General features: G+C 42.0%; 114 protein-coding genes and 1 pseudogene (2 of these 115 cut by a window edge). 22 read left to right on the top strand and 93 right to left on the bottom strand.

Annotated features, from left to right (window positions below):
- On the bottom strand, positions 1 to 646 hold the 5' portion of the coding sequence (locus NSQ49_RS22035; protein WP_251284445.1) for a TraB/GumN family protein. It extends 521 nt beyond the left edge of the window; 646 of the gene's 1,167 nt are visible here — the first part of the coding sequence; the start codon lies at positions 644 to 646; its stop codon lies off the left edge, out of view.
- 171 nt (positions 647 to 817) lie between these two features.
- Between NSQ49_RS22035 and NSQ49_RS22030 the strand changes: the two genes are divergently transcribed.
- Entirely contained in the window at positions 818 to 1,444 is a 627-nt protein-coding gene (locus NSQ49_RS22030; RefSeq protein WP_251284446.1) for a metal-dependent hydrolase, read from the top strand.
- A gap of 29 nt (positions 1,445 to 1,473) precedes the next feature.
- On the opposite strand, the gene NSQ49_RS22025 is transcribed toward NSQ49_RS22030, so the two are convergent.
- From NSQ49_RS22025 to NSQ49_RS22015, 3 genes are all read right to left on the bottom strand, one after another.
- Positions 1,474 to 1,917: a GyrI-like domain-containing protein gene (locus NSQ49_RS22025; RefSeq protein WP_159862897.1), complete on the bottom strand. Its 444-nt coding sequence runs from the start codon at positions 1,915 to 1,917 to the stop codon at positions 1,474 to 1,476.
- A gap of 586 nt (positions 1,918 to 2,503) precedes the next feature.
- The gene (locus NSQ49_RS22020; protein ID WP_251284447.1) at positions 2,504 to 5,716 is read right to left on the bottom strand and encodes a DEAD/DEAH box helicase; all 3,213 of its coding nucleotides are present in this window, start codon (positions 5,714 to 5,716) and stop codon (positions 2,504 to 2,506) included.
- 111 nt (positions 5,717 to 5,827) lie between these two features.
- Positions 5,828 to 6,292, bottom strand: coding sequence for a hypothetical protein (locus NSQ49_RS22015; protein ID WP_159862895.1), 465 nt, complete (start codon positions 6,290 to 6,292; stop codon positions 5,828 to 5,830).
- 101 nt (positions 6,293 to 6,393) lie between these two features.
- On the opposite strand from NSQ49_RS22015, the gene NSQ49_RS22010 reads away from it, so the two are divergent.
- The gene (locus tag NSQ49_RS22010) at positions 6,394 to 7,140 is read left to right on the top strand and encodes a uracil-DNA glycosylase family protein (RefSeq protein ID WP_159862894.1); all 747 of its coding nucleotides are present in this window, start codon (positions 6,394 to 6,396) and stop codon (positions 7,138 to 7,140) included.
- Positions 7,141 to 7,184: 44 nt separating this feature from the next.
- Here the strand turns inward: NSQ49_RS22010 and NSQ49_RS22005 are convergent, their stop codons facing one another.
- The 4 genes from NSQ49_RS22005 to NSQ49_RS21990 all read right to left on the bottom strand — a co-directional run bounded on the left by NSQ49_RS22005 (position 7,185) and on the right by NSQ49_RS21990 (position 10,570).
- Positions 7,185 to 7,805, bottom strand: a complete 621-nt coding sequence (locus NSQ49_RS22005; RefSeq protein ID WP_159862893.1) for a LysE family translocator — start codon at positions 7,803 to 7,805, stop codon at positions 7,185 to 7,187.
- A 90-nt stretch (positions 7,806 to 7,895) separates the two neighbouring features.
- On the bottom strand, positions 7,896 to 8,846 hold the full coding sequence (gene trhO / locus NSQ49_RS22000; RefSeq protein ID WP_159862892.1) for an oxygen-dependent tRNA uridine(34) hydroxylase TrhO: 951 nt from the start codon (positions 8,844 to 8,846) through the stop codon (positions 7,896 to 7,898).
- Between the two features lie 93 nt (positions 8,847 to 8,939).
- Positions 8,940 to 9,992 (bottom strand): DUF2332 domain-containing protein, encoded by a 1,053-nt coding sequence (locus tag NSQ49_RS21995; protein WP_341071306.1) that lies wholly within the window; start codon positions 9,990 to 9,992, stop codon positions 8,940 to 8,942.
- A 251-nt stretch (positions 9,993 to 10,243) separates the two neighbouring features.
- Positions 10,244 to 10,570: a hypothetical protein gene (locus NSQ49_RS21990; protein WP_251284448.1), complete on the bottom strand. Its 327-nt coding sequence runs from the start codon at positions 10,568 to 10,570 to the stop codon at positions 10,244 to 10,246.
- Between the two features lie 68 nt (positions 10,571 to 10,638).
- Here NSQ49_RS21990 and NSQ49_RS21985 point away from each other — a divergent pair, with 68 nt between their 5' ends.
- The gene (locus NSQ49_RS21985) at positions 10,639 to 10,779 is read left to right on the top strand and encodes a hypothetical protein (protein ID WP_175609156.1); all 141 of its coding nucleotides are present in this window, start codon (positions 10,639 to 10,641) and stop codon (positions 10,777 to 10,779) included.
- Between the two features lie 51 nt (positions 10,780 to 10,830).
- On the opposite strand, the gene NSQ49_RS21980 is transcribed toward NSQ49_RS21985, so the two are convergent.
- The 14 genes and pseudogenes from NSQ49_RS21980 to NSQ49_RS21915 all read right to left on the bottom strand — a co-directional run bounded on the left by NSQ49_RS21980 (position 10,831) and on the right by NSQ49_RS21915 (position 21,472).
- On the bottom strand, positions 10,831 to 11,388 hold the full coding sequence (locus NSQ49_RS21980) for a GNAT family N-acetyltransferase (RefSeq protein ID WP_251284449.1): 558 nt from the start codon (positions 11,386 to 11,388) through the stop codon (positions 10,831 to 10,833).
- Entirely contained in the window at positions 11,385 to 11,873 is a 489-nt protein-coding gene (locus NSQ49_RS21975) for an NUDIX domain-containing protein (protein ID WP_159862888.1), read from the bottom strand. The genes NSQ49_RS21980 and NSQ49_RS21975 overlap by 4 nt, the downstream gene beginning before the upstream one ends.
- A 21-nt stretch (positions 11,874 to 11,894) precedes the next feature.
- The gene (locus NSQ49_RS21970; protein WP_236566147.1) at positions 11,895 to 12,080 is read right to left on the bottom strand and encodes a hypothetical protein; all 186 of its coding nucleotides are present in this window, start codon (positions 12,078 to 12,080) and stop codon (positions 11,895 to 11,897) included.
- A gap of 43 nt (positions 12,081 to 12,123) precedes the next feature.
- Positions 12,124 to 12,639, bottom strand: coding sequence for a class I SAM-dependent methyltransferase (locus NSQ49_RS21965; protein ID WP_236566146.1), 516 nt, complete (start codon positions 12,637 to 12,639; stop codon positions 12,124 to 12,126).
- Between the two features lie 11 nt (positions 12,640 to 12,650).
- Positions 12,651 to 13,043, bottom strand: a pseudogene (locus NSQ49_RS21960) (GNAT family N-acetyltransferase); the annotation flags it as partial.
- Positions 13,044 to 13,069: 26 nt separating this feature from the next.
- Complete coding sequence (locus NSQ49_RS21955; protein ID WP_159862887.1) at positions 13,070 to 13,729, bottom strand: hypothetical protein; 660 nt, start codon at positions 13,727 to 13,729, stop codon at positions 13,070 to 13,072.
- Positions 13,730 to 13,742: 13 nt separating this feature from the next.
- Entirely contained in the window at positions 13,743 to 13,895 is a 153-nt protein-coding gene (locus NSQ49_RS21950; protein ID WP_201306482.1) for a hypothetical protein, read from the bottom strand.
- Between the two features lie 242 nt (positions 13,896 to 14,137).
- Positions 14,138 to 14,278, bottom strand: a complete 141-nt coding sequence (locus tag NSQ49_RS21945) for a hypothetical protein (protein WP_201306481.1) — start codon at positions 14,276 to 14,278, stop codon at positions 14,138 to 14,140.
- A 60-nt stretch (positions 14,279 to 14,338) separates the two neighbouring features.
- Positions 14,339 to 14,791 (bottom strand): GyrI-like domain-containing protein, encoded by a 453-nt coding sequence (locus tag NSQ49_RS21940; RefSeq protein WP_445662634.1) that lies wholly within the window; start codon positions 14,789 to 14,791, stop codon positions 14,339 to 14,341.
- 13 nt (positions 14,792 to 14,804) lie between these two features.
- On the bottom strand, positions 14,805 to 15,965 hold the full coding sequence (locus tag NSQ49_RS21935) for a pyridoxal-phosphate-dependent aminotransferase family protein (protein ID WP_159862886.1): 1,161 nt from the start codon (positions 15,963 to 15,965) through the stop codon (positions 14,805 to 14,807).
- A 53-nt stretch (positions 15,966 to 16,018) separates the two neighbouring features.
- The gene (locus NSQ49_RS21930) at positions 16,019 to 16,597 is read right to left on the bottom strand and encodes a hypothetical protein (protein ID WP_251284450.1); all 579 of its coding nucleotides are present in this window, start codon (positions 16,595 to 16,597) and stop codon (positions 16,019 to 16,021) included.
- A 14-nt stretch (positions 16,598 to 16,611) separates the two neighbouring features.
- Positions 16,612 to 16,920 carry a nuclease-related domain-containing protein gene (locus tag NSQ49_RS21925; protein ID WP_341071298.1) on the bottom strand — a complete coding sequence of 103 codons (309 nt, stop codon included), beginning with the start codon at positions 16,918 to 16,920 and terminating at the stop codon, positions 16,612 to 16,614.
- 997 nt (positions 16,921 to 17,917) lie between these two features.
- Positions 17,918 to 19,639: an assimilatory sulfite reductase (NADPH) hemoprotein subunit gene (gene cysI, locus NSQ49_RS21920; protein WP_159862884.1), complete on the bottom strand. Its 1,722-nt coding sequence runs from the start codon at positions 19,637 to 19,639 to the stop codon at positions 17,918 to 17,920.
- A 24-nt stretch (positions 19,640 to 19,663) separates the two neighbouring features.
- Complete coding sequence (locus NSQ49_RS21915) at positions 19,664 to 21,472, bottom strand: assimilatory sulfite reductase (NADPH) flavoprotein subunit (RefSeq protein ID WP_159863032.1); 1,809 nt, start codon at positions 21,470 to 21,472, stop codon at positions 19,664 to 19,666.
- Positions 21,473 to 21,669: 197 nt separating this feature from the next.
- On the opposite strand from NSQ49_RS21915, the gene NSQ49_RS21910 reads away from it, so the two are divergent.
- The gene (locus NSQ49_RS21910; protein ID WP_159862883.1) at positions 21,670 to 22,560 is read left to right on the top strand and encodes a LysR family transcriptional regulator; all 891 of its coding nucleotides are present in this window, start codon (positions 21,670 to 21,672) and stop codon (positions 22,558 to 22,560) included.
- A 323-nt stretch (positions 22,561 to 22,883) separates the two neighbouring features.
- Positions 22,884 to 23,093 carry a methionine aminopeptidase gene (locus tag NSQ49_RS21905; RefSeq protein WP_159862882.1) on the top strand — a complete coding sequence of 70 codons (210 nt, stop codon included), beginning with the start codon at positions 22,884 to 22,886 and terminating at the stop codon, positions 23,091 to 23,093.
- Between the two features lie 46 nt (positions 23,094 to 23,139).
- On the opposite strand, the gene NSQ49_RS21900 is transcribed toward NSQ49_RS21905, so the two are convergent.
- Both NSQ49_RS21900 and NSQ49_RS21895 read right to left on the bottom strand, forming a co-directional pair.
- Positions 23,140 to 24,318 (bottom strand): M20 family metallopeptidase, encoded by a 1,179-nt coding sequence (locus tag NSQ49_RS21900; RefSeq protein WP_159862881.1) that lies wholly within the window; start codon positions 24,316 to 24,318, stop codon positions 23,140 to 23,142.
- Between the two features lie 75 nt (positions 24,319 to 24,393).
- Positions 24,394 to 24,909, bottom strand: coding sequence for a YbaK/EbsC family protein (locus tag NSQ49_RS21895; RefSeq protein ID WP_159862880.1), 516 nt, complete (start codon positions 24,907 to 24,909; stop codon positions 24,394 to 24,396).
- A gap of 196 nt (positions 24,910 to 25,105) precedes the next feature.
- On the opposite strand from NSQ49_RS21895, the gene NSQ49_RS21890 reads away from it, so the two are divergent.
- Positions 25,106 to 26,194 (top strand): aromatic acid exporter family protein, encoded by a 1,089-nt coding sequence (locus NSQ49_RS21890; protein ID WP_159862879.1) that lies wholly within the window; start codon positions 25,106 to 25,108, stop codon positions 26,192 to 26,194.
- A gap of 38 nt (positions 26,195 to 26,232) precedes the next feature.
- On the opposite strand, the gene NSQ49_RS21885 is transcribed toward NSQ49_RS21890, so the two are convergent.
- The 6 genes from NSQ49_RS21885 to NSQ49_RS21860 form a co-directional block, all read right to left on the bottom strand.
- The gene (locus tag NSQ49_RS21885) at positions 26,233 to 27,294 is read right to left on the bottom strand and encodes an SDR family NAD(P)-dependent oxidoreductase (protein ID WP_159862878.1); all 1,062 of its coding nucleotides are present in this window, start codon (positions 27,292 to 27,294) and stop codon (positions 26,233 to 26,235) included.
- Positions 27,295 to 27,426: 132 nt separating this feature from the next.
- Positions 27,427 to 28,200 carry a hypothetical protein gene (locus NSQ49_RS21880; RefSeq protein WP_236566143.1) on the bottom strand — a complete coding sequence of 258 codons (774 nt, stop codon included), beginning with the start codon at positions 28,198 to 28,200 and terminating at the stop codon, positions 27,427 to 27,429.
- A 228-nt stretch (positions 28,201 to 28,428) separates the two neighbouring features.
- Positions 28,429 to 29,777, bottom strand: a protein-coding gene (locus NSQ49_RS21875; protein ID WP_159871978.1) for an IS1182 family transposase whose coding sequence is annotated in 2 segments (ribosomal slippage) — positions 28,429 to 29,213 and positions 29,213 to 29,777 — 1,350 coding nt in all. Because the reading frame shifts where the segments join, the coding sequence is not laid out codon by codon here.
- Positions 29,778 to 29,920: 143 nt separating this feature from the next.
- Positions 29,921 to 31,045 carry a hypothetical protein gene (locus NSQ49_RS21870; RefSeq protein WP_341071291.1) on the bottom strand — a complete coding sequence of 375 codons (1,125 nt, stop codon included), beginning with the start codon at positions 31,043 to 31,045 and terminating at the stop codon, positions 29,921 to 29,923.
- Positions 31,039 to 31,398, bottom strand: coding sequence for an HTH domain-containing protein (locus tag NSQ49_RS21865; protein WP_251283974.1), 360 nt, complete (start codon positions 31,396 to 31,398; stop codon positions 31,039 to 31,041). The genes NSQ49_RS21870 and NSQ49_RS21865 overlap by 7 nt, the downstream gene beginning before the upstream one ends.
- 127 nt (positions 31,399 to 31,525) lie before the next feature.
- On the bottom strand, positions 31,526 to 32,206 hold the full coding sequence (locus tag NSQ49_RS21860; RefSeq protein WP_159862875.1) for a response regulator: 681 nt from the start codon (positions 32,204 to 32,206) through the stop codon (positions 31,526 to 31,528).
- Between the two features lie 194 nt (positions 32,207 to 32,400).
- Between NSQ49_RS21860 and NSQ49_RS21855 the strand changes: the two genes are divergently transcribed.
- Positions 32,401 to 34,443, top strand: a complete 2,043-nt coding sequence (locus NSQ49_RS21855) for a molybdopterin-containing oxidoreductase family protein (protein ID WP_251283975.1) — start codon at positions 32,401 to 32,403, stop codon at positions 34,441 to 34,443.
- 29 nt (positions 34,444 to 34,472) lie between these two features.
- On the opposite strand, the gene NSQ49_RS21850 is transcribed toward NSQ49_RS21855, so the two are convergent.
- Complete coding sequence (locus tag NSQ49_RS21850; RefSeq protein ID WP_251283976.1) at positions 34,473 to 35,006, bottom strand: topology modulation protein; 534 nt, start codon at positions 35,004 to 35,006, stop codon at positions 34,473 to 34,475.
- A gap of 149 nt (positions 35,007 to 35,155) precedes the next feature.
- Here NSQ49_RS21850 and NSQ49_RS21845 point away from each other — a divergent pair, with 149 nt between their 5' ends.
- Positions 35,156 to 36,022: a YitT family protein gene (locus NSQ49_RS21845; RefSeq protein ID WP_159862872.1), complete on the top strand. Its 867-nt coding sequence runs from the start codon at positions 35,156 to 35,158 to the stop codon at positions 36,020 to 36,022.
- 45 nt (positions 36,023 to 36,067) lie between these two features.
- Here NSQ49_RS21845 and zupT read toward each other — a convergent pair whose 3' ends face one another.
- The 6 genes from zupT to NSQ49_RS21815 form a co-directional block, all read right to left on the bottom strand.
- Entirely contained in the window at positions 36,068 to 36,877 is an 810-nt protein-coding gene (gene zupT / locus NSQ49_RS21840) for a zinc transporter ZupT (RefSeq protein ID WP_159862871.1), read from the bottom strand.
- A gap of 248 nt (positions 36,878 to 37,125) precedes the next feature.
- Complete coding sequence (locus NSQ49_RS21835; RefSeq protein WP_251283977.1) at positions 37,126 to 38,478, bottom strand: glycosyltransferase family 2 protein; 1,353 nt, start codon at positions 38,476 to 38,478, stop codon at positions 37,126 to 37,128.
- A gap of 148 nt (positions 38,479 to 38,626) precedes the next feature.
- Entirely contained in the window at positions 38,627 to 39,472 is an 846-nt protein-coding gene (locus NSQ49_RS21830; protein WP_251283978.1) for a pirin family protein, read from the bottom strand.
- A gap of 60 nt (positions 39,473 to 39,532) precedes the next feature.
- On the bottom strand, positions 39,533 to 40,144 hold the full coding sequence (gene wrbA, locus NSQ49_RS21825; protein ID WP_159862868.1) for an NAD(P)H:quinone oxidoreductase: 612 nt from the start codon (positions 40,142 to 40,144) through the stop codon (positions 39,533 to 39,535).
- 111 nt (positions 40,145 to 40,255) lie between these two features.
- Complete coding sequence (locus NSQ49_RS21820; protein WP_251283979.1) at positions 40,256 to 40,858, bottom strand: alpha/beta hydrolase; 603 nt, start codon at positions 40,856 to 40,858, stop codon at positions 40,256 to 40,258.
- A gap of 20 nt (positions 40,859 to 40,878) precedes the next feature.
- Complete coding sequence (locus tag NSQ49_RS21815; RefSeq protein ID WP_251284013.1) at positions 40,879 to 41,817, bottom strand: ring-cleaving dioxygenase; 939 nt, start codon at positions 41,815 to 41,817, stop codon at positions 40,879 to 40,881.
- Between the two features lie 282 nt (positions 41,818 to 42,099).
- On the opposite strand from NSQ49_RS21815, the gene NSQ49_RS21810 reads away from it, so the two are divergent.
- Positions 42,100 to 43,299, top strand: coding sequence for an iron-containing alcohol dehydrogenase (locus NSQ49_RS21810; RefSeq protein WP_251283980.1), 1,200 nt, complete (start codon positions 42,100 to 42,102; stop codon positions 43,297 to 43,299).
- A 71-nt stretch (positions 43,300 to 43,370) separates the two neighbouring features.
- Here NSQ49_RS21810 and corA read toward each other — a convergent pair whose 3' ends face one another.
- The 7 genes from corA to NSQ49_RS21775 form a co-directional block, all read right to left on the bottom strand.
- Positions 43,371 to 44,327, bottom strand: coding sequence for a magnesium/cobalt transporter CorA (gene corA / locus NSQ49_RS21805; protein WP_251283981.1), 957 nt, complete (start codon positions 44,325 to 44,327; stop codon positions 43,371 to 43,373).
- Between the two features lie 197 nt (positions 44,328 to 44,524).
- The gene (locus NSQ49_RS21800; protein WP_236566142.1) at positions 44,525 to 44,875 is read right to left on the bottom strand and encodes a GNAT family N-acetyltransferase; all 351 of its coding nucleotides are present in this window, start codon (positions 44,873 to 44,875) and stop codon (positions 44,525 to 44,527) included.
- A gap of 101 nt (positions 44,876 to 44,976) precedes the next feature.
- Positions 44,977 to 45,786: a GNAT family N-acetyltransferase gene (locus NSQ49_RS21795; protein WP_159863031.1), complete on the bottom strand. Its 810-nt coding sequence runs from the start codon at positions 45,784 to 45,786 to the stop codon at positions 44,977 to 44,979.
- A 17-nt stretch (positions 45,787 to 45,803) separates the two neighbouring features.
- Positions 45,804 to 46,745 (bottom strand): hypothetical protein, encoded by a 942-nt coding sequence (locus NSQ49_RS21790; protein ID WP_159862864.1) that lies wholly within the window; start codon positions 46,743 to 46,745, stop codon positions 45,804 to 45,806.
- 112 nt (positions 46,746 to 46,857) lie between these two features.
- The gene (locus tag NSQ49_RS21785) at positions 46,858 to 47,535 is read right to left on the bottom strand and encodes an NAD(P)H-dependent oxidoreductase (protein WP_159862863.1); all 678 of its coding nucleotides are present in this window, start codon (positions 47,533 to 47,535) and stop codon (positions 46,858 to 46,860) included.
- Between the two features lie 120 nt (positions 47,536 to 47,655).
- On the bottom strand, positions 47,656 to 48,111 hold the full coding sequence (locus NSQ49_RS21780; protein ID WP_159862862.1) for a GNAT family N-acetyltransferase: 456 nt from the start codon (positions 48,109 to 48,111) through the stop codon (positions 47,656 to 47,658).
- 82 nt (positions 48,112 to 48,193) lie between these two features.
- Positions 48,194 to 48,595, bottom strand: a complete 402-nt coding sequence (locus tag NSQ49_RS21775) for a VOC family protein (RefSeq protein WP_251283982.1) — start codon at positions 48,593 to 48,595, stop codon at positions 48,194 to 48,196.
- A gap of 132 nt (positions 48,596 to 48,727) precedes the next feature.
- Here NSQ49_RS21775 and NSQ49_RS21770 point away from each other — a divergent pair, with 132 nt between their 5' ends.
- Positions 48,728 to 49,357, top strand: coding sequence for a flavodoxin family protein (locus tag NSQ49_RS21770; RefSeq protein ID WP_159862860.1), 630 nt, complete (start codon positions 48,728 to 48,730; stop codon positions 49,355 to 49,357).
- 129 nt (positions 49,358 to 49,486) lie between these two features.
- On the opposite strand, the gene NSQ49_RS21765 is transcribed toward NSQ49_RS21770, so the two are convergent.
- From NSQ49_RS21765 to NSQ49_RS21755, 3 genes are all read right to left on the bottom strand, one after another.
- Positions 49,487 to 50,857 carry an MATE family efflux transporter gene (locus tag NSQ49_RS21765; protein WP_159862859.1) on the bottom strand — a complete coding sequence of 457 codons (1,371 nt, stop codon included), beginning with the start codon at positions 50,855 to 50,857 and terminating at the stop codon, positions 49,487 to 49,489.
- A 117-nt stretch (positions 50,858 to 50,974) separates the two neighbouring features.
- Positions 50,975 to 51,298 (bottom strand): ArsR/SmtB family transcription factor, encoded by a 324-nt coding sequence (locus tag NSQ49_RS21760; RefSeq protein WP_159862858.1) that lies wholly within the window; start codon positions 51,296 to 51,298, stop codon positions 50,975 to 50,977.
- On the bottom strand, positions 51,298 to 51,714 hold the full coding sequence (locus NSQ49_RS21755; protein ID WP_159862857.1) for an SRPBCC family protein: 417 nt from the start codon (positions 51,712 to 51,714) through the stop codon (positions 51,298 to 51,300). The genes NSQ49_RS21760 and NSQ49_RS21755 overlap by 1 nt, the downstream gene beginning before the upstream one ends.
- Before the next feature lie 167 nt (positions 51,715 to 51,881).
- Between NSQ49_RS21755 and NSQ49_RS21750 the strand changes: the two genes are divergently transcribed.
- The 3 genes from NSQ49_RS21750 (at position 51,882) to NSQ49_RS21740 (ending at position 53,686) form a co-directional block, all read left to right on the top strand.
- Positions 51,882 to 52,679 carry a DUF169 domain-containing protein gene (locus NSQ49_RS21750; protein WP_159862856.1) on the top strand — a complete coding sequence of 266 codons (798 nt, stop codon included), beginning with the start codon at positions 51,882 to 51,884 and terminating at the stop codon, positions 52,677 to 52,679.
- A 94-nt stretch (positions 52,680 to 52,773) separates the two neighbouring features.
- Positions 52,774 to 53,388, top strand: coding sequence for a class I SAM-dependent methyltransferase (locus NSQ49_RS21745; RefSeq protein ID WP_159862855.1), 615 nt, complete (start codon positions 52,774 to 52,776; stop codon positions 53,386 to 53,388).
- Between the two features lie 88 nt (positions 53,389 to 53,476).
- Positions 53,477 to 53,686: a hypothetical protein gene (locus NSQ49_RS21740; RefSeq protein ID WP_159862854.1), complete on the top strand. Its 210-nt coding sequence runs from the start codon at positions 53,477 to 53,479 to the stop codon at positions 53,684 to 53,686.
- Positions 53,687 to 53,896: 210 nt separating this feature from the next.
- Here NSQ49_RS21740 and NSQ49_RS21735 read toward each other — a convergent pair whose 3' ends face one another.
- The 7 genes from NSQ49_RS21735 to NSQ49_RS21705 form a co-directional block, all read right to left on the bottom strand.
- A complete protein-coding gene (locus NSQ49_RS21735) occupies positions 53,897 to 55,069 on the bottom strand; it encodes a phenylacetate--CoA ligase family protein (protein WP_159862853.1) in 1,173 nt (390 codons plus the stop codon).
- The gene (locus tag NSQ49_RS21730; RefSeq protein ID WP_061792213.1) at positions 55,069 to 55,857 is read right to left on the bottom strand and encodes an ABC transporter ATP-binding protein; all 789 of its coding nucleotides are present in this window, start codon (positions 55,855 to 55,857) and stop codon (positions 55,069 to 55,071) included. The genes NSQ49_RS21735 and NSQ49_RS21730 overlap by 1 nt, the downstream gene beginning before the upstream one ends.
- 170 nt (positions 55,858 to 56,027) lie before the next feature.
- Positions 56,028 to 57,209: an ABC transporter substrate-binding protein gene (locus NSQ49_RS21725; RefSeq protein ID WP_251283983.1), complete on the bottom strand. Its 1,182-nt coding sequence runs from the start codon at positions 57,207 to 57,209 to the stop codon at positions 56,028 to 56,030.
- An 84-nt stretch (positions 57,210 to 57,293) separates the two neighbouring features.
- Positions 57,294 to 58,355 carry a branched-chain amino acid ABC transporter permease gene (locus NSQ49_RS21720; RefSeq protein WP_159862851.1) on the bottom strand — a complete coding sequence of 354 codons (1,062 nt, stop codon included), beginning with the start codon at positions 58,353 to 58,355 and terminating at the stop codon, positions 57,294 to 57,296.
- Positions 58,356 to 58,358: 3 nt separating this feature from the next.
- Positions 58,359 to 59,243 (bottom strand): branched-chain amino acid ABC transporter permease, encoded by an 885-nt coding sequence (locus tag NSQ49_RS21715; protein WP_159862850.1) that lies wholly within the window; start codon positions 59,241 to 59,243, stop codon positions 58,359 to 58,361.
- On the bottom strand, positions 59,243 to 61,150 hold the full coding sequence (locus NSQ49_RS21710; RefSeq protein WP_251283984.1) for an AMP-binding protein: 1,908 nt from the start codon (positions 61,148 to 61,150) through the stop codon (positions 59,243 to 59,245). Before NSQ49_RS21710 ends, NSQ49_RS21715 begins: the two co-directional genes overlap by 1 nt.
- Before the next feature lie 28 nt (positions 61,151 to 61,178).
- The gene (locus NSQ49_RS21705; RefSeq protein ID WP_396398897.1) at positions 61,179 to 61,967 is read right to left on the bottom strand and encodes an ABC transporter ATP-binding protein; all 789 of its coding nucleotides are present in this window, start codon (positions 61,965 to 61,967) and stop codon (positions 61,179 to 61,181) included.
- 304 nt (positions 61,968 to 62,271) lie between these two features.
- Between NSQ49_RS21705 and NSQ49_RS21700 the strand changes: the two genes are divergently transcribed.
- Both NSQ49_RS21700 and NSQ49_RS21695 read left to right on the top strand, forming a co-directional pair.
- On the top strand, positions 62,272 to 63,606 hold the full coding sequence (locus tag NSQ49_RS21700; RefSeq protein ID WP_251283986.1) for an FAD-dependent oxidoreductase: 1,335 nt from the start codon (positions 62,272 to 62,274) through the stop codon (positions 63,604 to 63,606).
- An 81-nt stretch (positions 63,607 to 63,687) separates the two neighbouring features.
- Positions 63,688 to 64,062 (top strand): nucleotide excision repair endonuclease, encoded by a 375-nt coding sequence (locus NSQ49_RS21695; protein WP_061792220.1) that lies wholly within the window; start codon positions 63,688 to 63,690, stop codon positions 64,060 to 64,062.
- Positions 64,063 to 64,090: 28 nt separating this feature from the next.
- Here NSQ49_RS21695 and pssA read toward each other — a convergent pair whose 3' ends face one another.
- Positions 64,091 to 64,786, bottom strand: coding sequence for a CDP-diacylglycerol--serine O-phosphatidyltransferase (gene pssA, locus NSQ49_RS21690; RefSeq protein ID WP_095245375.1), 696 nt, complete (start codon positions 64,784 to 64,786; stop codon positions 64,091 to 64,093).
- 176 nt (positions 64,787 to 64,962) lie between these two features.
- Here pssA and NSQ49_RS21685 point away from each other — a divergent pair, with 176 nt between their 5' ends.
- Complete coding sequence (locus NSQ49_RS21685) at positions 64,963 to 65,466, top strand: hypothetical protein (RefSeq protein ID WP_159862845.1); 504 nt, start codon at positions 64,963 to 64,965, stop codon at positions 65,464 to 65,466.
- A gap of 43 nt (positions 65,467 to 65,509) precedes the next feature.
- Here the strand turns inward: NSQ49_RS21685 and NSQ49_RS21680 are convergent, their stop codons facing one another.
- The 19 genes from NSQ49_RS21680 to NSQ49_RS21590 all read right to left on the bottom strand — a co-directional run bounded on the left by NSQ49_RS21680 (position 65,510) and on the right by NSQ49_RS21590 (position 89,458).
- Positions 65,510 to 66,607, bottom strand: a complete 1,098-nt coding sequence (locus NSQ49_RS21680; RefSeq protein ID WP_251283988.1) for a CaiB/BaiF CoA transferase family protein — start codon at positions 66,605 to 66,607, stop codon at positions 65,510 to 65,512.
- 20 nt (positions 66,608 to 66,627) lie between these two features.
- Entirely contained in the window at positions 66,628 to 68,196 is a 1,569-nt protein-coding gene (locus NSQ49_RS21675; RefSeq protein ID WP_251283989.1) for a fatty acid--CoA ligase, read from the bottom strand.
- Between the two features lie 19 nt (positions 68,197 to 68,215).
- Positions 68,216 to 69,367, bottom strand: coding sequence for a thiolase family protein (locus tag NSQ49_RS21670; RefSeq protein WP_251283990.1), 1,152 nt, complete (start codon positions 69,365 to 69,367; stop codon positions 68,216 to 68,218).
- Between the two features lie 12 nt (positions 69,368 to 69,379).
- Positions 69,380 to 70,525 carry an acyl-CoA dehydrogenase family protein gene (locus NSQ49_RS21665; protein ID WP_251283991.1) on the bottom strand — a complete coding sequence of 382 codons (1,146 nt, stop codon included), beginning with the start codon at positions 70,523 to 70,525 and terminating at the stop codon, positions 69,380 to 69,382.
- Positions 70,526 to 70,782: 257 nt separating this feature from the next.
- Positions 70,783 to 71,550, bottom strand: a complete 768-nt coding sequence (locus NSQ49_RS21660; RefSeq protein ID WP_159862840.1) for a 3-hydroxyacyl-CoA dehydrogenase — start codon at positions 71,548 to 71,550, stop codon at positions 70,783 to 70,785.
- Between the two features lie 136 nt (positions 71,551 to 71,686).
- Positions 71,687 to 72,208 carry an RNA polymerase sigma factor gene (locus tag NSQ49_RS21655; RefSeq protein ID WP_236566141.1) on the bottom strand — a complete coding sequence of 174 codons (522 nt, stop codon included), beginning with the start codon at positions 72,206 to 72,208 and terminating at the stop codon, positions 71,687 to 71,689.
- Positions 72,209 to 72,240: 32 nt separating this feature from the next.
- Positions 72,241 to 74,217, bottom strand: a complete 1,977-nt coding sequence (locus NSQ49_RS21650; RefSeq protein WP_159862839.1) for a DUF6449 domain-containing protein — start codon at positions 74,215 to 74,217, stop codon at positions 72,241 to 72,243.
- Positions 74,171 to 75,067, bottom strand: a complete 897-nt coding sequence (locus tag NSQ49_RS21645; RefSeq protein ID WP_159862838.1) for an ABC transporter ATP-binding protein — start codon at positions 75,065 to 75,067, stop codon at positions 74,171 to 74,173. Before NSQ49_RS21645 ends, NSQ49_RS21650 begins: the two co-directional genes overlap by 47 nt.
- Entirely contained in the window at positions 75,051 to 75,449 is a 399-nt protein-coding gene (locus NSQ49_RS21640) for a GntR family transcriptional regulator (protein ID WP_159862837.1), read from the bottom strand. Before NSQ49_RS21640 ends, NSQ49_RS21645 begins: the two co-directional genes overlap by 17 nt.
- Positions 75,450 to 75,605: 156 nt before the next feature.
- Entirely contained in the window at positions 75,606 to 77,396 is a 1,791-nt protein-coding gene (locus NSQ49_RS21635) for an L-lactate permease (RefSeq protein ID WP_251283992.1), read from the bottom strand.
- Between the two features lie 255 nt (positions 77,397 to 77,651).
- The gene (locus NSQ49_RS21630) at positions 77,652 to 78,428 is read right to left on the bottom strand and encodes an IclR family transcriptional regulator domain-containing protein (RefSeq protein ID WP_159863029.1); all 777 of its coding nucleotides are present in this window, start codon (positions 78,426 to 78,428) and stop codon (positions 77,652 to 77,654) included.
- Between the two features lie 45 nt (positions 78,429 to 78,473).
- Positions 78,474 to 79,253, bottom strand: coding sequence for a fumarylacetoacetate hydrolase family protein (locus tag NSQ49_RS21625; RefSeq protein WP_159862835.1), 780 nt, complete (start codon positions 79,251 to 79,253; stop codon positions 78,474 to 78,476).
- Positions 79,254 to 79,397: 144 nt separating this feature from the next.
- On the bottom strand, positions 79,398 to 81,575 hold the full coding sequence (locus NSQ49_RS21620) for a malate synthase G (protein ID WP_159862834.1): 2,178 nt from the start codon (positions 81,573 to 81,575) through the stop codon (positions 79,398 to 79,400).
- Positions 81,576 to 81,758: 183 nt separating this feature from the next.
- Entirely contained in the window at positions 81,759 to 83,219 is a 1,461-nt protein-coding gene (locus NSQ49_RS21615) for an FAD-linked oxidase C-terminal domain-containing protein (protein ID WP_159862833.1), read from the bottom strand.
- A complete protein-coding gene (locus NSQ49_RS21610) occupies positions 83,216 to 84,574 on the bottom strand; it encodes a (Fe-S)-binding protein (protein ID WP_159862832.1) in 1,359 nt (452 codons plus the stop codon). The genes NSQ49_RS21615 and NSQ49_RS21610 overlap by 4 nt, the downstream gene beginning before the upstream one ends.
- Complete coding sequence (locus NSQ49_RS21605; protein WP_251283993.1) at positions 84,575 to 85,897, bottom strand: FAD-binding oxidoreductase; 1,323 nt, start codon at positions 85,895 to 85,897, stop codon at positions 84,575 to 84,577.
- A 62-nt stretch (positions 85,898 to 85,959) separates the two neighbouring features.
- Positions 85,960 to 86,652: a FadR/GntR family transcriptional regulator gene (locus tag NSQ49_RS21600; RefSeq protein WP_251283994.1), complete on the bottom strand. Its 693-nt coding sequence runs from the start codon at positions 86,650 to 86,652 to the stop codon at positions 85,960 to 85,962.
- A gap of 772 nt (positions 86,653 to 87,424) precedes the next feature.
- A complete protein-coding gene (locus NSQ49_RS21595; RefSeq protein WP_251283995.1) occupies positions 87,425 to 88,777 on the bottom strand; it encodes a C40 family peptidase in 1,353 nt (450 codons plus the stop codon).
- 321 nt (positions 88,778 to 89,098) lie between these two features.
- Complete coding sequence (locus NSQ49_RS21590; RefSeq protein WP_035329572.1) at positions 89,099 to 89,458, bottom strand: DUF2294 domain-containing protein; 360 nt, start codon at positions 89,456 to 89,458, stop codon at positions 89,099 to 89,101.
- Between the two features lie 176 nt (positions 89,459 to 89,634).
- On the opposite strand from NSQ49_RS21590, the gene fdhD reads away from it, so the two are divergent.
- Positions 89,635 to 90,432 carry a formate dehydrogenase accessory sulfurtransferase FdhD gene (fdhD, locus tag NSQ49_RS21585; RefSeq protein WP_251283996.1) on the top strand — a complete coding sequence of 266 codons (798 nt, stop codon included), beginning with the start codon at positions 89,635 to 89,637 and terminating at the stop codon, positions 90,430 to 90,432.
- 77 nt (positions 90,433 to 90,509) lie between these two features.
- Here the strand turns inward: fdhD and NSQ49_RS21580 are convergent, their stop codons facing one another.
- The 5 genes from NSQ49_RS21580 to NSQ49_RS21560 form a co-directional block, all read right to left on the bottom strand.
- Positions 90,510 to 90,830 carry an 8-amino-7-oxononanoate synthase gene (locus NSQ49_RS21580; RefSeq protein ID WP_159862827.1) on the bottom strand — a complete coding sequence of 107 codons (321 nt, stop codon included), beginning with the start codon at positions 90,828 to 90,830 and terminating at the stop codon, positions 90,510 to 90,512.
- A gap of 12 nt (positions 90,831 to 90,842) precedes the next feature.
- On the bottom strand, positions 90,843 to 91,748 hold the full coding sequence (locus NSQ49_RS21575) for an HD domain-containing phosphohydrolase (protein ID WP_251283997.1): 906 nt from the start codon (positions 91,746 to 91,748) through the stop codon (positions 90,843 to 90,845).
- Positions 91,749 to 91,959: 211 nt separating this feature from the next.
- Positions 91,960 to 92,526 carry a DUF1641 domain-containing protein gene (locus NSQ49_RS21570; protein WP_251283998.1) on the bottom strand — a complete coding sequence of 189 codons (567 nt, stop codon included), beginning with the start codon at positions 92,524 to 92,526 and terminating at the stop codon, positions 91,960 to 91,962.
- Complete coding sequence (fdhF, locus tag NSQ49_RS21565) at positions 92,519 to 95,485, bottom strand: formate dehydrogenase subunit alpha (protein ID WP_159862824.1); 2,967 nt, start codon at positions 95,483 to 95,485, stop codon at positions 92,519 to 92,521. The genes NSQ49_RS21570 and fdhF overlap by 8 nt, the downstream gene beginning before the upstream one ends.
- 127 nt (positions 95,486 to 95,612) lie before the next feature.
- A complete protein-coding gene (locus NSQ49_RS21560; protein WP_159862823.1) occupies positions 95,613 to 96,215 on the bottom strand; it encodes a TetR/AcrR family transcriptional regulator in 603 nt (200 codons plus the stop codon).
- 93 nt (positions 96,216 to 96,308) lie between these two features.
- Between NSQ49_RS21560 and NSQ49_RS21555 the strand changes: the two genes are divergently transcribed.
- Positions 96,309 to 96,869: a hypothetical protein gene (locus NSQ49_RS21555; protein ID WP_159862822.1), complete on the top strand. Its 561-nt coding sequence runs from the start codon at positions 96,309 to 96,311 to the stop codon at positions 96,867 to 96,869.
- Positions 96,870 to 97,244: 375 nt separating this feature from the next.
- Here the strand turns inward: NSQ49_RS21555 and NSQ49_RS21550 are convergent, their stop codons facing one another.
- The 11 genes from NSQ49_RS21550 to NSQ49_RS21500 form a co-directional block, all read right to left on the bottom strand.
- The gene (locus tag NSQ49_RS21550) at positions 97,245 to 97,922 is read right to left on the bottom strand and encodes a GNAT family N-acetyltransferase (protein ID WP_159862821.1); all 678 of its coding nucleotides are present in this window, start codon (positions 97,920 to 97,922) and stop codon (positions 97,245 to 97,247) included.
- A gap of 3 nt (positions 97,923 to 97,925) precedes the next feature.
- Positions 97,926 to 98,801 (bottom strand): carbon-nitrogen hydrolase family protein, encoded by an 876-nt coding sequence (locus NSQ49_RS21545; protein ID WP_159862820.1) that lies wholly within the window; start codon positions 98,799 to 98,801, stop codon positions 97,926 to 97,928.
- A 448-nt stretch (positions 98,802 to 99,249) separates the two neighbouring features.
- Positions 99,250 to 99,657, bottom strand: coding sequence for a hypothetical protein (locus NSQ49_RS21540; protein ID WP_159862819.1), 408 nt, complete (start codon positions 99,655 to 99,657; stop codon positions 99,250 to 99,252).
- Between the two features lie 459 nt (positions 99,658 to 100,116).
- Positions 100,117 to 101,496, bottom strand: a complete 1,380-nt coding sequence (gene nagE, locus NSQ49_RS21535; RefSeq protein ID WP_159862818.1) for an N-acetylglucosamine-specific PTS transporter subunit IIBC — start codon at positions 101,494 to 101,496, stop codon at positions 100,117 to 100,119.
- A gap of 146 nt (positions 101,497 to 101,642) precedes the next feature.
- Positions 101,643 to 102,902 carry an exo-beta-N-acetylmuramidase NamZ family protein gene (locus NSQ49_RS21530; RefSeq protein ID WP_251283999.1) on the bottom strand — a complete coding sequence of 420 codons (1,260 nt, stop codon included), beginning with the start codon at positions 102,900 to 102,902 and terminating at the stop codon, positions 101,643 to 101,645.
- A 79-nt stretch (positions 102,903 to 102,981) separates the two neighbouring features.
- On the bottom strand, positions 102,982 to 105,096 hold the full coding sequence (locus NSQ49_RS21525; RefSeq protein WP_159862816.1) for a glycoside hydrolase family 3 protein: 2,115 nt from the start codon (positions 105,094 to 105,096) through the stop codon (positions 102,982 to 102,984).
- Between the two features lie 59 nt (positions 105,097 to 105,155).
- Complete coding sequence (locus tag NSQ49_RS21520) at positions 105,156 to 106,865, bottom strand: serine hydrolase (protein WP_159862815.1); 1,710 nt, start codon at positions 106,863 to 106,865, stop codon at positions 105,156 to 105,158.
- 245 nt (positions 106,866 to 107,110) lie between these two features.
- A complete protein-coding gene (locus tag NSQ49_RS21515; protein ID WP_159862814.1) occupies positions 107,111 to 108,826 on the bottom strand; it encodes an ABC transporter ATP-binding protein in 1,716 nt (571 codons plus the stop codon).
- Between the two features lie 137 nt (positions 108,827 to 108,963).
- A complete protein-coding gene (locus tag NSQ49_RS21510) occupies positions 108,964 to 109,425 on the bottom strand; it encodes a threonine/serine exporter family protein (RefSeq protein WP_341071638.1) in 462 nt (153 codons plus the stop codon).
- A 5-nt stretch (positions 109,426 to 109,430) separates the two neighbouring features.
- Positions 109,431 to 110,183: a threonine/serine exporter family protein gene (locus NSQ49_RS21505; RefSeq protein ID WP_159862812.1), complete on the bottom strand. Its 753-nt coding sequence runs from the start codon at positions 110,181 to 110,183 to the stop codon at positions 109,431 to 109,433.
- Positions 110,184 to 110,366: 183 nt separating this feature from the next.
- Positions 110,367 to 110,690: a MerR family transcriptional regulator gene (locus tag NSQ49_RS21500; RefSeq protein ID WP_159862811.1), complete on the bottom strand. Its 324-nt coding sequence runs from the start codon at positions 110,688 to 110,690 to the stop codon at positions 110,367 to 110,369.
- 180 nt (positions 110,691 to 110,870) lie between these two features.
- Here NSQ49_RS21500 and fbpA point away from each other — a divergent pair, with 180 nt between their 5' ends.
- From fbpA to NSQ49_RS21480, 4 genes are all read left to right on the top strand, one after another.
- Complete coding sequence (fbpA, locus tag NSQ49_RS21495; RefSeq protein WP_159862810.1) at positions 110,871 to 111,035, top strand: Fur-regulated basic protein FbpA; 165 nt, start codon at positions 110,871 to 110,873, stop codon at positions 111,033 to 111,035.
- A gap of 13 nt (positions 111,036 to 111,048) precedes the next feature.
- A complete protein-coding gene (locus NSQ49_RS21490; RefSeq protein ID WP_019381184.1) occupies positions 111,049 to 111,186 on the top strand; it encodes a hypothetical protein in 138 nt (45 codons plus the stop codon).
- Positions 111,187 to 111,337: 151 nt separating this feature from the next.
- Entirely contained in the window at positions 111,338 to 111,646 is a 309-nt protein-coding gene (locus tag NSQ49_RS21485; RefSeq protein WP_251284000.1) for a PadR family transcriptional regulator, read from the top strand.
- Between the two features lie 5 nt (positions 111,647 to 111,651).
- A complete protein-coding gene (locus NSQ49_RS21480) occupies positions 111,652 to 112,848 on the top strand; it encodes a chromate transporter (RefSeq protein ID WP_396398911.1) in 1,197 nt (398 codons plus the stop codon).
- A gap of 37 nt (positions 112,849 to 112,885) precedes the next feature.
- Here NSQ49_RS21480 and NSQ49_RS21475 read toward each other — a convergent pair whose 3' ends face one another.
- The 3 genes in view from NSQ49_RS21475 to NSQ49_RS21465 are tightly spaced (at most 24 nt apart) and all read right to left on the bottom strand, a layout consistent with a single transcriptional unit that may run on beyond the window.
- Complete coding sequence (locus tag NSQ49_RS21475) at positions 112,886 to 114,613, bottom strand: PAS domain-containing sensor histidine kinase (protein WP_251284002.1); 1,728 nt, start codon at positions 114,611 to 114,613, stop codon at positions 112,886 to 112,888.
- 24 nt (positions 114,614 to 114,637) lie between these two features.
- The gene (locus NSQ49_RS21470; RefSeq protein ID WP_159862806.1) at positions 114,638 to 115,090 is read right to left on the bottom strand and encodes a GAF domain-containing protein; all 453 of its coding nucleotides are present in this window, start codon (positions 115,088 to 115,090) and stop codon (positions 114,638 to 114,640) included.
- Positions 115,080 to 115,343, bottom strand: partial view of a response regulator gene (locus NSQ49_RS21465; RefSeq protein ID WP_159862805.1) — the 3' end only. Its footprint extends 390 nt past the window's final position; the window shows 264 of its 654 coding nt (coding positions 391-654); its start codon lies off the right edge, out of view; it ends in the stop codon at positions 115,080 to 115,082. The genes NSQ49_RS21470 and NSQ49_RS21465 overlap by 11 nt, the downstream gene beginning before the upstream one ends.

Below are 115,343 nucleotides of genomic sequence, written 5' to 3'. Positions count from 1 at the left end.
CTCCAAGCACCGCTACTATTTTTTCTCCCGGAGCATCTTTAATTTTTTGTGCCAGATATTGATCACGCTCATCAATAAGGGGTTTCTTTAATCGCGGAAAACTTTCAGTAAATTCATTCAGTATTGCATTTATCGTATCCTGATTCTTCATTTTTTCAAGTTCTTCTTCAGTTATGGTATCTTTGCTGAAAATACTTGCAATTACCTGACTGAGAAGCAGTGATTTTCCTTTTAATCCAAGGTTGCCCCAAATCCTGGCAAATGTAATCTGGATATTACGATCCGCCAAAACGAGCTTTGCCCCTGTTTCCTTCGCAGACTCAATTCCCTGGATCATTTCCTGGCCAGCCTTTATGCCAAATTGGTCGGCCATACGGTTTTGAAAGGATGAAATCGCCAGGTTCATTAAAAGCAGTGATGCCTTCTTCTCTTTAATAACCTGGATAATATCCATTTCCTTCCACTTACTGCCTTCTGTAATCGACTGATATCTCTGTTCATCCAATTCCACACAAACAGAGTCAGGCTGTTCAGCCTCAATGACTTCCTTCACCTGTTCTGCACTGTGCTTCGAAACATGCGCTGTTCCGATCAGTATGTATTCCTTGCCGTCTAAATGAATCCTCGTTATGTTTTCCTCTGACATAAATACCTTCCTTAGATACAAATTCTATTATGCAGGCTTTAGCTTTGTCCACATTATACCATGAACTGCCGGGAGATTTTAGTCTATTAGCCACCAAATAGAACAAATGTTTTGATATAATATAAGAATGCATGAAAAAAATGCAAATAACACATAAAGGTGGAAAAAATTTTGAATGGTACCGCCCATGCAGCAATTGGAGCAGCAGCAGGATACGTGGTAGCGAACACTGTTCATGCAAGCCCTTCTGCAACACTTTTACTAGTGGGCCTCGGGAGTGTTTCAGGATTAATCCCGGACCTCGATATTGATGGAAAACTCCGAGACCGGCTAACACTATCACATGAAGTCGTTCGAACGGTTGCCCAAATCATTGGAATCCTAATGATTATTTATAGTTTTTATGAGGGCTCCCCGAAAGAAAAATGGCTCGGCATGGCCATTGGAATTGGAATGACTGCCATCTCAGCGAAAATAAGGCAAAAACATATGCTGACCATAACGGGGATCGGTGTCCTGGCAGGAGGAATCTCCCTGCAGGAACTTTGGCTCATATTATTTGGGATTTATATATTGATAGCTTCCTTTGTTTCCCACCGCAGCTATACCCATTCCTTGCTGGGAGTTGTTTTTTTTGCTTTCATTTCTTCAAGATTTGAAATGTCCCTGGGCATAGAAGGAGTCTATTATACCTGCCTTGCCGGTTACATAAGCCATTTGGTTGCTGATTTAAAAATCCTGCCCTTCAATAAAAGAGGGGTAAAACTCTTTCTTCCCATTTCATCAAAGGAAATTTAAAACACCAGCCGCTCAAGCTTTTGAGCGGTTCAATCTTTGATTGGGATAAATACCTCTGCCTCTTCCTCCTCATTTGCAGCCGGATAATAAACTTCAATAATATAATGATCAATAAACTGCTGATGATTATTCTTCCTGAGCCAGCTGTTAAGCCGCATATGCAAATCGCCCATCTCAGCAGTCTTTCCTCTGATCGAGGCATAAGTTTGCCCGGCTTCTAAATACTCCATCCCATCTGGCAGTATTTCTGCTTTTTCATGAACTAAAAAACCGGTAAAAAAGGTTCCCTCTAAGTGATCTTCCCCTCTCTTTGGTTCAAAAAAGGCAACTTCTAAACCGCTGCTATTTTGAACTAGATGGCCACGCTTCAAAAAATCCTGTGCTGCTTCAGGTACCAGGCGGGCATAATCCTTAAAAAGACCATTGCTCCTTATCACAATTGCTTTAAACTCTTTTGACACCAATTTGCACACTAGGTTTCCCCCTAAAACTTTTATTCATATTAATTCTTTACCTAATGGAAAAATCCTCCTTTATTATTTTGCGTTAGAAAAGACGCGCCATGCCGGACGCGTCACTTCAATAACAACTATCTGTTTTACAGGCAGCTGGACCTATACTTTTTTGAATGGGATGACAAAGACAAACACCTGTTAAGGTTTTTGAGTTTGAAAGCCAGGGGCTGCTTCGGACTTTGCGTCCAAGGTTTTATTATTTTATGTCCCAACCCGAAGCAACTTTTAACTCTGCAGCCGTAGTTTTCTTGTTTTGTGTCCGAACCCGGGGCAACTTCTGACATAACTGCCAAGGTTTTATTATTTTATGTCCGAACTTGCGGCAACTTCGGACATAACAGCCAAGGTTTTATTACTTTGTGTCCGAACCCGAAGCAACTTCTGACTCTGCAGACATGATTTCCTATTTTTGTGTCTTTACCCGGGGCAACTTCTGACACAAACAGCCATGGTTTACTTACTTTGTGTCAAAACCCGAAGCAGAAGCAACTCCGCACTCTGCAGCCAGCCATCCATAACCGTTAAAATCCTACCGCAGCACATTCTAAATCATCAATATCTCCCGAATATCCTCTTCAGTCAGGCTGCCAGCAGCATTTTCATTTGAGTCGATAATTTCCTCGATCAGGTTTTTCTTTTTCTCCTGGAGTTCATTCATCTTCTCTTCGATGGTGCCTCTCGATAATAATTTTATCACCTGGACCGTATTTTTCTGTCCAATGCGGTGGGCCCGGTCGGCCGCCTGTTCCTCAACGGCAGGGTTCCACCACAAATCGTATAAGATGACAGTATCAGCACCAGTCAGGTTGAGGCCTGTACCGCCTGCTTTCAGAGAAATCAGGAAGAAATCGCGCTCTCCCTCATTAAATCGGCTGCAGGTTTCCACCCGTTCTTCCGAAGGTGTCTGTCCATCCAGGTAAAAGAACTGCAAACCCATAAGGGCCAGTTCTCTGCCAATAAGGTCCAGCATTTTTGTGAACTGGGAAAAAATCAGCACTCGTCTGCCGGACAATCTGGATTCTTCTATAATCCCTTTGAGCTGTTCAAATTTTGCTGAACTTCCTTTATATCCATCGACGAACAATGCAGGGTGGCAGCAAATCTGGCGTAGCCTTGTCAAACCGGCAAAGATTCTGATGCGGTTCTTTCTGATTGTGTCCTTATTTAAATGCTTTAAGGTATCTTCTCTAAGTTTTGCAAGGTATGCAGCATAAAGCTTCTTCTGATCAGGCAGCAGTTCAGAGGAATCAACCAGCTCCATTTTTTCCGGCAGCTCTGAAAGAACATCTTCCTTCATCCTTCTGAGCATGAATGGACGAACCCTTCTCGCAATCGTTTTCCTTGTTAAATGACTGTAATCCTTTAAGCCACCAAACAATTCAGGGAAGACGACATGAAAAATAGACCACATCTCTTCTGCAGAATTTTCAACAGGTGTGCCTGTTAAGGCGAATCGAAATTTTGCCTGGATTTTTTTTACTGCTCTAGCTGTTTGCGTGACCGGATTTTTAAATACCTGTGCTTCGTCGAAAAATACTGTGTGAAATGGCTGCATCTCATACCATTTAATATCTTTCAGCACCAGCGGATAGGAAGTAATCACCACATCTATTCCGGATATATCTTTCTGAAGCTCGGTCCGTTCTTTTTGATTTCCATCGATGACTATTGCCTGTATGTCCGGAGTGAACTTCGTCAGCTCGCTTAACCAGTTGTATGTTAAGGATGAAGGGCAGACAATCAGGACAGGACCGTTAGATTCACGTATATCCATTAGCTCAGACTGAATAAACGCAATGCTTTGGATTGTCTTTCCCAATCCCATATCATCAGCCAAAATGCCGCCAAATCCATAATGCGCCATTGTCTTTAGCCATTTAAACCCACTCTTCTGGTATTCTCTTAAAACCGATTCCAGATTATCCGGCACAGAAATCTGCAGGCTTGATGGATCCTCAAGCTCTGCCAAAAATGTCCTAAAGGATTCCTCTTGAAGGAACATTTCCTGATCACCAGCAGCAGCCAGCATTCTAAGACCTGATACAATCGGCATGTTTAACCCGCTCTCCAGATCCTCCGCCTGTTGGGGCACAGCTCTCAGAAAACGCTGGATTTCCTCAAACTCCCTTGTCTCCAATGAAAGAAGCGCGCCATCTCTCAGGCGATAGAACTTTCGTTTTTCCTCAAGTGCAGCTAACACATCCCGTATCTCCTGATCTGCTATTCCGGTCAATACAAACTTGAATTCCAGCCAATTTGTCCGCTCTTTTTTCATTTTTATCCGAATCTGCGGTTTGGCATTCTCTCTGAATATCCTGTTTCTTACAGACGCAGTCGCATATATTTGCACCAGCTTCTGCAGTTTAGGGACAACACGATAAAGGAATTCATACTCCAGCTCATCATTCTGCAGAAAATAACCGCCATCCGTCTTCGCAAAAGAACTTTCCTCCATAAGCTGAAGAATTTCATCCTCCAATTCCACATCTCTAATAATCCTTGTGCCGCCCTTCGGCTCCCTGCCCTCCAGCGGGTTGATCACGATATTATCATAATGAAATTCAATTCCTGCCAGCAGCCGGTTCCGCAGGCGGTCCAAGAACAGCTTGGCAGTTAAAGGAGTTTTCATAAACCTGTGTGACATGTCCTCAGAAATATGGACATCTCCCAGCTTTCTCAATCCAGGTACCACTTTTTCCAGAAACATCTCCATTTGTTCAGCAGCTATCGGAATTTCATTTTTTCCGGCAGCCTCCAGCATTTGAGTTAAATCATAAAGACGCTTGCAATCATCCTTCTTGAGCGTAATGAACTTGCCGCCGGACACCACAGCACTATACGAATCCAGGATCAGCAGCCGCTCCAGTCCTTTAACACGTAAGTAATAAGTATTTTTTGCTTCGTCCAGATCAAATCGCAATGGCAGCCGCTCATCTGAAAATGCCATATAATCAAATGTTTTACCTGTTATTTCAAGCTTCACTTTTTCTGCGAGCGCCAAAACAGGCTTTAGCCGTTCCCATGATGATGGCGGGATTAAGAGCATATGCTTGCTCGCTGTATAATCAAAATCTTCCATTAAAGCATTGATATAAATGGATTCATCCTGTATTACCTGTATCAGCCGCTGAAAGACAGCATCCGCTTCCGGCGGGAAACAATGGAGGGCGGGATCATAGGAAAAAGTCAGGGATAATAGGCTTGGTTTCCCCTCTTTAACTGAGTGGAGAAATTGCCGGATATCCAGGACATCCATTGAGCCTATGGAGCATTTAATGGCAAACAGATAATGTCCTTTTCCTAAATGGACAGGCACACAGGTAAATTCAGGATGGAGCACTTGCCTGTTTTCAAAATGAAGCTGGTGCCCGCTTGACCTTAACGCGTGCTCACTGAAAAGTGTCATGAGGCTATCAGATAAGGCGTGTTCTGGAGAAGCTTCAAGGGTGCCTGAAGAAAGGTTTGGCGCTTTAGTTTGCTGCCTATCATAAATTGCCAGCAATACAGCCGCAGCGTGCTGGCACTCTTTATCAAATGATGCAAGCCTGGGACAGCTGCATGTTATTTTTAAGCCATTACCTGAAGTCTTTTCTATTTCAACATAAAAATCTTCACCGGCAGATACCGATGCTTCACAAATATCATCATTGTATTTATGTATAGTTACTTTTTTATTCCTGAAAAATGCGTCTCCTCTTTTGAAGGAGACAGTACCGCACCGTTCTTTTATCATTTTGTGAGTCAATTTAATATCCACAAATGTTCTCCTCCCGGGAAAATCCATACCAAAATTGTATCATAGTCATCTGCCCAAATTCATTTTATGCAACACAAAAAGGGGGTGCAGATCCCCCTTTTGAGTTATCCATTATTTAAGTTCCTTTTCAAGCCTGCTAACCCATTTATAATATGTCACCACTATTACAAGCAGAATTGGGTCAAGTATGGCCGCATGCCACAATCTCCACCAGCCATAGTTAAAATATCCCCAGGGTTCCGGCAATAAAGCGATGACTTCATAAAGCAAAATAGCCACTACCCAAAATAAGATATAAGAAAATCGCTTAATCCGATCTCCTTTAAACGGATACCAATTCAGAAACATCATATTTACCGGGGGGACCAGCACAATATGTGCCATTAGTCCTCCCCAATTGGGATTCTTGTCAAAGTACCAATATCCCCAATATTTAAACTCAATCATAACATCAAATGTCATCTGAGCACATATTGTAAATGTCCATATATGTAAAATTTGATTTTTTGTCAAACGCTTGTTTGTTTTAAACGCAATGGTATTAAAAAGAATGGTGGCTATCAGCAGTCCAATCATAGCAAAATCCTTTTTATTTGTTAATGTCTCTTAGATGGCGTCTATTATTCATGATTTGGTAACATTATTCATATAACAACTGTGACTAAAAGGAGAATTTAATGGAGCGCTCATTGTTTTCAGCGTTTTTTCCGGCCATACAGCAGCTTCCTGAAGGCAGGCCGCTGACAAAGGATCAATTGATTACCCGGGATTTTCTTATATCTAAGTACGGGGATTTGGAAATATATTATGCCCCCCACAACGAATTTATCAATATTGATGCGAAAGTTGTCATCGTCGGGATTACTCCGGGATGGAGCCAAATGAGGGCTGCCTTTGAATCATTCACAAAAGGAATAGCTGCAGAAAAGAAGCTTGAGACAATACTGAAAGATACTAAGGAAGCAGCCAGTTTTGCAGGAGGAATGAGGAGAAATTTAATAAGCATGCTGGATCAATGCGGTTTACAGAATGCTCTTGGCATAGACAGCTCAGATACACTTTTTGAACAAAATAGAGCACTCCTGCACACCACTTCAGTCGTAAAGTATCCAGTTTTCTACCGGGGCAAAAATTATACCGGACACCAGCCTGATCTTTTAAAAACTGAAATTCTTGCCCAGTATGCTACAAAGGTATTTCCTGGAGAGCTGAGTCTAATTAAAAGCCATGCTCTCATAATTCCGCTGGGGATAACCATTGAAAGGGTCATCCGTCATCTAAACACAGCCAGCCAGCTTACAGGACATACCATTTTATACGGATTTCCTCATCCATCAGGTGCAAATGGCCACAGAGCTAAGCAATTTGATAACAACAAACAGGCTATGGCCCGAATCATTAAAAAGTGGGCTGAACAGCAATAATCAAGTTGCTTCTCCCTTCTTAGAGGCTATTCAGTCCATTTTTCTTAAGGCTGCTTCTCAAGTGCCAATTTAATGCCAAAGCCCATTAACACAACACCTGAAATGCCTTGGATTGCATTGTTTACAGCAGGCTTTTTCAGCCATGTCCTGAAGATGTCGATCAAGTACACATAGAAAAAGAACCAGATGATGGTAATAAGCGTATAGATTAAGCCCATTGCAGTGAACTGCAGAAAGTGGTTTCCATCAGGACTTAAAAATTGGGGGAAAAAGGTTAAAAAGAACACAGCTACTTTCGGGTTGGACACACACGTGAAAAACCCTTGCAGAAAATGCGATTTGTTTTTCTTAAGCTTTCTCCCGCTGTCAGTAAATACCTGGTTGTTCCTTAAAGATACTAACGAAACGATGCCTAAATAAATCAGATATAGTGCCCCGGCATACTTAATAAAAGTAAAAATGTATGCAGACTTTACAATTAAGGCCGATAAGCCCAGAACAACAGCGATTGTATGGACAAGCAGCCCGGCGACAGATCCAAACATCGTTTTAATGCCGCTTTTTTTCCCGTTTGAAATCGTGTTTTGAATCAGGATGCCAGTATCTGGTCCGGGCAAAATGACTAGCAGAAATGACATTAAAAGAAATAAAAGTACATTATCCATACCCCACCCGCCTCATAAAAATATTAAGAATATTATATCAGCTTTTAAAAAAAAAGAGCAGTTCCATGAAGGAAATCTGCTCTAATTCTCTTATGCTTTTACTTTTTCTAATCTTTCTTCCACTTCTGCCTCAGAAAGTCCATGCTCAGCAATATAACGGTTCCGAGGATGCGTGCGGCATTCATGAGAACAGCTGCGCATATATTTATGCTCGTTTTCTTCAGAGCAAAGGATTTTTTTGTTGCAGGCAGGGTTTGCACAGTTGACATAGCGCTCACAAGGCTCGCCTGTGAAGTAGTCCTTACCTACGATAACATGCTCTTTTTGGTTAACCGGAACGCCAATGCGGTCATCGAATACATAAAGCTGGCCATCCCATAGCTGCCCCTGTACTTCAGGATCTTTTCCGTATGTGACAATTCCTCCGTGAAGCTGGGCTACATCTTTAAAGCCTTCTTTTACAAGCCAGCCTGAGAACTTTTCACAGCGGATGCCGCCTGTACAATACGTAATGATCTTTTTATCGCCAAGCAGTTCTTTATTTTCACGGACCCAGTTTGGCAGGTCGCGGAAATTTTCGATATCCGGCCTGATTGCCCCTCTGAAGTGTCCAAGATCATACTCATAATCATTTCGTGCATCCAAGACAATTGTATCTTCATCCTGAAGTCTTTCGTAGAACTCTTTTGGCTCAAGGTATTTACCTGTAAGCTCGTTCGGGTTCACGTCGTCTTCAAGACGAAGAGTTACAAGCTCGGGACGTGCACGAACCTTCATCTTTGGAAACGCATGTCCATCTGCTTCATCTATTTTGAAAACCATCTCCGCAAAGCGCGGATCCTGCTTCATTACTTCCATATAGCGGTCTGTCTGTTCCACTGGTCCGGAAACAGTTCCATTTATGCCTTCATTTGCAACCAAAATACGTCCCTTAAGGCCCAGTTCATTGCAAAGAGCTTTATGCTCACTTGCGAACTCCTCAGGGTCCTCAATCGTAACATACATGTAGTAAAGTAAAACTCTGTACGGTTTTTGACTCATTTGTATTTCCACCTATCACTTAATATTTGCAAGATATATCTGTTAATAGGTTAAAACAATATATACTTACCTAGATAAGTATAACAGATGATGTCAAGTTTCAAAATTTTCGGAGTGCGAAAGATTCAATTCCCATGTAAACCACTTTCCATGTCCTTCAGTATGTCCGACAATTCTCTTGAATTCCTTAGTACCAAGAAAATAATCAAGATGAAGACCCCTGTCCTGGATATTATTATAAATATGGAAAATATCCCTGTTTTGCCCGCAAGCTGTTATTTCAGCAAGCAGTTGCTCTTTTCCTTCTGCCGGCATTTGATTGGCCACATGTGTGTGGAATACACAGATTGAATGGTCGTCAGGTATTTCTTTAACCAGACCCGGCAAAAGCTTGGCACCATCTGCCTCAATCAGTCTTACTGGATTTTCTTTCAGACACTTGGCAGCTTGTTCAAATAAATTTCTTCTCTCCAGGTGTTCAGGCCAGATAAGTGAATACAGCCACAGAAAATCTTCCTGATTATTCAGGTCATTAATATGAAGGTCAACTCCAGTTCTCGATGCAACCGGGGGCATTTCTTCAGGAAAAATCGGGACATTTCTTCCCCTGATTTCAGAGGTTAAATGAACGTCTGCGTTTGAATTCCCATATATTTTTCCTGTTCCATATGAGTAGCTGTACTTGTCCCAGAGAAGCTGCAGACCGGCGCTTGTCCCTATCTCAATCAGGGCCAGCGGCTTTTGTGCCTGCTGGAAAATATATGAGAATACGGGAAATAAGTAAGCACAGCGCCTTACTTCATTTGTCTGAACGATTTTCGTTTTTAATATCTCTTTAATTTCTTGTGAATTCAGCCTGCAGAAATCTTTAAAGCATTGGAAGGCATCCTGCGGGTTTCTTGGATCCTCCTCCAGGCTTGGATAGTATTCCTTAAGCTCATGATCTTTCCCTTTTAACAGCAGATAATGTATGGCCCCAAAAAACAAGTTCGGTACAGGCTGGCCGTCTCTCGCCTCTGATGCCAAAACCAGCAATTCATTATCCTCAGCAATTTTATTTGATAGGAATTCATAAAGATTACTCGAACCGCGGCATTCAAATTGTCCAAAAGTCTTGAATTTCGATGATATATTTGCTTTTATCATATTCTTACGCCCCCGTTATTTCACATAAGTGACTGCATTCCAATGCTTTGAACCAGTTCTTCTCTTTCCGTTCCATCCGGATTTCTGAAGTTCTTTTGCAATATAGAGGTTAAAAAACCCGTGTCCAATGAGAACGGCATGTTGATGTTCTTTCGAAAAAGAAGTTAACTTTAATGAAGCTCGTTTTGCCCGGTGCTTTGCTTGAATGTATGATTCACACCCGTGTGAATAGCCGCAGATCCACAGGATTCTTAATAAGAAAGTCCATGTTTTGGTCTTAATCTTACTCCCGTCAGATGAATGTCAGGCAATGGCAATTCCATTTCCCTGAATAACGGATCTGATTGTACCTTTGCTGAAGGGTTCAAGGTTCTGGCCGATTCGATTGATCTTTTTAAATCACTTGTGAGTAAAATTAATGATGATGCCCCTTTTTTGATTGAATCCTCAGGACCTCTCTCACCCTCAGCTATCCCTAAATGGTTATACGTATCAACCCATTTTTTGTATTCCATGCTGGTCATGCGGTGATTTTCCATTTGCGCTGACCTGCCATGTCTGATTAGTGTTATTTCCATTTAAAAACCTCAAAATTTATATATTTTTTTCCTTTATGGATAATTTAATTAACATGGAGGTGAAGACCATGCGGGAACAAGAATATCCAAATGTAAAGCTCGGCGGCAAAAAGGTGCATGAAAAAGGAAATGGCGGAGACCAGGTGCGGGGCCATGAAAAGGAAAATAAAAACGGGACATTTAATACAAATCCTAAATCTGATTTATAACAAAATAACGGGACACCCCCATATTGATTGGCGGGTGTCTTTGACACTTGTCTATGCCCAATCTGTTTTTTTCATAATGTAATGAAAAAACTGTTCTCCATCAATTATTTTTTCTCCCGCAAGCTTGAAGCTGCATTTTTGCAGAACTCTATTGGAACTGGCATTGCTGGTTAAAGCAACAGCATTTAGTGTTTCAAGGGCTGTTTTCTCAAAAAGAAAACCTATCAGCCCTTTTGCAGCAAGGGTGGAATAGCCTTTATTCCGCCAGTGCTTTGAAATGGCATAGCCAATTTCCCTGTTCGGTTCCGGCAGTTCATCCTTTATACCTGTATTGCAAAAGCCGATAAACTCTCCAGTTTCCTTTAAAATGATTCCCAAATTCAAAAATCCGGCATTTTTCAGTTCCGGCAATGAGGACTTGAATTTGTTATTGGCTGGAATTTCATAATTCTCCATCCAGTTCACCCGCTGCTCCAGAGTAGCCTTTGCCCCTGGGATAAACTCATAAACTTCCGGCTGGGACGTAATTTCAAAAAGTGCCTGGACATCCTCCATCCGGTATTCCCTGAGGATTACTTCACCGCAATCAATCATGATTTCTTCATTCATTTTTTCATCTCCATAGGGTACACATCCAGTGTGTGCTCTTCAATTAAATCTATGTTTCGTTTATTGTTTATATATTCTAAGATGTGAGCTTTCATATTAGGATACAGCACTATATTGGCAAGCGTAGAAAGCGGCACCCACCTGACACCTGTCTGGTTAGGATCCGGGGCTGATGGCATTTTAGGCATGGAGCCTTCAATTAACTGGCATTCAAACATTAAGTCCAGTGAATGTATTTGCCCATAACTAAATTCATTTAAGTGTGGGGCATATTCATATACAAATGCCAATGGGCCAACCCTCACATCCACAGATGCCTCTTCTTTCACTTCCCTTATCACTGCATCAATTACAGATTCCTGGGGTTCAACCCCGCCTGCAGGCAAATTAAAATGAAGGCCTTTTTCATCCTGAAACTCAATCAGCAGGATCGAATTATTTTCTATAATAACTGCACCTGCTCTGACTCTAATATGATAGGTCATTTGGTCTCTCCGCCTTTTCTTCTATAGCTTTCTGCATTTAATAATAAAAGCAGCGGGTACAGCTCTCGCCTTTTCATAGGAATACCAGCTATTGGCATGCCGCTGAACATCTCCCTTAGTAAGGCTGACATCTTCAATTACCCTTTCAATCGCAAACCCGTTTTCTATTAATAGATTGATATATGTACTCAGTTTAAATTGCTGCATAATGGCAGGCTGATTCCATGCAATGTGCTGATAAGGGCCTTCCTCATGATAGGATTTCCATAATTAATGCTCTATTTTCAGCCTTAATCCGGTTATATAGGGGATGTTCCCAGCTGAAGATGAACATTCCGCCAGATTTAAGATAGGAATGAACATTTTTCAGCGTCTCTTCTATGTTCGTTGTCCAGCCAATCGCATATATAGAAAAAACGGCATCGAAATAATCAGCAGGAATTCCAGGATTTTGTTCCATCGGGGACTCAAACAGCTTTACTGGTGAAGAAGATTTGACTAAAAGGGCCTTTGCTGATTCGATTTGACTGGAGGATAGATCCAATCCCCATAATTCACCTGCTCCCCGCTGGTCCAAATACTTAAGGGAATGCCCGCTTCCGCACCCAATTTCCAGCATTTTTAAGCTGCGCACATCTCCGAACAATTGGAGATTATCTTCAGTTGGCGCTAATGGCCCATATTCAGGCAGCGAATTTCTCCCATAAAACCTTTTAGCAGCTGCATCCCAGCTTTTCTTATTTAACTCAAGTGTTTCATTAATCATTCGTAACTCCTTTATACCGAAAAATAGTAAACCTCTTCCTCTCCCCATATCTCTGCGGTGGGAGAAAATCCAAAGTTATTATAAAGCTTTTTTGCGTGAAGATTATCTTTGTGAACCGTTAAGCGGATTTCCTCGCATTCTGGAAACTTAGCTTTTATCCAGCTGATCATCTTCGCTAATGCTGCACGGGCATAGCCCCTGCCCTGATACATCTGATCAATAAAAAAACCGTTGATCCAATACATATTAACTGTATCCGGTTCATAGGCGTGCAAAATAAACCCGACCATTTTATCATTGTCATATATGGAGAATGGAATATACTCTACTGCCTCGCCATCGGGTTTTATATATACCTTCATCTGTATAGCTTCTTCCCAATTCTCTCTTGTGACAGGTCTTAACTAAATGTTCATTCTTTCAGCCCCTCTCACAATTTCCTGATTTTCTCACCAGACTTAATCATGATGCTTATATAAGCAGATTCCCCATTTGTAACGTGATTTGGGATTTGTGACACATCCATCTCTTTCTCAATCCGAACAAGCTTTGATTCGTTAGGGTGCAAATTAACGGAATGAGGTTCGCCGCTGCTCATCAGTGAAACCATCTTTACATCTTCTTCGAATAAGTATTTGTCATAAAAGCCGATAGTAAAAGACACTTCATCATTGCTGTAATTTTCAAATGGCAGCTGACAAATTCCCTTCAAAGTATCTTTACCTGTCATTTCAAACGTACAACGACTTTCATCTTTTATATAAGAAACAGCATTGATCCCATTTGCCAGCGTTTTTTGATACGTCTCTGCCAGATAAGGAGGAAGAAGGGAAAAGATGATAATAACGGCGAAAAATGATCGCAAATGATACTTTTCAAGAGAACGATGCAGGAACACAATTCCCAATATAAGTAAAATGAGATTGAATACACCTTTATAATAAATGCCCTCTGCTGAATTGATAGGAATAGTGAAAACCGCAGTTCCTTCATCACCTAAGGGATACTCATTCGGGAAAGGAAAATTCATAGCCATAGATATAACGAATAAGATCATTGATGCCATAAACAGCTTTTTATTTTTAATCATGGCAGAATCTCCTTTATTTCTTATCTGCTGATCCAAACGAAGCCCCAAAGGCAACTCCCATGGCAATGCCCAATGCCCAATTGTCAAAAAGCATTCCAAAAACTAATCCCATAGACAGTCCAAAAGCCATTCCGCTGCCCGAAAAACCCCAATTCATTTTTTTCATCAAATATAACCGCCTTTAATTGTTTTCCTTATATACGAACTAATGGAAGTTTAAGTTTCATATTTTTGGAAAAAGGCAGCAGGTTTATTTATTTCCTTTGAGCAGCCAGCTATCCTGTTTCGCTGTTAAATGTATTAACGTTTTCTCTCTAATTGCTGACAGTTCCTCCAAATCAAATTCAAGGGGATGATTATTGATTTCACGCCTTGCTTTTTCACCCAGTTCATACGCAGCGGCCCATTTTAAATGTTCTTGGTCGTTAGATCTCTGTTTTCAAACGTAATGATTTGGTGAACATATTCAACAAATGCAATATGCTTCAGAACCAAGTCTCCTATTTTTTCATCGTATCCCTTCATATGTTTAATTCGATACTCTATCACTCTTTTATTCTCCCTTCTTTTATTTCAGGGAAAAGACTGCCGGGAAGGCAGTCTTTAACATCATGCGATCGTATCCAGCAGCTCTATATCTAAATCCTCTAGCCGTTCCCAGCTATGATGGATTTCTATGTGCCACTTATTTTTCAGCCGTTTGTATCCCTTTTCTTCAATCCATCTGTGCAGTTTCCTGTAGGAATTTCCAATCTCATCATTAGGTCCTTTGTGCCGGATAGAAGCATATTTTTGCGGTGGAATTTTTAATGAGAACATCCCATCAGGAACACGAATAAATTCCTTCACCTCTATGCCAATCCAATATCCGTCTTCTTCAGGAGAATCTTCCTCCACTTTGAAGGCACCAACAAGCTGCTCAGGATTTATAGCTCCCTTGATTTCTGTTAGGCGTTCAGATAAAAGATGAATTGCCTTAGGAATTTCAGCGGGATACTGATCAGGCGGGCATATGATGCGGATCCCTATTAGTTTTAATTCCCCAAGTTCTGTCTGAGTCAAATCAGGCATCTTATTAAGCAACAGGCAATGCCAGTTCTCTAAATCTATCAGCTGCTTTTTGGATATCTGCCTCAAAACCCAATTCGTTCATTGTTTCCCCGATCAGCACAATGGCCTTTTCAAGCATATCTTCTGTCGTATTCCCCATATGGCCGATTCGGAATGCTTTCCCTGCAAGATGGGCCAGTGCTCCGGCAACAATGACACCTTTTTTCGCAAGGGATGAACGGAATTCAGCATCATCCATCCCTTCAGGGTAAAGAATACAGCTGAGAGTGGCTGATGCGGCCTTTTCCTCGGCAATTGCCTTCATTCCATATTCAGCAAGTGCCGCACGTACTGCTTTGCCGTAGGTTTCATGACGCTTATAGCGTTGTTCCATTCCCTCCTCTAATACCAGCCTCATTCCCTCGTCATAGGCATAAATCAAATTCACAGGCGGCGTGGCAAAGTATTTTTGCGGATCATGCATAATGGGAATCCAATTATAGATATCACAATAATAGGCAGGTACATGTTCCATTTGTTCGCGGGCAGCCAGTGCTGTCTCATTGAATGCTACAACTGCGAGTCCCGGCGGTACACCGATTGCTTTCTGTGATCCTGTTAAGACCACATCAATTTTCCCTTCTCCATATGACTTGCTCATATCCTCTTCCATTGCCGCCGTAGCACAGACTCCATCCAGAATGACAAGTGCCCCGTGCTTCTTAATGATAGGCACCAGGGAATCCAGATCAGCCGACACACCTGTTGATGTATCCGCATGGGTAATCGTCACAGCTTTATAGGAATGAGAAGCAAGTTTCTCCTCAACTGCTGCGGGGTCCACCTGCTTACCCCATTCAGACTGAATAATATCTGCCTGGATTCCGAACGCCTTAGCTAAATGCAAGAAACGATCACCGAAAAAGCCCTGGCTGATAATCAATAGTCGTTCTCCTGCTGCTACCGTGTTCACGAGAGCCATTTCCATCGCAATCGTCCCGGACCCGGAAATGACAAGCACCTCTCCATCCGTCTTCAGCATCTCCCTCGTTTTCTCAATCGCACTCTTATAAACAGCGGCAAACCTCGGATCCGTATGTCCCCTTGTCTCTTGTGACATCGCCTCATAAATCGAATCTACTACAGGCGTAGGTCCTGGAATTAAAAGCATTTCCTCGTTTGGCATGATAAAAATCCTCCTTTGGCTGTTATGTAGATATCTAAATGTTTCGACATTTCCTAATGAATACCTCTTTTAATTCCTTTTTGATTTGTAGATTCCTCGGGGAATATGAGTGTATATGTTCTATTTTTCTGAGCTCCGGTTTGCGGGAGATTAAGGGATTGGAGAAGTCGGGTTGCAGTATAGGAAGAAGAGATATGAAGAAAGTTTCTGAGTTCCTTGTTTGTGATGGCATTACCCAGCAGAAGGCTATAGTCGTGTAATGCTTGCACATGAGCATCTATATTTTTCAGATTACATTTGGGACAGTACCATGTGCGGCTTACTCTTTGGAGGGGCAAAAAGCTGCAGGCAGGACAGAATACACCAGTAAGTATTTCAGATTGATGGATCTGGTACCTTGATAGAATAGAGCTTTCCTGCTCTGTGCTCTGCTTCTTTAATAAACGAATGATCTTTTTAAGTGTTTTTTCACTGATTTCTTTCTTAATGGAATTTTCTATTTGCTCAATCTTTAAAGGAAGAGTATTTCGGTGTATAACTTTACGGCTGAGGTCAATATGTGAAGGGATAACTTTAATTCCTGTATGCGGATTACTAATGACTACAAAAGATAAAACAGGTAAATCTTCCATACTGCCACTGGCTTTTAGCCACTTCTTAGTTGTGACGCCTGTCGATTAACCTGAAGTAAAGGACAAGGAAAAACCTGCTCTTTGCCATTCTTAATACGTATTAATTGATTGTATACTGTATCAAAATGAAGAAGTCCTGTAATATTTTTCACTTCCAGTACTAGTGCAAATTTTTTCGTAAGGATGAGTGTATCAATTTGGAAAAAGCGATCATGATCCGGCAAGCGAAGATCATGAAGAATAAAATATTCCTTGCTATCCAGAAAATCAAGAGGAAAATCCAATGAAGCTTCTCCTTTATAACCTGCAAGTCTTTTATTCAAATCCTCGTTTATGAGTGGGATTTTTTGGTGGTGGGATGGCAGCCTGCGGAGGAGGGCTTCTGTTTTACATATTAAAAGAGGGATTTTTCGTTTTTTGAGGATCATTTTTTCACTCCATTCTTGTTTTATACTAGTGGATTCTTCAATACTATCTGGAAATCCTTTTGGAAAACTACTAAAAAAGTATTTATGTGCGGATAGATGAATTTGTGTGCGCAAAAACGATTTTGTGTGCGCATAGGCAAAAAATATGTACAGATAAAATTATTTATGTGCGTCCACTCCACACTATGGTGAAAAGACAAAGTCTTAGCTCAATTAAGGAGATTTTTCACTCATTGAGGATCATTTTCCGCTCCAATCTTGCTTTATACTAGAAATTCTATTACAAATCTCTTTGAAAACGGCCCAAAAGTGAGTTTATGTGCGGATAACCAAATTTGTGTGCACATAAGCCCAATATGTGAGCGGATAAAATTATTTCTGTGCGTTCACTGGCAAACTTGGCGAAAAGACAAAGTCCTAGCTCAATTAAGGAGATTTTTCAGTCTTTAAGAATCATTTCTACTGCAATCTTGCTTTTTTCAAGAATTTCTATTACAAATCTTTTTGAAAACGCCCCAAAAGTGTGTTTGTGTGCGGATAACCAAATTTGTGTGCGGTTAAGCCCAAAATATGTGCGTATAAAATTATTTCTGTGCGCTCACTCACACACTATTAAAAAAAGACAGGTTTGTAGCTCAATTAAGGCGTTTTTCGCTCTTTGAGGGTCCATTAACCGCTCCAATCTTGATTTATACTAAAAAATCTATTACAACTCTCTTTGAAAAACGCCCCAAAAGTGGGTTTATGTGCGGATAGAAGATATTTGTGTGCGGATAACCAAATTTGTGTGCGCATAAGCCCATAATATGTGCGGATAAAATTATTTCTGTGCGTTCACTCGCACACCAAGAAAAAAAGACAGGGCACCAGCCCCGTCTTTCCTCAAACTCAATCAATCATGAAAATTAGTTCCATCCGTAGTAGCTTCAATAAGTCCCGTACGGATCACGAAGTCGCCAAAATGCTCGCCGTCCAGACGTTCGCGGGCGTAGCGCGGCAGGATGACGCGCAGCTCGTTCAAGATTTCTTCTTCCCCGATATTTTCGCGGTACATTTTGCTAAGGCGGCTTCCGTCAAAGGCTGCCCCGAGATACATATTGTACTTGCCGACTGCCTTGCCGATAAAGCCGATTTCGCCGAGCGCATGTCGCGCGCAGCCATTCGGGCAGCCGGTCATGCGGATCGTGATTTCTTCATTCCTCAAGCCCGCCTCATCGGCGATTTCATCAATTTTATCGATCAATCCAGGCAGATACCGTTCAGCCTCAGCCATTGCCAATCCGCAGGTCGGCAGGGCAACACAGGCCATGGATCCGCGGCGGAGTGCACTGTAGCGGCTTCCGTCTGTTAGACCATATTTTTCAATAAGCGACTCAATCTCTGCCTTATCCTCATCAGCTACACTTCCGATAATCAGGTTCTGGTTGGCCGTCAGCCTGAAATCACCTTTATGAACTTTGGCAATCTCCCGCAATGCTGTTTTCAGCTTATAATCTTCATAGTCAGCCACACGGCCTCCTTCTATGAACATGGTAAAATGCCATTTTCCGCGGATGCCCTTAACCCATCCATAGCGGTCACCATTGGAATCAAACTTGAATCCGCGGGCTTCCTCCAGTTTCCAGCCTAAGCGGCTTTGCAGCTCTTCAATCACAGTCTCCAGCCCAAGGCGGTCAACTGTATATTTAAAACGTGCATTTTTCCGGACAGAGCGGTTACCGTAATCGCGCTGAATCGTAATAACCTTTTCAGCCACTTCATAGATTTTATCTGGCGGCACAAAGCCAATAACCTTTGAAAGCTGCGGATAGGTTGCCTTATCTCCATGAGAGAACCCCATTCCGCCGCCGATAGCTACGTTAAAGCCAGTCAGCTTGCCATCTTCCACGACTGCAATAAAGCCGAGATCCTGTGAAAAGACATCAATATCATTTGAAGGCGGCACAGCGATCCCAATCTTAAATTTCCGCGGCAAATATAGCGGGCCATACATCGGCTCAATTTCTTCATCAACATCAGGAGAGCCGGCTACTTTTTCTTCATCCAGCCAGATTTCATGATAGGCACGTGTGCGCGGCAGGAGATCATCACTCAGCATCTTCGCCAGCTCATACACTTCCTCATGTATTTCCGATTGATCGGGATTGGAGATGCACATGACATTCCGGTTCACATCTCCGCATGCCGCGATTGTATCAAGCATTGTCGAATGGATAGCCTGAATAGTCTTTTTCATATTCCATTTCAGGATTCCATGCATCTGAAAGGTCTGGCGTGTAGTTAATTTCAGTGTGCCGTTGCCATACTTCTCAGCCAGGTCATCCACAACCAGCCATTGCTCGGGGGTTGCGACCCCTCCGGGAAGCCTAAGGCGGAGCATAAACTGATAAGCTGGTTCAAGCTTTTGTTTCTGACGTTCATTCCGCAGATCCCTGTCATCCTGCAGATAGCTCCCATGGTGCTTCATTAATCTATTATCATCATCGGGAATACCGGCGCTGATCCTGTCCTGCATAACTTCCGCCAGCGTTCCGCGCAAATAGTTGCTTCGCTCCTTAATTCCCTCAACATCACTTGGAGGGCCATCCGGTGCTTTTAAGTTTGGGTTTACCATGCTGTAAAACTCCTTCCTTCCAAATCAATATACATCGCGCTGGTAGCGTTTATTTTTCTGCATATCGGCCAGATATTCCGCAGCCTGTTCGCGGCTCATTACGCCTTCTTTTTCAATAATATCAATGAGTGTGTTATGGACATCATGCGCCATGTTTTTCTCATCGCCGCAGATGTAAACAGCTGCACCTTCCTCGAGCCACTGGAATAGCTCCCTGCTGTTTTCCTTCATTCTATGCTGAACATAAATCTTCTCATCACCGTCACGGGAAAAAGCGACGTCCATCTTGGATAACACTCCATCCTTAAGCCACTTCTGCCATTCAGTCTGATAAAGGAAATCCGTCACGAAATGCTGGTCGCCGAAGAACAGCCAGGACTTCCCTTCCGCGCCGCTTTCTTCACGCTCCTGCATAAATGAGCGGAACGGTGCAATTCCGGTTCCCGGACCGACCATGATAATAGGTGTGTCTGGATTTTCAGGCAGTTTGAAGTTTTCATTCTGCTGAATAAACACTGGCAGTGTATCACCAGGCTGTAGGCGTTCTGCACAAAGAATCGAGCAGACCCCCTTGCGTTCACGGCCATGGGCATCATAGCGGACAGCACCGATTGTTAAATGAACTTCATCCGGATTCGCTTCAAAGCTGCTCGAGATGGAATAAAGACGTGCAGGCATTTTCCTCAAAATAGAGATAAACTCCTGTGCCGTGCTGTTCCATGGCTTAAAATCACGCACTAAATCAATTAAATCGCGCCCATCAATATAGGATTTCAGTTGAGTGCTGTCTGAGACAAGCTGATGAAGCTCTTCATTTCCGGAGAACTTTGCAGCCTTTTCCACTAGCGGCTTGGTCAGGACAGTAAGCTCAAAGTGTGCCATAAGCGCTTCTTTTAATGTTACTGTTGCTTCTTTCACTCTGACTGTTTCCTCAGGATCCCAGTTCATTTCAGTTAAAAGGAGATCAACCAATTCCGGATCGTTTTCCGGATATACTCCAAGACTGTCACCAGGCTGATACGTCAGCCCTGAACCTTCCAGTGAAATCTCAAGATGGCGTGTTTCTTTATTGGAGCCGCGGCCATTGAGATTAATATTCTCGAGCACTTCTGCCCTGAATGGGTTAGAACGGGAATAAACTGTTTCGGCTGGTGCAGCAGCTGATACTGACGCTGCTGAAGGAGACAGACTGCTGCTTCCCCCTTCGCTCAAACCGGATAAAACAGCTTCCGCCCATTGGGCTGCAGGCTCGTCGAAATCAAGGTCGCAGTCTACCCTTGGCGTAATTCTTGTTCCGCCAAGCTCTTCCAATCGCTTATCAAAATCCTTCCCAGTCTGACAGAAGAATTCATAAGAACTGTCTCCAAGTGCCAGAACAGAGAACCTGAAGTCCTCCAGTTTCGGGGCTCTTTTTCCATGAACGAATTCATGGAATGTCAGCGCGTTATCAGGAGGATCTCCCTCACCATGCGTACTGACGACAATTAACAGGTTTTTAACCTTTTTAAGATTATTAGGCTTAAAGTCGCTCATGCTTGAGACCGTTACTTGAAAGCCTTTTTCCTCGAGCGTTTTCCCGGCTTTTTTTGCCAGATTTTGCGCATTCCCGGTCTGTGATCCAAATAAAATGGTCACTTCTTTTGGAATGGACGGCATCGCTGCCGGTGCTGGACGTTCCTCTACTGCCGGTGCAGCCTGCAATGATGAAGACTGTACAGCGGCAAGATACCCGCTCAGCCAGAGGGTTTGAGTCTCCGTCAGAGTTGGGAGTAGACGATTTAGGAGCTCTGTCTGCTCCTGGTTAAACGGACTGTTCATTACCTGAAGTTGCAACATGATCCACCTCGCAAACCAGCTGAAATAGGCTGGTTTATTCTTATTTCTTTAAAATTCTTCTTTTCCTATAAAAAAAGTCGGGTTTATAAGTAAAAAATATATATCTAATACTTTACCTAATGATTTAGCATTAGTAAAATAAATATTAATTATCATAACTATTAATATTATTAATTATAAAAAGGGTGATATTTTTGCATTATGATGCGTTAAAAACATTCGTCACCTTGGCTGAAGTAAAAAATTTTACGAAAACGGCCGAGCTCCTGCTCATGTCACAGCCCAGTGTCAGCCTTCATATCAAAAATCTGGAGAAGGAATTTCAGACAAAGCTCTTTCAGCGTTCTCCAAAATACTTGAAGATTACGCCCAGCGGTGAAATATTATATGACCGGGCCAAGCAGATGATTACCATCTATGAGCAAACCCGGCAGGAAATTTTAGATCAGCAGCATTCCATTAAAGGGGATCTGAAAATTGCGGCCAGCTTCACGATAGGGGAATATGTCCTTCCTTCCCTTCTGCTTGACCTGCAGAATGAATATCCCGAACTGAATCTTCATGTTACGATTGCCAACACGGAGGAAGTTGTTCAATCCACCCGCTCCCATCATGTCGATATCGGCTTAATCGAGGGCCAGACAAATGAAAAAGAGCTAATAGTTACTCCCTTTTTAGAAGATGAATTATTTATTGTAACCTCCACACAGCATCCACTGGCACAAAAAGAAGAAGCAACCATTGCTGATCTGCAGGATCAGGCATGGATTATGAGGGAAAATGGGTCAGGAACCAGGGAGTATTTTAACCATGTGGTCAGATCAAATGGTCTTAAGGTGAAATCTCTCCTGACGATCAGCAGCAACCAGGGGATAAAAGAAACACTCATTAACGGGCTGGGAATGAGCATTCTTTCCGGGAGTGTGGTGGCAAGGGACGTAAAACAAAACAATCTGTCGATTATAAAGGTGAAAAATCACGAATTCAAACGCACTCTTTCCTATGTACTTTCCCCCATTATGCAGGACAAAAGGAATGTCAGCATTTTTATCGAAGCCCTTAGCGAAAAATGGAAAAAAAAATAATATTAACCTAGATTAATTTGCTGAGCTGATCTTCGCTGTGTGCACTCCATCGCCGAAAATGCTAACGCATTCTCTTCGTGCGATGTTCATTCGAGGAAGCTTATTAAATGTCCCGCGGGAGGCTCAGTCCTCCCAGCCGGTTCTCTATGTGCCTGAAGCGAGTTGAAAACATAAACAAAAGACAAAAATCCTTGGAAAAAAACCTAAAAATAAGACAAGCTTTTTTCACACTAGTCCTATTTTATGCATATATTATTGTGTAGAGGTGTATAAAATCTGCCCAATTTATTCAAAATAAGGAAAAATTGGCTGAGGTGAAAAAGATGGGATTATTGAATGCCTTTAATGAATGGCGCGAAATGAGATATCAAAACCATGTTAATCGCATGAAGGAAGAAAATAAGTGTCCAGACTGTTACGGCAGGGGTTTTTCACTCTATCCAGGGAATGAATTCGCTTATCATGCTAATCAATTTGACTGCCAGGGCTGTAATGGAACCGGATTGTATTCAGAATGGGAGAGTTTATCCTAATAAAAAGGCCATGATCCATTTAAGGATCATGGCCTTATTTTGGCACTTAAGCAAATGCCCGGCTTGACTCAAATTCTGCTTTAATCTTTTGGAGAAGCTCCTTGTTTGTTAACACTTCATACCCTGTGAGTGCCATTGCTTTGGCTCCGAGGATCATGGCTTCTCTGGCCTGATCACTCATGGCAGCTTCGCGGAATTCATGTGTATGGCAGGCATATGCCTCATTGCAGATTTTAATATAAGGATGAATGGAGGGGGCTGCCTGACTGACATTTCCCATATCAAGAGAACCTGAGCCATCCTTCTGCTCCATTATTTCCTCCTCACTTACACCGAGGGAAATCAGTTCTTTATTGAACGCTTCCGATAAAGGGCTGTTCGTAACCATATCATCATAAGAAAATTCATAAAACGACCATTTCATTTCAGCGCCAGTCTGCAGAGCAGCCCCTTCAGCACATTTCTTGACCTTTTCTACTAATTCATTTACATATTCACGTTTCGCAGAACGAACATAGAATTGTGCAACAGCATAATCTGGGACAACGTTAGCCGCTTTGCCCCCTTCTGTGATAATTCCATGAATCCTGGCATCTGGCTTGATATGCTGGCGCAGAGCATTTATGCTGTTGAACGTCTGCAGAACAGCATCCAGCGCATTAATTCCCAAATGCGGGCTGGCAGCGGCATGCGCTGACTTTCCAAAAAACTCAAACTGGATTGCATCCATCGCCAGTGATGTTCCGCTCTTCACATAATTGTCAAGGGGATGAACCATAATCGCTGCATCCAAAACGTCAAAAATACCCGCTTCAGCCATGGTCACCTTGCCGCCCTTTGTCTCCTCTGCAGGCGTTCCAAAGACGATGACTTTCCCTCCTATTTCATGAATCACTTTACTCAGACCTATTCCGGCAGCAATTCCCATTGTCCCAATAAGATTATGGCCGCATGCATGCCCGACTTCAGGCAATGCATCGTACTCAGACATATAACCGATTACTGGCCCTTCTTTCCCGCTGTCATAAGTTGCCGTGAAAGCAGTCGGCAAACCGCAAGTGCCAATTTCCACGGCAAAACCATGCTTTTTCAGCTCATCTGTCAATACTTTGCATGCCTTATACTCTTCGTGTCCCAGTTCAGGGTTCTCGCCAATGTAGGTGCTGATTCTATTAAACTCATTTTGAAGTTCATCGATTTTTTTAATAATCAAATTCTTTCCCATATTCGTTCTCCTAATCTGCAATCTATTTATTCATTCACCAGTATAATAATACAACATTTTTTTATGATAAACTGCCTATTTCGTAATTTTTTCAAGAGGACGATCAACGATCAGTGCATCCTCCCAGTCCTTGCAGACATCCACCCAGGCTTTTGCATCTGAATATGTATTAATTTCAGCAGGTGTAAGTTCAATGGCAGAATTGCTGCTACCGCACGCAGGGAAAAGGGTTTCGAATCTTTTCATAGATTCATCCAGATAGATATCCAGGTCATTCTTCAATCCAAATGGGCAAACTCCGCCTACCGCATGCCCAGTCTGTTCAAGAACTTCCTCGGATGAAAGCATGCGTGCTTTGAAACCGAACGTTTTCCGGAATTTTTTGTTATCAATTTTCGCGTCACCGGCTGCCACTACCAGGATTGCTTCATCCTCATCACCTTTGAAGGAAAGAGTCTTGGCAATTTGCGCAGTGCTGACACCGATTGTTTCAGCAGCCTCTTTTACAGTTGCGCTTGAAGAATCAAACTCCATTACATCCTGTTCCCGATCCCATTTCTTAAAATGGGCTTTCACACTTTCAATTGACACTTAATCTCACCCTTCCCCTTTGTTAAACTCTTATATATATTCATTATCTACACTTTATAGTTGTCTATTTTAACATACTATCTGATTATGTCACCGGGATATTCTTTTTTATCAGAAGATTTGCATTTGCTCTTATTGATGAGTTGCACTAAGATATTAATAAATTCAAAGCCAGAGGTTTAAAGAAGGTTTTTTTATGAAACAGACTATTCCATATACATTTATTGGAGGAAGAATTGCCAAAACCGGGCTGGCTGTTTTTATAACAGCCTTTATATGCCATATGCTGAAATGGCCGGCCATGTTTGCAGTAATTACGGCAATCGTTACGATTGAGCCAACTGTTGCAGACTCCATCCGGAAAGCATATGTAAGATTTCCAGCCGCAGCTATTGGAGCGGGCTTTGCTGTTTTATTTACATTCATTTTTGGAGACAGTCCGTATAGTTATGCCTCAGTGTCGCTCGCGACAATCATTGCCTGCCATAAGCTTAAGCTTCAAGATGGGATGCTTGTCGCAACCTTGACGGGTGTTGCAATGATATCTACCGTCCAGGACCATTATCTGTCCTCTTTTTTCATCAGACTGGGAACTACTTCGACTGGTATAGTTGTGTCTACAGCTGTTAATTTATTGGTCATGCCGCCCGATTACTCAAAATCAATTATGAAAAATATCCAGGCCCTCTACCGGCGATCGGGCGACATATTATTTAAAAGAGGCCATGAGGTTTTTAATATGCTGGAATCAAATGGCACTGCCCGTGCTGATTTCCAGAGCCTTATTAAAGATATCGATAAAACCGAAACTTTATGCCATTATCAAAAATCTGAATATAGGTTTCACCGATTCAGCCGTGAAGATATGCGTGAATTTCATTATGAATATAAAAAACTGACGATTTTAAAGCAAATCTCCTATCACATTGGAAACCTGGTTTTTTTGCCGCCTGGAAGGCCAGACATGGAGTCGGAAAGGAAAAATCTTGCCGCATCAGTTCTTGAGGATTTAAAAAACAGACTATATGAACCGGACTTCCTGATTACAGATAGTCATTATAAAAAAATCAGCGAAGTAACACAGTGGTTTTTTGAGCAAAAACAGCAGAACCCCGGGGCCGGTTTAAAACCTCGCACACACCACCATGTTCAGCCAGAAACAGCTATTCTATACGAGATTCTATCCATTCATGACCTAATTGAGGAATTGAATCAAATTCAAACGATGGAAGTCAAAAACCGAAGGATTTTAAAAACCCCCTGGAAACAGGGGGAGGGTGAATAAAAATAAAGACCGGGAATTCATATCCCGGTCTTTTTCCACTAAGAAGATACACTCGTTTTATTAAGCAAATATCCTGCTATTATTCTCGTTAATACCTCTCGATCCATCTGCAGCATGGGAACCCCTGCAGCTGCAAGCAGCTTTTCCGTATTGTCTGATGGAAAATAAATGGTCCGCTGAAAATAACTATGGAAAATGCTCATTGATTCATGAAAGGTCTTTTCCTCAATAGACATTTCTGCAGAGGATTCAGGGACACACATCTCCAATTGCGAAAAACCCAATACCTCTTTTACTATTTCATATATATCTGACTGTAAAGGCGGGTTAGGATTTGTAATATTGTAAATACCGCCATTCACTCCATGAATCAAGGCAGCATTCAGAGTATCTATAACATAATTCACCGGTACAAAGTTCTGGGCCACTTCAGGATCCAGATAGATTCTGCAGGTTCGGCCGTCCTGTTTCCGCATCGCCCTTTTTTTTAAGATCTTGATGCCTTTTAGAAAACCATATAAGCCGAAGTTTGTATCAGCTTCACCTGACCTGGAATCACCAATGATAATCCCTGGACGGAGAATAACAATATCCAATTTATCCCGAAAAGTATAAACGAGGTGTTCTGCCTCGCATTTGGAAGCTTCGTAGGGATTCACAAACTTCCTTTCCGTTGAGTATAGAGCCTCCGCACCCGAGACCTCTGTACCGACCGTATAGGCGGTACTGATATATAAAACCTTTGGGCAATTTATTACCAAAGCAAGCTTTAGAACATTCTCTGTGCCTCCCACATTCACTTCAAAAGTCTTATCCCGATCTTTTTCATCAAATGACAGAAGGGCTGCACCATGGTAAAAGGCATTTATCTTTCCTTTTAATGAATCCACTAATTTTCTATTCAATCCAAGATGCTCTTCTGTAACATCGCCTTCCAATATATGAATCTTCCTGGAAAAGCCGCGTGCTTCGCCTTGCATGAAGGCATCCAGCCGCTTTCTGCTTCTGACTAATAAATAAAGTTCATGCCCCTGTTCCAAAAGCTTGAGTGAGAGCTTTTTCCCTAAAAATCCGTTTGCACCTGTAATAAGTATTCTCAAAAAAGATTCACAGCCTTTCTACTTACATCCTTCTAAAAACTTTAGCGGGAAATCCAATTAAAAGCAATGGAAATACATTCACCCTAAATCAATTCATTAACAGCAGAAGCGCCTGGTTTTCCCAGGCGCCTTTTAGGATAAGTATTTGTGTTTTCCCTCAATCTTTCCGTCCCTGTCACAGACATCCTGAAAAGGACAGGCTGGACACTCATTCATATTGTACAATTCCGAAAACTTGTTTGTGTCTTCGAGAAGCGTCTTCATCATCTGCAAATAGTTTAATCCCGCTTCAAGGCTATCTTTACTTGGAATGAATACGTGCCTCTCATCATCCATTAATGTCACAACTTCAATTCTGGCCGGCCTTATTCCAAATACCCTTTCTGAAAAAACCACTGTTAGATGACTATAAAGCTCAAGCATTTGCTCGTCAGCATCCACCAGGAATTTCTTCACTATAAAAGTATCCTGCTGCCATTCCGCGACATCAAAAGTTAATGAGAGATCTGCATTCAGCTCTTTAAGATTCATTTTAAACTTTTCATACAAAAACAGCGGCTGAGCTATTTCCGATTCACTGCTTAAGTTTCTCATTAACCCATCTGTTACTGCAGCTGCAGCCATATAATATTGGAGGTGGGAGTCAAACATGCGCAGCTGGAGCCTTCTCCAATATTGATCGATCAGCATCATAACATTTGCAGGTGTCCGATGGCTTTGCGGCAGCTGAAAATAGGATGAAACGACTTTATTGATAATATGCTGAATGGCCTGACGCCAGCCAAGAGGATGCTTTTTCTTTTCGATATGTGTGTAATAAAATCTATAAGGACACCGGATAAAGTCCGTTAAATTCTGGTCAGTCATAGTGCGTACGGATACTTGAGGGCTTTTATTCAAATCCACGCCTCCTTAAAATATAACCTATGTTTGTGTAAGATTATCATTTATTTTATTTTAATTGATAATGATTATCAAAATCAACATGTTTCAGAAAATAAATAAAAAACGCCTTCAGCTTTGAAGGCGTCAGCTTGTGGAGAAAGGTATGATTTTTCCACAAGCTTTTTTTATTTTCTCAATTACTGACTTAAAAATAGGCTTTTTTTATGGAAAAACAATAGATCGCCACAATTATCCTAGCTTGGCTAGGTGAGTGGCGATCTTTTTCATATTCTGGCACGCTGCGGTGAGTAATACTTGCTCACTCGCATTGTGCAATCCCCGTAACCGGCAATAGCGAAGCCCATGCAGTTCTTTTGAATCTGCGAAGCTTCGCTCAACTTTCTCTTTTCTATATTTATAAAGAATTTTTCCGGAGAGGGAGAGTCTGTTTAGGCGCACTTTCTCTTTAAATTCTTCCCACACATGGCGTGTTAGGACCTTTTGTTTGTTCTTTGACCTTGTGCACTCCTTCAGGAGTGGGCATTCTGAACACTTTTTAGAATCAGACTTGTACTCTCTGTACCCTTCTCTTGTTGTTGTGCGATAAACTAGCTTCTGGCCATTTGGACAAACATAGATATCTTGTTCTTTATGATAGGTAAACTTCCATTTTGGAAATAATCCTTTGGTCGGCTGATATCTCCGATGGGCAATTACACCAAAAATGCTTCTGTCGTGAAGCCCTTTACAAATGGGATTCGTTAAATAACCTGAGTCGAGTGCCACTGCCTCTACTTTAAATCCAAAACGATCGATCTGACGATCCAATCTAGAAAGATAAGGGATAGAGTCATGGACATTTCCAGGAGTAACATAGGCATCCGTTATGATATTGAACTTCATATCCGTTGTTCGGTGGTCTAAGTAACAGAACATTTCCTGCTTATTTTCCCTGGACATGAATCCGCAATCTGGATCGGTTGTACTTTTTCGGATTTCCTTGGTCTCTGTCACCTCCTCTCTTTCTTTTAGCGCTTTTTTCCGTGGTTTGACCTGTCTTCCTCAATAGCTTTATTAAGTTCATCTATATATTCCCGAGTTTCAATTTCTACTTCTTCACGAGTGAATTTGTGCTTGTTTGCATTCGCTTTAAGGTGAGTGGAGTCAGTAAATAAAACTCTTCCACCGACCATTTTATGACTAATGGCTTGATGGACAATTTCATCAAAGATCTCTTGAAAAATATTTGTATCTTTAAAACGAGTTCGCCGGTTCCAACTGATGGTTGAATGGTCCGGAACAGGATCATTGAGCTTCAAGCCAAGGAACCATCGGTACGCCACATTCATCTGTACTTCCCGTTCTAATTGTCGTTCTGAACGGATGCCATAAAAGTAACCAATGAACATCATCTTAAAAAGCATAATGGGGTCCGAAGGACGCCCGTTATTCTCTGAATAGAAGGGACGGACTTTCTCCCCGATAAAAGAAAAATCTATGTACTTATCAACTTTTCTTAAAAGATGATCTTCAGGGACTAAATCTTCAATAAAAACAAATTCCGCTTCATTTTGTGATTCTCTTTTCGGTTTGAACATGCCATCCACCATCCTAAGTAAAATTAATTATATTATATCAAATTAACGCGGTGAATTAATAAAGTTAATGATAAAAATAAAAGCTGTCGAGAGTTTCTCGACAGCCTGACGCCTTCAGCTTTGAAGGCGTCTTCTTTTCCTGCTTATTTTTCAAAAGGATAGATCATTTCTTTATCCAGCCCGATTTGTTCAAAGAAATGGTCATGAATGAATTGCCTGATTTCCATAAGCTCTGACCCTGTCGGAAAGGCAGAAACATTAATGGCCGGCAGGTGTCCTATCAGCTTAGATGACTGATTGAGCTCAGTAGAAATGACTAAATCAAACTCCTCATACTCTGAAATTAAATCAACACTTGATGAATCAAGGGTTGATATGGCAAGCTTGTGTCCAAAATGATATTTTAATACTTCCCTGATATAATCTTTTTCATAGTATGTCCGGCATACCAGTGCAGCCTGTATGACATGCTTATTTTTCCTTCGCAGGATAGCAGCCTGGAAAAGAGTAAAAATCTCAAGTACATTCAATTTACTAAAAACAAGAGGGATTTTCGAGAATGTCTCGGCTACCAGTTTTTCTAATGTTTGAAAAAGCGGGTTTGTCTCATAATACGGCAGATGCTGAAGCATTGAGCTTTGCAGTGTTTCAGTATTAAATTCATTCCCAAGATGAATCCTTTTAAAGGTCTGGTAAATGTGAAATAAAAAGATATCATCATCTGTCAGATTGAAGCCGGCTATGTCTGAAAGGCGTTCTAAGCAGACAGAAAAAGGATGTTCTTTTTCGCCTATCCTCCTCCTTCGCAGATACCGCAGATGCTTGGCCCGATTCGTAGGCCTTTCCTCGCTCATTAAATATACAGCAAAGAACAGAATCTCCTGAAGCTGTGTCTCCCTGGACGGAATCTTTTCTTTAGCGATATAATGCATTAAGTCTTTAGCAGCGAGAAAAAATTTACTATCTTTATATACATTCAGGAAACCTATTGGAAACGCTGCAAAATATCCCATAGATATACGCAGATTTGATATATATATAACCATTTTGAGTCGTTGAATGGCTCCTGTCCGCAATGTAATAGAGTGTTCTGATGTTACTTCCAGTAAATCCTGCTGAAAACCCCCGGAATGCAGCCATTCCTGCTCAGCTTCAGGGCTAAAACTCATCAAATCTAAGTATTGCATAAGAAAACGCCTGATAATTCTTTCATCCCCAACTACTTTGAAAGGACTTGGAGTTAAGGCAAGCTGTGATTCCTTTAGCACTTCCTGCAGCTTCTCGATGTGGCGGTATGCTGTCTATTGGAAATTTGGGCAATGTCAATTCCATCGCTCTTTAAAATCAGCTTTAACGTATGAAAATACGTATTTTTTTTTCGAATTTCACTTAAGATTGTTTCCAGTGTGCCGCTTTCAGGCTTTTTTAGCTTAATACCCAAGGTCTCATGCTTTTCCAGCTTCCAATTCTCCGGCAGAATCGTCTCCAGGAATTCCAGATCACGCCATATCGTGCTTTTGGAAAAGCCTGTTCGTTCTGCCAGCTGTGCTAAGCTGATCCACTTATTTTCACTGAGCAAATGAAAAATTAAATCTGAGTAGCGTTTATAAAACCTGTTCATATTATCACCTATCTTTTCAGGCTCTTCCAATTTATCATTTCTTTTACTGCCGAGACTTACTCATCCCCAAGCACAAAAAGACATGCTCCGGTGAACATGCCTTTAAAAAGCAGTACAATAGTGAAATCTATCCGATATTGACCCAGCCTCTTTTAATCGCCTTGAGTACGGCCTGTGTCCGATCATTGACCTTAATCTTTCTTAAAATGCTGCTGACATGGTTTTTTACCGTTTTATCGCTAATAAAAAGCACCTTGCTGATATCAGTATTGCTATTCCCGTCCGCCAGAAGCTGCAGCACCTCACATTCGCGCCTTGTCAATATATGGAGCGGACGCTGATAGCTTTGACTTGAAACATGATTGCTGGCTGAATTAAATTCTGTCAGCCTTCTATATTCCTTAATGATATTTTTCGTAACCTTCGGATCCAGATAACTGCCGCCTTCCGCAACAACCCTGACTGCCTCGACCAGCCCTTTAGCACCAATATCTTTGATTAGGTATCCGGCGGCGCCGTTCTGCAGAACCCGGGTGACATAATTTTCATCATCATAAAAAGATAAAATAATGACCTTGCTTTTCGTTTTGTTCTCATTCAGCTTATCCGTAGCCTTGATGCCATTCATATTAGGCATATCGATATCCATAATCATTACATCCGGCTTAAAAGCTTTATCAATTTTAAGAGCATCACGGCCATCTTCCCCTTCGGCAACTACTTCAATGCCCTCTTCCATTTCCAGAATTCGTTTGATGCCTTCTCTGTAAAGCTTATGATCATCTATTATCGCTATTTTCATTACCATCTGTTCACCTGCTCAGTTTTTTCTGAACTAAAAAATCTATAGAACCAATTTTACAAAAGTTTTTTCAAGGCAAAGTTCCAAATATGAGGTCTGATGTTTCATATTAGAAATCCCCATGCTCCTCCTGGACATCAATCAAATAATCTGAATTTTATGGTATGATCAAATTACTTAGAGGAAGGGGTATTTTGGTTATGAACTCTTACAGCAGTACCTTAAATGGAGTTTTTCCATCTGTTTGCTCCCTGGATTGTCCGGATCAATGCGGCCTTCTGGTACATAAAAAAGATGGAAAAATCGTAAAAATTGAAGGGGATCCCAATCATCCCGTCACACAGGGGAATATTTGCAATAAGGTCCGCAACATGCCTTCAAGGATATATGACAGAAATCGCCTCAAATATCCTATGAAACGTGCCGGCACCAAAGGTGAAGGTCATTTTGTACGAATTGGGTGGAAAGAAGCCATAGACACGATTACCTCCAAATGGAAGGAGCTAATTGCTGAAAATGGGCCTGAAAGCATTCTGCCATACAGCTTCTATGGAAACATGGGCAGATTAAACGCTGAAGGTATGGACCGCCGTTTCTTCCATAAACTCGGAGCAGCCCAGCTTGACAGAACCATTTGCCAATCTGCCGGTACAGCAGGATATTCGTACACCATGGGAGGAAGCTTTGGGATTGATCCAGAAGATACCATCCATTCAAAGCTCATTATTCTATGGGGCATTAATGCAGTCAGCACGAACATGCATCAAATGATTCTTGCTCAAACGGCAAGAAAAAACGGTGCAAAAATCGTGGTTATTGACGTTCATAAAAACCAGACGGGGAAAATGGCCGACTGGTTTATCCCCATTACACCCGGCACAGACACTGCTCTTGCACTTAGCATTATGCATGTCCTGTTTGCGGAAAATTTAGTGGATGAGGCGTTTCTGAAGGAGTTTACTGTTGGCCATGAGGCACTTCGTGAACATGTGAAGGAGTATGACCCTGAAACAGCAACACGTTTAACAGGTGTCCCAAAAGAGGACATTATCAAATTAGCCCGTATGTACGGAGAGACTTCCCCAGCTTTTATCCGGATCGGCAACGGGCCGCAGCATCATGACAATGGAGGAATGTGCATCCGCACCATTTCATGTCTTCCTGCCCTAACAGGACAATGGCTCCTAAAGGGCGGCGGTGCCATCAAGGGAAACTCCGGGTATCTGGCTTTTAACACTGGAGCCCTGCAAAGGCCTGATCTCCTGCAAAAGAAGAATACACGAACTATTAATATGAACCGGATCAGTTCTGCACTGCTTGAACAGGACCAGCCGATTAAATCTATGTATGTGTATGGAACCAACCCTGCTGTTGTTGCACCGGAAGGGAATAAAGTCAGGAAAGGGCTGCAAAGAAAGGATTTGTTCCTTGTCGTGCATGATCTGTTCTTAACCGAAACGGCCAAATATGCTGACATTGTGCTTCCGGCCGCTTCCTCATTTGAGAATAAGGACATTTATTCATCCTATTGGCATCACTATATGCAGATTCAAGAGCCAGTCATTGAACCATACGGTGAATCAAAGTCAAATGTCGAAGTGTTTCGGCTTCTTGCAGAAGGGATGGGCTTTCATGATGACGTATTTTATGAAACGGAAGAAGAAATGATGGATGCCGCATTAAATTTTCCGGCTAACCCCTTCATTGAGGAGATCAATGCTGAATCCCTGAAGCGAGACAAGTTTATCAAGGCTGCGGTAAAACCGCTGTTTCCCGGCAGGCTGCCGACGCCAAGCGGAAAAATTGAATTATATTCGCAGAGAATGAAAGATGACGGTTATCCTCCTCTGCCTACCTATATACCGCTGAAGGAAGACGGCAATTTCCCGTTTCTATTTGTTCCTGCACCCAATCATAACTTTTTGAATTCAACCTTTTCAAATAATGAAAAACATGCAGGCATGGAGAAAGAGCCCCGTCTTCACTTGAATAGCAAGGATGCGAAGGATGCCGGAATCGAGGATGGAGATATCGTCCGCATTTGGAATGAGCGCGGGGAATGTGAATTGAAAGCGGCAGTTGGAGAGCTTGTCCTTCCTGGTACAGTAGTTTCACAGGGAATATGGGCAGATATCCCCGGAAGCAAATATCTCGTCAATTCACTGACCTCCGACCGGCTTTCCGATATGGGCGGCGGTGCCGTGTTCTTTTCAGGTCGGGTGAATGTTTCAAAAATCAGTTAAAAATAGCCCCTGCCATAGTGCAGGGGTTTTTATAAAGCTTTATCAGTCCTGCCATCTAAATTATTCAGGAAAGAATCAATATCCCTAGTGTTTTTCAGTACTATAACCCTTTTCCCTTCTGTTTTAAATTGAGAGAGCCTTTCAGCCATTTCTTTTTTGCGGCGCTTATATGTAGTCACAATGAATTTAATAAACTTCCAGTCCAGCTTTTCCCTGCACCCGGCTGCCATATCTGGCCTTGTTTTGCCCAGGTTGATCAGCCACCTTTTTACTACTCTGTACAGACAAATATACAGGGGAAGGTCAAGATAAATGACTGAATCGCATGCAGCTGCCCTGATTTCCAAGGTGCTGGTATAATTACCTTCCATAATCCACTGCCTTCTTTTCACTATTTCATGCTGTGCATCCGAAAATTCCTGAAGTCCGCTTTCCACCCAGCCGGGCTTCCAATATAAAACATCCAGATGATAAACCTCTATGCCTGTTTTCTTACCCAGTTTTCTGGCGAAGGTTGATTTCCCTGCGCCTGCCGATGCCCCCATCACCATTATTCTTTTCAAATAATCACCTTCCCTCGCCGTTTCCGCTTCAATACATTCAATATATGTACTTTAATTCCCTCTTTTAAAGCCAAAGTATTTCTCACTTAAAAATTCACCCTGATAAGTGCTATAATATGTAAGTATTTTAAAATGAGGGGCATGATTATATGGCAATGACAAAGAAAAAACGGGTAATAAAAGAGGTAAAACAGCTCATCATGATCACAATAGGTGCGATGATTGCAGCAGCAGGACTTGAGCTTTTCCTCGTTCCCAACAGCATTCTTGATGGCGGGATAATCGGTCTATCCATAATTGCTGCAGAGCTGACCGGGAAAACCATGAGTATATTCTTAATTATTCTAAACCTGCCATTTCTTTATATTGGCTACCGCAAGATAGGAATGAAATTCACGATACATACCTTATTCGGTGTTATTGTATTATCCGCAAGTACCGCATATCTCCATCATTTTGAGCCTATTACAAATGATTTATTTCTGGCAACCATCATTGGAGCAGTGATTCTTGGAACAGGGGTTGGCCTTGTGATCAGAACTGGCGGAGCTTTGGATGGATCAGAGATTATCGCCATCCTGGTCAGCAAGAAACGTCCGGTATCTGTTGGCCAATTTATCATGATTGTCAACGTATTTATCTTTATTCTTGCAGCTTTCCTCGTGTTCAGCTGGGAAACAGCCATGTACTCCATTATCACCTATTATATTGCTTACAAAATGATTGATATCGTTGTGGAAGGTATGGAAGAGCTGAAGTCGGTTACAATCATTTCTGATGTGCCTGAAGAAATCTCTGCCGAACTCCAAAAGCAATTGGGGCGCGGAATGACCTATATTCAGGGACAGGGTGTTTTTTCTGGAGAGCCCAAAAAGATTATTTATACAATCGTAACACGGATTGAATTGTCAACGCTCCGTTCCATTGTGGAAGAGATTGATCCTGGAGCATTAGTGGCAATTGAAAATATTGCCGATGTCAGCGGCAGTAATTTTGAAAAAGGCACTGCGCACTAAAAAAGCAGTCCCTGCACACACTGCTGTGCGGGACTGCTTTTTTTGTTATATGAACAGCAGCAGACTGAGCGCCATGACAGCCATCCCTGCCACAAGCCCATAAATGGAGGTATGGGCCTCATCATACTTCTTGGCAGCCGGCAATAATTCATCAAGAGAAATGAATACCATGATCCCGGCAACTGCAGCAAAAATGACACCAAACATGACATCATTTAAATATGGCATTAAGATCAAGTAAGCTACTACTGCACCAATAGGCTCTGACAGTCCTGATAAAAATGAGAGCTTAAAAGCCTTCTTCTTGCTTCCTGTGGCATAATAGACAGGAACTGAAACCGCAATTCCCTCTGGTATGTTATGAATGGCAATGGCCGCCGCAATGGCGATGCCAAGCGAAGGATCCTGGAGTGCAGAAGTAAACGTTGCAATTCCTTCAGGGAAATTATGAATCGCTATCGCCAATGCCGCAAACGTCCCCATTTTCAAGAGTGCCGGGTCCTGGACGGCATTGCCGGAATCATTCATTTCTTCTACTGTTCTTACTTCATGGGGATTATCCTTTTTAGGTATAAACCGGTCAATTAATGCTATAAGAAGGATCCCTCCAAAAAAACCTCCGACAGTTGCCCAGTTGCCGCTAACTTCCCCTAATGCTCCTACAAGCGCATCTTTGGCTTTTACAAAGATTTCTATCATGGAGACATAAATCATTACACCTGCGGAAAAGCCAAGTGCCAATGATAAAAACTTCGTATTCGTTCTAGAAGTAAAGAAAGCCATTAAACTGCCAATACCTGTCGCTAAGCCTGCAAACAAAGTAAGACCCAATGCAAATAATACTTCCTGCGACATTTCACTCTCTCCTTTTTCTCTATTGCCAAAAAGTTTCTCCAGGGCAACTTTTGCATAAAAAAAATATATATCAATAAGTATATGCGCCTAACTTAAAAAGTTTACTTTGGTAAACATTTTATCTTCAACCCAAACCAAAAGCAATAAAAAAGGACTATTCGATTGTTTTTTCTTCCATATTATAAGAGGGATTGAGGAAAATGTGCATATATAAATTAAAAACCTTCTCCTTTAATCAGGGCGAAGGTTCATTGCCAGACACGCTTTAATTTAAATAACTCCTGTATGTATCCAAAGACCGATATGGGTGACATGATCATTTGATAGAAAAGGATGAATGTAAAAAATCCTAATACATTTTTTCTGACTTTCAGATTCAAATTTTTAAACACATAATGCTTTTGATACAAATATAAAATACCGTAGCTTAAAATCGTAAGCGGCAGCACAAACAAGGTCGTTGGGCCAACAATCCAGAAATAACCGAAGAACGCAAGAATTAATCCCGGAATCCAGAAGAATGTATAAACCATATCTAAATACGGCATTATCAGATTAACCCCTGTTAAATATTTTGTGTAGATTTGAGGCTGTTTCCATGGCTTGATTTCATTCAGTCCTTCTATCATTCCCCTTGCCCACCTCGATCTTTGCTTGGCAAAGTGAGATAAAGAAGAAGGAACCTCGGTAAAAGCAACAGCCAGCGGTTCAAAATATACCTTCCATTCTATTTGCAGCAGCCTCCAAGTTAATACAATATCTTCGCCAATGGCATCAGGCCAGCCATTTACCTGACGGACTGAGTCAGCTTTGTATAAACTGAAAGCCCCTTGAGCAACCAGTGTTCCCTGATATAACCCCTGCAGTCTTTTTATTGATGCGATTCCCAGGTAATAGTCCCACTCTTGTGTTTTAGTCAGGAGGTTTTCCCGGCTATTACGTACAAGCATGGAGCCTGCCACCGCGCCTACCTCTTCGGGACTGCTTTCCATGCGTGATACTAAAAAGCGGACTGCTGAAGGATGCAGCAGTGTATCTGCATCCAGTGTGATTACATATTCTGTTGTCACATGCTCAAGACCTCTATTTAATGCATTGAATTTTCCGGCCTTAGGTTCATTCAAAATATCAATCGTAAGATTAAGCTCCCTTTGAGCTCTTTCTACTTCACGGTGAGTATGGTCAGCAGAACCATTATTTATAACGATGACCTTAATTTTCCCATGATAATCCTGACTTGCCACATAGCTTAACGTTTGAAAGATTGTTTTCTCTTCATTGAAGGCAGCTATAAGCATTGTCACTTCCTTATCAGGATCAGCATTTTTAAAAGATGGCTGCCTGTCCAAAAGCAGGCTCATTACCAGAAAGGCATTCATATAGCCCGGTACATAAGCAATACCGCCAATAATAAAAATGCTGATCGGGAGAGTGACTATTTCTGATAAATCCTTCAGCCAAGGCAATGATAGATAAATAGAAAAAACCATCCAAAGTGCTGAAACGAGGTGACTGAATACAAACTTTTTATTAATAGAGACATATAACTTCTTTCTCTCACGCCTTGCTATCGGCTTGATGGGTGTTAGACTTGGCTGCATTGGCTCACCTTCAAAATAATATAGTTAATTTAAAAATATATGATTATTGTAGTGAAGTAACCTGGTAATTTATACTAGATTACCAGGCAGAATGTCTGCATTTATATCCAGAAATAAGAGCAGCCATAGACTGCTCCTCACCCGTATCTTATTTTAGAAAGGTCCCATTCATATATTCTCTATAAGCGGTCCGTATTTCTTCTTCTGTATTCATAACAAACGGTCCACGTGCCACAACCTGCTCTTTGACCGGATCGCCTGCATACAGCAGAAACCGCATAGGCTCTTCGGCTTTAACAGCTATTTCACTTTCACCGTTTCCGCCATGTTCCAATTCAAGGACCTGGCTATTGGCCCCTTGAACACCATTTTCCCCAAAAATCCCGCTGCCCTCTATAATATAAATAAAGCCTTTGTAGCTCCCAGGCAGGTCCAGTGAAACTTTAGCGCCTTTTTCCATCCTTACTTCAACCATTGTGACAGGCACATGATTTAAGGTTGGAGATACAACACCCTTGGAGGAACCGGAGAAGACCTTAATAACAGCACCCTCTTCCTCCCAGACAGGTACGTCACTGCCTTTGAGGTTTTGATATCTTGGTGAAGTCATTTTCTTCTCCCGCGGAAGATTGATCCACAGCTGCAGCGAATGGGCAGTTATTCCTTCTGACGGCACTTCATTGTGAACAACCCCGCTGCCAGCTGTCATCCATTGGACATCTCCTGGCCCTAATACACCGCCCTCACCGGAATGACTGTCATAGTGCTCAATGGCTCCTTTAATAACATAAGTGACTGTCTCAATTCCGCGATGGGGATGAACGTCAAAGGCTCCTTTTTGAAATTTATCTTCCATCATAAGCAGAAAGGGATCATACTTCTCCCAATTTCCCGGTTCTATTACAGGTCCTGCTGCATGGATGGGACTGTGCTCCTGCAATGTCACATTCCTGACTGAAGCAATAGCCCGTTTGGTATTTCTTTTATTCTCCATATGCCACCTCTCCCTATATTTGAAAAGGAGCAACTGCAAAAACAATTGCTCCCTCTTTAATTATTGGTTACCTTTTTTAATCCAGCTGGCAACTGTGACAGTTCTTTTCGCCTGATGCTTAACAGCTTCCTTCACATCTTCAATCATTTTTCCATCCTGATCAACTGTTACGCTTGTTCCATATGGATTGCCGCCTGCTCCAAAAAGAACCGGATCGGTGTAGCCAGGAGCAGCCACAATCGCTCCCCAGTGATACATTGTAGTGTAAAGAGACAGAATCGTTGCTTCCTGGCCTCCATGCGGATTTTGAGCTGATGTCATTGCACTTACTGCCTTATTCATAAGCTTTCCTTTTGCCCAGAGACCTCCGGTTGTATCAAGGAACTGCTTCATTTGGGAAGGCATATTTCCGAAACGGGTAGGTACACTGAATATGATGGCGTCTGCCCATTCAAGATCGTCAGGCTTAATTTCAGGGACATCCTTTGTCGCTTCAATAGTTGCTTTCCATGCTGGATTGCCTTCAATGGCAGATTGAGGTGCCAGTTCCGGGACCTTAAACACTTTTACTTCCGCACCAGCTTCTTTGCCGCCTTCCTCCGCCCACTTAGACAATTGGTAGTTTGTTCCGCCCATGCTGTAAAAAATGACCGCCAATTTTACGTCTTCCATGTTAATCGTCTCCTTTTTGGTTGAATTTCCAAATAACCTTGATAGGATTCCCATAACAGCACTCCCTATTCTTTCATCCTCTTCCCTTTTCATACACTTTAATAACAATCATTATATTTGTTTATACCAGCGGGCAGCAGCCTCCACTTCACCCATAGTTAATTGGTGTCCAAAATTTTCCCAGTGAAGTTCTGCCTTCGCTCCAGCGCTTTCCAATAAAGACTGTAAATCAGTGGATTCTTCTGCCGGACAAATGGGATCATTGGTTCCGGCTGCTATAAATACGGATGTTCCGCTAAGATCAGGCAGTTTAACACCTCGCCTTGGAACCATCGGATGGTGCAAAATGGCCGCTCTTAAAGCGTTCTCATGATGGAATAATAAACTTCCTGCAATATTAGCTCCATTTGAATAGCCAATTGCCACGATGTTTTCACGGTCAAAATCGTAATTTTGGGCAGCTTCATTTAAGAAATCGTTCAACTCTTTCGTGCGGAAAATCAGATCTTTTTCATCAAAGACACCTTCTGCCAGTCTGCGGAAAAATCTCGGCATCCCATTTTCCAGCACATTACCGCGCACACTAAGAACAGAAGCATCCGGATCTATATGACCTGCAAGCGGAAGCAGGTCAGTTTCTGTTCCTCCCGTTCCGTGAAGCAGCAATAATACAGGCTTTGAAGAATTCTTTCCTTTTTGAAATATGTGTTTCATCGTATCTTCCTCTCTAAGGTTTATTCCAGTTCCCTGACTTTAATAGGAATTAATTTTCGCTCGATGCGACTTCGCATAGTCTCATATTGTTCAGGCAGCATCAGCTTTTCACCCATTTTTCCGGACGATTCATCATGCGCAAATCCTGGCGGGTCCGTTGCAATTTCAAAAAGAATCTCCCCATGCTCCCGAAAATAAATAGCATTAAAATATTTCCGATCCTTTACTGGAGTTACTCCATAACCATTGGACCTCACATATTCCTGCCACTCCAATTGGGCCTGGTTATCTTCTGCCCGCCAGGCGATATGATGGACAGTGCCGACACCCATCTTTCCACGCTTGCCGGTGATTTTTTTCAGATCTATGACATTGCCGATTTCTGCTGAGGATTTGAATCGGATCATTTCTCCTTCTTCCCCCATTCGCTCTATACCCATTACTTTTTCGAGCAGATGTGCTGTTTGTTCCGGCTGGGATGAATAAAGAATGGCCCCTGCAAAGCCTTTAACTGCAACATCAGGAGTGATGCCTGCAAATGACCAAGTATTTGGCTCACCCTCATCTCTTTCAACCATTTCTAATACGAGACCATGCGGATCATGAAATCTTATTGATTCTTCACTGAATCTTTTTTCGATTGTGTAAGAGATTTTAAATTTCGCCAACCGGTCCTTCCAGAATTCAAGGGCATCTTTTGGAATTGCATAGGAGGTGACCCCAACCTGGCCATCCCCAATGACTCCCCGTAAGGCATTGGCCCATGGGAAGAAGGTGATGATGGTTCCTGGCTTCCCTTCCTTATTGCCAAAATACAGGTGATAAGTGCCCGGGTCATCAAAATTCACAGTCTGTTTGACCATCCTTAAACCTAATACGCCTGCATAGAAATCGGCATTTTCCTGCGGATGGCCGACGATTGCGCTGATATGATGGATTCCACTGGTTTTTCTGTTCACTTTTAACACCTCTTCTTCTTTAATGTAACCAGAATTCAATCTATGAAACTCATTTTAAGTCGAATATTATTAATTCAAGATAATTAAGCTTGTTACTTCGAAATGATTTATCTTGAATTCGAGATAATTATAAAATACATATTTACTAATGTCAATCTTTCAGAAACAGTAACGAAGTTAGATCTATCCTAGTTGATTCAGCATATTGACATCTTCTTAAACATAAAGGAATATATGAATTATATTATTAGAATCTTCCGACAAATAAACGGAGGTAAGAATATGTACAATGCATACTGCCGAATATACCAGAAAACCTACAAGCTGCTATCCCCTTTTCTGCCATGGCGGGAACCGGAGTTAATCGAAGGACCCAATAGCCTGGACAGACTGCCGGATATAATTAAACAGAAAGAAATCAGCAGAATTTTGATTGTCACTGACAGCGGCATCACTGCTCTTGGCCTGATGGATGGTTTGCTATTAAGTTTACAGAAAAGAAATATTGAATACCATATTTATGATAAGACCATTCCTAATCCAACAATTAGTAATATTGAAGAAGCACTTGAGGTATATATCAAGAAAAATTGCCAGGGTATTCTTGCATTTGGCGGGGGTTCGCCAATGGATTGTGCTAAAGGCGTTGGTGCCAGAGCTGTGAGGCCTGAGAAAAGCATTCCGCAAATGAAAGGCCAATTTAAGGTCAGAAAAACTCTCCCTCCCCTTTTTGCCGTTCCGACTACAGCAGGCACTGGAAGTGAAGCCACTGTTGCAGCGGTCATTACGGACAGCCGGTCACATGAGAAATACGCAATCATTGATTTGAACTTAATCCCTCATTATGCCGTTCTTGACCCATTGATTACCATTAAGCTGCCGCCTCATATCACAGCTGCAACCGGTATGGATGCAATGACTCATGCCATAGAAGCGTACATTGGGAGAAGCACGACTGCAGAGACCAGAAAATTCAGTATTGATGCAGTCAGGCTGATTTACGATAATCTTTACGAAACATATGTGAATGGAGAAAACCTGGATGCAAGAGCCAGCATGCAAAAGGCTGCATATCTTGCAGGACTGGCTTTTACGCGATCATATGTCGGCAATGTTCATGCTATCGCCCATACGCTGGGAGGATTTTATTCGGTCCCTCACGGTTTGGCTAATGCCGTCATTCTTCCTTATGTACTGGAGTATTACGGAGAGACAGTCTGGGAACCTTTAGCTGAATTAGCAATAGCTGCAGGTATTGGTGATCCTGCAGCTTCAGATGGAGAAAATGCAAAAAGCTTTATCAGCAGCATAAAAGCCCTTAACCATAAAATGGGGATTCCACAAAGGGTGAGCGGAATTATAGATAATGACATTCCGTTAATGGCTGAACGTGCCTTGAAGGAAGCCAATCCCTTGTACCCTGTGCCGAAAATCTTCGGCAAAAATGATATGTTAACACTGTATCAATTGATAAAGGAATAGGACTATCAATAGCTCAAAACACAAATAAAAGGCAGATGCATATTAAAATGCATTCTGCCTTATACCCTTCATTATCTGAACCAGCCCTTTCTCTTAAACCACCAAAACATGCCCATGGCAATCATAAACATTAATAACAGAGTTTCAAAATATCCATATTTCCAGGATAATTCCGGCATGTTTTCAAAATTCATTCCATAAATGCCCGCTATAAAAGTTAATGGCATGAAAATGGTGGTTATCACGGTAAGAACTCTCATCACCCGGTTAGTCTGGTGGGAGTTGATCGATAAATAACTGTCACGGATATCAGTCGTCAATTCCCTGTTTTCATCAATCATTTCAGTTAATTTCAATAAGTGGTCATGAATATCTGCAAAATATTCGTATCTTTCCTTGACACCCTTAAGCCTATGGGAATTAATGACCCGATAGATTAAATCCCTCATTGGAATCACTGTATACCGGATTTGCAATAAATGATGGCGTATATCAAATAATTTCTCCAATAATTCTTCCATTGTTTCATCGTTAGGATTATCTTCAATGAGACTCAGGCGATCTTCCAGCTGATAAACAATGGGAAAGTAATTATCCACTATTTTATCAATGATATGGTACATAACCAGATAAGGATCCCACTTATTAATCTTCTTACTTAAGTTAAGCCTTTCCCAAACCTCATTCATTTCCCTGGATGATTCATGATGGTAGGATACTATGTAATTAGAACCGATAAAAAAGTTAATCTCCTGTTTATCCTCATTTATATGATTTAAGCTATGGGTGACAAAAAAGCTATAGTCTTCATAATAGTCCATTTTAGGGCGCTGAAGTTTGACTACACAATCCTCAATGGCCAGGGGATGAAAGTTAAAAGTCTTTTCAAGTTCAGCTGTCTCCGTCTCGGTTGGCTGATCAAAATCAACCCAGAACCACTTATAACTTTCCCACTCCGCTTTCAGCCTCTCTAAAGTAATATCATTCTTCAATTCATTTTTCTTATTAACAGCTTGTATTCTAATCATGATTGTCTCCTAGTCTGTACATCATAAAACGTATTTTTTCCCATTCTGAGGAAGAATATCGGTGATATTTAATATTTACCTCTTCAGCCGAACATGTTAAACTTATTCTTTTTTAAAAGTAGAATCGATACATGTATAGATAGCAAAGAAACCAGGTTGCTGAATCGCCTGGCTTGCCCTACTAGTCCCGAATTCTTTTAAACGGAAGAAAGATTTTTCACAAAGCCTGTACTCTTTGCCTGAAAACCCAATCTTATATAAAATTGATGTGCATTTTTGCGTACTGCTCTGTTACCGCTATTAAAAACGATTGCTGCTGCCCCCAATTGTTCTGCATAATGTTCAACAGCCTGCATCAGCTTCTTCCCTGCTCCGATTCCTCTGTACTCTTTATCTGTAACTAAGGCAAGGATCCGGATATGAATGCCGTCTGCATTATATAAAAGACCAATATGGAATCCAGCCATTCCGATCACTTTATCTTTCAAGCAAGCCACTATTGTATAGTAATCAGGATGTAAAGAAATGGCATTCAGCCTCTTTTCCATTTGCTCCCTTGATACCGGATACCATTAGTCTGGCAAGATGAGGAATATCCTCATTAGCTGCCTCTCTGGTATATATGTGAAGCTCCCTTTCCTGCATGGGTTTATTCCCTTGTCCAAATCGCTTTTGTATATCCAATTTTCAGACCTGCTTTTTCCATATTGTTCTGGCTAACTGAACCAAACCTTGCCTGCCCAGTCACAAGTTCGGAATTATTGGTAATCGCCTGGTAAATTCGGGCTTGTATTAGCGCCCCATGTACCCCCCTGTTCCTGAAAGCTGGCAAAACAGCTGCAGCCGCAAGACTCGCTGTTCTCTCTTCGATATAAACAACCCCTATTCCAGCTGATTCATTGTTTACAAGGGCAAGGTAAAAGAACCAGTTTTTATTGTTATAAAGAACTTCATTATTTTCAGCTATCCCCTGGCTTAGAAATCCAGGCAAGCCAAATCCCTTTGTATATAGCTCACCGAAAAGATGAAAGTCGCTTCTTTGCATCCTGCGTATATCAATATCGGCATGTATCGGAGTGTCTTCCAGACTTGATGTTTCCGCATATAAAGTGGTATGGAAATCACATTGATAGAACCCTTTTTGGTGAAGCAGCTTCAGTAATTCTGATGATCCGTTAGATGGGGTGATCTCCAATCGAACCGGTATTCTTTTTTCCTGATAGAAATCTATTAATTGATCCAGGACCTCTGCATCTGCTTCACTGAAACCTTTTACAAGATTGAAGGCTGGTCCCGGCATATTATTGGCAGTAAACGCTGTTGTCCTGCCAATTCTTTTAATTTCCACGCCCATTGGATTTCCGTCCCTATTTTGAATAGCCGTCAATCTGGAGTGCAGCACATCAGTCTCTGCCTGATCCAGCCTCACAGCCAAGTCCGTTTTCATCACTAGTTTCATCATTCTCACCTCATTTATTAATCGTCAAGTCTTCCAAACGAATGCAATATTTTATATCGTTTAACTGCAAGTATCCCTTTCCAATGATTGCGTGCAACCGGGAACTCATTTTCAAATTGTCCCCAGCTCCAGTTAATGTCCCAAGTCCCTTCATTTGAAAGCTGCTCAATATAGAAATCAAGATTATCATTTATGTACGTTCCAAATTCCATAGAAAGAAAGTCCTCAGGCTGCTCAGCAAAATCCAATGGAGTGGCTACATAGCCTTCTGACCATACTGCTTTACTCTTACCGGCAGCTTGATAAGCAAGTGCATTCACTTTTTCAGCCGTTTCCTTGAGCGAGTAATGAATTCTTGAATCGAATTCAGTTTCCTGCCCAGGCATCAGCTTAACCAGCTGCTGAAAATTATTTATTTGATGTCTATCCATCTCATCTGCTTTCATTAAATAGTCAATTGCACTTTTTACGGTTTTCCATCCTATTTCAGCAGCACTGCTTCCAGGTGCTGACCAATGCAATAAAAACCCGGCGAGCTCTGCGCTCGGATTATAAGACCAATTGTCCTGGACATTCTCGGTCCAATGCCACCATGGAGCATGCGGGTAGTCATTGTTAGAAGGCATCACAGATGGCCACATATACTTCTCATGCATATAGCTGCTTTCTAAATAATTTACTAGTTTTTGTACTACATTCAACTCGGGCTTTGCTTCAATGTCCAGTAAAATTTGTCCGGCAGCCCAGGAAGCCATTGGTGACGAATGAGGTGACCAGAAATCCGGTTCAATGCCATGTCCAAATCCTCCGTCTTCATTCTGAAACGCTTCAATACACTCTATTACCCTTTCATCGTTACGATCCTCAAAATGATAAGACCATAGGGCTGATTCCAGAGGCCTTGCATTTCTTTTTATCCATCTGCTTGTCTTTTCAAATTTTTCCTTCGGTATCTTCATAGATAAGTTCCCTTCCTATACAGGCCGATTGATTTCTAATAAGATCTTCTAGCCATACTTTTAATTTCCTTTTTTAAACAATAAAAAAAGGAAAAGAGTTAATGCTCTTTTCCTAATCAATCCATTTTACAATATCATCGAATGGTCTGCGTGTTTTTGGCCTAGGATCCTTCACTCTATACCCAAAGGCACACATTACCGACAGCCCGAAGCTGCCTTCTTCAAGCAAGCCTTCCTCATTTAGCAGCTTATTCATTTTTTCAATGTCAAACCCCTCAATTGGGCAGGAATCTATGCCAATTTGTGCAGCGGCGGTCATCATATTCCCAAGTGCGATGTAGCTTTGTTTACAGGCCCAGTCAAAAAGAGGCCGATCTCCTTCCAGAAGATCAAAATCGGACTTCTGAAATTCCTCGATCCGCTGCAAATATTTCTCCATCATCTCTTCCGGCATCCCGAGAGTATTTTTAAAATGATCCTTCAAATACTGCGAGTCATATTTAGTATCATTTTTCGTTCTTGCCAGGATTAAAACAAAGTGGCTGGCTTCAGGCAGTTTACCGAATGCTCCCCAGGCTGCATTTTTAATTTTCTCACGGAGCTCCTGATTCTGAACAACCACAAAACGCCATGGTTCAAAGCCAAATGAACTTGGTGACAGACGGCCTGTCTCTAATATAAACTTGAAATCTTCTTCGGGAATTTTTTTATTTGGATCAAATTCCTTTGTCGCATGCCTGAATTGATAGGCATTCAGTATTTCTTCCTTTAAAGCTTCCTTTTCACGCAAATGCAAACACTCCTTCTCTGATTGATCTAATATAAACGTAACACATTGCCAGCACAACTTTCATGAAATCAGCTTTTAGTCTGCCCCTTTTACTCCTAATTTTAATCCCTTTGGGCACTTTCACTGCAGATCCATTGACAGCCTGATCATATCCCGGCAGCGGATTCCATTTTCATGGATATCGTCTTTGTAATGCCGTACAAAAAAGTTTTTATCGATTCCGGTGATTTTAAAGCCGCATTTCTGATAAAGAGCAAGCTGCCCAATACTGGAATTACCAGTTCCAATCTCAAGGGTCTTAATCCCGCTTTGAGAAGCAGCCTCTATTGCATGCTGTATAAGTTTTCTGCCAATGCCCCCTCCCTGATATCTTTCCTCGACAGCAATATTAACAATCTCACAGGTCCCAGGTCTTGTGTCAAGAAGGATATACACGCCGACTGCTGCTTCATTAAATTCTGCGACATATGTAGTTCCTCGTATTATATAATCCTTAATAAATTCAATTGAAGGATCGGCCAATAGCAGAAGATGCATTGGAGGGGGCTCTGAATGGCCAATTTTTCGAATCTTCATATGTCCTCATTCCTAGGCCTTTCTGGCAAAAAATGAAGGGTAAAGCCTTCCTCTCTTTCTATAAAATGATGATCCATGGCAGTCAACTCCCCAGTTTATTTTCAATTACTTTTTTTATTTGTGTTTCCTTTTCATGCTTATCGATATATTCAAAAAGCCCAATTCTATTTCCCCAAGGATCTGAAAATGTAGCCCACTTAACAGGGACTCCTTCTCTTGAGTGGATTTCAAATGGAGTGAGTTTTAATTCTGCGATTAGTCTTTCACGTTCCTTTTCAAGATCAGGCACACCAAGTCTGACTGGACCGCTTCCTATACTTGGGGCACCCACTGCTATCTGAAGCCAGCACCCTTTAATGAGTTCCCACTCCGCAAATCCTTCATGGGGAATGAAATCAGGTTTTTTATTAAGCAATGTTTCATACCACCACACTCCTTCTTTAATATCCAGTACCCGGAATTGCACTGTCATTTCATAAATCATTTCCTTCCCTCCATTCTTATACCAAATTATGTATTTCGCTGGATTTCTCTCTATTCCTTCATTTTCATTGTTTTTAATTATCGGCAAAGGGAATTAAGTGTAGTGAATATCGTAAAGGGAGTTGGATGTCACATGTCAATTAAAGCATTAGTCCTAAACTGTACACTAAAAAAAAGCAGTGAACCTTCCAATACCAGAGCACTTATCGATGAGGTTCTTAAATTTTTTGATAAAACGGAAGTGGAAACCGAGGTTATTACAGTGGCAGATTTTAGGATTGGCTACGGTATTACTTCTGAAGCTGTGGATCAGGAGGACGAATGGCCAGATATCTTCAAGAAGGTTGAAGAGGCAGACATTCTTATTCTTGGTTCTCCCATCTGGCTAGGCGAACAAAGCAGCATTACCACTAAAGTAATTGAGAGATTGTATGGAGGAAGCGGTCTGACGAATGAAAAAGGACAGTATATTTATTACAACAAGGTAGGCGGCGCAGTGGTGACTGGCAATGAAGATGGCGCGAAACAGGTTGCACGTTCCGTGATATATTCACTCTCCCATATGGGATTTACCATTCCGCCGAACGTTGACACCTATTGGGTTGGTGAGGCTGGCCCCGGTCCATCCTTCATTGAAGCAAAAGGCTATGAAAATGACTTCACCAGACAGCATGCCAAAATAATGGCTTATAATTTAATTCATTTTGCCCGGAAGTTAAAAGCACACCCGATACCAGCAGAAGGAAATATTGTTAAAAGCTAGTCACATTAACAAGCAAAAAGAACCAGCATTGGCCTCAATTGCTGGTTCTTTTTGCAATGACTTTAGACGAACTCGCCTTACAGCCAAATATAAAAAACCGTCCATACCGCAATTAGCGGATAGACGGCATTAACCGGCTTCCCTGATTTCTTCCATGTTAAATTTTTTCTTCTGGATAACCATGAGCCTAATTGATAGACAAACACCTGCAGCAAGAAGCCCGAGTGTAAGGCCTAGCCAGTAGCCAGTTGCACCAAGGTCTGTATAGTGTGCAAGTACATAACCCGCGGGCAGGCAGATCAGCCAATAAGAAACCAGTGTGATTATAAAAGAAATATTCACATCTTTATATCCTCTTAATGCTGCTAGTGCTGTAGCCTGAATGGCATCGGAAATCTGGAAAAACAGGGCATAAATCAGAAAATGGGCAGTTAGGGCAATAACCGCCTGATCAGTAGAATAAAAGCCCGCAACCTCATAGCGGAAAATGACAACCAGGATCCCTGTGAACAGTGCTACTAAAACAGAAAGATAGATGCCCAGCCAGCTGTAGGATTTTGCATCCTTATACCTGCCTGCGCCCACTTCAAACCCGACTAACACGGTCTGCGCCATTGAAATACTAATTGGAATCATATACAGGAAGGAAACAATGTTTAATGCAGACTGATATGCAGCAATAGTTGTGACATTGAATTTACTGATTAAAATGGTCACCGCGGCAAACATACTAGTTTCAAAGAAGATTGACAGTCCCATGGGTACACCAATCTTTAAGATTTCCTTGCATTTATCCCATGAAAACCCCTTCATGCCGCTAAAAATGGCATAGCTTGAAAAAGGAGCCTTCGTTTTGATAATTAATGCCGTCAAGACAAGGATAAACCAATAAGTAATAGAAGTTGCATAACCGCCTCCTGCACCTCCTAATTCAGGAAATCCCCATTGGCCAAAAATCAGGACATAATTCAGGAAGAGATTGATGGGAAGTGAACAGAATAAAATCACCATGACAACTCCCGTTTTGCCGAGTGCGTATATGAATGATCTTAAAACATTAAATATGAATAAAGGAATGATCCCGAAGCTAAGACCCACTAGATATCCATGAGCCGTTTCCTCCACACCAGCAGGCAGATTCATTATCTCAAGCAGCGGATCAAGCAATATCGATCCCAGAAGGATGACTGTAAAAGCAATGATAAATCCCAATAAGATGCCATTTTTTACAATAGATAAAACTTCTTTGTTCTTTTTTTCTCCAATTGCTTGAGCTGCGATTGGGGATACTGCCATCAATATTCCACTGAGCCCGGTAAAAACGGGATTCCAAATGGAGGTCCCAATCGCTACTCCGGCAAGGGCCTCAGCATTATACCGTCCTGACATAATTGTATTAAAAAATCCCATTGCAAACATGCCAAGCTGCGTGATGAGGATAGGAAGCAGCATGAATGTGATTTGTCTGAACTTCTCCTGTAAAGAAAACGTCTGATACATCCTCAAGACTCCTTTACAAAATAGTAAACACAAATAATATTATATTATATTTTCAAAAAGAAAGACCTCTTTTTCATTCAAAAGAAAAAAGAGCTTCGGCAGCTCTTTTTCCGGAAATCAATCTTCATCTTCAACAATATATTTAAGTTTTTGCAGCTTATTGCTCCAGAATTGCTCATAAAAGGAGAGCCATTCCTTTAATTCAGTCAGCGGCTCAGGCTGAAGATGATAAATTCTTTCTCTGCCTGCTTTTTCCCCTTTTACTAAATCAGCTTCAGAAAGAATACGAAGATGTTTTGATATGGCAGTACGGCTTATAGGAAAATGCGCGCTTATCTCTGAGATTGGGCGCTCTTTTTCAGCAAGCAGCCGTAAAACTTCTCTTCTCGTAGGATCGGCGATTGCCTGAAACACATCATGTTTCCTGGCAGGAGCACCCATTATTCCTCAACAGCCTTGCCAAGCTCCGCAAGAATTCCAGTCCACCCGTGAGACATTCTTTCACGGATAACCGCACTATCCTGCTGGGCTTTTTCAACCAATTCACCCGGCTGTTTCCATCCGCCATGTATAAGCGTAAATTCAGTTTTCCCGCCTAAATCTTTTAAAATAAAAGATACAACCCATCCATCAGTATCCCATTGAAAAGAAAGCCTGTTTGGCTCATCCAGTTCTGTCACCTTACAAGGTGACGGGCCAAAAGGAGATTGAATATGGAACTCATATCCAACCTCAGCCTTAAAATCATTTGGCATAAACCACGCTTCGATTCCTTCTGATGTTGAAACTTTCTTCCAGACTTTTTCGATAGGCGCATTGAGTATTACAGTTTGTTTAATATCCTGAATTGTTTCCATTTTCTTATTCTCCTTCGTCTATAAAATACAACCTTTTGGTTTCATATGGATTATATAAAACCTTTTGGTTTCATGTCAATTCCTGTTTGCAAAAATAAATGCCCTGTTATGCAGGTTGATCGATATAATCTGCAGAATACATATTATATCTTAAGGAGGGATTATTAATGCAGGAAGCCATTCACGCCCAAAAGCTATCTGACCTGGAAACTGCAATTCATACATACGTTCGTCCCGACACCTTTCCGCTTGCTATTAAAGTAATGAAAATGGAGGAGGCATTGCCTGACAGAGTAAAACGGCCGGCAAAAGACTTCGGCAAAACATTCAGCATCTGCCAGGGAGTGACGATGTCAAGAAGATATGGCTGGGCGGTTGCCATGGGCAGAGAGGATTTATCATGCCCCATTGCTAAAATTGCTTTCGGATTTGAAGAAGAACTGGATTATTACTCAGAGGGAAATTTAACAGATGGGATGTATACAAAAACGTGTAATCTAGGTGCATTAACCGAAGCGGCGGTACCTAAGTTTACAAAAGAGGAAGCCGGGACCGTGCTGATGGCACCTCTGGGGAGAGCTGCATTTGAACCGGATGTAATTACTGTTTACGGAAATTCGGCACAAGTCATGCGAATGGTGGCTGGTGCACTCTATCATACGGGCGGCGAAATTACTTCCACTTTTACAGCCCGGGCAGATTGCGCCGATATTGTTATTAAGACAATTCAATCCGGTAAGCCGCAGGTTATTCTGCCATGCTATGGGGACCGGGTCTTCGGTCAGACACATGATCACGAAATGGCCTTTACCATCCCCTTTTCCATGGCGGATGATTTTGCAGAGGGATTAAAGCAAACCCACAAAGGCGGTGTGCGCTACCCTGTCCCAGCCTACCTTCAGTATGAGGCAAAATATCCTGACACATATGAGAAGCTTAACGAGATGTTTAATAGCATTCCCTGAATAAGAGCTGGCTCCTCCAATAGAGGTGCCGGCTGTTTCATTTTGGGAAAAGGGTAAAATAAAAAGACGGCTATTAAGAGAGAAGTGAGGATTTTTGAGCAAATTATTCCCATCCCTATATGATCTGGCCATGCAGCCTCTTGAAAAAAGAAAATTTCAGAAAATCAGAAGCGAGATTCTTACCATGACTTCCGGCCGTGTTCTCGAAATCGGAGCCGGTACAGGCATCAACTTCCCCTTATACAAAAATGCAGACCGGGTAGATGCAATTGAACCGAATCAGGCTATGATTGAAAAATCACTTCCTCGAAAATATGAGGCTGCAGTTCCTATTCAAATTCACCAGCAGTCTGCTGAAAAACTCGAATTCGCCGACAATACATTTGATTCTGCCGTTGCCGCACTGGTGTTCTGCACAATTCCAAATCCTGAAAAAGCACTCGCAGAGATCAGACGGGTCTGCAAGCCACAGGCAAAAATACTATTCTTTGAACATGTAAAAATGGAACAGCCCGCTCTCGCATTTGCCCAGGAAGCCCTCAATCCTCTATGGAAGCGGATATGCGACGGGTGCCACCTGAACCGGAATACACTTCAGGCTATTCAAGATTCAGGCATGAAAATAACGAACGTGACTGCCTATTATAAAGGATTGTTTCTGGTGGTGAAGTGTGAGAATCTTGATAACGGCGCCATTTTTGTTAAATGAGATAGGCTGTTATCTTAGGGGATTGCTGCTTTAGATAATACCCATTGGCAGGAAAACCAACTAAAAAATACGAAAGGAGAAGCGATAGTTGAACAAAAATAAAACAAATATGATTATCTCGATAGTTGGAAGTGTCGCTATTCTAACGATTGGCGGATTAGTATTTAACCAAATTCATAAAAACGATCAAGCGAATAGACTCATTATAGAGAAATGCTTTGATAACTTTGATAAAGCTGAAGAGGTAGTGATAAAGAAAGATGGCTTTTGGTCACCTGTTAGCTGTGAGAAAAAATAGCATTTTAAGACCTTATATTCGGGGTCTTTTTTTGTTTCGGCGTTATTCCTTCTGATTAACTACCACTTTCCTCTGCTTCACTTCATTTCGGCAGTAATCCTCCTGATTAATTGCCATTCCCCCTCCTCTACCTCGTTTTCGGCATTAATCAAAGTTAACCATCGCAAATTCTCCCAAAAAAAGAAGGCCGATTCAATCAGCCTCCCTTAATTAAACCCTCTTTAATTCATAGTTGCGCTTATCCACCAGCTTCTTATCATCCCTTTTAATAGAACCTGGCACTGTTAATTCAATTATCGGCTTAACCCTGATCACATTCTGGACTTTTGAAGCAAGGTCAGGGTTTAAACCTTTTTCAGATTCTATAAAAATCGTAATCTGGTCCTGTCCCTGCTCATTTGTTACCACAGCCTGATAAACCGGATACCCTGCTTCATTCAAGAAGTGTGACAGCTGTTTTTCTCTAACAAACATCCCTTTAACTTTTACACCATCACTCACACGCCCCAGCACTCCCGCAATCCTTTTCCCTTCATACCCTTTAACCCAGCGGGAAAGGTCGCCAGTGCCAAAGCGGATAAGCGGGTAGCTTTTATCAAATAGAGTGACAACCACTTCTCCTTCTCCATCTGTCACTTCCACTCCAGTCTGCGGGTCACAGATTTGAACAATCGCAGAATCTGTGATTCTCAGTCCAGTTCCCAATTTGTCCTCAAAAGCTAGACAACCGCAATCTGCAGTCCCATATCCTTCATATACGGAAATTCCATTGTCTTCACACCTTTTACGCGTTTGTTCTGTCAGCATTTCAGCAGTGAAAAACGCTTTTTTCACGACAATATCCTTTCCTGTCTCCCATCCTTTTTCTGCGATGGCATCCAGCAAAAGGATAAAGAAGCTCGGTGTTCCCACATAGCCGGTCACTCCGACATCCTTCATAACCTGAATCTGCAGCTCCCGATTCCCGGTTCCGGCAGGAATGACAGTTGCTCCTAATTCACGAAGGGCGGAGTCAAACATAAAGCCTGCTGGTGAAAGATGATAGGAAAATGTATTTTGGACTATATCCCCCTTCCCAAAGCCCGCTGTCTTAAGAGCTTCTGAGAAACGCCAGAAATCTTTCCCATTCGTCTGCGGATCGTAAATCGGACCCGGCGACATAAAAATTCGTTCCATTTCATATGGCTTTACAGCTGTGAACCCCCCGAAAGGCTGGTCTGCTGATTGCAATTCCGGTAATCTGTCTTTTTTAAGAACTGGGATTTTTTCCAGGTCTTTTAAGGTTTGCATGTCACCTGGAGAAATACCGGCTTCCTCAATCCGCCTTTTAAATCCGCTTGCATTTTCATATGCATGGTGAATTACTTCCTTCAGCTTTTCCATTACAGCCACCTCTTTCTTCTTTTATAAGATTTAATATCTTTATAGCTTTTCCGTCCCTTATCCCCCATCCCAAGGTAAAATTCACGTACATCCTGATTGGAAAGAAGCCGGTCCACCGTTCCATCCATCACAATCCGGCCGTTTTCCATGATGTATCCATAATCGGCAATCGATAATGCAACATTGGCATTCTGCTCCACTACCAGGATCGTGGTTCCCTCTTCTTCATTGATTTTCTTTATAATGCCAAAGATTTCTTTAACTAAAAGCGGGGCCAGTCCTAATGAAGGTTCATCTAGCAGCAGCACCTTAGGCTTTGCCATGATACCTCTTCCGATGGCCAGCATTTGCTGTTCGCCTCCTGACAGGTAACCGGCCTGCCTGTGCTTCAGCATTTCAAGCTTTGGAAAATAATGATAGACTTTTTGGATATCACTCTTAATATTCTTCCTGTCTTTCCTGGTATGCGCACCTGCAATCAGGTTATCCTCTACAGAAAGGTGCTTGAACACGCGTCTTCCTTCCATGCACTGAAAAATACCTTTCTTTACAATTGTTTCCGCATCGTTTACATCAATGCGCTCTCCATAAAGCTCAATAAATCCATCCGTGACTTCACCGTTTTCGCTTTTCAGGAGGCCTGAAATCGCTTTGAGCGTAGTCGTTTTCCCTGCACCATTGCTTCCAAGCAAAGCAACAATTTTCCCTTTTGGCACCACCATCGACATCCCTTTTAATACAAGGATGACCTTATCGTACATCACTTCTACATTGTTGATAGTCAGCATACATCTGCCCTCCCGGTTATCTCTATATTTTCGTTCCCAGGTCAAATACTGGATTGTTCTTTGTTTGCGAATCTTCATCTTCCTTTGCCAAATTTCGAGTTTTTTTGCAAAGTTCACAACAGGCCTTTAAAAGCGAACAGGAGGCGGGTAAAAACCTCGCCCCCATCATGTTAGTAGCCGATATAATCAGTGAACACTTCAAACTTGCCATTCTTCACTTCTGCCAAGCGGACTTGGTTTGTACCAGCATGATTGTCAGGAGAAAAAGTAACCGGTGCGGCTAATCCGCCAAGGTCCAGATTTGAAATCTTCTCCAGACCGGCACGGATGCCTTCGCCGGAAGTCGGGTCTTCAGCAAGCTTTAGGCCTTCGACCATAATTTTGGCGGACACCCACCCTTGGATAAATTTCTGGTTCTTGTCCTCCAGCTTTTCTCCCTTGCTTTCAACGTACTTCTTGATTTCTTCCATTCCAGGCAGATCTTCATATGGGAAGGCATGTGTAACCACCCCGATAAACCCTTCAGCCGCATCACCGGCGATTGGAAGCAAGCCTTCACCTGTAGCCCAGTTTAAACCGATGAATTGTGTGTCCAATCCAAGCTTTTTAGCATCTTTTAGAATGGTTGCTGTTGCACCCCAGGTTTGGTTGATAATCGCATAATCAGGGTTTTTCTTTTCCATGTTCAGCAATTGGGATGTTGCATCAAGGGTTTTTAGGTCGACAATTTGTTCATCTACAATTTCAATGCCATTTTCCTTGGCAAAGTTTTTGGCATCTTCAATTGGCGATTTTCCAAAAGCTGTATCATTGTAAATTAAAGCTACAGTCGGTGTGCCGCCAGTGTGGTTGTCTTTTATCCATTTAAGTACGGATCTTGCCTGATCGGAGTATGATGCCGCAGCCAGGAAGTTATATGGACTTTCGTCAATATTCTTCAGGTTCTCTGAGTATGATGCCGAAATGAATGGAAGCTTGTCGGCAGCCACCTGCTGGCGGAGGGCCTCTGTGTCCCCTGTTCCCCATCCTAAAATGGCCGATACTTTATCTTTTGATTTTAATTTCTGATATAGTTTTTGGGCTTCCGGAATTTTATAAGCATAGTCATCACCAATTAATTCGAGTTTATAGCCGTTAATCTCCTCGCCTGCAATGGATTCAAAAAAAGCTTTTTCACCTTCTGCATATGGTGTTCCAACATCACCGGTACCGCCAGTAAGATCAAAAATACCGCCGATTTTAACAGTGCCGCCTTTCTTGTCACCTGATGCTTCCTCGGAGCCTCCTGAACAGCCAGCCAGCATTCCAGCCATTAATGTTGCTGCCAATAAACCTTTCCAAAGCTTCTTCATAATGTTCCCCCTCATTTTTTCCTCTTTTTTTATAAAAATTTGAAAGAGTTACTTTCAAAATTTTCAGATATTATTACCCGGGAATTAATAGGAAAACGGCCACAGTTTAAAATAGTCTTTGATGTTTTTCCATATTTTCGCGAGACCCTGCGGTTCATAGATTAGGAATAAGATAATTACCAGGCCGAATACTACCTCTTTCATCCCGATTAGGACAGCGGATAAGTCAGGAAACACCCCACTCATCATTTCTACTCCGGATCTTAGGAGAACCGGAAGCAGCGTGATAAATACAGCTCCGTAAATTGACCCGAATACACTGCCCAGACCACCGACCAGTATGATTGCCAAGTATTCGATGGACACTGAAATGCTATAAAGCTCAGGACTGACAACCATTGTATAATGGCCGAGTAAAGCGCCGGCAATGCCAACAAAGAAGGAACTTACAATAAATGCCAATACTTTATATTTGAATAAATCAATTCCGATAACCTCAGCTGCCACATCTCGGTCCCGGACTGCAATAAATGCCCTGCCGACCCGCGACCTGAAGAGGTTCAGTGTGAAGATGGCTGTAATAATCAGCACCACAAACATAAGGTAGTAATAGCTCCGTTCACTGTAAAAGACAAAACTGCCAAGTTCAGGCCTGGATAGGACCATTCCTGCTGTTCCGCCAGTCAGCGCATCCCAGCGTGAAATGACAAACAAAATGATAACCTGTGCTGCAAGGGTGGCAATTGCCAGGTATAAACCTTTTAGCCTTAAGGATGGCAGTCCGAATAGTCCGCCGACTATCGCCGTTACAATCCCGGCTGTCGGCATGGCAATCCAGAAGCTTAACCCCAGCTTTGCTGTCAAAATGGCCGACGTATAACCGCCTACCCCCAGAAAGGCCCCCACCCCTATAGAAATCTGGCCCGTAAAGCCAGTCAGGATGTTCAATCCAATTGCTCCAATCGCAGCAATCCCGCAAAGGGTAGCCAGTCCAATGATATAATCGGATGCAAACATCGGAAATATAGCAAAGGCAGCGAGCAAAATGAACACCCTCATCCTTACTCTGGTTATCTTCCAGATAGCCATATCTTGTTTATAATTCACATGGAACTCTCCACAATCCATTACAAAAGGATTTCTCATTGGTTACACCCTCTCGATTTCTTTTTTTCCAAACAAACCATATGGCTTGAACATAAGGATAAATACGAGAATGACAAAAGGCATAACCTCTTTCAGACCCCCGCCAACCAATGGATCCAGATATCCGCCGGTCAGGCTCTCAAGAATGCCGATGATCAGCCCGCCGATGATGGCACCGGGAATACTGTCGAGTCCTCCAAGAATGGCAACCGGAAGCACTTTTAAGCCGATCGCTGAAAGTGATGCATTCACGCCATTGATGTTTCCGAGAAGGATGCCTCCAACTGCAGAAACAATGGCAGCAATTGCCCAGGCCACTGCGAAAATCATTTTTACGCTGATGCCCATTGACATTGCAGCCTGCTGATCATCTGCGGTTGCTCTCATTGCAATCCCAAGCTTGGAATATTTGAAAAAGAGGGTGAAAATGACAAGCATCACCACAACGATTAATAATGACCATAAATAGACCGGCGCAATGACGATCTCACCAATATTAACTGGCTGTTCAGAGAAAATCTTAGGAAATACACGTGTTTCATGCCCCCAAATAATATGGACAATGCCGGCAAGAACACTCGATAATCCGATTGTCGCCATAATCATGGATATGACAGGCTCTCCAATAAACGGCCTCAGAACGACCCGTTCAATGACAAAGCCTAAAACAGCACTGAACATCAGTGCAATTAACAGGGCTGCAGCAAACGGAATGTTGTAGGCTGTAATAAGCGTTAAACAGACATACGTTCCAATTAAAAGGAACTCACCCTGTGCAAAGTTGATGGCGTCACTTGATTTATAGATAAGTACAAAGCCCAATGCTACAAGAGCATAAACGCTTCCTACCACAATGCCTGTTACGAGCATTTGCAAGAAAAATGTCATTAAGCTGCCCCCTCTCCTTCATCCATAAAAATTACCTGGAGCGTTGTTTGGATGGTTTGTTCCATGCCATCACGATACTTGATCGTGCCATTGACACGTATTTTTTTGTCCTCTGTATAAAGTCCATCGATTAAGGCCTGATACTTTTTAGCAACAAACTGTCTGCGGACTTTCTTTGTTCTTGTAAGCTCCTCGTCATCTGCATCCAGTTCTTTATAAAGAAGAACGAATTTTTTCACTCGTGCTTTTTCAGGCAGAGCCTGATTGATCTCCTGCACCTGTTTTTCGATCAGCTCCAGCACTTGAGGCTTGGAAGATAAATCGGTATAAGTGGTATAGCTGATTTGATTTTTCTCTGCCCAGCGTCCTACATTTTTCATATCGATATTGATCATGGCAACCACATAGGGGCGATCCTTCCCGATTGCTACCGCTTCCTGTATGAATGAACTGAATTTCAGCTTGTTTTCGATAAATTGCGGGGAGAACATTTCCCCCGTATCGAGGCGGATCACATCCTTAATCCGGTCAATGATATACAAATGACCTTCCTCATCCAGCCTCCCTGCATCGCCGGTATGCAGCCACCCATCCTGAATAGTTTCCGCTGTGCTTTTCTCATTTTTGTAATACCCTTTGCAGACACTTGAGCTTTTGATCAGAATTTCCCCTTCTTCAGAAATTTTCACTTCTGTACCCGGAATGGGAATTCCAACACTGTCAAGCTTTATATCGCCGTCCCTATGTACGATGGAAATTCCGGCTACCTCTGTCTGTCCGTAAATGCTTTTCACATTCACACCAATGCTATGGAAAAATTCAAATACATCAGGTCCTAAAGGGGCACCGCCTGTATAAGCTCGTTTGATCTTAAAGAGCCCAAAGTGATCGCGAATTGCACTGAACATCAGGTAATCGGCCATTTTATAAAGAATCTTTGTACCCGTGCTGACTGGTTTATTTTCAAAATGAGCTTTTGCAACCTTCTCGCCAATCGGCTTGCACCAGTTATAAATCTTTCTTTTCAGCCAGCCGCTGTCCTTAACTCTAACCTGAAAACGCGAAACCATATCTTCATAGATTCTTGGCGGCGAGAACATAACCTGTGGTCCTATTTCGCGCAGGTCTTCCAAAACGGTTGCCGGCTCTTCCGGAAAATTAATCGTCATCCCATTGTATAGCCCCATGGCAAGGGACATCATCTGTTCCCCAATCCAGGCAAGAGGAAGGAAGGAAACATATTCATCCTTATCTGTCAGCGGATCAATTTCTGAAAGATTCTTTGCCATATCGATCAGATTCCGGTAAGTAAGCATGGTGCCCTTTGGGTTGCCTGTCGTCCCTGAAGTATAGGATAAAATCGCCACGTCATCTTCGGACCCCTTATCAACTTCCTCTGAAAATAAGTCAGGCTGCCCTGATTGATAACTTCGTCCCATTTCCAGAACTTCGTTAAATTCCAGCAGAAAGTCCTCCCGGTACCCCCTCATGCCGCGTGAATCGTAATAAATAATCGTCCTCACTTTAGGAATGGAGTCTTTAATTTCCAGCAGTTTATCCACTTGTTCCTGGTCCTCCGCAACAATTATGGTTGCGTCGCAATTATCGATAATGTAACTTAGTTCAGCAGCTAGAGATTCCTGATAAATTCCTACTGAAATGCCGCCTAAGCTTTGCGCAGCAAGCTCACTGATTACCCATTCGGGCCTGTTATCGCCAATAATGGCAAGCTTATCTTCTCTTTGTAGACCCAACGATGCCAAACCCAGGCTGAAATTCTTTACTTTGTCCAAGAACGCTTCATACGTAATTTCATTCCAAATTCCAAATTCTTTTTCTCTTAAAGCAACTTGGGAACCATTTTTGTAAGCCCTTTCAACCAGCTGCTGCGGAAACGTCTTGCTCATAGAATCGCTCCCCCCCTCCTAATAATATTTAAACGGCATTCTCTTCTCCCAGGTAGGCTTCAATGACTTTAGGATTATTCTGAATCTCTTTAGGTGTCCCATAGCCAATTAGCTTCCCGAAATCAAGTACTGCAATGTGATCGGATAAGTCCATTACCACTCCCATATCGTGTTCAATTAATATAATGGTGGTATTCATTTCTTCGTGAATGTCGATAATGTATCTGGCCATGTCCTCTTTTTCTTCACTATTCATGCCTGCCATAGGCTCATCCAGAAGAAGAATCTCAGGTTCCATCGCCAGAGCCCTGCCGGTTTCGACCCTTTTCTGCAATCCATATGAAAGAGTCCCTACCGGTGTATTTCGGATATCCTCAATTTCAAGAAAATCGATTACCTGCTCAACTTTTTTCCTGTGTTCAATTTCCTCTTTCTGCGCCTTCCCCCAATACAGCCCTCCTGCAAGCAGACCGGTTGTCATTCTTACATGCCTGCCAAGCATCAGATTGTCCAAAACAGATAAATGCGGAAAAAGCTCGATATTCTGAAAGGCACGTGCAATGCCCATACTGGCTCTTTTGTGGGGTTTATACCGGGTAATATCTTCCCCCTTAAAAAAAATCTTTCCGGATGAAGGTTTGTACAGCCCGCTAATACAATTCAGCATACTTGTCTTACCTGCACCATTTGGGCCAATCAGTGAAAAAATCTCCCCCTCCTGCACTTCATATGAAACCTGGTCAAGAGCTGTTACGCCTCCAAACCGTAAAGTTGCATCCTTAATCTCCAAAATCCCCAATCCTCCGACCCCCTTCATTACATTTGTTTAAATATTATTTACAAAATTATGAATAGTTTAAATATTCTTTACACATCCAGTTTCTCCTTTTTATATTTAAAATATTTTTCTCTCCTGAGCTATTTTTCATTTTTATGTGAATGAAAATATTGATATGACATTTTCCTTATATGAAAGTTGTTTTCACTATGAATATGGTGGGATATGGGAGGCTGAATTTTTGCAGATTCGTAATTAAAATTTCCGATATTTTTTATTAAAGATATCTTTATTAGTCAAAAGGAACTAATATAAAAGCATTGAATGTTATGGAGGATTTAGAATGCTTGGGACTCAAAGTGATGACAGGAAACAGAAAACAGCCATTGTGATAGGAGGAAGTATTGCCGGGATGCTTGCGGCAAGAGGGCTTTCAGACTTCTTTGAAAGGGTCATGATCATCGAAACAGATGGAAAACAATCGAAAAGCAGTCTTCGAAAAGGGATACCGCAGGCCGCACAAGGACATGTTCTGCTGAAGAGCGGAGAGAGTATACTTGAGGACTTTTTCCCGGGCCTGAGAGCTGAAATGATAGAAGGAGGGTCGGTTCCAGCCAATTTTGCCAATGACATTGCCTGGAACCATCATGGGAGGTGGAAAATCAGATATAACTCAGGCTGTTCTATTATTCAGCAAAGCCGCCCCTTTCTTGAATATTATATTCGCAAAAGAATAGATCAGATTAAAAATATACATACTTTATATAATACAAAAGCTAAAGGTTTTATCTTAAACTCGTCCAGAATTACGGGTATTGAGACGGAAAATGCAGACGGTAACGCCATTCATTCTGCAGATTTAACTGTTGATGCATCTGGTGCCGCCAGCCTTGCATTTCAATTGCTCGGAAAACTTGGGGTCGGCCAGCCTAAGAAAACAGAGATATCAATAAATTTATTTTACGCCAGCCGTATTTATAAAAAAATTCCGGCAGATGCTGAATGGAAGAGTTTATTAATCTATCCGAATCCTCCGCATCAATCCTTTGGAGGAGCTATTTCACCAACCGAGAACAAAGAATGGTTGATTACCCTCTTTGGTTATGGTGACAATCATCCGCCAGCGGATAACCAGGAATTCCTTGAGTCAGCGAAAAACCTCGAAAATCCGCATATTTATGAGTGTATAAAAAATGGTGAGCCGGCTTCTGATTTAAAGGTATACCGCTTTCCCTCAATGAGGCGATATCATTTTGAAAAGATGAAGACATTTCCTAAAGGATTGCTTGTAATGGGTGATTCTTTTTGCAGAATAGATCCGGTATTTGCTCAGGGTATGAGCATTGCAGCTAAGGAAGCAAAGGCATTGCAGGAAGTCCTTTTAAGTGCAGGAGAAGCAGATGCAGATCCTTTTATTTTCCATAAAAAACTCAGCAAAATAGTGGATATTCCCTGGTTAATTGCTTCAACTGAGGATTTCAGGTTCTCGCACACGGCTGGATCTAAACCTTTGGGAGTGCCCCTTCTTCAGTGGTATGTCAAAAAAGTGGTCAATGCCTGCTCCTTTGATCCCTATTCATATGACCGCTTTATGAAAGTGCTCCATCTGCAGGCACATCCGGCAATATTGTTCACTCCAGGAGCAGTATGGAATATATTTCGAAGGCAAAAGAAATAAATATACCGATTTCTTTCTTTGAATGTGGATTACTTTGCTGGTATATGTTAATCTTTATTTTTAGAATAGGAAGTGATGATATTGATAAAAATTGAAATACCAGAGCCTAATCTCGTAATTACAAGAAGCAGACAAACAGGACAGGCAGGAGAAAGTGACCTTAGCAGTGTCTATGGTTTTACAGATTACCATAAGATACCAAGAGATAAGGGCGGCATGATTCTGTTTTTTGATGCAAAAGAAGATCTGCTTTTTGTAGGGAAGGCCCGAAAATTAAGACAGCGAGTTAAAAAGCATTTTGAAGACAATGTTTCTCCTATAAAAAATCATCGTGATGACGTCTATAAAATTGCGGTTATTTATGTGGAAGACAGCATGGAACGCGAAATTTATGAAACTTACATCATCAATGCCCTTCAGGCAAAATATAATATCGATAAAGTATTTTACAAATAAAAAAAGGCCATCCCGGCCTTTTTTTTATTTAGTCAATTTCTTTTTTATTTTTTCCTTTAATGAATCGGTATGTCAAATAAGCAATGTAAAGCGGTATCGCAATATAAATCAAATCGGGAAATGGGCCATAAGAGCCCTTGTAGATTACGTATAGGACACTTCCAAGAAATACAGTAACAATCGTTCCGTATTTCGGAAGGGGAACTTCTTTAAAGCTGGGTATCCTGATTCTGCTTACCATAAGAAAGCAGAGTGCAGTGAAAACGACTGTTGTAATAATATTGGGAATCCGATCCCCAAAAAGGGTCAGTATGGCCATGATCCCGCCTGCTGCTGTTATCGGAACTCCAATAAAATAGTTTAAAGAAGATTTTGGAGGGCTGATATTAAATCGGGCAAGGCGATATGCCCCAAATAAAGGAAAAAGACCTGAAACCGCTAATCCAAGAATACCAAATTGAAAAAAGTATGTATAAAACACCAAAAATGATGGTGCTACGCCAAAAGTAACAATATCTGCAAGAGAATCCAGTTCTTTTCCAAGTGTACTATCCGCCTTCAGCATTCTGGCAAGCCTGCCGTCCATGCTATCAAGCATCATGCCAATTAAGATTAATATGGCTGCATTTTTAAATTCTCCATTGGCAGCCATGCCGATTGAAAGAAAGCCGCAATATAAATTACCCAAAGTGACCATATTGGGGATTGTTTTAATAAAACGCACTAGTGACCATCACACTCCAAAATTGTAAAAAAGATTATTTTAATATATATTCCCTCTCATTATACCATTTAATCTCAGCTGGAACCCACCCTTACAAAAAATTCAAAGGCAAAAATCCATTGTGTTGGATACTTGTCCTATACCAATTTTGAAACTCTGTTAAATATAATAAGGAGGTGATTTGTTTATTATCTAATAAATCCCATGACCGCTCCTGCTCTGGTAAAGAGAGGTACTCAAGAAATACAGGCAAAATTTATGTCACCAATGATTTCATTCCCCAATTTTTTGACGAGAACACTTCCCTTCCTTCCACCGTTCGCCTAAACAGCGCTAAAGGAGATTCTAATTTTCACTTTGATGCAGTGAATAATACGATAACAGTTGAGGAAAGCGGCCTTTATTTTCTTCAGTTCAGCATACAAGTGTTTGCTGCTACTATAAATCAAAATAGTCTGCCGCTGAAATTTGAGCTGCAGCGTAATGGCGGAACTATCGTTAATTCTCAAACCTCCTTTAATAACAACAACTTTGACATTGATTATGCAACATCCACTTTAATGCTGGAGGAGCTGAAAAAAGGCGATAAGATCCGTCTTGTTTTATCCGGCCCTTCCCCTTTCCCTGCAGGAAGAGTGAACCGCCTGGATTTCGCCAGTGTCGCCATTTTTAGGGCATAACAAAAGAGTCCCTCATAATTGGGGACTCTCTTTATTTATCCGGTTAAACATTCATATTTTTCTTTGCGATGCTGCTTAATAATTCCTCATTATTCTCGCCTAAATCTGGAGGACATCCTATTGCTGAATCAAATCCGCCATGCATTTTTACCCAGGGGTATTTTCCGTTAGCATCTAAAACTCGGTTGAATAAGGGGAAGTCTGCCAATTCGCCTGACTCCAGTACCGGTGTCAGGCAGCAATCTGCTTTTTGGCCAAATTCAGTCCAGTCTTTTAATGTCCTGCTTTTAAAAAACTCGGTTATCTCCAAATAGACAGGATTATCACTGGTTGCACTTGAGAGGTGATATTCAATCCAATCCTCTCTCTCAGCATTTTCACAGAAATTAATCCAGAATTTCGGTTCCAGAGCCGCAAGTGCTGCAAACCGGGCATCCTTCGTTTCATAAATAGAATAGGCCACTACTTCCCCGTTTAATACAGAAAGTCCATTAGTATAGCCTGTTTTCTTCTCAATCAGCAAATGGTTCCCCATCGTGGAAGCCATCACTTCCGCAATTGAAATGCAGTGATAGCCTCCCTTGCCAAACATTTTACTGGAAAGAAGTGCTGCCAGTATCCTTTCACTTGCAGCCAACCCACCCATAAAATCTGCTATAGTATGGGTGGGATGAACAGGACGCCCGCTGCGGTCCTTCAGCTGGGCAAGGACACCGCTTACTGCCATATAATTTAAATCATGGCTTCCTAAATATTGATAGTCTTTATGCTCTCCGTAGCCTGTAAGAGAGCAATAAACTATATTTGGTTTGTGTTTTTTCACAGTTTCATAATCCAGGCCCAGCTTTTTCATGACGCCAGGCCGAAAACTTTCCAGCACCGCATCGCTTTCTGATATCAGCATAAGTGCTGCATTTTTCCCTTCTTCGCTCTTCAGGTCAAGGGTAATGCTTTTTTTGCCGCGGTTATTTGCGGCAAACACTGCGCCGGTACCCTCTATTTTGATATCCAGATGCCTTCCGGGATCACCGGATACTGGTTCCACTTTTATCACTTCTGCTCCAAGCTCTGCAATCCTCTGGGAAGCAAACGGCCCCGGGAGATAGTTGGAAAAATCAATAATTCTAATGCCTTTTAACATCGTGCAATCCCTTCTTCCGGCTACATTTTCCCTTCAGCAAAAAGATCCTCCAGCTGCTTGCGGAGCATGAACTTTTGAATTTTGCCGCTCGCATTTCTAGGCAATGCATCACAGAATACATATTTTCTCGGCCGCTTATAATTGGCAAGTTCATCACTATTCCTGCACAATTCATCGAGTTCTTCTTCAGTCAGTGCCGGATCTTTTTTGACAACAAATGCTGTTACGGTTTCACCCCAGCGGTCATCAGGCTGCCCGATTACTGCCACATCCAGGACACCGTTGTGCGTATATAAAAGATCCTCCACTTCACGCGGATAAATATTTTCACCGCCGCTAATAATCATATCGTCTACTCTGTCCTTGACGTACAAAAAGCCCTCTTCATCCAGATAGCCGATGTCACCTGAGTGGTACCATCCTCCATGCATGGCGTGTTCGGTTGCTTCTTCCCGATTAAAATATCCACTCATCATGCATGGTCCCTTTACAATGATTTCACCCGTTTCTCCTGAAGGCACCACATCATCAGGATTCGATGGACCATTCTCATGCGGTCTTACAATCCTGATCTCATGATTTAAGCAGGCCTGTCCTGCTGAGCCGGCTTTCCTGATTTGATCATCTTCCGATAAAAACGTAATCGCCGGACCCATCTCGGTCATTCCATATGCCTGAACGAGGGAGATGCCTAATTTTTCACGGCATGCCATAACCAGAGCAGGAGCCATTGGTGCTGCTCCATACAATCCCAGCTTAAGGCTCTTCAGGTTATAACGGCATAAGTTTTCCTGCAGCAGCATATTCCACATCGTAGGAGCTGCAAAAAACTTGGTGATTTTCTCTTCTGTGATTAACCGCAATACTTCCTTTGCATCAAAGTGGTGGAGGATGGTATTGGCAGCACCCACATGCACCCTCGGCAAGAAGGCACAATGAAGCTCTGCGCAATGGAACATAGGTGCAGTCACAAGTCCATTATCACTGCTTTCAAGCTTAGTCGCCCCTATAACAATCAGACTTTGTTCAGCCATATCCCTGTGTTTGTGGACTACACCCTTTGGCCTTCCAGTAGTGCCGCTTGTGTACATGATTGCGTACAAATCATTTTCATGTATCTCGATGTCTATTTCATCAAGTGATGCTTCATCCACCTTTTTCCTGTAGGATGAAGCGTATGGGGGCGGATTGTCATCAATGTACCAGAATTCTGTACGCGGAAAACGCTTAGCAATGGGGGTAATGCCGAATTCCAGCATTTGCTCAAATAACACTACTTTTGGCTCTGCATCCTGCAGAATATAAGCAATTTCTTCTGACATCAGCCTAAAGTTGATCGGATTAAAAACGGCACCGATTTTTGCACAGGCAAAAAACGCTGTTGCAAGTTCCTCGGTGTTAAAGAGGCAGGTTGAAACCCTGTCACCCTTCCTGACGCCTGCATTCAATAAGGCATTAGCCAATCTATTAATCTCAAAACTCCATTCCTTATAGGTAAAACGCAGATTTTTTCTGACATCATACAGAGCTTCTTTATCCGGAAACTTTCCGGCCGTAAGATCAAAAATTCTTCCTATAGTAGTTGTCATTTTCATTCCTCCCCATTTATTAATCTAATCGTTCAATAATAGTCGCATTTGCCATTCCAAGCCCCTCACACATGGTCTGCAGTCCATATCGCCCTCCTGTTCTTTCGAGTTCATGCATCATGGTGACCATCAGCCGGGCACCGCTTCCCCCCAATGGATGGCCAAGTGCAATGGCACCTCCATTTGGATTAAGCTTTGCCGGATCCGCTCCCGTTTCTTTCAGCCAGGCAAGCGGTACAGGAGCGAATGCTTCGTTCACTTCAAACACGTCAATATCCTCAAGAGCTAGTCCAGCTTTCTTTAACACGCTCTCTGTTGCAGGTATGGGTCCGGTCAGCATTAATGTTGGATCCGACCCCACTACAGTACGCGCCAGTATACTGAACCTCGGTTTCATTCCAAGCTCTTCTGCCTTTTCACGTGACATAATTAATAAGGCTGCTGCTCCATCACTGATTTGACTAGAATTGCCTGCATGAATCACTCCATCTTCTTTAAAAACTGTTTTTAAGCTTGCCAAAGCTTCCAGAGTGGTTTCCTTTCTCGGGCCAGAATCTTCGGTCACCTTCATTTGCTGCCCGTCCGGCATTGTCACATTCAATGGTGTGATCTCTTTCGCAAACCGGCCTTCAGTCTGGGCATTTAAAGCCTTCTGATGGCTCTCGAATGAATAGCGGTCTAGCTCCTCTCTTGTAAACCCATATTTTTCAGCAATGCGTTCAGCTGATAAGCCCTGGTGGATGATTTCATGTCTGTCTTTCAGTTTTTCACTGAATCCCGCTCCCTGATAACTGGATCCGATAGGAACACGTGACATGCTTTCGACCCCGCCAGCAATCACAATATCCATATCTCCCGCTAAAATCGCCTGTGCTGCAAAGTGGACAGCCTGCTGGCTGGATCCGCATTGGCGATCTATGGTTGTACCCGGCACTTCAATCGGGAACCCAGCAATCAACGCTGCAACTCTTGCAATATCGCCTGTTTGTTCACCGATTTGTGAGACACAGCCAAGAATGACATCATCAATTAATTCCGGATTCAGCCCTGCCCGTGTGACAAGGGACTTTAATGCTTCAGCGGCCAGATCGTCTGCCCTTATATCCTTTAATAAACCGTTTTTTCTTCCTACAGGTGTTCTGACTCCTTCGACAATGACAGCTTCGCGCATACATACTCCTCCCTATAGACCCATGTTTTTCGCAATAATCGTTTTCATGATTTCATTTGTGCCTGCATAGATGCTGGCGACTGGTATATCTCTGAACCTCCTTGCAATCTCGTATTCTTCCATATAGCCATAGCCCCCATGAAGCTGCATGCATTCAGCTGCAATCTTGCGGGCATTTTCTGTCAGCTTCCATTTCGCCATGGAAACCTTTGTAACTACATCTTTTCCTGTCATATGCTCTGTAATTAATTGATCCAGGAATGCCCTTCCCATCTCAATATCTGTTGCCATTTCGGCTATTTTAAATTGAGTGTTCTGGAACTTGCTGACCGGTTTTCCGAATGCCTCGCGATTTTTCACATAATCTATTGTTACTTTAAGCATTTCCTCTGCAGCCACTTGTGCAGCAATTGCCACGACAAGCCTTTCCTGCTGCAGCTTTTCCATTAAATATAGAAAACCTTTTCCTTCTTCTCCGATTAGGTTTTCTTTAGGAACCCTGCAATCTTCAAAAATTAATTCAGCCGTATCCTGGCAATGAAGACCGACCTTATCTAATTTCCTTCCTCTTGAAAACCCCTCTGTCCCCCTCTCGACTGCAAGCAGGCTTACCCCTTTATGCCGGGGAACTGCATGGGGATCTGTTTTACATGCTATGATGATTAAATCGGAATGAATTCCGTTCGTAATAAAGGTCTTTTCGCCATTCACTATGTAATGGTCCCCTTCAAGCCTCGCTGTCGTTCTAATGCCTGCTAAATCAGAGCCGGCGCCAGGTTCAGTCATTGCAATAGCTGTAATAATTTCACCCGATGCACACTTTGGCAGCCACCTTTCTTTTTGCTCATCTGTGCCATAAGCAGTTATATATGGAATGACGATATCATTGTGGAGTCCGATTCCCACCATTCCTGAGCCAACCCGTTCAAGCTCTTCATTAATAATTACTGAGAAGCCCCAATCAACATTGCTTCCGCCATACTTTTCATCAATATCAGGGCACAAAAAACCCTGCTCCCCCATCTTACTCCAAAAATCACGTGGAATGATTCTGTCCTCTTCCCATTTAGCATAGTTCGGATAGGCTTCTTTCTCTAAAAACTTACGCAGAGATTCCCGAAAAATTTCATGCTCTTCCTGCAGATATGACGCTGCCATATTATGAACCTCCGAAACTAAAATTTTTTTGGCATAACACAAAGTGATAACTACCCTATTTGTAAAGGCTTACAATTATATTGTACAATAATTATCTATATTTTTAGAACATTTAAAATTCATTTTTAACCTATTTAGAAGAATTGTTTTTTCGTAATCAAGGTTGATTTCCGTTCCAAACTCCCCTCTTTGCAAACAAATGAGTAAAAAAAAAGCAACAAACCTTGCGAAAACAGCTTTGTAAAAGAACTTCTTATTTACTTTGGCTGCATGCGGATGCCTCCATCCAGCCGGATTGTTTCTCCATTCAGCATCGGATTCACTAGTATACTTTCAGCAAGCCTGGCATATTCCTCCGGAAATCCCAGCCTTGAAGGGAAAGGCACCATTTTCCCCAAAGAATCCCTTGCCTCCTCAGGCAGCGATTCAAACATTGGTGTATTAAACAGTCCAGGGGCAATTGTCATCACACGAATCCCATAAGCCGCAAGCTCCCTGGCGATCGGCAGTGTCATGCCAACCACTCCTCCTTTGGATGCACTATAAGCCGCCTGGCCAATTTGCCCTTCAAAGGCAGCGACTGAAGCCGTATTAATAATCACTCCTCTTTCTCCTTGATCATTTGGGTCATTTTTTGCTATTTGTTCTGCCGCCAGACGAATGACATTAAAAGTCCCAATCAGATTAATCGAAATGACCCTTTGAAACATGTCCAGTGAGTGGACTCCTTTTCGTCCCAGCAGTTTTGAGGCAATCCCGATGCCTGCGCAGTTAACTGCAGTATTAATGCTGTCAAATTGTTTAGAAGCGAAGGCCACCGCCATTTGCACGTCTTCTTCTTTTGTTACATCCGTTTTCAGAAAAAGAACATTATCCCCCAGTTCCCTTAACAGATGAACTGCCCGATCTTCCGCTAAATCCGCAATAAGCACCTTTCCTCCGCTACCGGCTATTTTTCTCACTGTCGCCTCTCCAAGCCCAGAGGCACCGCCCGTAATTATGGCTTTACATTCTCTCAGTTCCATAGTGAACCTCCTTTTATAAATCAGGTTTTCTATGATGTCATTTCCATTTGTAAAGAGGTTTTTCCTGCTGACCGGCTGAATATTTATGAATACCTGGTAATAACAAAAAAACAGCTCCTTTTCAGAAGCTGTTTGTTTATGCCAAATTCCGGCCGGCAAGTATTTCTCTAAGATGCTGTCTGACCCGATATAATTTTGTTTTAACAGTATTCGGGTTGAGATGTAGAATGTCCGCTATTTCTCTTTCTTTCAGCCCATGCTTTGTTTTCAGCTGAAAAACCCTTTTCTGTTCATAGGAGAGGGAATCAACATAAGCGTTTATCTGCTCCTGGAGCATATTGACCTCAGCTTCCTGCCCTGGATCGCTGTATCTGCTTTCCATGCAGTTTTCGAAATCAACGGCATCCTGTATCCTCTCATTCGTCCTTCTTTCTTTACGCACAAAATCAATTGCAGTTCTGGTCGCAATAGATGATAACCATGCTCCCAGCTTATCTTGATCTTCTATACTGTCCATTTTTTTATATGCCTTGATCAAGGTTTCCTGTACAACATCCTGTGCAAGATAATGATCCCGGGTAATGCTATAAGCAATATGATAAAGCCGCTTATTATAGAGCCTGCAGATTTCTCTCATATCCATTGAAGGTTTTATCACTGGAATCCCCCCTCCCGTAAATTTCTCCCGAATTATTGAAGCCGTTTTTTTATAAAGTTCGGCACAGTTTTTTCAGTGAACCATTTAATATCAATTGACCTTTGTTCATCAAAATAGAATGCAATTATAAAGTCTCCTTCATAGGATCCATTTGAATTCCTCAAAATGCTTTCTATTTTTTCTTTATCTGTTATCTTGATTGAAGATCTGCTGTCAGTCATTTCTTCAAAAATTTCCTCATAAGAGTACCCTGCTGCAAAGTTAATTTCGATATCCTCCACTTTAGCAGCCAGTGCAAAAGAAATATCATTACTATTAACTTTTGCATCCTTCAGCAATGACTTTGTTTCCAGCCATTCTTCAAATCTTTTGTACGCTGGATTCCAGGTCATATATGCTTTTTTGCTGTCTTTATGATAAATCTCAATATCTGCATATGGCTCATAGTCACCTTGCAGCTCCTCATAGGAAGCAGTCTCCACTTCCTCAGTCAATATCTCAACAGCTTCCATTAGTTCTTGTTTGTCTGTAATAACCACACGCTTTGTAACTGGCCCGGTTGGAGTAATCGTGATTTTCGCAGTTTCATCTGATGAGACCTGAAAGATTTCATTCGTTGCCATTTTATATTCCTTCGATTCATAAATCAGCTTGAGAAATGGCTTATATTCTCTTTTATTAATGCTATACGAGCGTACCAGCTTTTCGCCATTCTTCAATTCATACACAATAAAGACAGAATCACGTCCTGAAACATGCTCATGCCTGTGTTCATCCTCTACAAGCTTCTCATGAAACCTTCTGACCAAATCAATATTTTCGTATTCTTTTAAATATAACGGTTCTTCATGATCTGCATCACTATAAAGGTAAAAATTATCGCTGAAATAGACACGCTCAATTTCATTGCTCCGCGGTATGCTTTTTTCATATTGAGTCAAATCAAATTGGAATAAGACGAATAAAGCCGCCATTACGGCTGTGTAAATCATCAATCCTTTTACATGAATAGTCACTCGCCATGATTTCTGGAGAACCATCTCGGCCGCAGCATAACCGATCAATGCTCCAAACACATATCCCGATATAATCCAGGCTATGCCGTCCTGCATCTCACCAAAATAACCGCCCCCAAGAAGCATGGAACAGAACGTTACTCCATATTTAAAAATGGGTTTTGTGATCGGAAAAACAAGCGAGTGGGAGACAGCCTCCATTCTTCTCCTTTTATAGATCTGCAAACCAACAAAATACAGACACACAATAAGCAAGAGATATATGACTGCTTCCACACTAGATGGTGTACGCTCATTCATCTGAGTAATTGTAATTAAAGGAGAGAACTTTTCGAATTTGCTTGTCATATAATATTGGTCTGGAAAGCCGAATAAATAGTAAGGCAAATTAATGGATACCAAAATGATCAGACCTACAGGAAGCAAGAGAAAAATATAGGTTAAGACACCCTGGACCGCAGATAAACCGGTCAGCATTCCCACAGAAACCCCTGTCATGTAAAGAACCATATTAAATAATAGTGTGATGCCCACCCATTTGATGATCTCTCCGACTGAATAAAAATCCTGCAGATTCAAGGGCTGGTAAAGGAACAGAACAATCAGGGCAATGAGTAAAACCGGCAAAATTAACAGCATAATTCCTGTTAACGCATATTGATGGAAAATGGATTCCCTCTTAACAGGAAGGCTGTGCAATAAATCGCTATATTGTTTTACCTGTGTATACCTGAATAAGAACACAGACAAGATCACCGGTACTGAAATACTAAGGATAAATTGGAGCTGGAAGTTGTATTGATACAGATTTTCAATGTCCAGGAATTTCCGCTGTTCCTCTGAAGAATTCATTATGATATCAAGTGGAATGGCAAAGAATAGTCCAAGAAAATACACAATAGAAACCCAGCCGACACTTCTGAAGATCGTTTTTAAAATTTCTCTTTTAATCAAGGATGTTTTGGACTGCATATCCAATGTCCCCCATTTCATAAATGAAAATCTCCTCTAATGTCAAGGAAAGCATATCGAAAATCACTGGCTTAAATTGTTCTACGTATGATGATATTTCCTTTGCATCTCCCTTTACAATGCAGATCATAATGCTCCCTCTTTTTTCTTTATGAAGGATTTTCAGCGAATCGAAAATGGCCGGTACAGATCCTTTAAAGGCCACTTGGATTTTATGTGTATCTGTTTTGAGGTCATCAAGATCTTTCTCCAGAATCATACGCCCATTATGCATAATGCCTATAAAATCACATAAATCTTCAACTTCACGCAGATTATGCGAGGAAATAAGAATCGTCATTTCTCTTTCAGCAACCTCATCGATCAGCAGACTTTTCACTTTCTTCCTAATGACAGGGTCAAGCCCGTCCATAGGCTCATCCAAAATTAACACTTCGGGCCTTGCAGACAAAGCAAGAATAAAAGCAGCCTGCCTCTGAATGCCTTTTGAAAATCTATGAATCTTCTTATTCGTATCCATTTCAAAAATAGCTGCCAGTTCCTCAAAACGCTCTTCATCCCACCCGCTGTATATGTTTTTATAAAACAGCGCCATTTGCTTAACAGTATATTGAGGCAGAAAATAGGGATGATCCTGAATAAAAAAGATCTTATCTTTCATTTGCGGATTTTCGAACACCGGCTGGCCGTCAATGGCAATGGATCCTTCATCCTCTGCATAGATGCCTGCCAAAAGCTTTAAAAGTGTTGTTTTTCCGGCTCCATTGGAACCAAGTAAGCCGTAGATGGATCCTCTATTCACTTGAATACTGACATTTTCAACAGCATCCATCTCTTCGTAAGATTTGCGCACATTACGGATTTTGATCATCCTCTATCCCTCCCCCTATAGCTGTTTCAATTTCCTGGATGAGCTTAAATAATTCATTCTTTGTGATACCAAGGTACATAGCTTCTGATAAAAGCTTCGAAAGTTCATTTTTCACTTTTTCTATTTTTTCGCTATTTAGATTAGGAGTCGATGCACTGACAAAACTGCCCTTCCCTTTTATGGAATAAATATAGCCCTGGGATTCAAGCTCCCTATATGCCTTCTGAATGGTATTAGGATTGATCGTCAGCTGATGGGCCAGCATTCGAACGGAAGGCAGCTGTTCATCTGCTGTTAATACCTCTGTGATGATCAGCTCTTTAAGCCGCTCAACCAGCTGTTCATATATGGGTTTTCGGCTCCTTACGTCCAGTTCAAACATGCTTGCCCTCCCATCTGTATGTAGTGTACTATGATTCATAGTACAGTTAGTACAGTTAGATTATATTATATGTATTTGGAAAAGAGAAGAGGGAATTTTATTTTTTTACTCAAAGAAAAAACTGGCCAGCCGAAGGGCTAAGCCAGTTGTTCTTGATTATTTAGCCGATTTCATATTCACAGGAGGCTGTGGCATGATCATGTTGGAACGCCTGTTATTTGTGGCAATTATATAGACAGCTGCGACTGCGATGGCAACTGCTATGAAGGAACCGATATTGAAAATCCCTTTTTGCGAATACCAGACAATCGAGTATCCTACAGATCCTGCCAGCAGCGCATAGTAGAAGAATGGGAATAAAGTTTTCCGAATGACAGCGCCTTCTTTTCCGGCAAGCCCAACTACAGCTGATGCAGCAACGACGTTATGAACACAAATCATGTTTCCAGCAGCACCGCCGACTGCCTGGAGGGCTACAATCCAGGTTGCATCCACCCCGATTTGTGAGCCGACATCATACTGGAATAACGCAAACATCATATTACTTACTGTGTTACTTCCTGCAATGAAGGCTCCAAGTCCCCCGATAAAGGTGGCAAAGAACGGCCAGAATTCTCCCGCAAGAGCTGCAGCACCGTTTGCTAGCTCGATCGGCATCTGATTATAGCCTGCCTCTCCTCCGCCGGTGTTGATGAAAACCTGTACCATCGGAACAGTGAAAATTAATGCTGTTGAAGCAGCTATGGTTGTTTTTCCCGAATCCGCCCAGGCTTTTTTGTAGGAACTGGAATTCATTCCATGGATAAAGTAAGTGATAACAGAAACCAGTATAAAAATCGTACCCGGCAGATACAGCGGCTGGAAGCTTGAAGTGATGCCAGAATCAAAAATATTTTCAAATTTGACCGTCCATGCCTGGAGCCACTCTAAAAATGGAAGCGATTTCAGTCTGGACAATACTAAAAACAAGCCGACTAAAACATAAGGAGTCCATGCACGCATCATGCTCATGCTACCGCTCTTGTGAGCAACAGCTTTGATTTCCAGCCTTCCAGTCCATTCAGGATCCCACTTGGATTTCTCTTCAAAATCCCAAACCTGATCCTTAGGTGGCATAAGAAAGCCTTTTTTAGCAGCAAACACAACTATGGCTAAACCAACTAATCCCCCGATCATGGATGGGAATTCAGGTCCAAGGACATTTGCTACAATTACATAAGGAATCGTCATGGCAAAAGCAGCAAAAAGTGCGAACTTCCAGATCTTTATCCCTTCAGTAAATGATTTATTTTTGCCGAAAAATCTTGTCATTAAAGCTACTACAAATAAAGGAATCAATGTGCCCGAAATCATGTGGAGGATAGCTACCTGTCCTGCGATTTGAGTTACTAATCCAAGCAGATTATCTGTTAGGCTGGCATTGCCCGATAAACCGGTCTGAACGCCCACAAGCATCGGCGTGCCTACAGCACCGAATGACACCGGTGTACTTTGAATGACCATACCGGCAATAACTGCGGCCATTGCAGGGAAGCCTAGGCCGACTAACAGCGGAACTGCTACAGCGGCAGGAGTACCAAACCCGGATGCACCTTCAATGAAAGAACCAAAAAGCCAGGCTATGATAATTACTTGTATTCGGCGGTCAGGCGATATATCTGTAAAGCCCTGACGGATGGTCATTAAGCCCCCGCTTTCTTGCAGAGTATTTAGAAGCAGAATAGCGCCGAAAATAATATAAAGAAGTGTTCCGGCGACAACCAGGCCATTGATGGATGCAGCGGCAACTGTAGCTCCTGAAACTTTCCATACAAATAGAGCAAGGACCACTGCTACAAGGTATGAGATTGGCATTGCCTTACTTGCCGGCCATCTCATACCGACAAGAAATACTGCTACTGCAATAATTGGCAATAAAGATAGTAAAGCTAACATTCCAGTACTCATAAATTACATTTCCCCCTTTGTTTTGTAATAGCGAACAATGATTGCATTTTGTTGCGGACAGCGCAACATGTTATATAACTATAATGGTTTTGTTATACAACATGGTATTAGGCTTATTTACATTATACAAACATTTTTCGTAATTTCAATAATATTTGGAAAATTTAATCTATATATTTATACAAAAGAATTTATATGTATATACAAAAAAATTAGCTCAATATATCTTTTTATCAAGATATATTGAGCTAATGACTAATTAATTCTGCTTAAATGTCCAAGGCGTGCGGAAATATTTTGCCCTGTCTTTACCATTATGGATTTTAATGCATCAAGCCGTTCATCTGTCATCCTCATTGTAGGTCCTGATATACTAACTGCTGCAATAACCTTGCCAAGGTGGTCAAAAATAGGAGCTGCGACACAAGTAATTCCGTATTCATTTTCTTCCAGATCCAGAGCATATCCTTTTTGCCTTACCTGACCCAATTCTTTCATGAATTCATCTTTATCAGTTATGGTTTTATCTGTATGGACCGGCATCCCTTTTCTTTCTAGAATATCAGACACGATGCTTGAAGGCAGATGTGCCAAAATGGCCTTACCGACAGATGTACAATGCATGGGTGCGCGTTTCCCGACTTTCGAATGCATTCTTAATGTCTCATTGCCTTCAAGCTTCTCGATGTACACAACCTCTCCCTGATCATAAACGACTAGATGAATAACTTCATTTGTTTCATTTTCAAGCTCCTGCAGAAATGGCCTTGCTTCTGCACGCAAATCGATTGATTCGAGCAGCTTTGAACTGATCTCGAGGAACTTATACCCTAATTTGTACTTGCCGGTTTCGCTGTCCTGCTCTATATATCCGTATTGAACAAGGGTAGATAAAATACGATATACTGAGCTTTTATTAATGTCTATCTGATTGGCAATTTCCGTAACGCCAAGGCCGTTTTTTTTCAGGCTGATCAATGTAATAATATCCAATGCCCTGCTGACGGACTTGACCATATTTTCTCTTTCCACCATACTCACCTCAGGGGGCAAAAGCCATAATTCAATTCACTTGAATTATACCGTTTTTGCGCTTTCACGTGCCACTGCAAATGTATTTCGCAGTGTACCAATCTCTTTGATTTCACAATCAATAACATCGCCCGACCTGACCATCTCAGCTCCAACCGGACTTCCAGTAAGAATCACGTCACCCGGCTTCAGTGTCATGACATTAGACAGATAAGAAATCATTTTTCGGATCGGGATAATCATGAGATCTGTGCTGCTGTTTTGCTTTTCTGAGCCATTTAACTTTGCCTCAACCTTTACTTGAAACGGATTTAGTTCCGTTTCTATTACAGGGCCAAGCGGAGTAAAGCTGTCAAAGGATTTGCCAATGGTCCAATGCCCATCATTATGGAAAAATTGCGGAGCAGTCACATCATTCCCCACTGTGTATCCGAAAACATAGTCAAGTACATCTGACTCTGCTACATTTTTGGCTTCTCTGCCAATGACTACAGCCAGTTCTGATTCAAATTTAACCTCTTCAACGCCTTCAGGGATGATAATATTCTCCTCAGGCCCGATAACAGAAGATACAGGCTTGAAGAAGAATACAGGAATATCAGGGAGTGTCTCAGGGAGATCCGATTTCTCGGACACATAGTTGGCGCCAATACCAATGATCTGATTAGGAACCAGCGGTGCAAGCAATTTAGCTTCATTTTGTGAAAAGCTTTGGCCGGTATACTCCCAATCTTCAAAAATATTACCTTTAATTCCTTTTAAAATACCTTCTTCCAATACTCCTTCATGCACTGCCCCATTAACTTCAAATCTTGTAAATTTCATATTTATACCTCTCCCCTCAATCTATAGTAAATGCTCTAAATGTCGTCCGCTGATTTCCCGCTTCAGATGATAACATAGAATAACAAACCTAGCGAAAAGATTCTTAGAAAAACAGGGCACTTGCATGCCCTGTTCTCTTAACCATTACTGCTTAACAGCATACTTGGACTTCGCTTCGAGACGGCGTCTGTGCAAAATCGGTTCTGTATAGCCGTTTGGCTGATCATAGCCTTCGAAAACAAGGTCACACGCTGCCTGGAATGCAACCGATTGATCGAAATCCGCTGCCATAGGGCGGTATGCAGGATCCCCGCTATTTTGTTCATCCACCACTTTAGCCATTTTCTTAAGTGTCTCAAGCACCTGCTCCTTCGTACAGATGCCATGGTGAAGCCAATTCGCAACATGCTGGCTGGAAATCCTTAATGTCGCACGGTCCTCCATCAAACCAATATTATTGATATCAGGAACTTTGGAGCAGCCGATGCCCTGCTCAACCCAGCGGACCACATATCCAAGAATACCTTGCGCATTATTCTCAAGCTCTTCCTGAATTTCCTCTTGAGACCATTGCGGATTTTCTGCAACAGGTATTTGCAGGATTTCATCACGAAGATCCGAAATGTCCTCCAGCAGCTGGTTTTGCACCCTTTGAACTTCCACCTGATGATAGTGCAGCGCATGAAGGGTAGCAGCAGTTGGAGAAGGCACCCAGGCAGTATTGGCCCCAGCTTTCAGATGACCAATCTTCTGCTCCATCATATCTGCCATCATATCAGGCATAGCCCACATGCCTTTTCCAATTTGGGCACGGCCCTGGAATCCTGTTTCGAGACCTGTATTGACATTTGATTTTTCATAGCCTCTTAGCCATGCTGTAGCTTTCATGTCATTTTTGCGGATCATTGGGCCAGCTTCCATGGAAGTATGCATCTCATCCCCGGTACGGTCAAGGAATCCAGTATTTATGAAAACAATACGCTCCTTTACTTCACGGATACATGCTGCAAGATTCAAGGATGTACGGCGTTCTTCATCCATTACACCAATTTTCAGTGTATTCCGCTCCAATCCAAGCAGATCTTCAGTCCGGTCAAATAGCTCGTTTGCAAAAGCAACCTCTTTTGAACCGTGCATTTTTGGCTTAACGATATAAATGGATCCTTCTGATGAGTTTTGATATGGGCCGTTTCCAAGCAATGTATGCTTGCCAATCAGGGAGGTAATTACCGTATCGAGAATTCCTTCCTGCACTTCATTTCCTTCAGCATCCAAAATGGCGTTAATCGACATTAAATGTCCGACATTCCTGACAAACATTAGTGAGCGTCCAGGTAAAGAGAAATCCTTTCCTTCAGGAGAGACATATGAACGGTCGGGATTTAATGTACGTGTCACTGATTTGGCTCCTTTTGTGAAGGATGCGGAAAGATCCCCCTTCATTAAACCGAGCCAGTTGCGGTATACAAGGACCTTGTCTTCAGCATCCACTGCTGTTACTGAATCTTCACAATCCATAATGGTGGTAATTGCCGCTTCAAGCAAAACATCCTTCACACCGGCATCATCTGTTTTTCCAATCGGGTGGCTTCTGTCAATCTGAATCTCAAAATATAAGCCATTATTCTTTAAGAGAACTGCAGAAGGCTGATCCCGCTCTCCCTGATATCCGGCAAACTTTGCTTCATCTTTAAGATTTGCAGTTTCACCATTGCTCAGAACAACTGCAAGCTTACCCTCCTCCACTTTGTACTGGACAGCTTCTTTATGAGAACCGCTTGAAAGAGGAACGGTTTGATCTAGAAATTCCCTTGCAAAAGCAATAACCTTTTCTCCCCTGACAGGGTTATATCCGCCGTCTCTATGTGCACCATTTTCATCACTGATTGCATCAGTGCCATAAAGAGCATCATATAAGCTTCCCCATCGGGCATTTGCTGCATTGATTGCATATCTCCCGTTATTTACTGGAACGACCAATTGCGGCCCTGCCTTTACTGCTACTTCATCATCCACGTTTTCTGTAGTAATTTTTAATTCCTCGGCCATTGGCTCAAGATAGCCAATCTCTTCTAAAAATGACTTATAGCTATTAAAATCAAAATTCTGGTTTTCCCTGTGCCATGTGTTCAGCTGATGCTGAATTTCGTCACGCTTGGCAAGCAATGCTTTATTTTTTGGGGTCAGATCATTTATAAGCGCTTCCAAACCTGACCAGAATTGTTCCTGATCCACTCCGCTTCCCGGCAGTGCCTCCGAATTAATAAATTCATAGAGTTCACTTGCAACCTGCAGGCTACCTGTTTTTACATAATTATCCATTATTCATTTCCTCCTTTGATTGATGCTTTCAATACTCGCTGTTTCTTATTACAAAACAGCGTTCCTAACTTCTCTTAAAAAAATAATAGCATGTTTTTAAAATGATTTTCAATAATTTTCACACAATTTTGTTCTTATCTTATTTTAATGCCCAGCCTTTCACCGGGAAAGGCTGGGTAAACCTTATGAAATTGCCTGAGCTTTCATCTCTTTTTTGACTTCGGCACATCTGCCCGGTGATGGGAAAAGCTTTCCGGCATTCAGAAGATTATCGGGATTAAAGACTTCCCTGATTTCTGTCTGCGCAGCAATTTCTTCTTCTGTAAAAACAAATCTCATTTCTTCCCTCTTCTCAATACCGACACCATGTTCACCAGTAATGGTTCCTCCAACATCCGCACATACTTTCAGGCATTGGCTTCCGGCTTCCAGCGCTTTCTCTGATTCTCCCGGTATACGTGCATCAAACAGAACGAGGGGATGAAGATTTCCGTCTCCTGCATGGAAAATATTCGCAATCCTCAATCCCGATTCACTGCTGATCTGATTGATTCTGCTTAAAACCACAGGCAGCCTGCTTCGCGGGATGACACCATCCTGAACCAGATAATCTGGAGAAATGGCTCCCATGGCACCAAAGCCTGTCTTACGGTTCGCCCACCATCTGGCTCTTTCCTCTTCACTTCCGGCTGCCCGGACTTCGCGTACATTCCTCTTTCGGCATACCTCGAGGATCTGGTCAATCTGTTCCTGAATTCCTGCAGCGATTCCATCGACCTCGATCAGGAGTACTGCTTGGATATCTTTTGGGTGGCCTACCGGAAAAGCAGCAGCTTCCACCCCTTCAATAGCAGTCTTATCCATCATTTCAAGGGCTGCCGGCACTATGCCCGCAGAAATAATGTCTGATACTGCCTGGCTTCCATCTTCAACCCGATCAAAGTAGGCTAGGACTGTCTGTTTTCCTTCAGGGTTTTTCAGTACCCTCACTGTTATTTTAGTCACAATGCCAAGTGTTCCTTCAGAGCCTGTAATCAGACCAAGCAAATCATAGCCGGGAGCATCCGGAATACCGTCTTTACCGATCTCCACTATCTCTCCATTAGGCATGACCACTTCAAGCCCCAGAATATGGTTTGTCGTAACTCCGTATTTCAGGCAATGTGCACCGCCGGCATTTTCTGCGACATTTCCCCCAATGGTACAGCAGTATTGGCTGGATGGATCGGGCGCATAATAATACCCTTTATCGGATATGGAATTAGTAAGTTTCAGATTAACAAATCCAGGCTCCACAACGGCACGGCGATTTTCCAGATCCACGCTGATAAGCTTTTTCATCCTGACCATACTGATGATAATTTCACCATTAAGCGGTATAGCTCCACCGCTTAGCCCAGTTCCTGCTCCCCTGGCCAGGAACGGAAGATTATTTTCAGAGCAATATTTAACAATCTCCGCCACTTCTTGTGTGTCTTTAGGAAAGACGACTGCTTTGGGCAAGTGCTTATGAATTGTAAAACCGTCACAGTCGTAAGCAACCAGATCTTCTTTCAGGTAAAGAATAGAACGGGCACCGCCAACAATATCCGCCAAATTTAAGATATGTTTATCCTTTGATTTGACCCGGTCTTTTGCTTTCATTCTTCTCCCTCCCTCATACGGTCTTCCTTCTGATAAGCCCAGTCCAGAAGCTGGACAGTATGGACAATTTTCTGATTCCTGCCGTATTTTTGAACTCCCATTGCCATCTGAAGCATACATCCTGGATTACCCATCGATATCATTTCAACATCATCGGGAACATTCTCCATTTTGCTTTCCAGTACCGCATTGGCCATTTCAGGATTAGTAATATTGTAGATTCCTGCACTTCCGCAGCAGCGGTCTGAATTAGGCATATGAACCATGTCTATACCGGGAATATCAAGGAGAATATCGCGCGGCTCCTGCCGTATTCCCTGTCCATGTGCTAAATGACAGGCATCATGGTAGGTAATTCTTGTATTCATCTCAGCCTTTGGCTTTTCATAGCCTGTTTCATGAAGAAATTTAGAAATATCCTCCACTTTTTCAGAAAACTCTTCAGCTTTTGCATGCATTTCAGGGTCTTCCTTAAATAACTCTGCGTATTCCTTCATCATGCACCCGCATCCTGCAGCATTGACAATTACTTTATCAAAGTCCTCGAAGGCCTCCATATTCTGTTTTGCCAGCTTCCTGCCCATATCACGGTCTCCAGCATGAACATGCAGGGCTCCGCAGCAAGTCTGGTTTTGGGGAATGACAACATCACTTCCGTTTCGGGTCAGGACATTTATGGTGGATTCATTAATATCACTGAACATGACATCCATTACACACCCGGTCAGCATGGCAACTTCCTGCGTTGTCTCCCCTTTTGCTTTGATTACTTTTACGTCTTTGTATTTCTTTTTTACTGGTGTTTTCACTTCAGGCATGATGGATTCCATATCGGCAAGGTGCTGCGGCATAATATTAATTAATTTCGTTTTCCGGACTGCTTTTTGCAAGCCGCTCTTTTGGTAGAATTTCAGAAGGCCGCCGAGTGTATTTAAGCGATTCTGGTGAGGGAAAAGGTCGTGAAGAAAAAACTTGCTGATGGCTCCTTTTACACCTGTCAATGGCATTGCCTGACGGATTTGCCCCCGTGCTTCCTCAATTAGGCCGCCAACATCGACATCTGCAGGGCATGCAGTAGTACAGGCGCGGCAATCCAGACATTGAAACACCGGGTCCATGAATTGCTCATTTACTTGAAGCTTCCCTTCTGCCACCGATTTGATTAAGTGGACCCGGCCCCTTGGTGAATGCTGCTCCTGGCCTGTCTGTTCATATGTCGGGCATGATTCCAGACACATGCCGCAATGGACACAGTCTGCCCATTTCTTTTCATCTGGCGGATCGCTCCATAAATAGTTCCCTAATCCTGACGTACATGGCGGTTCTTGCTTTAAATCGAGTTCCCGCACACTCATTTATATCCCTCCTATGAATCGATTTGGGCTTAAGGTTTTATTTGGGTCGACCTTTGCTTTAATCCCCTGAAGCAAAAAGAAATAAGAAGGTTGACTGCCCCATACATCGATTTTTTTCCTGAGCTCGAATGGAAGATGGGTGACAATCGCATAGCCGCCGGTTTTATCAGCAATATCCCTTACATGTGCAGCCGCATTAGCGATATCAGACTCTGCACCTCTAATGGTTACTTGGCTCAATCCATGGCCCAAACCGCCATGCGATTCAATTTTTACATTGAATTGATCCTGGAGCAGTTCCGTTTCCTTTAATACTTTTACTGCGTCAAGATTTACCGTTCCAATTTTAAGGGAGGCTTCTGTTTGAATTGGCAATTCAGAGTCTGCCCCATTAGGGGTATGCCTGTAAAATTGCTGCCAAAACAATTCCGCTTTTTTCTTCTGATATATAAACAATTCAGCATCATCAGGAGTCAGATTACTCACGAATTCCTCCTGATAGCGAACAGAGCTTTCGACATCTTCAAAACTCAATGCAATAGTGTAGGCGTTTATTCCGGCAAGCTTATCAGAAAGTGCGGGATTCAGCAGCTCAAGTGAGACAGGTTCAATCATAGAATCCAACACCTTCACTGCAAAAGATTTTATTTCCTCCAGATTCCCTTTTGGAAAGGAAACAAGAACCAGACTCTCGCATTTTGGTATAGGACGGAGCTTTAAGGTGATTTCAGAAATGACGCCAAGCGTGCCCATTGCCCCTATAAATAGTTTATTCATATCATAGCCGGCCACATTTTTTACGACTCTTCCCCCGGATCTTATTACTTTTCCATCCGGGTATACAGTCCTTAATCCAATAACTGCATCACGGGCTGAACCGTAGCCCAATCTTTTGGGTCCGCTTACATTAGCTGCAATGATTCCGCCAATAGTGGCATTTTCAGGCCAAAAGGGATCAAGAGATATTTTTTGATTATGCTTTGCCAGATGATCCTGAAGGTCTTTAAAGCGAGTTCCGGCTTTTACTGTTAACGTCATATCACCAGGCGTATGTTCTACAATCCCTGTAAAGTTCTCAAGCGATAAAAGAATATCCGTTTTTTCGATTGATCCTCCGAACCCTCGTTTAGTGCCGCCTCCCATAATGTTGATGGTTAAACCATTCGAACCTGCATGCTTTAGCAAAGCTGCAATTTCTTCTTCAGTTTCAGGGTAAACAACCATATCTCCTGAATTGCCAAATAAGTTTGAAGATTCATTATGAACTATCTGGTTCTCTCTAAAAATTGTTTTTAAAATACTTATCGACTCTGCTGCAATCAATCTATCCACCGCCTTTTGTTTCGTAATAACAAACAAGGTTTTTAATTATATTTAAAAAAACATCATTGTTCCTGAAGGATACTCATCTGCAAAAGCTTCTCAACCAACTCCAAATGGTCAACCATGTTTTTATGTGCCTGATTCGGCTGCTTATTTTTAATAGACAAATAGATTTCCAAATGCTGCTCCTCAATCTTTCTCGCCATGTCAGACCTTGTTTCAAGATAATGGTGAAAGTCTATCATGGACTTTTTTAATGTTTCAGAAATAAATTGCACAAATTGAATGAGGATATTATTGCCTGCTGCACGGGCAATCACCATATGAAACTGGTAATCCTCCTCCCATCCATGGATAGCTTCATCGGAAATAAGCCTCTTCATCATTTCCAAATCCTCTTCCGAACGATTTGAAGCTGCCATTTCAGCAAGCCCTGTTTCCACCATTTTTCTTGCCTGAAACAACTCCTGGATGTCTTTAATGTCGGGATGCAAATGCGGATTATTAAACAGCTTGGAAGAATCAAACCGGGTTATATAAGTCCCTTCCCCCTGCTTAACCTGCACTATACCTTTACCCTGCAAAGAAGTTAGAGCATCTCTGACAGCTGACCGTCCAACACCAAATAATTCACACAACTCTCTTACAGAAGGGAGCTTATCTCCAGGGCTAAATGATCCTTTTACAATCATATCTTCAATTTGCTCTGCAGCAATTTCCGAGATTTTGCGTGTTGAGATCTTTTTTACATTCATACTCACTCCCCCTTCCTTTGCAGACATCACATATCAGATAAGTTATTTGTTATTTACTATTTAAGCATGCTCAATTGTTTTAATCAATAAAATATTTTGAATTTATTAAAAATTAAGTTGTTTTGAGAGTCGAGGGAGTTGGATAGCTTGTGAGGAGCCGGTCCGGACCAGGGTATTGTTCAGACACAGAAGGAGCAAATCCCGTATTTTGTGTCCGAACCTGAACCTGCTTCTGACACAAAATGAGCAAATTGCTCGTATCTTGTGTCCGAACCTGAACCTGCTTCTGACACTAAATGAGCAAATCTCGCATCTCGTGTCCGAACCTGAACCTGCTTCTGACACTAAATCAGCAAATCATGCCTCTTGTGTCCGAACCTGAACCTTCTTCTGACACTAAATGAGCAAATCATGCCTCTTGTGTCCGAACCTGAGCTTACTTTTGACACTAAATCAGTAAATCACGTCACTGGTGTCCGAACCTGAGCCTACTTCTGACACTAAATCAGCAAATCTCGTATTTTGTGTCCGAACCTGAACCTTCTTCTGACATTAAATAAACAAACCTCGTATTTTGTGTCCGAAACTCACCCTACTTCTGACACTAAATGAGCAAATCATGCCTCTTGTGTCCGAACCTGAGCCTACTTCTGACACTAAATAAGCAAATCTCGCATCTTGTGTCAGAACCTGAGTCTCCTTTGAACTCAAATACAAACATAACAAAAAAACCTGACTAACACGTCTTCACATGTCAGTCAGGTTCATTTTACTATTCTATTATACGTACAACACGGCCACTAAAGTGAGTTTTCCAATAGCCGCTGGACATATTTGCAATCGCGACACCCGTAGAGTCTTGGGAACCGATAAATTTTCCGCCGCCAAGGTAGATGCCTACATGGCCGTCTGTCTTATAGGTGTTAAAGAATACAAGATCTCCCGCTCTCATCTCGCTTGCTGAAACTTGGCGTCCGGCAAATTTAAGAGAATCTGTGCTGGCTCCTACACTAATTCCAGCCTGGGAGAATGCCCAATGTACAAAGCCTGAGCAATCGAATCTTCCATTAGCGATATCATAAGCATTTCTGCCTCCGCCAAACACATAAACGGAATTACCGATATATTTATTGCCTGCAGTTGTAACGATGCTAATAGCGTTTCCGCCCTTGACGCTTGGCTTTGGAGCAGAGGTACTGGAGCCTTTTGATTTCTGGGCAGCAGGTTTTTTCTTACTGACAGCAGCTGAGCCTTTTGAAGATGAACCCGCTTCTACTGATGTTGAGCCTGATGATGCTGAATCAGAAGTAGCTGATGATGATGACACTGAAGCAACTGCCTGTACTGGTGCTGTTTGCGCAGCAATACTTTGTTCAATTTGAGCAATCATAGAAGCATATTTAGCATCTTCACTGCGCAGCTTTGCCTTTTTGTCAGCAATCGTATTTTCCTTTTCTTTTAACTGCTGGATTAATGAGCTATTTTGATTTTTTTGCTCTTCCATGGAAGATTGCATGCCTTTTAATTCAGTCATCATGCTATTCAATCCTGCCAGTTCTTCTTCCACTGCAGCTTTCTTTTCCTCGAAAGCTTTTTTATCCGCTTCCTGTTCCTCCAGTAATTGTTTGTCTGCCTGTACAAACGTAGTTACTGCACCCACACGGTCAACGAAATCACTGAAGCTGGTAGCCCCAAGAAGAACATCAAGGTATGCGACAGTCCCGCCGCTTTCCTGAAAAGATTGTGCACGCTGTTTTAAGATGGCGCTTCTCTTTTCGATTCTTTCCTCAATGATCGCCATTTCTGCCTTCAATTGATCTACTTCGGCTTTTGTGCTGGCAATATTCGTTTCCGTTTCTGCTATTAATTTATTATTATCTTCTATTGCTTTTTCGATTTTAGCAATCTTTGCATTTAGCTCAGCAGCTTCTTTAAGGACACTAGCTAATTCCTTATCGGCTTCAGCGAGTATTGCCTGCAGGCTGGAGCGCTCCTGCTGGATTTGGCTTTTTTGACTTTCCAATTTATCGATCGATTCCGCATTCACACCAGGGATGGAAAAAGCACTTCCAAGCCCAAGAATAATTGTCGTATTTAAAACGAGGAGCCTTTTTTTCAAAGTCATTACCCTGCTTTCTAATATGTACTCGGTCTATTAAACGGCCGTGGATTATATAAAACTATTTATCTATGTAAATTCCCAATTGATGTTCTCTAGTAAATTTGGCTTTCTATGGAGGATTATACCATCATTATTTGACAGACTTGTTATAGTTATATTACAAAGATATTTCAAACATGACATTAAACCCCTTTTTTCGCCAACTCCCTATGACATAATTCCCTATTTTGCGCAATGGAAATATCAGACGTGAGTTGTTTGCCGGATGCCCAGAAAAATAAAAAAGACTGAAATCCAGAATAAATCTTCCAGATTCCAGCCTTTTTATTCCATAAACTTGCTTTGAATGTCCTGATCGAATACAAATACTGACATTCCAAAATCCCGTTCTATATCAATATCCACAAAAAGGTCTATAAGCCTTGCCTGCAAAAAGTCTTCCATTTCTGCCGGCCGATTTTTTTTATACATTTCCTTTACCATCTCTGTTCTGGCAGCCCGAAGCATTTGTTTACCTTCGTCTGCACTCGCTATAAATTTCTCCACAGGAGATAAGTTACCTTCCATTTCACATATAGCCCAATTTTTGCAGAAGGTAGTCCTAACCTTGCTTGGTCCTTTGCCCATATGTTTCTTTCGGAAGGAACGCACTAAGTTACTGAATTCAGCTTCATATTTGTTCATATTCCAGCCCTCATATACCCTTATTTCATGTATAATCTCACTTATACAAGCCCGTATTCTCTTTAATTAGTTAATCAATTAATACAATTAATGTCAAACCATACAATCTTAATATCTTGTATTACTCAAATTATATGCTAATATTTTGTTAGTCGATAGGTTCTAGGGGGGATTATATGGATATCAGCAGCAGAAAAATTGTCAGATTTGAGAATGATGTTCTGCAGGAAGCAGAAGATTCTATTGTCTTAGAACATCCGCTCACAATTTATCTCAACGGAGAAGAGTTCGCAACAATGGTTTGCAGCCCTTCTAACATTAGGGAATTGGCAATTGGCTTTTTGGCTTCTGAAGGCTTTATAAGAAGATATGACGAAATAAAGAGTCTTCAAATAGATGAAAGCAAGGGTTTTGCTTATGTGGAATTACATACCCAAACCTCTACAGCCAGTCATGAATTTCACTCTAAACGTTTTATTGGTTCATGCTGCGGAAAAAGCAGGCAATTTTACTTTCATAACGATGCCAGAACAGCCAGGACTTCAACATCAAAGCTTACCCTGACTCCCAGCCAGTGTATATCATTTATGCAGCAGCTTCAGGATGGCAGCACGACTTTTCGCGAAACAGGCGGAGTGCATAATGCGGCATTATTTTCTTCAGAGGAAATGATTCTCAGCAGAACAGACATTGGCCGGCATAATGCTTTGGATAAAATCCTCGGTTATTGCATTGAGAACAGGATTCCTGTAAGGGATAAAGTCATTGCATTCAGCGGCAGAATCTCTTCTGAAGTTCTGCTAAAAGCCTCTAAGATTGGTGTTGGCATCATTCTATCAAAATCAGCACCGACTGATTTAGCCATCAAACTGGCTGAAGACCTTAATATTACAGCAGTTGGCTTTATTCGCGGTATGTCCTTTAATGTATATTCTCATCCTGAAAGAATAGTTTTTGAGAAAAAAGCTAAATAGAGGGTTTCCACACCTATTCGCCAGCAATGCCAGTAAATTAAAAAGCAAGTTAAAGCATAGCTTTAACTTGCATACTCTTAAAACATTGGATGTGGAGGGTCAATGCCCAGAACCGTTTCACCATCTACAGTTAACCAGATGTAATAATGGTCAATTTCCGTTTTCAGCACTTTTTCTATCTTTAAGATCAATCTTTCCTGCAATTCAAATGACAATCTTGCTGTCTCTTCTCCCAGCTCATAACCTTGAAGACCCATTAAATCGGCAATATACCTGGCTTCCTCGTATGACACTTCTACATATTTATCATATTCAGGTAAATATGCAGCCTCTGATGTTTTTGCGTTGAATACAAGTAAAAACATTAAACTTACTAGTACAAATGCTGTTTTCTTCATTTTTCATCCCCCTTAAATTTTAATTAATTTGTCTTTTATCTTAAAAAATGAATCTACAACAACTGGATTGTACATAGTACCACGATTATTTTTAATTTCATTTAACGCTTCAGATACGCTTCTGCCTTTCTGATAAACCCGGTCAGTAGTCATCGCATCAAATGAATCTACAACTGAAATAATTGCTGCCTCTATAGTGATTTGATCCCCTTTAAGGCCTTTGGGATAGCCAGTGCCATCATATCTTTCATGGTGCTGTTCAACCACTTCGCCTGCTTCTATTAAACTCGGCAAACCAGTTTCCTGCAAAATTTCACGCCCAAAGGTCGTGTGCTGTTTCATTACCTCCCACTCAACAGAGGATAATTTCCCCGGTTTTTGAAGAATGTCGATCGGCACCTTTACTTTTCCAATATCATGCAAAAATGCAGCAAGATTAAGTTTTAAAATTTGACGGGAATTTAACTTTAGCTCGTCTGCCATAACCATAGACATTTTTGTAATTCTATCGCAATGGTCGCTTGTATATCCGTCTGTCTCTTCAATAGATATAACCAATTCTCTTAATTCATTTGTCACTCTGCTGTAGTAATGGAAAACTGGATTGGATGTTACATATAAAAATTCAGATTGACCTATTGATTGAAAAATATGATGTTCAGTTACTGGGCATCTTTGAAAGGAATCACCAGCTTTGAGTGTTTTCTCCCCATTAGAATCTTTTAAGAGCATTTCACCGGAAAGCATATGAATGAATTCAAGTGTTCCGCCGCCTTCTAATGGTTCCAGTCCCCACCTGGCATCCGTTTCAAGCTTATGGTAAATAATCTCTGTCCCGTCTCCCGATGCAATCAGAGAGATTTGCAACCCTTTCATGTGGACTGTTTCAATGAAACTATCTTCATTTATGATGCCCACTTTATTACCCTCTTTCTAATACCATCACAAATAATGTATGTATTGGGTTTCTCCTATCTATCCTATATTGCAATTCTAGTACATGATTTTCCATTTTTCCACAAAATTCTGCAATATATTTGTTTATGAAGATAATATTGTAAAAAATTGATTCTATATACCTATTTATATAAAAAAAGCCAGTGACCCGAAAGCAGTCACTGGCTTACTGTCATTCTCTTTTGTTAGGAGGTACATCTCTTTCATTTTTCTCCATTTTGTGCATTTCCTGGTCTTCGGGCAGCTGGGTGTTTCTTTCCATTTCGCTTATATCTTCTCCCATTCCTTTTAAGAAGGTGAGCAGGAGTGTAACTGCCCGATTGACTTCTGGATCTTTCAATGCCTTTACAAGATCGAAGTAGCTTGTTTTTTCATCCGTATCTTTATAATCCGCCACACGCGCAATACCTGAATTTACTTTTAACAGTAAGGGTTCAAGCTGCTGGACATTAATGGTACCCAGGGTGCCAACCATAAGAAGCAGGTTTTTAATTGTATTTGTAGCTTCTGGCTTGTCTAATGCTTTAACAAGGACATTCAAAACTTTATCTCCCTGTCCAAATAGTCCATTTAATAAAGAGATAACTCCCCGGTCATGCATATGTCCAACTACTGTAAGAAGCTCTAGAATGGGTTCCTTATTATTAATGAGGGCATTCTCGACTTCCTCCAGATCTTTTTTTCGCTGATCCTCATGTGTTAACTCAAAACGCTTAATGTTGCTGATCGCTTTAGCCATGCTGCTTCCGCTCCTTTTTCACCATATCTCCCGGGAAAATGTAATCTTTCCGTGCCCATTTCTTTTGGACATTTACACCTATTTGCGGCTGCGGATTACCATAGCGGTGATTTATTCTAGGAAGTGGATTGCTGCCTTCCTCACTCAGAATTTCAAGCTTTACCTTTGTTTCCTTATATGCCGGCGTATCGGTATCCTTATCGGCATAGCTGCTTGTTAATAAATTTATGGCTGCTTCGCCTCTATCATTCATAGGGAGGTAAACTTCCTTTCCTTTAACCCTGTCAGTTATCAGGCATTTAACTTTAACGTTGCCATACGGTGAAGTCAGGCGAACAAGCGTGCCATCCTTCAAGCCCCGCTCTTTGGCCAGTTCAGGTGATACCTCAAGGAACACTTCCGGTGTTTTAGAGCTTATTCCTTTTGATTTATAGGTCATATTCCCTTCATGGAAATGCTCAAGGAGTCGGCCATTGTTGACATGGATATCATATTCCGCAGGAAATTCAAGAGCAGGAGTCCAATCTACCGGATAAAGTCTTGCCTTGCCATCCGGGAACGGGAAGCCTTCCGTATAAAGGAGCGGTGTGTCAGTTCCGTCCTCAGCTACTGGCCATTGCAGACTATTGTATCCTTCCAATCTATCATAGGTAACACCTGCGTAAAGAGGCATAAGCTTAGCTGCTTCGGCCATAACTTCGCTTGGGTGTGTATACGTCCAGCCTGCTCCAAGGCGATTCGCAACTTCGATAATAATCTGCCAATCCGGCTTTGAATCTCCGAGGGGTTCAAATGCCTGATAAAGACGCTGGATCCTTCTTTCTGTGTTCGTGAATGTTCCTTCTTTTTCCAGGCTTGGGCTTGCAGGGAGAACAACATCCGCAAACTCTGCTGTACGGGACAGGAAGATATCCTGCACGACAAAGAAATCAAGCTTCTCAAATGCTGCCTGCACATAATTGATGTTTGAATCCACAAGACCCATATCTTCGCCCTTTAGATACATCGCTTTCAGCTGGCCCTCATGAATTCCTTCCACCATCTCGTGATTGTTCATTCCGGATTTTTCTGGAAGTTTTACGCCCCAGGCACTTTCGAACTTCTTTCTCACATCAGGATCTGATACCTTTTGATAACCAGGCAAATTATCAGGACTGCTTCCGAAATCTCCTGCCCCCTGCACATTATTATGGCCCCTTAAAGGATATGCACCAGCACCAGGCTTAGCGTAGTTGCCGGTTACAAGCAGCAGATTTGAAATGGCTGTGCTTGTATCACTGCCGCCAAGATGCTGTGTGACACCCATGGCCCATAATGCAGAAACACTATTGGCTTCATGAATCATTTCTGCCATTTTGATTAGATTGTCTCTGGATATGCCGGTTGTTTCTTCTGCAAATTCAAGTGTATATTTCTCCAGATTTGATGCGAAATATTCAAGACCATTCACTTTTTCCTGGAGAAACTTCCCATCGGCCCATCCCTGGTCCATAATGTATTTCGTAATGGCAGAAAGCCAGACCATATCAGTGCCGGCTCGCGGACGCACAAACAGATCAGATCGCTCTGCCATTTCATGTTCCCTCAAGTCAGCTACGATTACTTTCTGGCCGTTAAGCTTCTGGGCTCGTTTCACCCTGGTGGAAAGAACTGGATGTGATTCCGATGTATTGGATCCGATAATTAATACTAAACCCGCATTCTTAATATCTTCAATTGAACCTGCATCCCCTCCGTAACCAACAGTTCTGAACAATCCTACAGTTGCAGGAGTCTGGCAGTATCTTGAACAATTATCAATATTGTTCGTGCCTATAACTCCCCTGCCAAGCTTTTGCATTAAATACGATTCTTCATTCGTGCATTTAGATGATGTGATAAAGCTCAAGGCATCCGGACCATGCTGTTCTTTAATTTCCGAAAACTTTCGTGAAATCAAGTCAAGAGCTTCGTCCCATTCTGCTTCACGGAATGAATCGCCATCCCTGATTAGCGGTTTGGTTAATCGTTCCTCACTATTTACAAAGTCCCAGCCAAATTTCCCTTTTACACAAGTGGAAATTCCATTGGCAGGCGCTTCTGCCTGAGGCTCCACCTTCAATATTTCACGTCCCTTTGTCCATACATCAAAGCTGCAGCCTACACCACAATATGTGCAGACCGTTTTGGTCTTTTTAATTTTCTCTTCCCTCATTGCAGCTTCCATATCTGATATTGCCAGGATAGAGCCGTATCCTGTTTCAACATTTTTAGTGATTTCAATCATTGGACGAAGAGTGTTTTTGGCTATGCCTGTCAGAAACCCAGCTTCTCCTTCCATCCCCTTTTCCATCATGGCATTACACGGACAAACCGTGGAACAGTGTCCACAGGATACACAGGAGGACTCGTTTATAGGCACATCATTATCCCAGATAACTCTTGGCCTCTCCCTCTCCCAATCAATTGTAAGGGTTTCAGTAACCTGAACATCCTGACAGGCTTCAACGCATCTTCCGCATAGAATGCACTGATCCGGATCATATCTGTAAAATGGATGGGATTCATCTTTTTCATATGGCTTGTGATCAAAAGGGATGCTTTGATGATTGATTTTCATCGCTTTAACCGTATTATGTATTTCACATCCGCCGTTGTTATAATCACATACCGTACAATACAGCTCATGATTAAAAAGAATCTTATCCATGGCAATGGTCTGTGCCTGTTTTACATCAGGTTCAGCCGTATCAATTACGTCTCCATCATTAATTTTTGTGGAGCATGATCTCACAAGTTCTCCATTAACGGAAACAATGCAGGTATCGCAGGTTTCTATTGCTCCCAGGCTGGGATGGAAGCAAACCTGAGGGATTTCGATCGAGCTGTCATTTAATAACTGCAAAACGGTTTGACCCTGCTCTGCCTTCATTTCTATACCATTTATCTTTATATTGAGTGATGGCGGCAAATCAATCATCCTTTCATTGAATCAATTTCTTTGGTTTTCAGTACCCTTGCAGGAAAAAATTAAACGTTTAGTTAATGATATTGGATGAGCTGTCCAGGCATTCTAAAAAAAGACAATAATAAAAACAGCTGTATGTTCAGCTGTTTTTATTTGCACATAATGATGACAAGTGCCTTCTAAGGATCCCTTTCATTTTATCTTCGGTAAAAAGGGCAGGCTTCATAACACCATGAAGGGCAAGACCGTCAATCAGGGCATGAAGACGCTCTGCCTCTTCTTCAATATTCAAACCAGAGCTGGATAAGCCCATGTTCTTCATCCCCTCAATAACCCTTCGGATGCCCTCCTTCATTTCCTGGTATACCCGGCTGCTAAGTTCAGCAAGAGCTGGGTCAACAAGAGCTTTTATATTAAAAGCAATCCAGACTTCCATTTCCAATCTCCGTTCTTCATCTAAAGGAAGCAGCTCCCCGAGCATCAGTATCATATTTTCAAAATGATCATCCGTATACGATGCATGCTGAATTCTTGTTTTCACCCTTTCTGATACTAAATTCATGGAATAAGCCAATAACTCATTTTGATTTGAAAAATAGTGGCGAAGTGAGCCTGCTGATAAACCAGCTTCTTCTGCTATCTTCCGGACAGAAGCTCCTTCTATACCATTTTTTTGGATCACCCGCCATGCAGCTTGTGCTAATAAATGTTTTTGATTTTCATGGTCAACTTTTTTAGGCATGTATATATTATAGCATCAATTGTTTTTTTAATACAGATGTGTTATATTATTTTATAATACAACTGTATTAAATAAAAAAAGGGATGTGGAATAATGATCGGCTGGCTGATTATTGCCTGTGAGATTGGGTTTTGGATTTTCGTTATGGCAGGTTTAACTGCAAGATATATTTTGAAAAAAAAGACATTAAGCAGTCTGCTATTGCTTTGCACACCTCTGATTGATTTGATTCTGCTCACAGCAACCACCATTGATTTGCACAGAGGAGCCGAAGCCGGGATTTTCCATGGCATTGCAGCAATATATATCGGTGCAACCATTGCCTTCGGAAAATCTATGATTCATTGGGCAGACGAAAGGTTTGCCTATAAGTTTGGGAATGGACCCAGACCGTCAAAGCCTCCAAAATTCGGCAGTGAACATGCCAGAAGAGAAAGAAACGGCTGGTATAGACACCTCCTCGCTTGGAGTATTGGATTGGCATTGTTATTTGCGATGATTTTCTTTATAGGAAATTCAGAGCAAACAAAAAACCTCTGGGGTATTATTAGAACGTGGACCTTCGTTCTGGCTATAGATTTTGTCATCAGCTTCAGCTATACGGTTTGGCCGCGGAAAGTTAAACCTGAAAATCACAATAACTCTGTCACTTAAAAAGCTGCCCTTTTAAAGGCAGCTTTTTGTATGGAAAATTGATAGACTTGTTCGAATCCCTGCTTAAAGGATTTTGATTAGGCACTCCGAATATTTCTCAGATAAGTGCCTTTCCTTTAAGGCTTTTGAACAGAAGAACACCTTGCATAGCAGATGTCTCTATCTCCTGTTTTTCAGCTTTCTTTTTACTGCCGGGACAACATACTTTCTCACTAAAGTTGCACCTTTCTTTACGATAAGGGCTTTTATTATTCTTTTCACACCCATAAACGAATCCCTCATTTCGGTTTGTCCATCATTATGATATCTTTACCTTTTCATTGTGCCCGCTAAACTTCAAATTAAAAAGCCCTTCAAAAAAGGGCTTTCTTACAATTATATTCGGTTTTCCTTAAAAGGATTCTTCCATTCCATCAACGCGCCGAAATTTAGAGATTCATCATCTTCTAAGTAATTCTCCACAACACAAAGAGGTGTCCGTCCGCACCTCAGCAAAAATGTAATGACTGGATCCTGCTTTTTTCCCTCGATTAATTGCTGAAGATAGTCTTCAGGTGACATATCAGGTGCACATTTATGGTAGCCAGGCATCCGTCCTCCGCCTAGCAGCCGGTCAAGCCCTAAGTTAATAACAGTCTGATACATAGACTGCATCAAAATTTTTCCAAGACCAAGCTTACGGAAACGGGGCCTGACGCTTATATCGACAATATATAATGTATTCCCTTGAGGTTTATGATTGCGGATATAGCCGCTGTCGGTTATTTCTTCCCATGTATGCTCCGGGCGGGCAGGATCAAAATCAATAATCAGCCCGGTTATGGACCCTGCTACTGCTCCATCTGCCTCAATGCATAGTGCCCCCTCAGGAAAAAGTTCCACATGATTTGCTAATTGCTTCTGATTCCACCATAAATCTGAAGGAAATGGCGGCGGAAAGCATTCCGCCTGTATGTCAATTAACTGATCGAAATCCTCTTTCGTATAATTCCTGATTACAGCCGGCACCGGCTTACCCCCGTCAAACACAAAAAATTCGCTTCGATAGGCCATTTGTTAACCTTCGATATTTTCTTTTTCCCAATCTACATACAAGTCGGTCCTGCGGTCGCGCCAGGTCGTAACCGAACCGCGCTCACGGACTTCATATAAAAGGCTGAGATCAAGGTCCGCTGTCACAATCATATCATCATTCAGCTCGCCTTCCACCATAATCCCCTTTGGCGGAAATGGGATATCATTAGGTGTAATGACAGCTGCCTGGCCGAAATTGGCTCGCATAAAGTCGACAGTAGGAAGTGAACCAATTGTTCCTGTAACCACAACATACACCTGATTCTCAATCGCTCTTGCATGGCTTGTATAGCGTACACGGTGGAACCCATGACGGTCGTCTGTACAGGAAGGGCAGAAAATAACATCTGCTCCTTTTGCTTTTGCCAAACGGACAATTTCAGGAAACTCAATGTCATAGCATGTCAGAATGGCTATTCTGCCTTTATCTGTATCAAATACACGCAGGCCTTCGCCAGGTGACATGTTCCACTCATGGACTTCGGTTGGCGTGATGTGCAGTTTAGCCTGCTCTTCTATTCGCCCATCTGGATAAAATAAATGTGCCGTATTATAAAGGCGTCCATCTCTGTTAATAACGTGGGTACCGCCGATTATATGCATGTTTGTCTGTTTAGCAAAATCAGAAAATAAGTTTTTATATTGTTCAGTAAAACCGGGCAGTTCGTTAATGGTCAGACTTGTTCCCTGCTCGCTTCCTATCGACAAAAGCTGTGTAGTGAAAAATTCAGGAAATAAAACAAACTCAGATCCAAACTCCTGGGCAGTTTTAATATAATGCTCACATTGGCTTGCAAACTCTTCAAATGAACGAATGGTGTGCAAATGATACTGCACAGCGGATACACGAATTTTCAATGTACTCCCCCTCATCAAAAAAATGTATAGATGAGTAACACTCTATCTTTAAAAGATTATCAATGATTTTCCAGCCTTGCACAATACTTTTTTATCGGATTTCGAAATTTTTTATTTCACGGTATTTTATTTAACAAAACAGACATTTTTTCAATTTGGTTTGGAGTTTAGTAAACTAAAAAAATACCATGGTAAACAAAGTCTCTTTTAATTTTGCCAGTTGATTTCTTCTCCAGGCACGCAGCGAACCCGCGGGGAGGCATGCGGGCCTCCTCGGCTAGCCTGCAGGGTCTCACACTTCCATCTCCTTCTGCAGGGCATTGAATAAGCTTCCCCAGCCACGCAGCGAAGATCAACTCAGCAAATTAACTAAGTTATGACAAACCAATAAACTTTTCGAAAACAGCCAAAAAAAAGCATCACTTTTATAAAGCAATGCTTTTAACCCTTATTTTAATAGCTTGCTTAATCCTGTAATGAGCCCCATCCCTTTTTGAAAATCTTGGTTTGCTGCTTTAACTAGTCTCGTATAAATGCCAATCAGGGATTCATTTTGCCTTTTTAATTCACTGACCTCTTTTTTTAATGCTGCCATCTCGGCTCTTAGAGATGCCATTTGTTTCTTTAGGTATTCGGTGTCTCCATTTTCCCCGGTTTCATCCACTGCCGCTTTTTCCTCACTTACCTTTATACCTTCTGAAAGATTCAATATAGAATCATCATTAATAATTTTACCGGCCAAACTCAATAATGAATTAAAATCTAAATTCTGTCCGTATTTCAGCAGTTCCCCTGCCAGCTTTTCCAGATTGTCCGAATTCTCAAGAGAATCATTCTTTTTAGTAGGTTGATCCATAATAAACCTGCCTTTCATAGTTTCTACCCTATATTATGTATATGCTTAATTAATGGAATGGACAAACATACAGAGAAAAGAAGAACTTATGGAAATGACATTGAAAAACCCTGGGCAATAACCAGGGTTTAAATTGGATATATCTATTAGACATATTAAGAAGCAGGCAGACAGTCCAATAGGCTGCAAATTCTACCCTTGATTTTGTCAGCTAAAGACGGTGAAATGAGTCTGACTACAATCCATAAAAGTACTAGTCCAAGTACTAGTAACGGTGTTAATGCTCCATTTAACATACGATTTCCCCCCTTTTATTCAACTACTATGGGTACCCTTACGTTTACATCGTATGTTCTGAACTTGGACATGCATAAACAAATATCCCGGCATTGCAAAAATTGGCACTTGTCCATCTTTTTTAAAAAAATCTGACCCCTCCTCGGGCCAGAATGGTATTTTTTAACGTAATTTCTTCATTTCATTTGACAGGAATTCTACATCCGTTCCCACAATGACCTGCAGACTGGTTTTGCTGAGCTTTATGACTCCTTTTGCTCCGAGCTGTTTTAATTGCCCCTCATCAACAAGTGACATATCAGTCACCCTTAAACGAAGGCGGGTTACACAATTATCGAGTTCTACAAGGTTCTCTTTCCCGCCTAAAGCCTGCATATAAGCGTCTGCTGCTTCAGCATATTTGCCCTTTATAGATGTATTCCCTTCAAACTCACCTTCAATTTCGTCTTCCCTTCCAGGTGTTTTCAAATCCAGTTTCCTGATCAGGTAATAGAAAATCACAAAATACAGGATAGCATACAGGAGACCCATCCCGGCCAGCAGAACCGGCTTCTGAGCAATGCCAAAGTTTAGAATGTAATCGAGGGCGCCCGCTGAGAATCCGAAACCATGATGAATATCCAGTACATAGGTAATGGACATAGCCACACCTGTCAAAGCAGCATGAATCAAATATAAAACCGGTGATAAGAACATAAACAGGAATTCAATCGGCTCTGTAATACCTGTCAGGAAGGAAGTAAATGCAAGTCCAGCCATTGCCCCTGCCACCGCTTTCCTTCTTTCCTTCTTTGCAGCCGCAACCATGGCCAGAGCAGCACCAGGCAGCCCAAACATCATAATTGGGAAAAATCCTGTCATAAAGATTCCAGCAGAAGGATCCTTTGCAAGGAAGCGCCATAAGTCTCCTTTAATAACATCCCCTGCTGCATTGGTAAACTCGCCGAACTCAAACCAGACGAGTGTGTTCAGTATATGATGGAGACCAACAGGAATTAAAAGACGGTTCAGGAATCCGAATACCCCAACACCTGCTGCCCCTGCCCCGATAATCCAATCGCCGACACTGTTTATGCCGGCCTGTACTGGTGGCCATACATACCCAAATAAAAATGCGATGACAATCATAGCAAGTGAGGTAATTATCGGTACAAATCGTTTTCCCCCAAAGAATCCAAGCCATTCCGGCAGCTTAATATCATGGTATTTATTGTATAATAGCCCTGCAATAATACCAGAAATGATTCCGCCAAAAACACCCATATTAACCGTTTCGTTTATAGCCGCGGCACCTTCAGTCAGTACAAAATAACCCACTGCACCAGCAAGTGCAGCTGCCCCGCTTCCATCCTTAGAAAAACCAATGGCAATCCCAATGGCAAACAAGAGAGCCAAATGCCCAAAAACAGCATTCCCCGCTGCAGATATAAATGGAATCCCTAAAAGGTCATCCTGTCCCAGCCTCAATAAAAGTGCAGCAGCTGGCATAACTGCTATCGGGAGCATTAAAGACTTGCCAATTTTCTGTAAAAACCCCAACATTAATACACACCTCTTTCCCTATGGATTAATAAATAATATGAACAGGCTTAATAATTCATTACCAGGCTCCAACAGTATTATGCAGGCTCGCCATGGAATAAAAAAAAGAACCTGGCGCCAAACGCTGCCAGGTTCTTCCTGCGAATTTAATAAAGTAAATATTCTTTGCGTGTTTTGTTGAATTGCTTTAATTCTTTTTGCCATTTGGAGGAGATTTCATCAACATTCTTTCCTTCTTCTATGGCTTCACGGACCCAGCCATTGCCCATCAGGTTGTCAAAAAATGAAATTCCAGCACTGTTTTCTTCACGGAATTCGAAGTCTACCGGATACATATCATGGATCGCCTTCACGATGTGAAGTCCAGTCTCGACAGGCTTGAATGCTTCACGATCTGTCACATGAATCTGAATCCCATGAGAAAGCTGTCCTGCATGTTTAGAAAAGCTTGGTGTAAACGAAGCTGCTCTGAAGTTTACCCCAGGAAGATTAAGACTGTTCAAATGCCCAGCCAATTCATCAGCATTAATAAATGGAGCACCAATTAATTCAAACGGCTTCGTTGTTCCGCGTCCCTCAGAAACATTCGTTCCTTCAATTAATGCCGCACCGGGATATACTAATGCCGTTTCAAGCGTTGGCATATTAGGAGAAGGCATGACAAACGGAATCCGTGTGTCATCGTAATACATATTGCGCTTCCATCCATTCATTTTGACAACAGTTAAATCTGCACCTATTTCAAAATCTTCATTAAACAATTCGGCCAGTTCACCTACCGTCATTCCATGGCGAAGCGGAATCGGGTAATTCCCCACAAAGGAGGAATACTTCATATCAAGCACCGGCCCTTCAACCTTTGTTCCACCTTGAGGATTAGGCCTGTCCAGCACGATGAAAGGGATATTGTTTTCTTTTGCTGCTTCCATGGCGTATGCCATTGTGTAAATATACGTGTAAAAACGTGTTCCGACATCCTGGATATCAAACAGAAGGACATCAATATTTTCAAGCATTTCAGGTGTAGGCTTTTTGGTTTTTCCATATAAGCTGTAAACAGGAAGCCCTGTCTTTTCATCGATATAATACTCAACATATTCACCTGCCTGCGCACTTCCGCGAACCCCATGCTCCGGTCCATATAATGCTGTTAACTCCACGTCCGGATCATTGTGCAGAATATCAACAATGCTGTTTAAATTCTGGTCGACCCCTGTCGGATTTGTAATCAGGCCAACCCGTTTTCCTTCAATAAGTTCTTTTTTATCATCCAAAAGAACTTCAACACCAAGCTCGAACTTCTTTTTCTTGCCTTTTCCTTTTCCATTGCCGTTATCTGCAAGCACTACAGTTAAAGAAGAGAGTACGAGAATCATTGTCAAAAAAGCCATAAACCATTTCTTCATTAGTTTTCTCCTCCCAGGTTAGGATAGGTACATGCCAGGAACAAAAGTGCATGTACCCATCCTTTTTTTATTCCTCTTTCTAATAACTCAAACCATGCCCGAATTCATATAGGACAGTGTCATCTGGACCCGGAATAGTTACAGGCAATTTACCTGAAGGGTTAATCTGACCAAATAAAACGCCTGCTGCTGCATCAAAGCTGGCCGTTCTGAAGCCGTATTGTGCAATATAGGCATCAATTTCCGGATAGGCCATGATGTCATAAGGGTTACGGATGCCAACCGCAATAACCGGAGCTTCTGATTCAGCAATAATGGAATTAACCATCTTCATCTGTGCGCTGTCAGGTGAACGGCCCGACACATTAGAGGTATGTGAGCCCACAATAACCGCACTGGCATTCCTGATCTGCTGCTTCTGCTCTTCAGTTAATTCATAGCTTGAGGTCTGGATGACCGCTGTGTTTTTATGGAACTTGCCCACTGAGTTACTTAAATCTGTAATATACGTATTTCCGACAACGACAATATTATCTTCAGGAGATAATTGTAATGGCAAAGCATCTCCTTCATTTTTAACCAGGGTAATTGAACGTTCTGCTGCTTCTTTTTCTATTTGTTTATGTTCATCTGATCCAACTACTTCAAGTGCCTTTGCAATTTTTTCATCAATCGGCTGAGGCGTTTCTTCTTTCATAATTCCCCGCTTTATTTTCAGTGTTAAAATCCGTTGAACGGAGGATTCTATGCGTTTTTCAGAGATTTCTCCATTTTTAACAGCATCCAATAGCCCTTCTGCAACTTCTTTTAGGCCAACAGGCATTAGCACAATATCAGTTCCAGCTTTGACGGCACGAATGGCAGCATCAACTGGTCCAAAATGTTCAGCGATGGCATTCATATTCATTGCATCCGTTGTAATAACACCTTCATATCCCATTTCTTCACGCATAAGTTCTGTCAGCACTTTATGTGAAAGAGTGGCCGGAATTGCGATTTCTTCACCTGTTTTTTGTGAGATTGCTTTCGTATCATCAATCTTAGGGAAGGTAACATGTGCAGTCATGATAGCATCCACGCCTGCTTCCATCCCCTTTTGGAAAGGATACAATTCAACTTCTTTTAGACGTTCCTTATCATGAGGCACTTCAGGCAATCCCAGATGTGAGTCTACTGCTGTATCTCCATGCCCGGGAAAATGTTTTGCAGTAGCGGCAACACCTGCTGATTGCAATCCTTCAGTATAAGCAACGCCCATGTCAGCGACCAGCTGCGGGTCCTCTCCAAATGAACGAACGCCTATCACCGGATTGTCGGGGTTATTATTTACATCCATGACAGGTGCAAAATTCATATTAATGCCGAGTGAAGAGAGCTCCTCTCCAATCGCCTTGCCAACCTTGCGCGAAATCTCTTCAGAACGGGCAGCACCTAAAGCCATATTCCCAGGCATGTCAGTTCCTGATTGAAGACGGGTAACAATACCGCCTTCCTGGTCAATCGTCATCAATAAGCCAAATTTTTCTGCAGCTTTCTGATAATCTGAAACCAATGTGGCAGTCTGTTCAGTTGTCACCACATTTTCACGGAATAATATCACCCCTCCAAGATGATAATCTTTTACCAGCTTCTCTATTTCAGGAAGCATTTCTGTGACATTCTGTCCCTTCCAAGTGCGGAAATCCGGCATCAGCATCTGGCCTACCTTTTCTTCAATAGACATATATTTCACAGCCCGGCTAATAAGGTCATACCGTTTCCCATGCTCTTTAATCATTTTCACTTTAAAACCAGGCTTGCCTTTGCTATTCTTTTCGCGGTCAGGTTTTATTTGTACTGCAATTCGGTCCTTATACACTCCATCAGTAACACTGATAAAGGTTTTTCCTGGCTTCCCCTTAAATGTGATAGTTCCTGACTGATCAACTGCTGCAACAGTTTTATTGGATGACATCCATTTCAGACCGTCTGTAACAGCCATGAAATGTCCCTCTTTAAAAACATGCAGTGCCTTTAATTGAAATGTATTCCCGCTGACTTCCAGGTCGGTCTCAGGCACATTCTGCATAAGTACTAAGTCCTTTGCATTGCTTTTTGCTGATGCTTTATTCAAGGTTCCTCCCATCCACAATTGCGAAACGGCAAGTGTAATTGTAAGAAGGAAAATAAACGTAACTTTGCTGACTTTACCCATTTCTCCAACGTCCTTCCTGCTTTTTCATATGAGTTTACTTTTTACTAAAAAATCAAATACTAATACTTTCTTTTTTCCCACCCGTTTCCTGTGAGGGCAGGCTTAACATTTTTGCCATTTGACAGCTGAAGTTTTACATTATCAACGTACCAGCCTCTGCCATTTACAGAGCTGTCTGTCTCGTATCGGAATCGAATATGCGATGTTCCTGCCGGAATAGCCAGCTTTTCCTTTTTCCAGTCGATGCTGCTGCCTGTATATGGCTGGGCTGCCTGTGTCCAATTGACGCCATCCTCTGAGACCTCTACAAAGGCCATATCCGCATTGGTTTCAGTTCTGTACCAGGTATCGAAGGACAGAACTGCCTCTTCTTTGAGATTGACTTTAGCGGTTAACTCATGCTGAATTTTATCTCCATAACCTGAGAACCAGGCATCTCCTTTCCCTGGAATCGCTACAGGAATGGAATCCGCCACCTGTCTGGCAAATGCACGCCTTGCAATATTCGTTGTAACAGTATTTCTTGAAGGATGGACACGATTCGTTAAGAGAATCGCAATCGTGCCATTATTTCGGTTTATGACGATCGAGGTTCCAGTGTACCCTGTATGCCCAAGCGAAGTCCCCTCTGATAATGCATCCATGAACCATCCCTGACCAAGCTCCCAGCCTAAGCCATGATCATTGCCTGGAAATTGAGGGATTTGATTTTGAATAAGCATTTTCACTGTCTCTTCTTTTAATATCCGCTTGCCGCCATAACGCCCGTCATTCACGTACATATGGGCAAGCCTTGCAAGGTCGGATGCAGTGGAAAAGACACCTGCATGTCCGGCGACACCATCAAGGGACCAGGCATTTTCATCATGAACTTCACCCCATACAAGCCCCCTGCCAATTGCAGGCTGATATTCAGTGGCTGCAATACGATGCTTCAAAGATTCAGGAGGGTTATACATCGTATCCTTCATTCCCAGCGGTTGAGTTATGCGTTTCTTTACAAACTCATCCAGACTTTGTCCAGAAAGGCGTTCGATCAGCGCACCGAGCGTAATCATATTCAAATCGCTGTATGTATACTCTTCACCCGGCTCATTGGCCAATGGATAATTAAAAACGATCTGCATGCGTTCCTCTCTGCTGCTACCTTGTGAATATAACGGAATCCATGCAGTAAAGCCTGAGGTATGGGTCATCAGCTGGCGTATTGTTACATTTTCCTTTCCGTTTTCGGCAAACTCGGGAATATATTCCGCAACAGGATCATCCAGCTGAAAACGGCCTTCATCATACAATATCATCGCAGCTGTTGTGGTAAAAATTTTACTGATTGAAGCCAGATCAAAAATGGTATCTTCGGTCATTTCAATTGGGTTTTGGGATTCAGTAAACTTATCATCTGTGTAGCGGTAGGAATATCCGTATGCATCATGCTTGACGATATGTCCGCGCCTTGCCACGAAAGTGACAGCACCAGGCATAACGCCTTCTGAAATCATCTCCTCCATTAATGGATCGATTTCATCCAGCGGCTGCTGAACCATCCCTGCTCCCATGGCAGAACCAGGATGTAGAATTGGAGAAATCGGCCCAGGACGATCCCATGAAAAAATGGGGTGAATTTTGTGTTTTACACCTTTATTGTTTTTCATTTCCATTGTTGGCTTGACTCCTTCTGAGCTTTGCGCAGATACAGGATATGCTGCAGGAATAAGGAGTGAAGTGCTAAGTGCGGCAGATAGCGCAACAAGCTTAGTTTTGTTTTTCATAGTGCCTCCTTTATTTTTATGAATTTTCAACAGCCTTTAACCTCCTCTATTTAATGAAAGGGTTTACATATTGTAAGATTAATAGAGTCTGCGTATAGTTGTCTATACCACATAAGTCCTGTTCTAGTTAAAACCTTCCATATAATGCAGAAAACCGCTAGTACTTTTTGACTGTTCTGAAAACTTATTAGGGATTTTCAAGTTTTGAGAAATACAAAGAAAGCAGAATCCACATTGGATTCTGCTTATCTTTGAAACTGTACATTATGAAGCCCTGCAAAGATCCCGTTCTTTTCGATCAGTTCATCATGTGTGCCTTCTTCAGCAATACCGTCTTCTGTAACAACCACAACTCTATCTGCATTGCGGATCGTGGCAAGCCTATGGGCTATCACAAGGGTCGTGCGGTTTACGGCAAGCTCGTTCAATGCCGTTTGTATAATTTGCTCTGTTTCAGTATCCAATGCCGAGGTTGCCTCATCCAGGATCAATATCGGCGGGTTTTTCAGGAACATTCTCGCAATCGCGATTCTTTGCTTTTGTCCGCCTGACAGCTTTAATCCCCGTTCTCCAATTTGTGTTTCATAACCATCCGGCAAAGATGCAATGAAGTCCTGCAGGTGAGCTTTTCCAGCCGCGTCTGCAATCTGCTCATCTGTTGCCCCAAGCATTCCGTAAGCAATATTCTCTTTAAGGGTACCCGTAAACAGGAAGACATCCTGCTGGACAATGCCAATCTGCGATCTCAGTGATTTTTTTGTCAAGTCCCTGATATCCATGCCATCAATCTTAATACTTCCGCTATTCACATCATAAAAGCGTGGAATCAATGAGCAAATCGTTGTCTTACCGGCTCCTGAAGGTCCAACAAAAGCTACTGTCTCACCTGCTTTTATTTGAAGGTCAATTCCCTCAAGCACCGATTTATGCTCGTCATAACTGAACGATACATTCTGGAAACGAATATCACCTCTTAAGGACTTAACCTCAATGGCATCTTTCGTATCCTTAATTTCCGGTTCAGTATCGATGATTTCTATAAACCGTTTGAAACCAGCCATTCCCTTTGGATACAATTCCATCAGGGCACTTATTTTATCAATCGGCTTTAAGAGCACATTCACATAGAGCACAAATCCGACCAATGCTCCGTATGAAAGCTGCCCGCTGAAGCTCAGCCAGGAACCGTATACAAGAACAATCATAGTAATTAATCTGGTCAGCATATAGACTCCGGAAGCACTGAAGCTCATTATCTTATAAGCTGCAAGCTTGGCAAGCCGGAATCTGCCATTGTTTTCTCTAAATCTTTTAATCTCGTAGCTTTCATTTGTAAAAGACTGAACCACACGCACTCCGGATACACTATCCTCAACCTGGGCGTTGACATCGGCAATTTCACCGTACATTCTTTTCCATGCTTTGTTCATTTTTATATTACAGAACGTTATCAGCAATACAAGAAACGGAAGAACAAGTATGGTTACAAGTGCGAGCTTTACATTGATTGTAAGCATGATCCAAAAGGCACCTGCAAACGTCATGACAGCAATAAATAAATCCTCCGGTCCATGGTGGGCAAGCTCTCCGATATCCATCAGATCATTTGTCACCCGGCTCATGATATGCCCTGTTTTCGTATTATCGAAGAAACGGAAAGACTGCCTTTGCACATGCTGAAAAAGCTGCTGCCGCATATCTGTTTCGATGTTGATGCCAAGCTTATGGCCCCAATAGTTAACAACAAACTGAAGAAGTGTGCTGGTCACATAAAGAGCAAGCAGGCCGGCACTCACAGAAACAATCATGGACCAATTCCCGCTTGGAAGCAGGCTGTCGATAAACCACTGAACAGCTAACGGAAATCCCAGTTCAAGTATGGCAACGAATACTGCCGAACTAAAATCAAGAATGAACAGGCGCTTATGTGGCTTATAGTAGCTAAAAAACCGTCGGATCATGTTATTCTCCCTTTTTCTGAAAAAATCAAATTTACTTGATTATAAATTCACCAGTAATATTTTACAAGAAAAACCTCATCTTGAACGAGTCCGGCTGCACCGCTTTAAAACACTTAAGTTAAAGCATCGGATGACATTCAACTCTTTGATCTAAACTGAACATTGCGGATCATTTGATTGATGACTTCTGAAATGACAAGTCCTACTGCGATGGCCCCGGATATCATGAATGCTTTTGCAGCTAGCTGTATGGCCATGTTGTAATCATTTTCAACAAAATTCCGCATAGCATTATAAGCAATCCCTCCCGGAACCAATGGAATGATGCCGGCAACACTGAAAATAATAATAGGTGTTTTATACATTCTGGCAAAAACCTGGCTGATCACAGCGATGGTAAAAGCAGCTATTAATGATGAAATGACAGCGTCATACTGCCAATTTACAAGGCCAATATAAACGAACCAGCCGACCATCCCTACAAAGCCGCATTTCAGCAGCGATTTTTTTGGAGCATTGAAAAGCACTCCGAACCCGGCTGATGCAATAAAGCTTGTAATCATATGAGTCAACATAAACATAGATATTTCCTCCGTTATTGCATTTAAAAAGTGAAGATCAGAGCAATCCCAGCACCAATGGCAAAAGCCGTTAAAAATGCTTCAGCCCCTTTTGACAGTCCTGATACCAGATGCCCGGCCATTAAATCCCTGACTGCATTTGTTATCAATAAACCAGGAACAAGCGGCATGACTGACCCAATGATGATCTTATCGAGCTCTGTCCCCACCCCTGAGTACACAAAGAAATAGGCAATAAGGCCAATTAATAATGAAGCAATAAATTCTGAGAAAAATTTGATCTGGACTACTCTATGTACGTATATAAATGATACAAACCCGAGACCGCCTGCAATCATTGCCGGAATAAAATCGTCCCAGCTTCCAAGGAACATAATTAAAAAGCAGCCGCTTGCAATCGACGCTGCAAGAACCTGCTGATAAACAGGAAAAGTATAGTCGGCACTTTCAATTTCCTTCAGCCTTGCCAAAGCTTCCTTCCCATTCAGCTCACCGCTGCTGATCCTGCGTGAAACTCCATTCACTAATGTCACTTTGTACAAATCCGTTGACCGTTCTGAAATCCGAATCAGCTTTGCCGGTTCAGTTCCATCTGTCGAGAATATGATCCCGGTTGGCGTCACATAGCTATGTGAATTCGGAATTCCCAGGGAGGCTGCTATCCTGGTCATTGTGTCCTCTACCCGATACGTTTCGGCACCGCCCTGGAGCATGATTTTCCCTGCAAGCAAGCATATCTCAATTACTTCTATTGTTGGAGGAAATTCTTTCTCCATTCTTTCACCTGCTTTATTTATCTAAAATAAAAACCTCTTATTATAGGGTTACATCTTAACGGAAATGATAAACGAAAGAAAGACTTTTTGTCTAAAATTTTGTATAAAAATGTTTGGCAGCTCCCGATTGCCTATTTTTTGAATAAAAAAGTGATTATTCCTTACAGAATAACCACTTTCCTATTATTTCTTCCATATTCCAAACTGAGCATTAAGCTGACCCTGAATCATTTTTGAACGTGATGCATGATCGTCTTTTTTCTTTTTCCTTTTTAATTCTGAGCGGATTTCCTCCGTTCGGACTCCCTCTTCTCTTTTGTTGGCTATGTCGATGAGCGTCTCTACATCGAGAAAAGAAAACTTCCTGCTTCCCCGTTTAGATCTTTCAGGGAAAATCAATTTCCTTTCTTCATAGTATCGAATCTGGCGTTCACTAAGTCCAGTCAGTTCACTGACCGTTCCAATCGAAATGACTTTTCTGGTTTTGTAGGATGTTTCTTTATCCAATTATGTCACCTCAATCTAACTAATTTATTTCATTATACTAATCTTTAAAACTTTTTCATTATTCCTGTCAGAAAATCTAACAAATAAGCAAAAACCATGTCAAGAAACTTAACATATTAACTGAATTGGCGGTAAATATTTTATAGAATAAAAAAAATTAAAGAAAAGAGGAGATAAGAAATGAAATATTTAAGAAAAGCCATTGAGAAAAAACGGCAATATCTAATCGATCTTCTGGTTAAATCAGGAAGCGAATATCGTCATTCTGAACCTGCTCTGCAAAAGCTGACCTTAACAGAACTTGAGGTTATATTTAAAAAACACAGCAAGCGAAGCCGTTATTGACCAGGGGGCCCTTATGGAAACAAAAAATACAATAGATTTGGCAAGAAGGATTATTGAACTCGATTTACTCCGGGATCAGCTGTGGGAAAGTTTAACGGCAGCAGCCGGTGATTATGCATATGAAATTTTGAGGAATGAACAGAATAGTTAGTAAAGGAACGCTTGAAGAGCGTTCTTTTTTATGTCTATTTTAAAGATTTGTAAACTTTTTATACTCCTCTTTTTTTCTCACATTTATTTTGGTATCATCTTATTATCGAAATTCGATATCGATTTTAGAAATCAATAAAGGAGGCATTTGCTTGGAAGATAAAATACTCCGGAAACTGTTCCTGGGGTTTATTCAAATCCATATTCTTCATCATGCAAAGGAGCAACCTGTATTCGGCACATGGATGGCTGAAGAACTGAAGGAGCATGGATACAGCATCAGTTACGGAACTTTATACCCCATCCTGCATTCTATGGAGTCGGACGGGCTCCTGCATCAGGAAAAGAAAAATGTTGAAGGCAGAATAAGAAAGTATTATACCGCAACAGAAAAAGGAATGGCGGTTTTGGAGGATGCTAGAAAAAAAGCTTTCGAGCTTTTTAAAGAAATTAAGGATTAAAGGAGATGCATATGAAAAAAAACAAAACCCATTTTAATACTTTACTGGAAATTTTAATGGTTTCTGGCAGACTTGGACTCACCTCCTTCGGGGGACCTGTCGCTCATCTCGGATATTTTCATGAAGAGTATGTCCGCAGAAGAAAATGGATGGATGAGAAAAGCTACGCAGACTTAGTTGCACTTTGTCAGTTCCTTCCAGGTCCAGCTAGCAGCCAGGTCGGGATTGGCATTGGTGTTATGAGGGCTGGAGCAGCTGGCGGCATCTTCGCATTTCTGGGTTTCACATTGCCATCGGTCATCGTTCTGATCATTTTCGCCATTCTTCTTCAAGGCATTAATCCGGCAGATGCCGGCTGGATCCATGGCCTTAAAATTGTCGCGGTGGCTGTAGTGGCTCATGCTATCCTGGGAATGGCACAAAAGCTTGTACCTGACCTTCCGCGAAAAACGCTGGCACTGCTCGCAATTATCGCCACCCTTTTATGGCAGACAGCCATTACCCAGGTTGCGGTCATCCTTGTCTCTGGCTTAATCGGATTTTTAATCTATAAAAAGCATAAGGATGACGATAATGCACCGATGGAGTTTCCTATCTCGAAAGGTTTTGCAATAAGCTGTTTAGTTTTGTTTTTTGGCCTTTTAATAGGACTTCCTCTTTTAAGGGAGCTAACCGGAGTGGAGTGGGTTGCTTTATTTGATAGCTTTTATCGTTCTGGATCTCTTGTTTTTGGCGGAGGGCATGTTGTACTTCCATTGCTGGAACGTGAATTCGTCCCAGCAGGCTGGCTAAGTCAAGAAGCCTTTCTTGCCGGCTATGGTGCAGCTCAGGCAGTGCCGGGGCCATTATTTACTTTTGCTGCGTATCTTGGAGCAGTGATGAATGGCTGGCAGGGCGGTTTGCTTGCAACGGCCGCAATCTTTTTGCCTGCCTTTCTGCTTATCTTAGGAACACTTCCATTTTGGGACACACTTCGCCGCAATCCTAACATCAAGGGGGCATTAATGGGGGTGAATGCTGCAGTTGTCGGCATTTTAATCGCTGCCTTTTATCATCCCATTTGGACCAGCAGCATCTTGGAGCCGGCGGATTTTGCATTCGCCGCAATATTATTCAGCATGCTTGTTTATTGGAAACTGCCGCCTTGGGTTATTGTTGTGACAGGAGCCGTTGGCGGAACTGTATTAGGAGCTATATTCTAGAATAAGAAAAGCTGCCATATTGATTTGGCAGCTTTTTCTATATCGGAATTTCTAGGATAATTTTTGTCCCTTTATTTTCTTCTGAATTAACACTTATGGAGCCTCCTGAAGCTTTTGCCCGCTCTTCCATGCTAAATAGACCGACTCCTCTTGAAACTTCATTAACATTGAACCCTTTGCCTTTATCTTCAATAACAATACGGATTTCTTCATCCATTTGCCTGATTGTAACTGCTGCTTCATCTACCTCAGCATATTTCCTTATATTTGTCAGCGCTTCCTGTATGATTCTATAGATGGTGATTTCTTTATTTGAACTAAGGCGTGAAGCCAGATAACAATCAAAATGGACGTTGATATTATGATGTTCTGAAAAACGGACCAGGTAGGATCGGATCGCCGGTATCAGACCCAGATCATCAAGCACTGACGGACGAAGCTCCCATGAAAGATCCCGCAGTTCTTCAATGATTTCAGTTGCCTCATCCTGCATTTGATCAAGCAGCGGGTGGCTTATTTCTGCCTGAAGCCTATTAATGGTAATCAAATGGCTGTATAAGTTCTGTCCTATTCCGTCGTGAAGTTCCCGGGACAGCCTTTTCCGTTCATCCTCTTGAACATCTATGATTCTTGTCATCATTTTTTGCAGCTCTTCTTCTGCATTTTTCCGCTGCGTGACTTCATGTCGAATAGCTAGATGCTGGTAAGGTTTTCCTTTTTCATTAAGGAATGGGACGATCGTGGTATCTACCCAATAATAGGCTCCATTCTTAGCTTTGTTCTTGATTTCGCCTTTCCATACCTTTCCGGAAGAAATGGTTCTCCATAAATCTCTGAAAAACTCTTTGGAATGGTATCCTGAGTTGATAATTCTATGATCCTGTCCCAGCAATTCCTGGCGTGAATATTTTGAGATGCTGCAGAACTGATCATTTACATATTTAATTTTGCCCTTTTGATCTGTAATGGCCACAATAGAAGAAGAATCCAGGGCAAATTTTAAATCAATCAGCTCGTTCAGGGAATTTTTCAACTCCGCGACAACACGCTTATATTCAGTGATTTCCTTCCGGATGGCCAGGTATTTATACGGCTGCCCTTTTTCATCAATAAAAGGAACGATTGTAGTATCTACCCAATAAAAGGTTCCGTCTTTAGCTTTGTTTTTAATTTCTCCGCGCCAGACTTCCCCGTTTGAAATAGTGGTCCAGAGGTTACTCATAAAATCCTTGGAATGATAAGAAGAGTTGATGATTCTATGGTCCTTGCCAATCAGCTCCTCCGCAGAATATTTTGACACTTCACAGAACTTTTCATTCACATAGGTGATTTTACCTTTACTGTCTGTGAAGGCGACGATGGTTGATTCATCCAGGGCAAATTGCAGGTCAACCAATTCTTTTAACGGATATGACTGCTGCTTTTTTAAGCGGGAGCTGTCTTTTACTGAATGAAAGACAATCAAATAATAGCTCTCTTGTTCCAGCTTAAAAGAATTAATTCTATAAAATATTGAAAATACTCCACCATTGCGATGCTGTCCATACTGGTGAACCACTTTACCCTCTTCTGTTTCAAGCAGAGTGATCTCAGGAAGCAGTTCGTCCAGACACTTCCCCTGCAGTTCCTGTTCGCTATATCCAAATTGCTCTTGTGCCTGCTCGTTCACATAAGAGATGTTCCCATATCTATTTACAAGTATTGTTGCATCACTGGAATCAGGAGCAATCTCTCTCTTTTTTGCCTGCTGATTATTCCTGTCCATTTACGTTCCTCCAGTTGCATTTATTTAACCATTCAGCTTATTTTCAAGTGTCCTGGCTGCATCTCTTGCTTTACTTTGCATGCTTTCATCTATAGGCTGCCCCGACCGGTTCCCGATCAAGAGGACCCCCTTAGGAATCCCTTTAAAATGAATGGGAACAGCATATGCATGTATCAGGCCTTCAGCTAGCATAATCGGATATTCCAATGCTTTACCGGGAATATTTTCAGGGAAGTTGTCCACGTACATCTGCCTTCCGGTTGAGATGACTTTCCCTGCAATGCCTTTCCCGTACCTTACGGTTATCCGCTTATATTTATCGTTGCTGTTTCCTGCGGCATAGTGCCATTTTACATCCGGGCCATCAGTATTTTGCAGTGCCAATCCGACAAATTCACATTCAAGCTCTTTCAGCACCTTTTCACAAGGCTGATCTACCTGCACGATTTCTTCAGGGCTGCCCGCCTTATATTCCATAGCCAAGCAGCCCTTTCTTCAAGGCATAAGCAACAAGCTCCGGCCTTGTCTTCATCTGAAGTTTTTCCATTAAATTACCTTTATGTGTTTCAACTGTCTTTACACTAATCACAAGCAGTTCAGCAATATCCTTATTCGAAAACCCTTTGGCTATTAGTGTAAGAACTTCTTTCTCCCTGTCAGAAAGAAGGTTGAATGTATCGGTGTTCCCCTGCTTCACACTTCCGATATACTCCTCCATAAGCCTTTTGGT

Source organism: Cytobacillus sp. FSL R5-0377 (assembly GCF_038004385.1).
GTDB lineage: Bacteria > Bacillota > Bacilli > Bacillales > Cytobacillaceae > Cytobacillus.
This window is presented reverse-complemented; position numbering and strand designations above follow the sequence as displayed.

Excerpts from the sequence above, each read along its gene's own strand:
- NSQ49_RS22015 (WP_159862895.1), bottom strand. The coding sequence starts at position 6,292 with ATGATTGGACTGCTGATAGCCACCATTCTTTTTAATACCATTGCGTTT.
- NSQ49_RS22010 (WP_159862894.1), top strand. The coding sequence starts at position 6,394 with ATGGAGCGCTCATTGTTTTCAGCGTTTTTTCCGGCCATACAGCAGCTT.
- NSQ49_RS22005 (WP_159862893.1), bottom strand. The coding sequence starts at position 7,805 with ATGGATAATGTACTTTTATTTCTTTTAATGTCATTTCTGCTAGTCATT.
- trhO (WP_159862892.1), bottom strand. The coding sequence starts at position 8,846 with ATGAGTCAAAAACCGTACAGAGTTTTACTTTACTACATGTATGTTACG.
- NSQ49_RS21995 (WP_341071306.1), bottom strand. The coding sequence starts at position 9,992 with ATGATAAAAGCAAATATATCATCGAAATTCAAGACTTTTGGACAATTT.
- NSQ49_RS21990 (WP_251284448.1), bottom strand. The coding sequence starts at position 10,570 with ATGGAAATAACACTAATCAGACATGGCAGGTCAGCGCAAATGGAAAAT.
- NSQ49_RS21985 (WP_175609156.1), top strand. The coding sequence starts at position 10,639 with ATGCGGGAACAAGAATATCCAAATGTAAAGCTCGGCGGCAAAAAGGTG.
- NSQ49_RS21980 (WP_251284449.1), bottom strand. The coding sequence starts at position 11,388 with ATGAATGAAGAAATCATGATTGATTGCGGTGAAGTAATCCTCAGGGAA.
- NSQ49_RS21975 (WP_159862888.1), bottom strand. The coding sequence starts at position 11,873 with ATGACCTATCATATTAGAGTCAGAGCAGGTGCAGTTATTATAGAAAAT.
- NSQ49_RS21970 (WP_236566147.1), bottom strand. The coding sequence starts at position 12,080 with ATGCAGCAATTTAAACTGAGTACATATATCAATCTATTAATAGAAAAC.
- NSQ49_RS21965 (WP_236566146.1), bottom strand. The coding sequence starts at position 12,639 with ATGATTAATGAAACACTTGAGTTAAATAAGAAAAGCTGGGATGCAGCT.
- NSQ49_RS21955 (WP_159862887.1), bottom strand. The coding sequence starts at position 13,729 with ATGATTAAAAATAAAAAGCTGTTTATGGCATCAATGATCTTATTCGTT.
- NSQ49_RS21950 (WP_201306482.1), bottom strand. The coding sequence starts at position 13,895 with ATGAAAAAAATGAATTGGGGTTTTTCGGGCAGCGGAATGGCTTTTGGA.
- NSQ49_RS21935 (WP_159862886.1), bottom strand. The coding sequence starts at position 15,965 with ATGCCAAACGAGGAAATGCTTTTAATTCCAGGACCTACGCCTGTAGTA.
- NSQ49_RS21930 (WP_251284450.1), bottom strand. The coding sequence starts at position 16,597 with ATGGAAGATTTACCTGTTTTATCTTTTGTAGTCATTAGTAATCCGCAT.
- cysI (WP_159862884.1), bottom strand. The coding sequence starts at position 19,639 with ATGGTAAACCCAAACTTAAAAGCACCGGATGGCCCTCCAAGTGATGTT.
- NSQ49_RS21905 (WP_159862882.1), top strand. The coding sequence starts at position 22,884 with ATGGGATTATTGAATGCCTTTAATGAATGGCGCGAAATGAGATATCAA.
- NSQ49_RS21900 (WP_159862881.1), bottom strand. The coding sequence starts at position 24,318 with ATGGGAAAGAATTTGATTATTAAAAAAATCGATGAACTTCAAAATGAG.
- NSQ49_RS21890 (WP_159862879.1), top strand. The coding sequence starts at position 25,106 with ATGAAACAGACTATTCCATATACATTTATTGGAGGAAGAATTGCCAAA.
- NSQ49_RS21865 (WP_251283974.1), bottom strand. The coding sequence starts at position 31,398 with ATGAACAGGTTTTATAAACGCTACTCAGATTTAATTTTTCATTTGCTC.
- NSQ49_RS21860 (WP_159862875.1), bottom strand. The coding sequence starts at position 32,206 with ATGGTAATGAAAATAGCGATAATAGATGATCATAAGCTTTACAGAGAA.
- NSQ49_RS21855 (WP_251283975.1), top strand. The coding sequence starts at position 32,401 with ATGAACTCTTACAGCAGTACCTTAAATGGAGTTTTTCCATCTGTTTGC.
- NSQ49_RS21845 (WP_159862872.1), top strand. The coding sequence starts at position 35,156 with ATGGCAATGACAAAGAAAAAACGGGTAATAAAAGAGGTAAAACAGCTC.
- zupT (WP_159862871.1), bottom strand. The coding sequence starts at position 36,877 with ATGTCGCAGGAAGTATTATTTGCATTGGGTCTTACTTTGTTTGCAGGC.
- NSQ49_RS21835 (WP_251283977.1), bottom strand. The coding sequence starts at position 38,478 with ATGCAGCCAAGTCTAACACCCATCAAGCCGATAGCAAGGCGTGAGAGA.
- NSQ49_RS21830 (WP_251283978.1), bottom strand. The coding sequence starts at position 39,472 with ATGGAGAATAAAAGAAATACCAAACGGGCTATTGCTTCAGTCAGGAAT.
- wrbA (WP_159862868.1), bottom strand. The coding sequence starts at position 40,144 with ATGGAAGACGTAAAATTGGCGGTCATTTTTTACAGCATGGGCGGAACA.
- NSQ49_RS21820 (WP_251283979.1), bottom strand. The coding sequence starts at position 40,858 with ATGAAACACATATTTCAAAAAGGAAAGAATTCTTCAAAGCCTGTATTA.
- NSQ49_RS21810 (WP_251283980.1), top strand. The coding sequence starts at position 42,100 with ATGTACAATGCATACTGCCGAATATACCAGAAAACCTACAAGCTGCTA.
- corA (WP_251283981.1), bottom strand. The coding sequence starts at position 44,327 with ATGATTAGAATACAAGCTGTTAATAAGAAAAATGAATTGAAGAATGAT.
- NSQ49_RS21800 (WP_236566142.1), bottom strand. The coding sequence starts at position 44,875 with ATGGAAAAGAGGCTGAATGCCATTTCTTTACATCCTGATTACTATACA.
- NSQ49_RS21795 (WP_159863031.1), bottom strand. The coding sequence starts at position 45,786 with ATGAAACTAGTGATGAAAACGGACTTGGCTGTGAGGCTGGATCAGGCA.
- NSQ49_RS21790 (WP_159862864.1), bottom strand. The coding sequence starts at position 46,745 with ATGAAGATACCGAAGGAAAAATTTGAAAAGACAAGCAGATGGATAAAA.
- NSQ49_RS21780 (WP_159862862.1), bottom strand. The coding sequence starts at position 48,111 with ATGAAGATTCGAAAAATTGGCCATTCAGAGCCCCCTCCAATGCATCTT.
- NSQ49_RS21775 (WP_251283982.1), bottom strand. The coding sequence starts at position 48,595 with ATGATTTATGAAATGACAGTGCAATTCCGGGTACTGGATATTAAAGAA.
- NSQ49_RS21770 (WP_159862860.1), top strand. The coding sequence starts at position 48,728 with ATGTCAATTAAAGCATTAGTCCTAAACTGTACACTAAAAAAAAGCAGT.
- NSQ49_RS21765 (WP_159862859.1), bottom strand. The coding sequence starts at position 50,857 with ATGTATCAGACGTTTTCTTTACAGGAGAAGTTCAGACAAATCACATTC.
- NSQ49_RS21760 (WP_159862858.1), bottom strand. The coding sequence starts at position 51,298 with ATGGGTGCTCCTGCCAGGAAACATGATGTGTTTCAGGCAATCGCCGAT.
- NSQ49_RS21755 (WP_159862857.1), bottom strand. The coding sequence starts at position 51,714 with ATGGAAACAATTCAGGATATTAAACAAACTGTAATACTCAATGCGCCT.
- NSQ49_RS21750 (WP_159862856.1), top strand. The coding sequence starts at position 51,882 with ATGCAGGAAGCCATTCACGCCCAAAAGCTATCTGACCTGGAAACTGCA.
- NSQ49_RS21735 (WP_159862853.1), bottom strand. The coding sequence starts at position 55,069 with ATGGAAAAGCTGAAGGAAGTAATTCACCATGCATATGAAAATGCAAGC.
- NSQ49_RS21730 (WP_061792213.1), bottom strand. The coding sequence starts at position 55,857 with ATGCTGACTATCAACAATGTAGAAGTGATGTACGATAAGGTCATCCTT.
- NSQ49_RS21725 (WP_251283983.1), bottom strand. The coding sequence starts at position 57,209 with ATGAAGAAGCTTTGGAAAGGTTTATTGGCAGCAACATTAATGGCTGGA.
- NSQ49_RS21720 (WP_159862851.1), bottom strand. The coding sequence starts at position 58,355 with ATGAGAAATCCTTTTGTAATGGATTGTGGAGAGTTCCATGTGAATTAT.
- NSQ49_RS21715 (WP_159862850.1), bottom strand. The coding sequence starts at position 59,243 with ATGACATTTTTCTTGCAAATGCTCGTAACAGGCATTGTGGTAGGAAGC.
- NSQ49_RS21710 (WP_251283984.1), bottom strand. The coding sequence starts at position 61,150 with ATGAGCAAGACGTTTCCGCAGCAGCTGGTTGAAAGGGCTTACAAAAAT.
- NSQ49_RS21705 (WP_396398897.1), bottom strand. The coding sequence starts at position 61,967 with ATGAAGGGGGTCGGAGGATTGGGGATTTTGGAGATTAAGGATGCAACT.
- NSQ49_RS21700 (WP_251283986.1), top strand. The coding sequence starts at position 62,272 with ATGCTTGGGACTCAAAGTGATGACAGGAAACAGAAAACAGCCATTGTG.
- NSQ49_RS21680 (WP_251283988.1), bottom strand. The coding sequence starts at position 66,607 with ATGTTAAAAGGCATTAGAATTATTGATTTTTCCAACTATCTCCCGGGG.
- NSQ49_RS21675 (WP_251283989.1), bottom strand. The coding sequence starts at position 68,196 with ATGACAACTACTATAGGAAGAATTTTTGATCTTACGGCCGGAAAGTTT.
- NSQ49_RS21670 (WP_251283990.1), bottom strand. The coding sequence starts at position 69,367 with ATGCGCGAAGCTGTCATTGTCGAAGGAGTCAGAACACCTGTAGGAAGA.
- NSQ49_RS21665 (WP_251283991.1), bottom strand. The coding sequence starts at position 70,525 with ATGGCAGCGTCATATCTGCAGGAAGAGCATGAAATTTTTCGGGAATCT.
- NSQ49_RS21660 (WP_159862840.1), bottom strand. The coding sequence starts at position 71,550 with ATGGAACTGAGAGAATGTAAAGCCATAATTACGGGCGGTGCCTCTGGG.
- NSQ49_RS21650 (WP_159862839.1), bottom strand. The coding sequence starts at position 74,217 with ATGAAATGGGGGACATTGGATATGCAGTCCAAAACATCCTTGATTAAA.
- NSQ49_RS21645 (WP_159862838.1), bottom strand. The coding sequence starts at position 75,067 with ATGATCAAAATCCGTAATGTGCGCAAATCTTACGAAGAGATGGATGCT.
- NSQ49_RS21640 (WP_159862837.1), bottom strand. The coding sequence starts at position 75,449 with ATGTTTGAACTGGACGTAAGGAGCCGAAAACCCATATATGAACAGCTG.
- NSQ49_RS21635 (WP_251283992.1), bottom strand. The coding sequence starts at position 77,396 with ATGAGTACTGGAATGTTAGCTTTACTATCTTTATTGCCAATTATTGCA.
- NSQ49_RS21625 (WP_159862835.1), bottom strand. The coding sequence starts at position 79,253 with ATGAAATTTACAAGATTTGAAGTTAATGGGGCAGTGCATGAAGGAGTA.
- NSQ49_RS21620 (WP_159862834.1), bottom strand. The coding sequence starts at position 81,575 with ATGGATAATTATGTAAAAACAGGTAGCCTGCAGGTTGCAAGTGAACTC.
- NSQ49_RS21615 (WP_159862833.1), bottom strand. The coding sequence starts at position 83,219 with ATGAAAGCAAAAGACCGGGTCAAATCAAAGGATAAACATATCTTAAAT.
- NSQ49_RS21610 (WP_159862832.1), bottom strand. The coding sequence starts at position 84,574 with ATGAGTGTGCGGGAACTCGATTTAAAGCAAGAACCGCCATGTACGTCA.
- NSQ49_RS21600 (WP_251283994.1), bottom strand. The coding sequence starts at position 86,652 with ATGAATGTAAAAAAGATCTCAACACGCAAAATCTCGGAAATTGCTGCA.
- NSQ49_RS21595 (WP_251283995.1), bottom strand. The coding sequence starts at position 88,777 with ATGACTTTGAAAAAAAGGCTCCTCGTTTTAAATACGACAATTATTCTT.
- NSQ49_RS21590 (WP_035329572.1), bottom strand. The coding sequence starts at position 89,458 with ATGAACAAATATGAAGCTGAATTCAGTAACTTAGTGCGTTCCTTCCGA.
- fdhD (WP_251283996.1), top strand. The coding sequence starts at position 89,635 with ATGGATATCAGCAGCAGAAAAATTGTCAGATTTGAGAATGATGTTCTG.
- NSQ49_RS21580 (WP_159862827.1), bottom strand. The coding sequence starts at position 90,830 with ATGAAGAAAACAGCATTTGTACTAGTAAGTTTAATGTTTTTACTTGTA.
- NSQ49_RS21570 (WP_251283998.1), bottom strand. The coding sequence starts at position 92,526 with ATGGCTAAAGCGATCAGCAACATTAAGCGTTTTGAGTTAACACATGAG.
- fdhF (WP_159862824.1), bottom strand. The coding sequence starts at position 95,485 with ATGATTGATTTGCCGCCATCACTCAATATAAAGATAAATGGTATAGAA.
- NSQ49_RS21560 (WP_159862823.1), bottom strand. The coding sequence starts at position 96,215 with ATGCCTAAAAAAGTTGACCATGAAAATCAAAAACATTTATTAGCACAA.
- NSQ49_RS21555 (WP_159862822.1), top strand. The coding sequence starts at position 96,309 with ATGATCGGCTGGCTGATTATTGCCTGTGAGATTGGGTTTTGGATTTTC.
- NSQ49_RS21550 (WP_159862821.1), bottom strand. The coding sequence starts at position 97,922 with ATGGCCTATCGAAGCGAATTTTTTGTGTTTGACGGGGGTAAGCCGGTG.
- NSQ49_RS21540 (WP_159862819.1), bottom strand. The coding sequence starts at position 99,657 with ATGGATCAACCTACTAAAAAGAATGATTCTCTTGAGAATTCGGACAAT.
- nagE (WP_159862818.1), bottom strand. The coding sequence starts at position 101,496 with ATGTTGGGGTTTTTACAGAAAATTGGCAAGTCTTTAATGCTCCCGATA.
- NSQ49_RS21530 (WP_251283999.1), bottom strand. The coding sequence starts at position 102,902 with ATGAAGAAATGGTTTATGGCTTTTTTGACAATGATTCTCGTACTCTCT.
- NSQ49_RS21525 (WP_159862816.1), bottom strand. The coding sequence starts at position 105,096 with ATGGGTAAAGTCAGCAAAGTTACGTTTATTTTCCTTCTTACAATTACA.
- NSQ49_RS21520 (WP_159862815.1), bottom strand. The coding sequence starts at position 106,865 with ATGAAAAACAAAACTAAGCTTGTTGCGCTATCTGCCGCACTTAGCACT.
- NSQ49_RS21515 (WP_159862814.1), bottom strand. The coding sequence starts at position 108,826 with ATGATCCGACGGTTTTTTAGCTACTATAAGCCACATAAGCGCCTGTTC.
- NSQ49_RS21505 (WP_159862812.1), bottom strand. The coding sequence starts at position 110,183 with ATGGAGAAAGAATTTCCTCCAACAATAGAAGTAATTGAGATATGCTTG.
- fbpA (WP_159862810.1), top strand. The coding sequence starts at position 110,871 with ATGAAATATTTAAGAAAAGCCATTGAGAAAAAACGGCAATATCTAATC.
- NSQ49_RS21490 (WP_019381184.1), top strand. The coding sequence starts at position 111,049 with ATGGAAACAAAAAATACAATAGATTTGGCAAGAAGGATTATTGAACTC.
- NSQ49_RS21480 (WP_396398911.1), top strand. The coding sequence starts at position 111,652 with ATGCATATGAAAAAAAACAAAACCCATTTTAATACTTTACTGGAAATT.
- NSQ49_RS21475 (WP_251284002.1), bottom strand. The coding sequence starts at position 114,613 with ATGGACAGGAATAATCAGCAGGCAAAAAAGAGAGAGATTGCTCCTGAT.
- NSQ49_RS21470 (WP_159862806.1), bottom strand. The coding sequence starts at position 115,090 with ATGGAATATAAGGCGGGCAGCCCTGAAGAAATCGTGCAGGTAGATCAG.